Raw genomic sequence first — 114196 nt, 5'->3', positions numbered from 1 at the left:
TCGCCGCCGCGCTCTCCGGGCCGCTCGCCATCGCCCTGCTGCGTGACGTGTACGGCGACGACGACCCCGTCGACGAACTCCTCGACACCGCCCGCTTCCCCACCGCTCGCGCCGTGGAGAACCATCTCCTCGACCATGCGGTGGCCGCTGCCTACACACGGCGTCCCGGGCACCCACGTCCCCGCTACTCCGCCAGGACCGCCGAGCGCACGCTCCGCCACATCGCCGCCCGCCTCACCGCGGAGGGCACGCGCGATCTGCGCTGGTGGCATGTCCCCGGCTGGACGGGCCGGCGGCCCCGGACGATCGCCGTGTGGATCGTCGCCGCGGTGGTGTGCGGCACGCCCGGCGCGATCATGGCCTGGAGCCTCAGCCCGACCCTCCTGACGGCCGTCGTCGTCCCTCTCGGGGCGATCGCCGGCGGGCACGAGATCGCCCGGCGTCTCGCCCGGTTCAGCGTCCCGCAGCCGCTGTCGAGCGCGGGATGGCGCGACATCTTCACCCGGAGGACGGTCGGCTCCGGCATCACACAATGGCTGTTCGTGGGCACCCTGCTCTGCCTTGTCATACCCGTCGTACCGCTGATCGACGACACTCCGCCGTGGTGGCTGTGGTATCTGGTCACGCTGCCGCTCGGCTTCAGCGAGGTGCTGGTCACCGGCCGCGGATACGAGATCGTCTCCGGCGCCCCGTTCCTCTCCCTGGGAACGGGCCGTCACTACGATCCGGTGCGCGAGCACTACTCTCGGCCCTCGGTGCTCGACACCCGGTCGGTGGGACCGCGCGACGTGTGGCGCCACCACCTCGGGCTGCGCCTGTTCCTGGGGCTGCTCACCGGCCTCGCCCTCGCGCTGTACGTCGGCCCGATCGTGGCCTGGTCCCAGTCCCCCCTGCTGGGGGTGATGTTCGGGGTGACGGCCCTGGTGTGGACCGGCGCCACCTCGGGCCTCGCCGGCAACCTCGCCGTCGCCACCGCCCTGACGGCCGTGCAGCTCCACTACGAGGAGGGCACTCCGCTACGACTGGTGCACTTCCTGGAGGACGCCCGCCGCCGCAACCTGCTGCGGGCGACGGGCCCCGTCTACCAGTTCCGCCACGCCCGTCTCCAGGAACGGCTGGCCCGAGGGGAGCGGGACACGGCGGGGTGATCACCTCGGCGCCGGGTCCTTCCGGGACACCCGCACCGGCTCGGCCGCCCTCCTCCCCCTCGCCGCCGCCTCCGCCTCGACCTCCGACCCGACTTCGGCCTCCGACCCGACTTCGGCCTCCGCCGCCGAGCCCGTCATCGCCGTCCTCGCCGTCGCCGCCGCCGTCGCCGCCGTGGCGGCCTGCGCCCGGGGGCCCATCAGGAGGTAGGACAGGGCGAAGCCGGCCAGCACCACCGTGGCGCCGCCGGCCGCGTCCAGCACCCAGTGGTTGCCGGTGGTCACGATGGACGAGACGGTGAGGAGCGGGTGCAGCAGGCCGAGGGCCTTCACCCACCGTCTCCGGGCGACGATCGCGATGACCAGCCCGCACCACAGGGACCAGCCGAAGTGCAGGGACGGCATCGCCGCGTACTGGTTGGTGAGCGCGGTGAGGGTGCCGTAGTCCGGCTTGGAGAAGTCCTGGACGCCGTGCACCGTGTCGATGACGCCCAGGCCGGGCATCAGGCGGGGCGGGGCCAGCGGGTAGAGCCAGAAGCCGACGAGGGCCAGCAGGGTCGCGAAGCCGAGGGACGCGCGGGCCCAGCGGTAGTCGGCCGGGCGGCGCACGTACAGCACCGCGAGGAGGGTCAGCGGGACGACGAAGTGGAAGGACGTGTAGTAGAAGTCGAAGAAGTCCCGCAGCCAACCGACGCCGGTCACCCAGTGGTTGACCGCGCGCTCCACGTCGAGGTGCAGGAACCGCTCGATGTCGAGGATCTGCTGTCCGTGCGTCTCCGCGCGCGCCCGCCCGCCGGAGTTCGTGCCGCCGGTCGCCGCCAGCCGGACCCGCTGGTAGGCCGCGTAGGTGACACGGATCAGCAGCAGCTCCAACAGCAGGTTGGGGCGGGTCAGGACGCGTTCGAGGAACGGCAGCAGCGGCACGCGCCCCAAGCGCGCGGGAACCGGCGGGGTCTGCTCCGCCGGAATCGGCGTCCGGTAGCGAGGGGACGTCCGCGACAGGAACGGGACGACCGTGGCGGCGGCGACCGCGGCCAGCAGCACCGCGTTGTCGCGCAGCGGGAACAGGGCGGCCATGTGCGGCAGCAGCATGGCCCCGGGGAGCGTCATCACCACGATGACCGCCACCGGCCAGACATAGCGGTCGGCGGCGCGCCGGCCGACCCGGCCGACCACCGCCGGCAGCACCCACAGCAGTTGGTGCTGCCAGGTGGTGGGCGAGACGGCGATCGCCGCGCAGCCCGTCACGGCGACCGCGAGGAGCAGCTGGCCGTCGCGTGCGTAGCGGACCGCCCGGCGCACGCCGAGGACCGCGACCGCCGCGCCGAGCGACAGGAACAGACCGATCTCCAGCGGCCCGGCGAGGCCGAGGCGCAGCAGGGCGCCGTGCAGGGACTGGTTGGCGAGGGCGTCCGCCTCGCCGCCGAGGCCGGCGCCCGCCATGTGGTGCACCCAGTAGATGTACGAGTCGCGCGGCATGGCCGCCCAGGTGAGCAGCGTGAGGCCGGCGAAGGCGGCCCCGGAGGCGGCCGCGGCGCGGCGGCGGCCGGTGAACCAGAGCAGGGCGGCGAAGAGCAGGACCGCGGGCTGCAGGGCGGCGGCCACGCCGATGAGGACGCCGGCGGTCCGCCAGTCCCGGGCGACGAAGCAGCCGAGGGCGACGAGCAGGACCGTGATGATGCCGGTCTGGCCGAGCCAGAACGCGTTGCGCACGGGCAGCGACAGCATGAGCAGGCTGGTCGCGACGGGGGCGGCGAGCAGCGACGTCCGTCTGCCGAGCGGCCGGGGCAGGTTGCGGGCGGCGATCACCCCGAGGGCGGCGACCAGCAGCAGCGTGCCGAAGGTCCAGCCCCACCCGAGGGCCTGTTCGGCCGCCCGGGTGAGGGGTTTGAGCACCAGCCCGCCGAACGGGGTGCCGGTGAAGCGTGCGGAGTCGTAGAGCGAGCCGTTGACGTGCAGCACGCCGTCGGGTCCGACCCAGGTCCCGAGGTCCGTCAGCCGTTCCCCGCGCGGGGTGCCGAGGACGGCGGCCACCTGGCGTACGGCGAGGAGGGCCGCCACCAGCCAGAGGCCGAGGCGGGCCGCGCGCAGCCGCGCCCCGGCCGGGTCGGTGCTGCCGGCCCCTGGGAGGAAGGGTTCCGCCGTCCGCCCGCTGTGTTCCGCATTCGCCACGCTCTGTGGCCTCCCGCCCGTTCGTCCACGCGCGTCGCGCGGATCGTCCGGCGCCTCTCATGAGGCGCACGTCTCCCCCCGCACGGAGACGCCGGCCCCCCGTTCCACCTGACGTCTTCTCTCCTTTTGTCCGGTAGAGGATAGTGCGTCCCCCGGACGCGGCGCTTCCGCGAGGGGCGGTATCCGGATCACCGCGCGGACGGAACGGGCTCCCGCGCCGTACCTTCGTGGCACCCCGCGCGCGGCGGGGAGTACGGAGAGTGGCGGAGTGATACGAGGTGGGGTGCGTTCACGGCGGCGCGTCCGGCTCAGGTACCTCCGCCACGTCACGCGGGCCGTCCCCCGGGCAGCCCCTTCGACAGTTCTCCGCTCCTCCTGCTCCGAACGGGTGAATTCCAGCCGTACGGAGCCCTATGGAGCGGGCGGACGGGCGTCGTCCGCGGCGGGCGTCGTTGACATGGCTTGTTAGCATGCCTAACCATTTGTCAGCGACATGCCGCCCGACATGTCAGGCACACGAGAGGCTGAGCGCATGAGCGAGTCGCAGGTCTGGGACGCCGTCGACGCCTACTTCACCGGCCGTCTCGCCCCGGACGACGAGGTGATGGCGGCCGCGCTGCGGGACAGCGAGGCCGCCGGGCTGCCGCACATCAGCGTGACGGCGAACCAGGGCAAGCTGCTGCAGCTCCTCGCCGAGGTGCAGGGGGCCCGGCAGATCCTGGAGATCGGCACGCTGGGCGGCTACAGCACGATCTGGCTGGCCCGCGCGCTGCCCGCCGACGGCCGGCTGATCTCCCTGGAGTACGACCCCCGGCACGCGGAGGTCGCCGTCCGCAACATCGCCCGCGCGGGCCTCGACAAGGTGGTCGAGGTGCGGGTCGGCGCGGCGCTGGAGTCGCTGCCGCGGCTGGCGGACGAGAACCCGCCCCCCTTCGACCTGGTCTTCATCGACGCCGACAAGGGCAACAACGTGCACTATCTGGAGTGGGCGCTGAGGCTCACCAGCGCGGGCAGTCTGATCGTCGTCGACAACGTCGTCCGCGGCGGCCGGGTCGCCGACGCGCACAGCGACGCGGAGGACGTGCGCGGCAGCCGCGGCGCGGTCGAGCTGATCGGCTCGCATCCGCGGCTGAGCGGCACGGCGATCCAGACGGTTGGAGCGAAGGGCTACGACGGTTTCGCGCTGGCGCGCGTCCTCGCGTAGCCCCTCCGCCGCCGCTGGAGCGAAGGGCTACGACGGTTTCGCGCTGGCGCGCGTCCTCGCGTAGCCCCTCCGCCGCCGCCCCACGACAGCGCGTGTCGAGCTCCGGCACCGCCTGGCGGACGACGAGACACCGTACGGGCGGGCGGCGGAGCGGGCGGGCGGGCGGAGGGCGGCCCGGCGGAGGGCTCAGGCCTCGTGGTAGAAGCCCACGTTGACGCTGCGCGGCCCGGTGCGGTCGAGGACGACGATCTCACCGGCACCGCCGCGGGCGAGCGGCACGGTCCCCCCGTAGGCGAGCGGCTGGGTGTGCTGACCGACGAGGAGCCGCACCTCGGAGGAGGGCTCGTCCTGCGAGCCGCGCAGCCACGACACCTGCCAGGTGCCGTCGGGACCGCACAGGAACTCCAGGTGCACACGGGAGACGAACAGCCAGTCGTCGGGGGTCGCCAGCCGGCACACGGACCTGTCCCGGCCCACCCTCAGCACGGCGCCCGGGTCGCTCGGCGAGTCGGCCATCAGCATGCCGGCCGTGGCGCCCTCTTCCGTCCCGGAGACGGTGGCCATGGTCAGTTCGAGCACGTGCGCTCCCCTTGAGATGTCTGCGGCATGCCTGTCGGCGTCCTGTGTCCTAAGTGTGCGGGTACAGCCGCCGCATGATAAATCGCCCGGGCCCACGGCGTCCGGCACAATGGACGCATGACCGAGCGAAAGCCACCGGGTGTGCCGTTCGAGTCTTGGGTCGACAAGCAGATCCGCGACGCCCAGCGGCGCGGCGAGTTCGACCGACTGCCGGGCGCGGGAAAGCCGTTGCCCGCCGTCACCGACACGTCGTACGACGAACTGTGGTGGATCAAGCGGAAGATGGCCCGCGAGGGGCTCTCCGTGCTGCCGCCGACCCTCGCACTGCGCAAGGAGGCGGAGGACGCCCTCGCGGCGGCCTACGCGGCTCCGTCGGAACGCCTCGTCCGGAAGATCATCACGGACGTCAACGTGAAACTGCGCGACATGATGTTCAAGCCGCCGCCCGGCCCCCCGCTGGGCATGAAACCGTACGACGCCGAAGCGGTCGTACAGGAGTGGCGGGAGCGTCGGGCGGCGGCCGGGGACGTGCCGCGGGAGCCGCGGGACTGAGCGGCGGCGGCGGTGTCAGGGAGCGGTCAGAGGTGCAGCAGCCGCTCGGTGAGCTCGCGGTAGTCCCGCAGGGCGAGCCGCAGTTGCTCGGTGTCGACGGCCGTGGCGGCCGCCGGCCCACGGTCCTTGCTGCCGTGCGCTTTTCCGCCGTCCTCCTGCTGCCATGAGCCGCGCAGGGTACGGCGGCGGCGGTCCACCGCCTCGGTGAGGCGCCCGGCGAGCTCCTCCAGCACCTCGTCGGCCTCCACCACGGCGTCCCGGGGACCGTCGACGAACCCGACGACGGCGTGCCGCAGACGGGTGGCCATCCGGTCGCACTCCTCGTCCGGGAGCAGGGACGACGCGCCGCGGGCGTCGTGACGACCGGCCGCGTCGACCACGTCGCGGGTCGCGGCCGCCGTACTGCCGCCGGCGCCTGTACGACTGCTGACGGTACCGCCAACGCCTGTACGGCCGGTGCCGGCACCGTCGGCGCCCGTGCCTGTAGCACCGGCGTCCGTACCGGGGGCGATTCCCGTTCCGTCCGCGCCGTTCGCGGATGTACCGGGCTCGGGGCGGAGCGGCTTCGGCTTCACGGCCGCCGCACCCGCCGCCGCGCCGGGCGCACGGTCGGCCCCGGCCGAGCCGGTGGCGCCGGTCCGGTCGGCAGTGCCGGTCGGGTCGACGGTACCGGTCCGATCGGCGGCACCGGCGATGGTGTCGGGCGCTGTCGTGAGGGGGGCGTCGGGAGCGGGGGTTGTGGCCGCCTGACCGCGGTCCTCCGGGCCGGTGCCCTTGTTCGGTGTCATGTCCGGCATGGCGGTCAGCCTTCCTTCGCGTGGCGGTGGAAGCCCCACGGCAGCTGGTGGCCGGAGCGCTCCCCGGTGGTCGCGGGCCGGGCCGCGCGGTCGTGGCCGGGGTCGCGGCCGGCCGGGCCGACGAGGTCGTCGAAGAGGGCGCGGGCCTCGACCATGGCGGCCCGCATGTCCTCGGTGCCGGGTGCGTGCCCGCCGTCGGCCCCCGGGACGTCGGCCGAGCCCGGGTGCCGCGTGCCGTCGCCGCCTGCGGAGAAGCGGGCGACTCGGTGGACCCGGCGGTAGCCGTCGACGCGGTGCGCGCGGTGGACGGAGATCGCGGCGAGCTGCTCCTCGTACTGGCCTCCGTCCGGGAAGCCCCGGGCGCCGGCGACTTCCGCGATCAGCCGGTCCGCTTCGGCGACCGCTTCGCGGGGCGAGTCGACGAACCGCTCCTGGGCGGCCGTCCAACGAGCCTCGAAGCGCTCGCGTTCGGCGGCCTCCAGCGGACGCGCGCGCAGCCCGCCGTGCCGCTCCACGCGAGCGTCGAGCTCCCGCTCCGCGGCCTTGACGTCTCCGTCGTGCCGGGCAACCGCCCGGTCGTACTCGGGCCCGAAGCGGTGCTTCAGGCTGCGTCCGCCGTGCGAGCCGCGGGCCCGCACGGCCAGGACGGCCGCGACGGCGACTACGGCCGCCACGACCACGATCAGAGCGATGATCACTCCTGTGGACATGCCTTGCCTTCCGGTGTGTCGGCCCCACGGGCCGGTTCCTGACTCGGGTTGCCCGGACGGCCTCTCCCAAACGACGCGGACCGGGGAGCCGGCCCCGGAACAGCCCCCGCGCCGCCCCCGGAACGGGCTCCGCACGGCCCCGGAACGGGCTCGGCGCGAGCGTCCACGGCCTTCGGAACGGACCCCCGGCGGCCGGGCGAATTCGCTTGCGGGGCGGCCGGGCCGTCTCCCGACAATGTCCGCATGACGACCCCGACCCCCGGCCCGACCCCGACCCGGACCCCGGCTCCGGCTCCGGCTCCGACGCCGTGGACCATCGCCCCCGTGCCCTTCGACTCCCCCGACGCCGTGGCGCTCTGGCGGGCGTACTACACCGAAGTCAGCGACCGCTACTACCTGTTGCACGAGGGGCGCCGTACCGGACTCGAGGAGCTCGACCGGGAGATCGCCGCTCGCTCCGGTGCCGAACTCTCCCCGCCCACCGGGCGGTTGCTGGTGGGCCGGTACGAAGGCGAACCGGCGGGCACCGCGGGCGTACGGATGCTGGACGCGTCGACCGCCGAGCTCACCCGGGTCTTCGTGCGGGAGGGGGTGCGCGGCAGGGGCGGCGCTCCGCTGCTCGTACGGGCCGCTGAGGACGCCGCCCGCGCTCTCGGCGCGAACCGGATGGTGCTCGACACCCGCGGCGACCTGGTCGAGGCCCGCGCTCTGTACGCCCGGCTGGGGTACGCCGAGACCGAGCCGTACAACGCCAACCTCTACGCCGACCACTGGTTCGAGAAATCTCTCTCCCCGCAGCTCAGTTGAGCCGGTTCACCGGGCGACCGTCGTGCGGCTGCTCCCGGTCCGAGCCGCACAGCTCGCCGGTCAGCTCCCTGACCAGCTGGACGAGGTCGGTGGGCCGGTCCGGTCCCCACCAGTCGCCGAGCAGTTCGGCCAGCGACTCCTCACGGGCCGCGGCGAGCCGTTCGGCGGTCACTCGGCCCTCGTCGGTCAGCACCATGTCCAGGCCCTGGCGGACGACGAGACCCCGTCCCTCGATCTGCCGGGCCGCCTCGATGACCACGGGCAGTGGGACGGAGCTGCGCTCGGCCACCAGCGACGGTTCGACGCTGCCGTACCGCTTGATGCGCAGCAGCAGCCAGCTCGCGGCGGGGACGAGGTCGTAGCCGGCGCGGGCGGTGATCGTCCGGTAGATCTCACGGCGGCCCTCGCGGGTGCCGAGGACGGACAGCGCCCGGCACACCTCGTCGTACGAGGAGCGTTCCACCGGGTTGCTGGCGAGGGTCTCGGTGACGTCGGGTGCGGTGACCGAGGCGCGCAGCGGGTCCTCCCGCAGGAACCACGCCAGGACGAAGCCGACCACGGCGACGGGCGCGGCGTACAGGAAGACGTCGGTGATCGCGGAGGCGTACGCGTCCAGGACGCTCGGACGCAGGTCGGACGGCAGGCCCTCGATGCCGCGCGGGTCGGACTCGAGCGCGTCGGCCGAGACTCCGGGCGGGAGCCGGACGCCCGCGAAGGCGTCGGCGAGCTTGTCGCCGAGGCGGGCCGCGAAGACCGTGCCGAAGATCGCGACGCCGAAGGAGGCGCCGATCGAGCGGAAGAAGGTGGCGCCGGAGGTGGCGACGCCGAGGTCCTCGTAGGGGACCGCGTTCTGCACGATCAGCACCAGCACCTGCATGACCAGGCCGAGGCCGAGGCCGAAGACGAAGAAGCAGACGCTCATCTCGAAGGTGGAGCTGTGCTCGTCGAGCCGGTGCAGGAGGAGCAGACCGAGCGCCGTGACGGCGGTGCCCGCGACCGGGAACACCTTCCAGCGGCCGGTGCGGCTGACGACCTGGCCGGACCCGGTGGAGGAGAGCAGCATGCCGACCACCATCGGCAGCATGTGCACGCCGGACATGGTCGGCGAGACGCCGTGCACCACCTGCAGGAAGGTCGGCAGGTAGGTCATCGCGCCGAACATCGCGAAGCCGACGATGAAGCTGATCACGGCGGAGAGGGTGAAGGTGCGGACGCGGAACAGCTTGAGCGGCAGCACCGGTTCGGCCGCCCGCCGCTCCACGGCCACGAACGCCACCGCCAGCAGGGCCCCCAGCAGCGCCAGCGCGACGATCTGCGGCGAGCCCCAGTCCCAGGTGGTGCCGCCGAGCGAGGCCACCAGCACCAGACAGGTGGCGACGGAGGCGATCAGGAAGGTGCCCGGATAGTCGATGACGTGTTTCGTCGACCTGTGCGGGATGCGCAGCACGGCCGCGATGACGGCGAGGGCCACGACGCCGACGGGCAGGTTGACGTAGAACACCCAGCGCCAGCTGAGGTGTTCGGTGAACAGGCCGCCCAGCAGCGGCCCGAGGACGCTCGTGGCGCCGAACACCGCGCCGAACAGGCCCTGGTAGCGCCCTCGGTCGCGCGGCGGCACGATGTCGCCCACGATCGCCATGGACAACACCATCAACCCGCCGCCGCCCAGGCCCTGGAGCGCACGGAAGGCGATCAACTGCGGCATGTTTTGCGCCATTCCGCACAGCGCCGAACCGATCAGGAAGAGGACGATCGCCGCCTCGAACAGTCGCTTGCGCCCGTACTGGTCACCGAGTTTGCCCCACAGCGGGGTCGCGGCCGTCGACGCCAGCAGATATGCCGTGACCACCCAGGACAGATGTTCCATACCACCGAGGTCACTGACGATCGTCGGCAGGGCGGTCGACACGATCGTCTGGTCGAGGGCGGCGAGGAGCATGCCGAGCAGCAGGGCGCCGATCGAGACGAGCACGTTTCCGGACACGTGTTCCTGACGCGGATCCGCCGTACGGCTGTGCGCGTCCAACGCCATGGATGCCTCCTGAGGCTCGGTGACCCTTTCCATCGTGATCGGTGTGACCCGTTATGGCCTCTTGAGTCCTCCCGACTCCTAACGGAATTTGACGTTCCGGGGGCCGTGGACGACCGATTGTGTGGAGGATCTGCATAATCTCTGGAGTTTGAAAGGGGAGGGCCGAACACGTGATCGATCCGACGGGGCGGCAGAGGCGACCGGGACGGTCGGGACTGCCCTGCCCGGAGTGCGGAGCGCTCCGCGCGCCCGACAACACCCCGTCCTGCGCCTGCGCCCGGCGGGCCTCCGACGCCCTGCGTGACACGCGGACGGCGGAGGCGGCCGCCGCGGAGGACTTCGATCCGTTGCGCATACGTCCATACGTGGAACTCGACGAGGCAGAACCTGACGGGGTGAACGGGCGGGGCGTGAACGGGCGGGGCACGACCGGCGCGAGCGACGTTCCCGGTGCGGCCGACGTGACGATGCCGATGGCGGCGGTTCCGGCCGACGCGACGATGCCCCTGCGCCGCGTGGAACCGGCAGGGCCGCCGCCGGACGCCACGGCGGCGCTGCCCACACCGCTCACCCCCGCGGGCTCCGAGCCCAGCACGACCGATCTACGACTGTTCGAAACGGCGTACGCCGGTGCGGCCCATTCCGACGACGAGGAAGCGCGCCCCCGTCCGCGCCGCCGCCGGCTCCTGCTGGTCGCGACGACCGGCGCCGTCGTCGCCGTGGTGACGGCGGCCGGGTTCGCCGCCGGGCTGTTCTCCTACGAGAAGCCGACCCGCGAGAGCGCCGCCCCCGAAGACGTGCGGGCCGCCGTGCCCGCCCCGAGTGTCAGCGCGGCCTCCGCGTCACCGTCGGCGAGCCGCTCCGCGTCCCCGTCCGCCTCCGAGGCCCCGCCGCCGCCCCCCGAGAGCGAGCGCCCGTCGCCGTCCGCGACACCGGAGAGCGCCTCGCCGTCCGCGTCCCCGTCGACCGGGGCGAGCCCGGCGACTCCGAGCGCCGACGCCTCCCGCGCCCCGGGCCCCGACAAGGCGGCCGACGCGGCCCAGAACGGCTCCGTCGGCGTCGTCTCCCTGCGGCGCGGCGACCAGGGCGCCGAGGTGACCGAACTGCAACTGCGGCTGAAGGCGTTGTTCTTCTACGACGGCGAGGCCGACGGCTCCTTCGGCGGCGAGGTCGAGGACGCCCTGCGCAACTACCAGTGGTCCCGGGGGACGACGGAGGACGGACCGGGCGTGTACGGCCCGGTGACCCGGGCCCGCCTGGAATCGGAGACGAAGGAGCCGTAGCCGCCCTCGGAACCGGAGGACGACCAGGGCGCGGGCCCAGGACGGCTCAGCCGACCCGGATCCGTACCGCCGCCTCCTCCGCGCCCCCCGCGGCCTCCACCCGCACCTCGCGGAGATCACGCACGACCGCGTCCGGCCCGTGTGCCGCCGCTCGCGCCCCCACGCCGACGACCCGCATCCCGGCGGCCCGCCCCGCGGCGACGCCCGCACCGGAGTCCTCGAAGACGACGCACTGCGCCGGGTCGACCCCAAGCTCCGCCGCACCCTTCAGGAAGCCCTCGGGGTCCGGCTTGCTCGCGCCCACCGATTCCGCGGTCACGCGCACCTCGGGGAGTTCCAGCCCCGCCGCGGCCATCCGGGCCGTCGACAGCGGAACGTCCGCCGAGGTGACCAGCGCGTGCCGGACACCGCGCAGGGAGGCGAGGAACTCGGGTGCGCCGGGCACCGGGACGACGCCGTCGAGGTCGGCGGTCTCCGCCGCCAGCATCCGCGCGTTGTCCTCGAGGTTCAGCCGCATGGGCCGGCCGGGCAGCAGCAAAGCCATCGAGGCATGCCCCTGCCGACCGTGGACGACCTTCATGACCTCGTCGCCGTCGAGTCCGTGCGCGTCGGCCCAGCGCCGCCAGATCCGCTCCACGACGGCGTCGGAGTTCACGAGGGTGCCGTCCATGTCGAGCAGGAGGGCGTGGGCGGTGAGGACCGGCATCAGTGACTCCCGTACGTCATCAGTGACTCTCGGACGGCTCTCGTACCTCGCGTCGGCGGCTCTCGCACCAAAGACAAGGCGGCCCCGCCCGCCGGTCAGGGAAAACGAGCGGGAGCCACTTTGTTCCCCTACGGTACAAAACAATGGCCCCCCGGCGCCACCCCGCCCGGCGCCCCGGATCCGCACGGCGCCCGGCACCCTGCGTCGCCCGGCACCCCTCGTCGCGCCTCAGCCGGTGATCGCCTCCCAGAGACTCCACACGCCCAGCAGCAGCATCAGCAGGGCCGCGATGCGGGTGATCAGCTTCAGCGGCACCCGCTTCATCAGGGCCTTTCCACCGACGATGCCGAGCCCGGCCACCGCCCACAGCGCCAGCACCGCGCCCAGGCCCACGGAGAGCGGGTCGTCGTAACGGGCGGCCAGGTTGGCCGTCATGATCTGGGTGAGGTCGCCGAACTCGGCGACGAGGATCAGCATGAAGCCCGCACCGGCGACCTTCCAGAAGGACTGGCCCTGCGGCCGCCGGACCTCCTCGTCGCCCTCGTCCTTCTTCAGCAGCAGCACGGCCGCGCCGCCGAGGAAGAGGACGCCGGTCAGCGCGTGCACGATCTGCTGTGGCAGCAGGGTGAGCACGCTGCCCGCCGCGACGGCGAGCGTGACGTGCAGGGCGAAGGCGGCGGCGATGCCGGCGAAGACGTACGAGGCGCGGTAGCGGGTGCCGAGGACGAGCCCGGCCAGGGCGGTCTTGTCCGGCAGCTCCGCCAGGAAGACGACGCCGAAGACGAGCGCCGTCACGGTAATGCTGATCAAGGTTCCTCTATCGGTCGGGGCCGCCCCGCCGAGAGTGCTGCAGTCCTTGCGAAGATCCTCACGAAGACGCCTCGGCACGGCAGCACACGTCATCCGTGCCGTGCGGCACGGATGGGCACTGCTTGCCGAAGGTCTCGCCGGCGGGCCCCGTCATCACGGACTCGCCTCCGGGCGCCGGCTCAGACGAGCTGAGCAGTATGTCGACGGTCCCGGCGAAGAGCTACTCCCCTTCTGCGCCGTCCAGTGTACGAGATCGTTCCGCCGTAGACCTTGTCGTGTCATGCACTCGTCACTAGCTTCTCATCGAACGCACATCTCCCCGCAACGCGGCGGCGCGAGCATTCCCATGCCCGCACCGCAACACCCCGCCTCCCCAACGGAGTTCGCATGTCGAAGTTCTACGCGCGTGGACGGCTGAGCGCAACAGCCGTCCTCACCGCCCTCATAGCCTCGGTCGGGCTGTTCCAGTCCCCGACCGCCTCCGCCGCCCTCCCCACCCCGGTCTCCGCCGCCACCGCCCGCACCTACCTCGCCTCACTCACCGTGAAGGCCGAGAACCGCACCGGCTACGACCGCGACCTGTTCCCCACCTGGATCACCATCAGCGGCACCTGCAACACCCGTGAGTACATCCTCAAGCGGGACGGCACGAACGTCGTCACCAACTCCGCCTGCACCGCCACCAGCGGCAGCTGGTACAGCCCCTACGACGGCGCCACCTGGACCGCCGCCTCCGACCTCGACATCGACCACCTGGTCCCGCTCGCCGAAGCCTGGGACTCCGGGGCGAGCGCCTGGACCACCGCCCGGCGCCAGTCCTTCGCCAACGACGTGACCCGCCCGCAGCTCATCGCCGTCACGGACAACGTGAACCAGTCCAAGAGCGACCAGGACCCGGCCGAGTGGATGCCGTCGGTCACCTCGTACCGCTGCACCTACGTGCGCGCCTGGGTGCAGGTGAAGTACTACTACGGCCTCTCGGTGGACTCCGCCGAGAAGAGCGCGCTGACGAGCTATCTCGCCGCCTGCTGACCGGTCCGCGGCCGCCCGGCACTCCCCGCGGACCCTCGCCGTTCCGTACCGTACGGTGCGACGGAGGAGGGCGATCACGTGGCCGGACTGCGGCTGGGACCACTGCTGAGATACGCCGACGGCTCGTCCGCGACCGTATGGGTCGAGGCGAGCCGTCCGTGCGCCGCCGAGGTGCGCTGCGCCGACGGTGCGGGCGGCGCCGCCCGCACCTTCCAGGTGGCGGGCCACCACTACGCGCTGGTCGAGGTGAGCGGCCTGACGGCCGGCACCTCGACGGCCTACGAGGTCCTCCTCGACGGGTCACGCGTGTGGCCGCCGCCCGACTCCCCCTTCCCGCCCTCCGAGATCCACTCCCCCGCCGCCGAACGCGACGAGGACGGGGACGGGGACGGGGACGCGCCCGGCGGCGACGCCGTCCGGGTGGCGTTCGGCTCCTGCCGCTGGGCGGCGCCCCCGGCCGGCGGGAACGACCCGGTCGGCCCCGACGCCCTGGACGGCCTGGCGGCGCGCCTCGCCGCCGACCCGACCGCCGAACGCCCGGACGTCCTGCTGCTGCTGGGCGACCAGGTGTACGCCGACGAGGTCTCCGACGCGACCCGGGAGCGGATCGACGCCCGCCGCGGCCTGACCGATCCGCCGGGCGCCGAGGTCGCGGACTACGAGGAGTACACCTGGCTCTACTACGAGTCCTGGCGCGACCCCGGGGTGCGCTGGCTGCTGTCCACCGTGCCGACGTGCATGGTCTTCGACGACCATGACGTGATCGACGACTGGAACACCTCCGTGGCATGGCTGGCCGACATGCGGGGCACCGCCTGGTGGCGCGAGCGGGTGCTGAGCGGTCTGATGTCGTACTGGGTGCACCAGCACCTGGGGAACCTGTCACCGGCCGAACTGGCCACCGACCCGCTCTACGCGGCCGTACGCGACGCGCCCGACGGCACCGACGTGCTGCGCGCCTTCGCCGACCGGGCGGACACCGACCCGGCGTCCGTGCGGTGGAGCTACCGGCGCGACTTCGGGCGGGTGCGGCTGCTGATCGTCGACAGCCGGGCGGCGCGGGTCCTCGACGAGGGCCGGCGCGCCATGCTCGACGAGGGCGAGCGGGCCTGGCTGCGCGACCAGGTGCTCGACCGTCCCGGCTCCTACGACCACCTTCTCCTCGGCTCCTCGCTGCCCTGGCTGCTGCCGCACCTGGTGCACGACGCCGAGGAATGGGACGCGGCCCTGTGCCGGGGCGAGCGCGGCGCGCGCTGGGCCCGCTTCGGGGAGAAGCTGCGGCGCGGCGCGGACCTGGAGCACTGGGCGGCCTTCCCCGAGTCCTTCACCGAGCTGGCGGAGCTGATCGCCGACACGGGGGCCGGGGCGGACGCGCCGGCGAGCGTGCTGGTGCTCTCCGGGGACGTGCACCACGCCTACGTGGCCGAGGCGCGCTGGCGCGACACGCCCGGACCGGCCGCCCGGGTGCTGCAGCTCACCTGCTCCCCCGTCCACAACTCGGTCCCCCTGTCGATCCGGGTGGGCTTCCGTTTCGGCTGGAGCGCCGTGGCCCGCGCGCTCGGCCGGCGGCTGCGCCGGCACGGCCGCTGCCCGCGGCTTCCCGTCAGCTGGCGCAGGAAGGGCGGGCCGTGGTTCGGCAACCAGCTCATGTCGCTGACCCTGCGCGGCCGTTCCGCCCGGTTGCGGCTGGAGCAGGCGCAGAAGGACGGGGCGCTCGCGACGGTGGCGGAGTCCGACCTCACCTCCTGAGGCGTTCGATCTACGACGGACAGTCATCTGATTACTCGTCAAAAAGGGTAAAACGTAAGGTGGTTGCCCTCTTATGCGTCAGTGATGGCTCAAGTTGAACTAGCAAGCATCAGTTCGCTCCCCCTAGCGTTGACGGCTCGTTCGGTACCGCCGCCCCCGACGACGGGTCCGGTCCACTCCCCTTTTCAGGACCGGCCCGCCCGACACCGAAGGAGCACCCCCCACCATGTCCGCTCGTCTCGACACCGCACAGCCGTACGCGGTCGGTCTCTACCGCATCGTCGTCGGCCTGCTCTTCACCTGCCACGGCGCGGCCTCGCTCTTCGGCGTCCTCGGCGCGGAGGCCGCCGGCCGCACCGTCGACACCGGCGCCTGGCCCGGCTGGTACGCGGCCGTGATCCAGCTCGTCTGCGGCAGCCTGGTGCTGGTCGGCCTCGGCACACGGCCCGCCGCCCTACTCGCCTCGGGCTCCATGGCGTACGCGTACTTCAAGGTGCACCAGCCCAACGCCCTGTGGCCGATGGAGAACGGCGGCGAGGCGTCGGCGATGTTCTGCTGGGCCTTCCTGCTGCTGGTGTTCACCGGTTCCGGAGCCCTCGGCCTGGACCGCCTGGTCGCGAGCCGCACGGCCACGAGGCGGGAGCCCGCCTCGCAGCAGGCCACGGTCTCCGTCTGACCCGGCCGGCGCGCCCGTCCCACGAGCACGGCGTCCCACGAGCACGCCGTCCCGCCCCCCGGCAGCCGCCCGCCCAGATGGCTGCCGGGCGGCTGTCGGGGGGGGCGGGGCATCCCAAGGGTGAATGTGGTGTGCCGAACACACGAGCCCCCCGTGAATCCGCTGTCACACCCCGGGCGTACGCTGTATGGCTGTCATTGGCCGCATCTGCCGCTCCCCCGCGACACAGCGGCACCGGTCGGTCGTCACGGGGGAGACACGGGGAGTTCGCGGTGTTCGAGAGTGTGGGGGCGTTGCTCGCCAGCCCCTGGATCTACGCGGTGGTGGGCCTGTCGGTCCTCCTGGACGTGTTCCTGCCGGTGCTGCCCAGCGGGGTGCTCGTCATCACGGCGGCCACGGCCGCCGCGGCGGGTTCGGGCGCGGCGACCGGACAGGTCCCGCACGACGTGCCCGACGTCATGGTCCTGATCCTCTCCGCGGCGACCGCCTCGGTGCTGGGCGACCTGGTGGCCTACCGGCTCGCCTGGCGCGGCGGCGAGCGCCTGGACCGGGCGATCTCCCGCTCCCGTCGGCTGACCACCGCGCAGGAACGCCTCGGTGAGGCACTGGCCCGTGGCGGCGGCGCCCTGGTCGTGCTGGCCCGGTTCGCCCCGGCGGGCCGCTCCGTCGTCTCGCTGATCGCGGGCGCCGCGCACCGCCGCCCGCGCGAGTTCCTCCCGTGGTCCGCGCTGGCCGGCCTGTCCTGGGCGGGCTACAGCGCCGCCCTCGGCTACTTCGGCGCCCACTGGCTGGGCACGACCTGGCTGGCGACGGGGGTGTCGGTCCTCGCCCTGTTCGGCGCGGGCGCCGCCGCCGGCTTCGTCATGCGCCGCCAGCCGGCGTAAGGGCCCGGCCGGGCCCCGCGCGGCCGGCCCCAGGCACCACGCGGTCCACCGACCGCGCCACGGGGTCGCCGGTACGGGCTCGGGCAGCTCGGCACGGTGGCACGCGGGCCGGGACCGCCCCGGGCGGGAGCCGTTTACCCGAACCGGCCCACGTCCCTGCTCCGGGGCCGTGCGCCAGGCGCCGCGGGCCGCCACGGCGGACATCAAGCCGCCCGGACGCCCTGAGCGGCCCCGGGTGGACCGGGCAGGGCCCGCCGGGCCGATCGCGCGGCGCAAGCCCGCACGGCACAGGCCGTCCAGGACGGGTGGTGGCGGCCGACCGCCGTGGCCGGGCCGACTACGCCCGCGCCGCGGCGTCACCGCGGGACGCGCCGCGCACCTCGAGGCCGTCCAGGAGTTCCGCCGTGGCCGCGGCGACGGCGTCCACCGCCCGCTCGAACACCTCCCGGTTGTGCTCGGCCGGGGCCCGGAAACCGGACACCTTGCGGACGTACTGCAGCGCTGCGGCGCGCACCTCGTCCTCGGTCGCCTCCTCGGGCAACGCGGGCGGACGCAACGTCTTGATACTCCGGCACATGCCCACAGTCTGCCCCCGCGTCCCCCTCCTGTGCCACGATCGCCTCTGTGGCGGCCACCGCTCCCGCGGGGCCGACCGACGAGAGGAACGACAGCACCATGCCGCACGACATACGCACCGTCGCCGTCCTCGGCCCCGGCGGGGTGGGCGGACTGCTCGCCGCCCTGCTGTCCCGCGCCGGGCTCCGGGTGACCTGCCTGGCCGGCGAGGACACCGCGAAGGTCCTGCGCACCCAGGGCATCCGCGTGCACAGCGCCACGTTCGGGGAGTTCACCGCCCCCGTCGACGCGGACACCGAACTGCGCGCTCCGGTCGACGCGGTCCTGATCGCCGTCAAGCAGACGGCGCTCGACGCGGCTCTGGCCCGCATCCCCGCCTCGGCGCTCGCCGAGGACACCCTGCTCGTGCCGTTGCTGAACGGCGTCGAGCACCCGGCCGCCCTGCGCGCGCACCACCGCCCCGACGGGGTGGCCCCCGCCGTGATCCGCGTGGAGTCCACCCGGGTCGCCCCGGGAGTGATCGAACACGGGAGCTCGTTCGCGGAGATCGACCTGACCGGCGACACCGTGCCGCGCCCGCGTCTGGTCGCGCTCGCGCGGACGCTGACGGCGGCCGGCCCGACGGTCCGCGTCCTGCCGGACGAGACGGCCGCCCTGTGGGCGAAGATGTCGTTCCTCGCGCCCTTCGCCCTGCTCACCACCCGCCACGCACTGCCCTTGGGCGAGGTGCGCACCCGGCATCGCGAGGAGCTGGCCGCGCTGGTCGAGGAGACCGCCGCCGTCAGCACCGCCTGCGGCGCACCCGTGGACCCGGCGACGGCCCTCGCACGCTACGACGTCTTCGCCCCGGCCATGAAGTCCTCCATGCAGCGCGACGCCGAGGCCGGCCGGCCTCTCGAACTGGACGCGATCGGCGGGGCGTTGCTGCGCGCGGCCGCACGGCAGGGGGTGCCGGCGCCGGTGACGGCGCGTCTGGTGAGGGAGTTGACGGACGCCCACGGAGCGGCCGTTGCCCGACCGGGCGCCACCCCGCCCGGCGCTCCTCGGTAGGAGCGGGGGCGGGCCGTACGCGTCCCCTTGCCCTCCATGGCCGTCATCCCAGGTATGGGGTACGACACGGGCGGCGGTCGTGACGGCGGGTCGTTACGATCATGAGGCTCCCGGGCGAACTCGGCCCCGCCGTCGCCCCGTTCACGACCGAAGGAAGAATGACGCATGCCCGTTCCCGTTCTCGGCGCCGTGTCGCGGGCGGCGTCGCTCATGCGCCGCCGCGTTCCGACCTGTGTGCTCGGCAACGCAGGTCCGCCGTCTCTCGGCGACGGGCACGCCGTCGACCGCTATGTGCCGATCGCCTCGCTGACCAAGGTCGTCACCGGCACGGCGCTGACCCGGATGGCCGCGGCGGGAGTGCTCGCCCTCGACGATCCGGTCGAGCGGTGGCTGCCCGCGGCCCCCGCCACCGGGATCACCCTGCTCGACCTCGCCCGGCACACCTCCGGCCTCCCCAGGCTGCCGCCGGGCCCCCTGCCGGACCGGGATCCGTACGCCGCCTTCGACCTCCCCGCACTGCACGCGCTCCTCCCCCGGCTGGACACGCTGGCCGACGCTCCGCCGGGGAGCAGGGAGGAGTACTCCAACTTCGGCTACGCGATCCTGGGCGCTGCCCTGACCGCCGCGGCCGGGACGACCTACGAGGAGCTGGCGACGGCGTACGTGCTGGGCCCGCTGGACATCGTGGAGATGACCGCACGCCCCGCCCCCGAGCGGTGCCTGCAGGCCCCGGGGCTGTTCGGCGCTTCCCGCAGGCCCTGGACGATGGACGGGGCGATCCTGCCGGCGGGGGGCCTGTGGGCGACTCCCCGCGCCGTGGCCGACCTGGTCGTGCGACTGCTCGTGGAGCGGCGGCTGGGTGACCCCGCGCCCTCCTGGATACGGACCGGCTCGCTGGTCTGGCACAACGGGGCGACCCGTCTCGCTTCACTGTTCGCCGGGGCCGAGGACGACGGGAGCTGGGTGGTCGTCCACCGCCTCAACGCGGAACCGGAGGAGACGGACCGGCTGGGCGTCACGCTGCTCGGCCAGGGCAGGGGCCGGGAGCCGGGGCAGGACCGGACCGCCGACTGAGCCATCCCACCCTCGCTCCAGACCCCGTTAATTCGAACACTCGTTCACACGAACACCCCAAAGGAGCTCGCTACTCAAAATCGAACAGGCGTACCATTGCCGTGTGGCTACGACCTATGACTTTCCCAGCGACCTGCGCGCCGGTCAGGAGGAGCTGCATCAGGTCCGGGCCGAGCTGTCGGCCCTGCTGAAGCGGCTTCCCTGGTCGGTGGAGCCCCTGGACGGCTACAGCGACACCGGCGGCTGGCGCAAGGCCGAGCGGCCCGCCTCGCCCGGCTGGACGGCGGACGAGCAGGCGGAGGTGGAGAAGCTGCGGCGGCGGGAGCACGAGCTCGCGGTGTTCGTGACCTGCCACCGCTTCTGGGCGGAGGTCGCGGCGGCGGACCGCGTCGAGGCCCGCATGGCCCTCAAGCACACCCCCGACCCACCCCCCGACCCCGCTGCCGGACAGGCCTGACCCCGACACGAGAACGGCCCCCCGGGAAACGGAGGGCCGTCGGTGGCGACGACCCGGGAGGCGGGTCGTCGTCCTTGGTGGGCGCGGACGGTTTCGAACCGCCGACATCCTGCTTGTAAGGCAGGCGCTCTACCCCTGAGCTACGCACCCAGGACGAGTCGACAGCCTACATGGCCGCGGCACGTGCCCCGCAAACCCGTATCGGGGGTTACCCCCACCTCGGATCCGGGAGTGTGCCGGATCGTCCCAGGGCCCGCGGCTGCCTACCGTCGTCAGTGCATCGTCAGACAGCGCAGGGGGAGATCGCCATGGTCCGCACCACCCGTTCAGCCCGCTCGGTCCTCGTCGCCGGGGCCGTCGTGGCCCTCGCGGCAGGCGTGACCGCCTGCGGCGCCTCCGCCGCGGACGACGACCACCCCGACCACCGGACGTTCGGCATCTCGGGCGCCACCCTCACCATCGACTCCGACGACTCGGCGCTGGAGATCGTCGCCTCCAAGGACGCCGAGGCGGGCAAGGTCGACGTCACGCGATGGTTCGAGGGCTCGGTCGTCCTCGGCGGGAATCCGAGGGTGACCTGGTCGATGAAGGACGACCGGCTGACGCTGCGCACGCACTGCTCCGGCCTGGTCGCCGACTGCTCGGCCAAGCACCGCATCGAAGTGCCCCGGGGGGTCGCGGTGAAGGTCGAGGACGACGACGGCAGCGTCCTGGCGCGCGGTTTCCGGGACGCGCTGAGCGTCCACTCCGAGGACGGCTCCGTACACGTCACCGACTCCACGGGACCGCTGGAGCTGCGCACGGACGACGGTTCGGTCCGCGCCGAGGTCGCCTCCCGCTCGGTGACCACGCACACCCAGGACGGCTCGGTGCGCCTCACCCTCAGCACCGTCCCGGACCGGGTGGAGTCCGTCAGCGACGACGGCTCGGTGACCATCGCGCTGCCCGCGGCCACGTACCGGGTGACGACCGAGACGGACGACGGCGGGGTGGACGTGTCCGTGCCGCGCGACGAGTCCAGCGCCCATGTGGTGAACGCGCGCACCGCCGACGGCAAAGTCACCGTCCGGAACGCGAACTGATCGGCCCGTGTGTTCGTCCTTAACCGGTGGGAGAATGACACCGGGCAGGGCGGATCACAGCACGGGAGAGGGATGTGACGGCGACACCAGTACGGCCGTACTCGCCGTCGCCGTCGCGCGCGGACCGTCCCGCGCTCACCGCGCTGAAGGACACCCTGATCCTCGTCGCCCTTCCCCTGACGGTCGCGCTGGCGCTGCCCGCCGCGTTCGCCGGCGGCGGCACCCGGCGCTGGTTCGGCGGGCGCTCGGAGGAGCAGCGCGCCGAGGCCCAGGCCGCGAAGGACGCGGCGGCCGCCGCGTTCTACGAACTGGACAGCGCCCAGCGGGATCTGCGCATCTCGATCGAGACCATCAAGGCGGTGGACGACTCGCCGGCCGCCGGACGCGCGGTGTCCGACTTCGAGGCCGTCGGCCGGCGCATCGACGAGGCCAGCCACCAGTACATCGAAGCGGTGGACGCCCACGATCTCGACCGGGACGACCTGGAGGCGTCGGCGGCCGCCCAGGCGCGCGACCGGCTGACCCGCGCCAAGGAGGAGCTGGGCCGGGTCAAGCAGGAGCTGGACCGGTTCGCCGCCGGACTGGGCCCGCTGCTCGGCAAGGCCGAGACGCAACTGGCCCGGCTCGCGCCGGCCGTGGAGCGGGCCCGGCAGGCGCTGCTGGCCGCCTCCGGCGCACTGGACGCGGCCCGGGGAAGCGGCCTGCGGGCGGACGACCTGGCGGCCCGGCTGGCGGCGCTCGCGCCGGAGCTGACGATGCTGAACCAGGGTGCGGGCAAACACGGGCTGCCACAGACCCTGGAGCGCGCCGAGCGGGTCGCGCGGGAGGCGGAGGCGGTCCGCGCGGAGGCCGGACGGCTGCCGGAGCGGGCCGCCGAGATCGACCACCGGCTGGTCTCGTTGCGTACCCGCGCGCAGGCGCTGACCACCCGCTCGGGACAGGTGGATCCGGTGCTCAGCGAGCTGCGCCGGCGGTTCACGGCGGCCTGCTGGCAGGATCTCCAGCACGTTCCCGACCAGGCCGGGGAGAACGTCCGGCAGGCCGAGGAGAAGCTGTCCGAGGCGCAGGCCGCACGGGACGCTCAGCGCTGGCCCGACGCCACCGCGCTGCTGTCCACGGTGCGGGCGCTGCTGAACACCACGGACGAGGCGGTGTCGGCCGCCGGAGATCGGCTGACCAGGCTGAACGCGGTACAGAAGGATCCGCGGGCGGAGATCGACCGGACCCGGTTCGCGATCCGGGACGCCCAGCGGCTGGCCATGGCGGGGCGCAACACGCCCGACCCCCGGCACGCGCGTCCGCTGGACGAGTCGGTGGCGCGGCTGGAGCGGGCGATCGCCACGCTGGAGGGCCGGCACCCCGACTACTGGCACTTCCTCACCGAGACGGAGGCCGTCCGGCAGGCGGTCGCCGGCACGGTGGCCCGGATCCGCGAGGAGCGCGGCACCGGGCACTGACATTGCCCCCGCCGCTCGACGGGCGGATATTGGATGACGAGGACACGTGCGGACGTTCCGGGCACGTGACGTCCTTCTGTCGGCATGTCTCACCTATCGGGAGGCGGAGATGGCGACGCACGCACTGCGTTCCGGCTCGAAACGGCGGATCAGGATCGACGACCATCTGCCGGTCGACCACCGGCTGAACCTGGTCTACCGGATCGGCGCCGGGCTGATGGGCCTGGGTCTGATCGTCTTCGGCGTCTTCGGGATCATCGACAGGATCGGCTTCTTCGACACCGGCGGGGACGAGGTGTGGAGCCTCAACACCAACGGCGCGCTGAGCTGGCTGTCGGTCGCGGTCGGGCTGCTGCTCTTCGCGGGCTTGGTGATCGGCGGGAACGTCGCGTCCACGCTGAACATGGTCTTCGGGGTGCTGTTCATCCTCAGCGGGTTCCTGAACATGGCCCTGCTGGAGACGGACTACAACTTCCTGGCCTTCGAGATCCAGAACTGCATGCTCAGCTTCGTGATCGGCATTCTGCTGATGGTGTTCGGGATGTACGGCAGGGTGGGGTCCGCCCTGCCGCACGACAACCCGTACTGGCGGGCCCGCCACCCCGAGGGGAGTGACGGGCCGGCCGGATCCGGGGCGGTGGGCCCCGATCAGGTGCGGTAGGCGTAGTAGTACGCGTTGGGGTTCTGCGCGAGGAGGCTCGACAACGACTTACGCAGCGTGTTGTTCGAGTGGTACGTCACGTACGGCACGCCGTTGCTCTTGGCGGTGACGATCATCGTGTGGTCCTTGGACCCGTCGCGGTCGAAGTCCATCTGGAGGACGTCGCCGACCTCGAGCTGGTAGACGTTGGCGAGCGGGGTGGTGCGCTTGGAGTTCTGGGCGAACCAGGACCACTCGTTGACGCCGACGAACGAGTCGGACTGGATGTCGGCGTTGCCGAACCACCGGGTGTAGTCGTACACGTAGCCCGGGACGTGCTTCCAGCCGCCGGCCTTGAGGGACTGGCTGACGAAGTTGGTGCAGTCGCCGCCCGCGGTGTGGTTGTTGAAGTCCGGGTAGTCCTTGTTGTACGTGTACACGTACTTCTCGGCGTAGGCCGCCATCGCCTTGTAGTCGTAGGCGGTGCCGGTCTTCGGGGCGGCGGCCGGATTGCGGGTGGTCGCCGCGCGCGGGGCGTTCGGCATGGTGTCGTCCGCGGTCGTCACCTTCACCGTGGGCGTCGGCTTGGAGAGCGTGTTCACCGCGAGGCCACCCTGGTCGGTGTCCCGGATGGTGGTGAGCTGCCAGTTGCCCTGCCGGTCGGCCTTGAACGTCAGCTCGTGCTTGGCCTGGAACCCGGTGGTCTTCGGGGCGTTGCCGCGCGTCTGGGCGTAGGTCAGCGTCGTGGTCTCGGTGACCGCGGCCTTGGCCGTACGGCCCGTCACGCGCGTGGCGTTCAGGGTGACGGTGGTGGTGGCCTTGCTGTACTTCTCGCCGGCCTTCGCCAGCTTGTCCTTGCGCTCGCCGAGCGTGGAGAGCGCGGCGTCCTCCGTGCGGGCGGTGCCGGAGCTCAGCTTGACGTCGCCCGAGAAACCGTTGGTCAGCGGCTTCGACCGGTCACCCTGCGCGCCGGTGACCAGCGCGTCGGTACGGTCGGTGAAGACCGCGTCGGCCAGCCTCTGGAAGGTGGCCTTCGTCCTGGCGTCGACCTTGGGGTCGTCGACGACCGCGGCGCCCGCGGACCAGTTGGGCAGCAACGCCACTCCGGCGACGACCGAGGTGGCGGCGGCCCCGAGTATCGCGACGCGGCGGCGTGTCGCCTTCAATTTCCTTGACTTCACTGATGTTTCCCCTCTTGCCCCGGCGATGGGATGCCGAGGAGGGCATCCTCGCACGGGGTGTGTGGCTGTTGTGAAGGGGGTTGCGGTTGAGGTTTGGTTACTTCACCCGCCGTCCCCCGGCGGTCACTTGACGACCGTGGACCAGTCCGGGCTCTGCGCGGGATCCAGCGTGCGCAGCCGCTCCAGGGTGGCGGGTGTCTGGACGTCCATCCAGTCGGCGAGCTCCTTGAAGGAGACGCACTTGACGTCCTTCTTGGTGCACACGTTCTCGATGGTCCGGTCGACGGCCTTCATGTAGATGCCGCCGTTCCAGTCCTCGAAGTGGTTGCCGATGAAGAGCGGCGCCCTGCTGCCGTAGTACACGCGGTTGAAGCCCGCCATGTAGGCGTCGGCGGTCTCCTGTTCCCACTGCGGGTACTCGGCCGGGTTGCCGTGGACCTCCCCCTTGGTCTGGTTGTACAGGAAGTTGAAGTCCATGGACAGGCCCTGGTACTTGCCGCCCTCGTACGGGAGCATCTGCAGCGGGAAGTCCCAGATGCCGTTCTTCTTCGTCGGCCAGATCTGGAAGTCGCCGGCGGAGGACGCGTCGTAGCGCCAGCCGTAGCCCTTGGCGGCCTTCAGCAGGTTCGCCTGTCCCTCCAGGCAGGGCGCCCGGCCGCCGACGACCGCCTTCTTGAAGTCGAAGGGCAGCGGGGCGATGTCCTGGTAGCCGGTGTTGGTCTTCCAGTTCTCCACGAACTTGTAGAACTGGTCGATCTCGCTCTTCCACTCCTCGACGCTCCAGTCCTTGCCGCCCTTGGCGCCGCAGAAGTGGCCGTTGAAGTGGGTGCCGATCTCGTTCCCCTCCTTCCACGCCTCGCCGAGCTGCTCCAGCGTGGTGCGGATGTGTTCGTCGGTGGGGAAGCTGATCGCGGCGGAGCCCTTGGGGTGCTGCGGCGGGGAGTACAGGTCCTTCTTGCTCTTGGGCAGCAGGTAGATGCCGGTGAGGAAGAAGGTCATGTGCGCGTTGTACTGCTCGGCCATCTTCCGGTAGTGCTCGAAGAGACCGTCGTCGCCCATGAGCGCGCCGTCCCAGGAGAAGACCACGAACTGGGGCGGCTTCTCCCCCGGCTTGAGCGGGACCGGCTTCAGCTCGCCCTTCTGCGGACCGGTGTACGAGGTGGATCCGTCCCCCAGCACATGCGTCTTGCCGTCCCACGCCGGCTCCTCGGTCGCCCCCGCCGACGCCTTCTTGCTGTCCCCCGACGACGCGGTCGGCTCGGTGTTCGTTGTGCTGTTGAGCACCAGATATCCGGCCACCAGGGACGCGACGACGAGCAGCGCCGCCAGCGTCAGGAACCCCGGGTGCGTGGCAGCGGGGCGGCGCGTTGTTGCCGGGGCCTTGCGGCGGCGGCCCGACGGTGACTTCATGTGCGGCTCATTCTCCGGATTCTGGGGACACGGGCGGCCTGCTCGGTGGTCAGCCGAGCGGGCTCATGGCACCTGACCAGATGCCGTACGGGACGCTTTTCTGGGACGTGCCTGCGATGCCTTTCAGGGGAAGCGGTTCGAGGCTCTTGGTGAGGTCGATGCGGTAGACGACGACCGCCGTGGAGACGGACTTGGCGGTGCCGACGAACCAGGCGGCGGTGTCGTTCTGGGTGGTGCCCGCCTTCCCGGCCACCCGGGACGGCGTGTCGGGCGTGTCCCCGGGGTGGGCCGTGCGGAAGGAGTCGGCGAGCGCCGAGCTGACCTCCCTGGCCACGCGCGCGCTCATCGCCCGGTCGGCGCTCGGGGTCTCCAGGACGAGCTTGGCGCCGTTCTTGGTGATCAGCCGCACCGAGTACGGCTCGGTGTGCTTGCCGTCCGCGGCGAAGGTGGCGTAGCCGCTGGCCATGCGGATCGCGCTGGGCGTGGCGCTGCCCGTGGTCAGGGCCGGCACCTGCGCCCCGAAGCTGGAGGGCAGCAGCCCGGACTTCTCGGCGGTGGCACGCACCAGGTCCAGGCCGGTGTCCATGCCGAGCTGCATGAACGGCGTGTTCACCGACAGCTCCAGCGCCCGCCGCAGGGAGATCTGCCCGTAGGACCTGCCCCCGTCGTTCTTCGCGGCCACCGGATTGCCGCTGCGGTCCCAGTAGGGGCCCTCGGGCGTCTTCACCAGCACCTTGTCGTTGCCGTCGTACAGCGACTCCCCGGTGACAGGCGTGGTTCCCCCCTCGCGGGTCTTGTGGACGCCGTGCTCCAGGCCGGCCGCGTAGACGAACGGCAGGAAGGCGCTGCCGGCCGGGACGGTGGTGGCGTTGGACTCGTTGTAGCCCTGCGTACGGTGGTCGGGGCCGCCGTACACGGCGAGGATCCGCCCGTCGGCGGCCACCGAGGACGCGCCGTAGTGGGCGGCCTTCGCGTTCTTCGGATCGCCCTTGAGGGCCTTGTCGCGGGCCTTGGTGACGGCCTCGGTGAGCTGGGCCTCGCGCTTCTTGTCGAAGGTCGTGTAGATCTGGTAGCCGCCGAGGTCGAAGTCCTTGTCGGAGATGTTCCCGGCCTTCTTGGCGTACTGGGCGGCGAGTTCCACCAGGTAGTCGCTCTGCTCACCGGTGTCGTACAGCGGGTTGGCCTTGAGCGGCTCGGGGAACTTCCTGTAGGTGGCACGCTCGGCCTTCGACAGCTTGCCGATCTCGACCATCCGGTCCAGGGTCCACGACCAGCGCTCGACGGCCCTGGCGCGGTTGGCGGAGTTGAGGGTCGGGTCGTACAGGCCGGCGCCCTTGAGGAGCGAGGCGAGGAACGCGGCCTCGCTGGCGTTGAGCTCGCCGACGTCCTTGCCGTAGTAGGCCTGGGCGGCGCGCTGGATGCCGTAGGTGCCGCGGCCGAACCAGCTGGTGTTGAGATAGCCCTCGAGGATGTCGTCCTTGCTCATCTGGTTGTCGAGCTTGAGGGAGATCATCGCCTCGGTGAACTTGCGGCTGATCGTCTGGTTCTGGTTCAGGTAGACGTTCTTCACGTACTGCTGGGTGATCGTGGAGCCGCCCTGGGTGTCGCCCTGGCCGATGGTGCGGAACAGGGCCCGGCTGATGCCCTTGAAGGAGATGCCGGGGTCGCTGTAGAAGCTCGCGTTCTCCGCGGAGAGCACGGCCCAGCGGACGTCCTCGGGGATGTCCTTCAGCGGCATCGCCTGCCGCTGCACCCAGCCGGTGCGGGCCATCGGCGTCCCGTCGGCCCAGAAGTACACGTTGTCCTGCTGTGTGGCATAGGTGTTGAGATTGTCCGGGATGTCGGTGGCGGCGTAGGCAACGGCCAGGAACATGCCGGTCAGACCTATGGAGCCGAGGACCCCGCCGAGCCACTGACGCCAGGAGGGTATCCAGCGCCGCCAGCCGTCACGGCCGGGCCGCGGGTACTGCGGGCGCAGTTTGCGGACGTACGGAGTGACACGAGACACATACGGCGCCAGCACGGCGAGGAGCGGGGCGAGTCGAGGGCCCAGAGCCGCAGAAATGCGGACATGCAGGGGAGGGCGGGGGGCCTTGCGCCGATTCTTCGACGAACGTGCCTCGCCGTCGGCACCCCCCTGGAATATATCCGCGTCGACCGGTATGTCCGACACGCGCAGCTGCATGGTCTCGTCCGCCTGGAAAGCGGCCGGCACCTTCAACTGCATGGTGGCGTCCGGTTCTTGGGGCTCCTCCCCCTGCCCCGCCTGGGTCACGACCCGTCTCCCTCCCGCACTCCGTATTGCTCGCAGGCAGACGTACAGACTTCCGAGGGCCTGACATGGTTGCCGTTGACGCGGCCGCAAACAGTGAACCCTCCGACCTAGGGGTCCAGCGCGGCGCTCTCAAATTACCAGCGCTCTTCGCAAATTCTCCACATAAGAAAGTGACAGAAGCGAACAGAGGTAAAACTGCTGACACCGTCTCCGAGCATAGGGGCTTAGTCTGACCGCATGCCTCGCTACGAGTACCGCTGCCGGACCTGCGGCGACACCTTCGAACTGAGCCGTCCGATGGCGCAGTCCGCCGACCCCGCGGACTGCCCCGCCGGGCACGACGATACGGTCAAACTCCTGTCCACGGTGGCAGTCGGCGGCACGAAATCCGCCCCCGCGCCACAAGCGGGCGGCGGGGGCGGAGGCGGTTGCTGCGGCGGGGGCTGCTGCTCCTGACCGTGTTACCGACGGAAACCCTTTCCGTCGGCCATGTGCCGCGGCAGCCCTTTACGCGGGTCGGATTCCGCGACAATCCCTGAGGAACTCCCGCAGAATGCGCTCCCCGGCCAGCACGCCACGCTCCGGCAGGGCGGTGATCTGCGGGGCCGCCCAGGCCGCGTCCGCCAGCTCGCCGTGGCCCGGACGCCAGCCGCGGTCCGCGGCCAGCAGCAGGTCGGCGTCGAGCAGCGAGTCGCCCGCCGCCAGCGTCAGTTCGGCGCCGGTGCGGCGGACCACCTCACGCACGGCGGCGCTCTTGGTGAGCGGCTTCGGCACGGCGTAGATCTTGCGGCCCTGGAGCGACACGGTCCAGCCGCGGTTCTCCGCCCAGGCCGCCAGTTCCTTCACCCACTCCTCGGGCAGCAGCTCGCGCTCCACGACGAGGTAGGCGAACAGGTCCTCGGCGACCCGCTGCTTGCGCAGCCAGAGCGGGTCCGCCGTCTTCGCCAGGTACTCCTGCACCTCCGCGAGCGGCGCGCACTCGTCGGCCAGCCGCGCGAGCACGCGCGCGTGCCAGTCGTGGTCGGTCGCCCCGTCGACGAGGAGATGGCCGCCGTTGGCGCAGATCGCGTACTTCGGCGGCGGCCCGGGGAGGTTGATGCGCTGGTACTGCTTGCGCGTCCGGGTCGTCGTCGGCATGAACAGCGCCGCGTCCCCGAGGTCGGTGAGCAGCTGCGCCGCCGTCTCGGTCATGAACGACAGCGGTCTCGCCTCGTGCACCTCCACGCACAGCAGCCGCGGAGCCCGGGCGTCCGGCATGGTCAGCGCCAGCGCCGCCGCCGAGTAGATGAGCGTACGGTCGAGGTCGCTCGCCACCAGAACCGGCATCAGACCGTCACCGCCTTGCCGTCGGCGCCGGTCGCACCGCGGGTGAACTGCGGGTGGATCAGACCCACGCAGGTGTACGGCAGGTCACCGACCTCCTCGACGGGCACCCCTCGCTGTCCGGCGAGCAGCCGTACGTGGTCCAGGTCGGCGCCCGCCCCGGCCCGCGCCAGGATCTTCCACGGCACCCGGCGCAGCAGCACCCGCGTGGTCTCTCCGACGCCCGGCTTGACCAGGTTCACGTCGTGGATGCCGTACTCCTCGCTGATCCGCTCCACCGCCGCCCAGCCCTGCCAGCTCGGCGTGCGGTCACCGGCGAGCAGCTCCTTCACCGCGCCGCCGACGGCTTCCGCGACCTCGGGGAAGCGGGCGGCCACGGCGTCCAGGAAGTCCGCAGAGACGTCCACGCCGGCGAGCTCCCGGTAGAACTTCGCGCCGTGGAAGTCGTCCGGCCCGACCAGGTCGGCGCGCAGGACGGTCCGTGAGATCAGCCCGGAGACGGTCGAGTTGAGGCAGGCGGACGGGATGAGGAAGTCCTCCCGGGTGCCGTACGTCCGCACGCACGAGCCGGGGTCGGCCAGCACCGCGATCTCCGGGTCGAAGCCGGCCGCGCCGCCGCCCGCCTCGAACTCCTCGATCGCCGCGGCCAGTTCCCGGGTGATCGCGCCCTTGCCGGTCCAGCCGTCGACGAACACGACGTCCCGCGGGTCGTGATGGGCCGCGAGCCAGCGCAGCGCGTTGGCGTCGATGCCCCGGCCGCGCACGATCGACACGGCGTAGTGCGGCAGGTCGAGGCCGTGCCGGAACTGCGCCCAGCGGCGCATCAGCACGCCGACCGGGGTCCCGGCCCGGGCCAGCGAGACGAGGACGGGCCGCGGCGAGCGCTCCGCGATCACGGTCTCGGTGACGACGCCCACGGCCCGCGCGATCCGCTCCGCCGAGGTCTCGAGGGCCGCGTGGAACAGCTCCTGGTACTGCTCGCTGGGCTGGTACTCGACGGGCAGCGACTCGGCGTAGTGCGCGCCGCCGCTCTGGATGGCCTCCTCCCGCTCCTCGGTCGGCGCCTCCAGCGTCACGTCCGAGAGGTCCTGGAGCAGCCAGCCGACCTCCTCGGGCGCGTACGAGGAGAAGGCGGGGCCGCGAAGGGGCTCGGGCAGCATGACGGGTCTCTTTTCGGGCAGTGCGGCTGCGTACAGCGGCTCGGGGACGTACGAGGGGACGACCGCGAGGACGACGTGCGGGGTGTGCGCGGCCAGCCGGGACAGAAGGCCGTCGGGGGCGTGCAGCGGCGGGGTGTCCGCCACCGAGTCCACGACGGCGACGACGGCGTCGAAGCCGCCGCCTGCGACGTTGTAGGCATAGCGCTCGCCGGGGCCGTCTGCGGGGTCGTCGTGGGCGGGGAAGACGATCCGGCTGCGTATCGCGTAGCCGGGGTCGTCGACCGCGAGGACGGGCGAGCGGGTGGTGGTCGAGTAGCGCACCTCGGCGGAGACGGTCTCCCCCAGCTCCCGCGCCAGCCGCAGCGGCGTGTACATCAGCTCCTCGAAGCCGAGCACCAGGACGCTCCGCGCGTCGGCGGGTATCGCTTCCGCGAGGCGGGCCGCCATGGCGGGGAGGGCGGCCTCGAGCCGGCCCCGGTGGGCGGGGGTGAAGCCGTGCCGGCCGCCGTCCGGCAGGCCGCGCGGCCAGTGCAGGTCCACGCGGGTCGCGCTGTCCCGGGCGCCCGGCTGCCCGGTGCGGTCGTCCGCCGGGTGCGGGTCCGGTGCGGCCGGCCCCGACGAGCCCGCGGACGACCGCTCACCGCTCGCGGCGGCCGCGGCCTCGTACCGGGCGACCAGGGCCTGCCCCTTCTCCAGCACCCCTTCCGGGAGGCGGACCGCGCCCGAGGCGGTGGCGACCAGGTCCACCCGGGCGCCGATCTCGCGGGCGAAGTCGTCGAGGCGGCCCGCGTCGGCCGCCGAGCGCATGTCGACGAGGGCGACGACGACGTACCGGTCCCGCGGATAGCGCCCGTGCAGGTCGCGGATCGTGTTCAGCACGGTGTTGCCGGTGGAGAACTCGTCGTCCACCAGCACCAGCGGGCCGTCGCCGACCAGCAGGGTCGGGTCCTCCGGCAGCAGCAGGTGGGAGGTGGCGTGGGAGTGGGACTCCTCGAAACCGCCCGCCGTCGCGACGCCCGGGACCGGACGCCGGGTGGAGTGCAGGTACGGGGCGACGCCGACGCCGTCGGCGACGCTGTGGCCGAGACCGGTGGCCGTCTCCGCGTAGCCGAGGACGACCGCCCTCGCCGCCTCCTCGGGGCCGAGCAGCTCCCGCACCCGGCGGCCGAGGGCGAGGCCGTGGCCGTGGACGACCGCCGGCGACTGCGGGACGTGCTTGCCCAGGACGTGGGAGACCAGCAGATGCGCCCGCTTGGGGTTGCGGCGCAGGGCCAGCCCCAGCATCTCCGGCAGCGCGTCGTCGCCCACCAGCTCCAGTCCGAGCCGCTCGGCGACCCAGGTCCCGGACCAGACCCCGTTGTTCACTGCGTTTCTCATGCGTCCCTAGATCGTGAGGTGGGTGAGGGGCTCTCGTTCGGGCCGGACCGGGCTCGCGGGCCCCGGCATCGCGCCCCGACCGCCCCGACCCGAACAGGAGACCCTAGCCGGGTATGCCGGCTGCGAGCAGGTCGACGAAGCTGACGTCCTCGTGCGCGACGCCGAAGACCTCCGCGCGCAGCATGGTGCGCTCGGCCCAGGCGCGGTGCGGCTTCACCTCGTTCATCTTGTTCGTGTACTGCGACCGCAGTACACCCCCACCGCCGCGTTCCGGCCGCAGGATGTCCGCCGCGTCGCTGTACTCCTCGTGACTGACCACGGACAGCGCGTGCACGGCCGGCACGTGCGAGGGGTGGATGCAGGTCTTGCCGAGCAGGCCGTTGGCCTGGTCGAGGGAGATCTCGCGCAGCAGACCGTCCATCGCGTGCTCGATCAGTCTCTCGCGCAGCTCCACCGCCTGCCCCTCCAGGAAGGGACTGTGGCGCAGCATCGGCTTGAACATGCGCTCGGGGACCCGGAAGTACTCCCACACCGGTCCGGTCACGGTGAACCCGCTGCCGTCGGCCCGTCCCAGCATGTTCACCACGTCGGCGATCACCGAGGCGACGATCTGGACGTCGTAGGCGGTCATGTCGGGCGCCCGGCGCAGTCCGTACGCGGAACAGAAGTCGGTCACGCCGAGGCGCAGGGCGAGGACCCGGCTGCGGTACTTGTCGACGGCACGGGCGATGCCCTCCAGAGCGTCCACCCGCGACTCGCGGTACATCAGCTCCGGCGTCTCCAGCACGGGCATGCCGAACAGGCGGTGCCCGCTCGCCGCCTCCGCGCCGGCCAGCGCCTCCAGGAACGGGACGCCGCGCTCCTCGGTGAACTTCGGGAACACGAACCCGCTGAGCAGCCCGGCGTTGCCGCCGAGTCGCCGGACCAGGTCGGGGATCTGTTCGGGCGTGCGCACCCGGATGAAGAGCAGCGGCAGCTCCCCGTCCGTGCGGTCCGCGAGCTCGGCGAACTGGCGGACGAGGTTCTCCTCGCCGGCCGCGACGTCCTCGTCGCCGATGGAGTCCTCCAGGCACAGCACCATCGACACCACGCCGCGCCCGGTCTGCTTGACGACGTCGTCCGCCAGCCGGGGCCGGGTGGCCGGGCTGTAGAGCGTGGCGCCCAGGGCCGCGGAGAGCAGCCTGGCCGGTGAGTCCGCCGTGAAGACGCACGGCTCCCGGTGAAAGAGGCGCTGCCGCACCTCAGGGGCGAGGTGCCCGAAATGACGCATAAATCTCCCCCGTGGTGCAAGGTATGGCATGGATTCGGCAAGAGGTGGCCGGTAATAGTACGTAGGGATCCATGTCCCAGGTTCCCCCGGGGCATGAATTTCAGGTAACTCGACCATGTAGGTCGCCGAGTACCCCGCGTTGTCGTGAGCAGGCCCGAGAAGGCAGGATGACCGCATGACGCACGCGATGCTGAAGGGGTCGAACGTCCCGCTGAAAGCCACCACGGTGCGCGCCGTGCTGCGCTGGACCCCCGGGCAGGGGGTCCCGGACGTCGATGCCTCCGCGCTGCTCCTCGGTCTCGACGGTCGTGTGCGCTCCGACGAGGACTTCGTCTTCTACAACCAGCCCCGGCACCCCTCCGGGAAGGTGTGGCGGCTCGGCAAGAAGCGGGTTGCCGAGGGCCTCACCGACACGATCCAGACCGATCTGTCCGGTGTCGAGTCCGGTGTCGGCCGTATTCTCCTGACCGCTTCGGCGGACGGCGTCACCTTCGACCGCGTACGTTCCCTCACCATCGCGCTGTACGACGCGACGACCGACGGGGAGCCGCTGGCCACCTTCGACATCCGCCCGGAGACGGGCCAGGAGACGGCTCTCATCTGCGGCGAGCTCTACCGGCGCGGGGAGGGCTGGAAGTTCCGCGCACTGGGTGAGGGCTACTCCAACGGCCTCAAGGGGCTGGCCACCGACTTCGGCATCTCGGTCGACGAGTCCGAGGAGGCCGACGTCCCCGAGGCCGCCGCGTCGGCTCCGCGCACGCCCAGCCTGTCGCAGCCGCTGCCGCCGGAGCGGCCCACGTCGGCCGTCCCGCAGCAGCCGCCGGCCTACGGCTACCCGGCCAGCCTGCCGACCTACGGCTACGGCTACCCCGACGGTTCGTTCCGGCTGCCGCCGCAGGGGCCGCAGTTCGTCGGACGGTGAGGGGCGGAAGGCCCCGGCCGGGCCCCTACCGCTCGGCCTTCGTCTTGTAGCCGCGCCCCCACTGCAGCCCCCACCCGTACAGTCGGTCCAGCTCCGCCTGGAAGCCGTAGACGAACCGCACCTCGCGTCGCACCATCAGCTCGCCCTTGACGTTCTCTATCATCACCACCGCGCAGGAGCGGGCCTGCGGGTGCCGCTCGTCGAGGCCTATCTCGATCCGCGGCCCGTTGCTCGGGTACAGCGTGACGATCGCGTGGGTGCGGTCAAACGCCGGTGTCTGGTCGTAGATGTACACGAAGACCAGCAGCCGTTTGATCTCGTCGCGGTGGTCGAGGTTGACGTACATCGTCTCGCCGGACGCCGAGCCGAACCGGTCGTCGCCGCTGAGCTTCACGTACGGCGCCGCGTTCACGTCGCCCAGCAGTCCGCCGAGCGGCTGCACGACGCCCTTCGTGCCGTCGGCCAGTTCGTACAGGCAGCCGAGGTCGAGGTCGACGTTGACCATGCTCTGGCTGTGCCCGACGACCTCCGGGGGCCGCAGCGCCTTGAAGGGGTGGCGCAGCAGGCTCTCCCGCTGCGGCCCGCCGATGTCGGACGTCCGCATCCGCCAGGCGAGGTTGACGCGCAGGTTGCCGGTGGCGGCCCCCTGTTTGGTGAGGGAGACCTGGCTGTGCCGTTTGGTCAGCTCGATCGCGTTCGTGGCCGCGTTGCCCGAGTCGAAGTCGGTCGCGCGGCTGCCCAGCAGCCCGTCGAAGATGCCCATTCCCCGCCCCCACGTCCACGATGAAAACCGGCGGGGCGGCCGTGGAGGACAGTTTCCTCACCGGCCGCCCCGCTCAGAGCGTTCCTCACGCAGAAGGTGATCACACCCCGGACGACACCTCAGTCTTCTCGTCCGAGGCCGTCGCTTTTCCCTCTGCCGCTGCCAGCGCCTTGTTGCGTCGTACGGAGGACCAGAAGGACCAGGCGATCAGCAGAACGCCGATCAGGCCGGTGATGACCTCGTGGATCTGGTACTGGATGGTGACCAGGAGGAGCACGGCCAGGGCGCCGATGGCGTAGTGGGCGCCGTGCTCCAGGTAGACGTAGTCGTCGAGGGTGCCCTGGCGGACCAGGTACACGGTGAGGGACCGGACGTACATGGCGCCGACGCCGAGGCCGAGGGCCATCAGGACGATGTCGTTGGTGACCGCGAACGCGCCGATCACTCCGTCGAAGGAGAAGGAGGCGTCGAGGACCTCGAGGTAGAGGAACATGAAGAAGGCGGCCTGGCCGGCGAGGACGATCGCCGGGCGCTGCTTACCGGTGCGCGCGGCCTCCTCCTCTTCCTCGTGCTCCCGCTCCTCCTCTTCCTCGAGCTTGTCCTCGAAGTAGCCGGAGAGGCCGCCGACGATCATGTACGTGATCAGGCCGGCGATGCCCGAGATCAGGACCGTCTCCGCCTTGTCGACGTGCGCCCCGCCGTGCTGGTGGGCGTGGGCGGCGAAGGTGAAGGAGGTGATCAGCAGGACGATCAGGGCGATGCAGACCGACAGCATGTCGACCTTGCCGAGCTTGGCGAGCGGGCGCTCGATCCAGCGCAGCCACTGGATGTCCCGGTCCTCGAAGATGAAGTCCAGGAAGATCATCAACAGGAACATGCCACCGAACGCGGCGATCGACGGGTGGGCGTCGGTGACGAGCTGCTGGTACTGGTCCTTGTCGTTGAGCGCGAGGTCGACCGCGTCGATCGGACCGATCTTGGCGCTGATGGCGACGATGACGACGGGGAAGACCAGCCGCATGCCGAAGACCGCGATCAGCACGCCGATCGTGAGGAAGATCTTCTGCCAGAAGGCGTTCATCTTCTTCAGGATCCCGGCGTTGACCACCGCGTTGTCGAACGACAGCGAGATCTCCAGGATGCAGAGGATCGCCACGATGCCGAGCGCCTCCCACCCCCCGTAGAAGGCCGCTGCGACCAGGCCGAGCGCGGTGATCGCGAACGACCAGCCGAAAGTTTTCAGAAGCACTGGCTACCCAATCCTGTGTTGGGGGTCCCCTCAGACGGATCTGAGGGCGGGTCTCCCCCGCGCCGTACTCGGCTTTACGAAACATTGACTTTCAGCTGCGAAGTCTAAGGGTCGACTGCTCCGTAAGGGGCGGGCGGGCCCCGTACCGATCGGTAGTCGGCCTCCGTGCGGAATCCGGGACTGCTAGGAGACGTTCACCCCGAAGTCGAGGGCGATGCCCCGCAGACCCGACGCGTACCCCTGTCCCACGGCCCTGAACTTCCACTCGCCCTGATACCGGTACAACTCGCCGAAGATCATCGCGGTCTCCGTGCCGGCGTCCTCGCTGAGGTCGTAGCGGGCGAGCTCCTGGCCGTCGGCCTGGTTGACGACGCGGATGAACGCGTTGGAGACCTGACCGAAGGTCTGGCCCCGCTCGTCGGCCATGTGGATGGAGACGGGAAAGACGATCTTGTCGCACTGCGGCGGAACCTTGAGGAGGTTCACGATCAGCGACTCGTCGTCGCCCTCGCCCTCGCCGGTCAGGTTGTCGCCGGTGTGCTCCACCGAGCCGTCCGGGCTCTGGAGCTGGTTGTAGAAGACGAACCACTCGTCCCCCATGACCCGCCCGCCGGTGCACAGCAGGGCGCTGGCGTCCAGGTCGAAGGGGGCTCCGGTGGTGGAGCGCGCGTCCCAGCCGAGTCCGACCATCACCTGCGTGAGGTTCGGCGCGGCCTTGGACAGGGAGACGTTGCCCCCCTTGGCGAGCGTGACGCCCATATTGCTGGTCCTCCCCTAGGTCATGCTCAGGCAGTCTCTTCGGTTGTCCTGGACTCCCCCGGAGGGGGACCCCCCAGGCGCCGCCCGTAGAGACGGTGCGGCGCCTGGCGTCCAGATGAATCGGGTCCTGCGCGGGTGACTCAGACGTTGACGCCGAAGTCCTGCGCGATGCCGCGCAGGCCTGAGGCGTAGCCCTGGCCGATGGCACGGAACTTCCACTCGGCGCCGTGCCGGTACAGCTCGCCGAAGACCATCGCGGTCTCCGTGCTCGCGTCCTCGCTGAGGTCGTAGCGGGCGATCTCGGCCCCGCCGGCCTGGTTCACGACGCGGATGAACGCGTTGCGGACCTGCCCGAAGGACTGCTGCCGGTTCTCGGCGTCGTAGATCGACACCGGGAAGACGATCTTGTCGACGTCGGCGGGGACCGTGGCGAGGTTGACCTTGATCGCCTCGTCGTCGCCCTCGCCCTCACCGGTGGTGTTGTCACCGGTGTGCTCGACCGAGCCGTCGGGGCTCTTCAGGTTGTTGAAGAAGACGAAGTTGGCGTCACTGGCGACCTTGCCGGCGTTGTTCACCAGCAGCGCGCTGGCGTCCAGGTCGAAGTCGGTGCCGGTCGTGGTGCGGACGTCCCACCCCAGACCGACGATGACCGCGGTCAGGCCCGGGGCCTCCTTGGTCAGCGATACGTTGCCGCCCTTGCTGAGGCTGACTCCCACGAGCTCCTCCATTGGTTTCCGGGGCGGGGAGCCCCGTGATGCGTCGGATATCGGATCAACGAGTCGATCCTAGTGACGGGTTCCCGAAGCACGCAGGCCCTGGGGCCGAAGAATCACAGGGTGTCGAGCGCCTTGACGTACTCGCCGAGGTCACGCGCGTCCGGCAGGGCGTTGACGACCGTCCAGCGCACGACGCCCTCCTTGTCGATGACGAAGGTGCCGCGCACCGCGCAGCCCTTGTCCTCGGCGAAGACGCCGTAGGCGCGGGACACCTCGCCGTGCGGCCAGAAGTCGCTCAGCAGCGGGTACTCCAGGCCCTCCTGTTCGGCGAAGACGCGCAGGGTGTGGATCGAGTCGTTGGAAACGGCGAGCACCTGGGTGTCGCGGTCGGCGAACTGCGGCAGGTGGTCGCGCACCTCGCACAGCTCCCCGGTGCACACGCCGGTGAAGGCGAAGGGGTAGAAGAGCAGGACGACGTTCTTGTCGCCCCGGAAGTCGGAGAGCTTCACGGCCCGGCCGTGGTTGTCCTTGAGCTCGAAGTCGGGGGCCTTGTCGCCGACCTGGATCGCCATGCCTGGATGTCCCTTCGGATGGGCTGTCTGGGTGAGACCCACCCTACGCAGCGCCCCGCCGAAGGCCGACGGACGGGCCGAAGGCGTGAGCCCGGCCCGTCCGCACGTCACATCACTTCTTGGACTTGGCCGCCTTGGGCGTCACCAGCCGGCTGCCGCTCCAGTCCTTGCCGACGCTGACGCTCTTGCTGGCCGACAGACCCGCAGTCGTCGCGGCTTCGGAGATGTCGCTCGGCTCCACGTATCCCGTACGGCCGGTCTTCGGCGTCAGGAGGAGGATCGACCCGCCTTCTTCGATGTACGTGGTGGCGTCCACCAGCGCATCCGTCAGGTCTCCGTCATCGTCGCGGAACCAGAGCACCACGGCGTCGGCGACGTCGTCGTAGTCCTCGTCCACCAGATCGCTGCCGATGACTTCCTCGATGGACTCGCGGAGCTCCTGGTCGACGTCGTCGTCGTAGCCGATCTCCTGGACCACCTGCTCGGGCTGGAAACCCAGCCTGACGGCAGGGCTGGTCCGCTCCTCCGCGTGGTCCGCGGTCGCGCTCACGGGTTGCCTCCTGATCTTGATTCGGATGGGGTTCCCCCGGGCCCGTCCAGGGCTGGGGGGAAACTCAGCCACGCGCGTGCGCGAGGCATTGGCCGTAGTCCACACGGACGGGACGGATCGCGCAAGTACCCGGCGGTTCGGACCGCCGAAACGGTGACGATCCTGGCCGTCTCGACGCAACTCCAGGCACACGGTGCGGACGGATCGTGACGTACACCACACCTATCTGCCCTGTTTGCGCATTTGAGAACCATCCAAGGGTACGAGATCCGAACGGGCTGCTGTTACCTAGGGGTAGAGATGACGTTTGCGGCGCGTAGGTACACGATGGGGCGGTGCATACGCCCGAGAAACAGGCGGAGCCATCCGCGTGACGCCCGCGAGGCACCGAGCGGGACCCATAGACCCACCCAGCCCCCACACCGCCCCTCTGACAGGTAAGGAACAGCGTGGCTTCCGGATCCGATCGCAACCCGATCATCATTGGCGGCCTTCCGAGTCAGGTTCCTGACTTCGATCCCGAGGAAACCCAGGAGTGGCTCGACTCCCTCGACGCCGCGATCGACGAGCGCGGCCGGGAGCGGGCCCGCTATCTCATGCTGCGCCTGATCGAGCGGGCCCGCGAGAAGCGCGTGGCCGTGCCCGAGATGCGCAGCACGGACTACGTCAACACCATCCCCACCAGGGCCGAGCCGTTCTTCCCGGGCAACGAGGAGATCGAGCGCAAGATCCTCAACGCCACCCGCTGGAACGCGGCTGTGATGGTGTCCAGGGCTCAGCGGCCGGGCATCGGCGTGGGCGGCCACATCGCCACCTTCGCCTCCTCGGCGTCCCTCTACGACGTCGGCTTCAACCACTTCTTCCGCGGCAAGGACGAGGGCGACGGCGGCGACCAGGTCTTCTTCCAGGGCCACGCCTCACCGGGCATCTACGCGCGCGCGTTCCTTCTCGACCGGCTCAGCGAGGACAACCTCGACGGGTTCCGCCAGGAGAAGTCGAAGGCGCCGCACGGGCTGTCCTCGTATCCGCACCCGCGTCTGATGCCCGACTTCTGGGAGTTCCCGACGGTGTCGATGGGCCTCGGCCCGATCGGCGCCATCTACCAGGCGCGGATGAACCGCTACATGCACGCGCGCGGGATCGCCGACACGTCGAAGTCGCGCGTGTGGGCGTTCCTCGGTGACGGCGAGATGGACGAGCCGGAGTCGCTCGGCCAGTTGACGATCGCCGCGCGGGAGGGCCTGGACAACCTGACCTTCGTGGTCAACTGCAACCTCCAGCGGCTCGACGGGCCGGTGCGCGGCAACGGCAAGGTCATCCAGGAGCTGGAGTCGGTCTTCCGGGGCGCCGGCTGGAACGTGATCAAGCTGATCTGGGACCGGTCGTGGGACCCGCTGCTCGCCCAGGACCGCGACGGCACGCTCGTCAACCGGATGAACACGACGCCGGACGGTCAGTTCCAGACGTACGCCACCGAGTCCGGCGCCTACATCCGGGACCACTTCTTCGGTGACGACCACCGGCTGCGCGCGATGGTCGAGGGCATGACCGACGACCAGATCCTGCACCTGGGCCGCGGCGGTCACGACCACCGCAAGATCTACGCGGCGTTCAAGGCGGCCGTGGAGCACACCGGCCAGCCGACGGTCATCCTCGCCAAGACGGTCAAGGGCTGGACACTGGGCCCGAACTTCGAGGGCCGCAACGCCACGCACCAGATGAAGAAGCTGACGGCCGCCGACCTGAAGGCCTTCCGCGACCGGCTGCACCTGCCGATCTCCGACAAGGAGCTGGAGGGCGGCGCGCCGCCGTACTTCCACCCCGGCCGCGACTCGGAGGAGATCCAGTACATGCACGACCGCCGCAAGAGCTGCGGCGGCTACGTCCCGACCCGTGTGGTGCGCTCCAAGCCGCTCGCGCTGCCCGACGACAAGACGTACGCGACGGTGAAGAAGGGCTCGGGTCAGCAGTCCATCGCGACGACCATGGCCTTTGTGCGGCTCCTCAAGGACCTCATGCGGGACAAGGAGCTCGGCAAGCGGTTCGTGCTGATCGCGCCGGACGAGTACCGCACCTTCGGCATGGACTCCTTCTTCCCGAGTGCGAAGATCTACAACCCGCTCGGCCAGCAGTACGAGTCGGTCGACCGGGAGCTGCTGCTCGCGTACAAGGAGTCGCCGACCGGGCAGATGCTGCACGACGGCATCTCCGAGGCGGGCTGCACGGCCTCCCTGATCGCGGCCGGCTCGGCCTACGCCACACATGGCGAGCCGCTGATCCCGGTCTACGTCTTCTACTCGATGTTCGGTTTCCAGCGCACCGGTGACCAGTTCTGGCAGATGTCGGACCAGTTGGCGCGCGGTTTCGTACTGGGCGCCACCGCGGGTCGTACGACCCTGACCGGTGAGGGCCTCCAGCACGCGGACGGCCACTCCCAGCTGCTCGCCTCGACCAACCCGGGCTGCGTCGCCTACGACCCGGCCTTCGGTTTCGAGATCGCGCACATCGTGCAGGACGGGCTCCGCAGGATGTACGGCAGCTCCGCCGAGCACCCGCACGGCGAGGACGTCTTCTACTACCTCACCGTCTACAACGAGCCCATCCGGCACCCCGCCGAGCCGGAGAACGTGGACGCCGAGGGCATCCTCAAGGGCATCCACCGCTTCAGCGCGGGCACCTCGGGGTCCATCCCGGCGCAGATCATCGCGTCCGGCGTGGCCGTCCCGTGGGCACTCCAGGCGCAGAAGATCCTCGCCGAGGACTGGAACGTCAAGGCCGACGTCTGGTCGGCGACCTCCTGGAACGAGCTGCGGCGCGAGGCCGTCGAGGTCGAGCGGCACAACCTGCTGCACCCCGAGGAGGAGCAGCAGGTGCCCTACGTGACGCGCAAGCTCTCCGGGGCCGAGGGGCCGTTCGTGGCCGTCTCGGACTGGATGCGGTCGGTGCCGGACCAGATCGCCCGCTGGGTGCCGGGCACGTACCAGTCGCTGGGCGCGGACGGCTTCGGCTTCGCCGACACCCGCGGGGCGGCACGCCGCTTCTTCCACATCGACGCCGAGTCGGTAGTCGTGGCGGTGCTGACCGAGCTGGCGCGGGAGGGCAAGGTCGACCGGTCGCTGCTGAAGCAGGCCATCGACCGGTACCAGCTGCTGGACGTCTCGGCGGCGGACCCGGGGGCCGCCGGGGGCGACGCGTAGCCTCCGCGCGACGGGCGGACGAGGGGCGGTGGAGTCTTCGGGCTCCACCGCCCTTCGGGCTTCACCGCCCTTACGCGTTCTTTACGATGCGAGCATGCACGAAGGAACGGCGCAGACCCTGCAGACCCTGCAGGACCGGCAGGACCGGCAGGACCGGTGGGAACAGTGGACGCAACGGCCGTTGCTGGCCCTCGCCGTGATGTACGCCGTCGCCTACGCGGTGCCGATCGTGGACACCTCGGCCGCCCACTCGACGACGCTGGTGTGCACCGCGGTCGAGTGGTCGGTGTGGGGGGCGTTCGCCGCGGACTACCTGATACGGCTGTCCCTGACGACCGATCGGCGACGGTTCGTCCGCACGCACTGGCTGGACCTGTGCGCGGTCGTGCTGCCGCTGCTCCAGCCGTTGCGGCTGCTGCGACTGGTCTCGACGCTGCTGCTGGTGGGCCGGCGGGCGCGGATGGCCTCGCAGATCAGGATGACGACCTACGTCGTGGGCGCGGTCGTCGGACTGCTGATGTTCGGCTCGCTCGCCGTGCTGTCGGTCGAGCGCGGGTCGCCGGGCGGGAACATCCGGACACTGGGTGACGCGCTGTGGTGGTCGTTCACCACGATGACGACCGTGGGGTACGGGGACCACTCGCCGACCACCGGCCTGGGGCGGATCATCGCCGTCGGGCTGATGCTCTCCGGAATCGCTCTGCTGGGTGTGGTGACCGCGAACATCGCGGCGTGGTTCATCGAGCGGTTCGAGAAGGACGACGTCGAGGAACGTGCGCAGACGGAGGCGATCCTGGCGTTGACCGAGGAGGTGAGGGCGCTGCGGCGCGAGGTCGCGGCGCTGCGGGACGGCGCCCGCAAGGCCCCGTCCCTGACCGCCGGCCATCCGCCCCGTTAGCGGAGAGCCACGGCGGCGGACGGGAGCCACCGCGACCGTTCACGACCGCTGCGGGCCGGCGACGGGGGCGAGCCGGAGGCCGGGGCGGCGGGGGCTGTGGCGGCCGAGGCGGGGTCAGAGCAGCCCGTTGCCCGGGCCGCCCGCTCCGGTCAGCCAGACGAGGGCCAGCAGGGTGTCGATCGCGCCGAGGACGACGGCGACCAGGGCCGGTACCGGGCGGGGGCCCGCCCAGGTGCGGCCCATGGCCAGCCAGCCGCACACGATCGCTGCGGGGCCGAGGACGATCCCCAGCGCGAAGAATCCGGCGACCGCGCAGACGAGGCCGATGATGCCGAGCGTCGCGCTGTCCGGCCCGGTCCCTGACCTGGTGCGGCCAGGCGAGCGGGGGTACCTGCGGGCGCCGTTTCCGAATCCGGCCATCGTCAACTCCCTGGATTCCGGGGATGTTTCGATGAACGGGTAACCCGTGGCACGCGGTCCATGCCCCGCAAGTCGGCGGGCGGTCGGCGCGCTGTCCCCCTCCGACAGCGCGCCACGGCCCTGGCAGGCCCTGCCATCCGGAGGGCCTGACCCACTGTGACCTGCGACGCGTGCCGGAGGCGAGAAACCTTTGGCGCGTCACCCTGATGGGGGAAAGTCGTCGAGATCCCGTCAGATGTGACCGACGCCCGCGCCCGCCTCCGCGTTCTCGCCGCGCTTGGTGAGCAGCGCGACGAAGACGGCGACGACCGCCACTCCGGCCGCGACCAGCGAGGCCAGGCTCATGCCGGAGATGAACGTGTCGTGCGCGACGTCCGCGATCTTCGCGGCGACCGCCTCGGGGGTGCCCTTGGCCACCGGCGCCACGCCGACCTGGACCGCCTCGGAGGCCTGGTCCAGCTGGGCGGGGGTGAGCTCGGGCAGGCCCGCGTCCTTCCAGTTTCCCGGCAGGTCGCCGTCCACCTTGGAGGCCATCACGGCGCCCAGCACGGCCGTGCCGAGGCTGCCCCCGATCTGCATGGCGGCCTGCTGGAGACCGCCCGCCACGCCCGACAGCTCCATCGGGGCGTTGCCGACGATGACCTCGGTCGCGCCGACCATGACGGGGGCGAGACCGAAGCCCAGCAGCGCGAACCACACGGACATGACACCGCTGCCGGTGTCCGTCTCCAGGGTGGACATGCCGTACATGGCGATCGCGGTGGCCGCCATGCCGCCGGCCAGCGGGATGCGCGGGCCGAGCCTGGTGATCAGCACGCCGGCCACCGGGGAGCCGACGATCATCATGCCGGTCAGCGGAAGCAGGTGCAGGCCCGCGTCGATGGGGCTCATGCCGTGCACGTTCTGGAGGTAGAACGTCACGAAGAACAGGCCGCCCATGAAGGCGATCGCCATCAGCACCATGAGGACCACACCCGCCGAGAGCGGGACCGACCGGAAGAGCGCCGGCGGGATCAGCGGCTCGCGCACCTTCGACTCCCACACGGCGAAGGCCGTGAAGAGCACCGCGGAGCCGAGGACGAACGCCCACGTCCGCCCGTCGCCCCAGCCCCAGGCCGGAGCCTTGATCAGGGCCCAGACGAGGCAGAACATCGCGCCGGAGAGCAGGGCGATGCCGGGGACGTCGAAGGAGCGCGGGGCGTTCTCCGCCCGGTGGTCGAGCAGGATCAGCACGCCGAGCACCAGGGCGAGGGCGCCGACCGGCACGTTGATGAAGAACACCGACTGCCAGTTGACCTGCTCGACGAGGACGCCGCCGAGGATCGGGCCGCCGGCGGTGGAGGCGCCGATGACCATGCCCCACAGGCCGATGGCCATGTTGAGCTTCTCCGCCGGGAAGGTCGCGCGCAGCAGGCCGAGCGCGGCCGGCATCAACAGGGCGCCGAACAGACCCTGGAGCGCCCGGAAGGCGACGACCGCGCCGATGCTGCCGGAGAGGCCGATCGCGCCGGAGGCTGCGGCGAAGCCCACCACGCCTATCAGGAACGTCTGGCGGTGGCCGAAGCGGTCACCGAGCTTGCCCGCGGTGATCAGGGAGACCGCGAGGGCGAGGAAGTAGGCGTTGGTGATCCACTGCACCTCGGCGAAGGTGGCGCCCAGGTCGCTGGCGATGGCCGGGTTGGCGATGGCCACGATGGTGCCGTCGAGGGCCACCATCATGACGCCGACGGCGACGGTGATGAGGGTGAGCCACGGGTGGCCGCGCAGCCCCTTCGCGGGCGGCCCGTCCGACCGGTCCGCCGGCGCCTTGCCCCCCGGGCCCGTCGAGTCGATGGTGGTCTGACTAGTCATGTGTTCGAGGCTAGTGACAGCCGCTGACAATTGACAAACGAGTTCACAAGTCGGTAACTGACACACATGCCGACGACACTGCGCGAACGCAAGAAACGGCGCACCCGGGACGCGCTGCTGCGAGCCGCCGTGGAGCTGTTCACCTCCCACGGGTACGACGAGACGACGGTCGACCAGATCGCCGAGGCGGTCGACGTCTCGCAGCGCACCTTCTTCCGCTACTTCGCCGGCAAGGAGGAGGCGGCGCTCGCGCTGGTGGAGATGACGGTGGACCGGTTCGTGGAGGCGGTGCGCGCACGTCCGCCGCACGAGCCGCCGCTGGAGGCACTGCGGCAGGCCGTGCTGGACGGCTGGGACTCGATCAACGAGGTCGTGGAGTCGGTCGCGCCGGTGGAGCTGTATCTGCGCATGTACCGGGTGATCGAGTCGACGCCGGTGCTGCTCGCCGCACATCTGCGGCGGTCCGCGGAGGTCGAGGAGGACCTCGCCGGGGTGATCGCCGCACGCGAGGGGCTCGACATGGACGGCGATCCCCGGCCCCGGCTGGCGGTGGCCGTCTTCAGCGGCGTGATGCGGGTGACGGAGCGACAGTGGTCCACCGGCGACGACTTCAGCCTGGAGGGGATCCGCGCGCTGACCGCGGAGTACCTCGACGGGGTGGGACCCGCACTGCTGGGAGACTGGCGCACGGCCTGAACCGGCTTCCGGCGCAAGGCCTGAAGGTCTTTATGACCATTCCCACCCCGAACGAAACGTGATCCCTGTCACTCAGGTCACTCGAGACCGTCTCGTTCTCCTAGTGTGTCCTTTCAGTGACTTCCTTCGACACCTCCCCGCAACTCGGCGTCTGGCGCACCCTGGCCACCCTGGCCGTGGTGTTCGTGATGCTGGCGACCACCGGCTGGACCGCCGTCCGCCAGCAACACGACACCGGGGCCCTGTACACCTCGCGCACCGCCTGGGAGCACGGCCGGCTCGCCGGCCGCCCGCTGCCGGACCCCGACTCCGGCCCCGCGCGGCTCGCCCGCTTCTTCGCCTCGCTCAGCGCGGCGCAGCGCACCGCCCTCGCGCGGGAGTACCCGCTCGCCGTCGGCAACATGAACGGCGCCCCCACCCGGCTGCGCTATCACGCCAACCGCCTCGCGCTGCTGCGGCAGGTGGCGATCGAGCGGACCCGGACGCGCGACAGCCGGCTCTCGCCCGCCGGGCAGCAGTTGGCCGAACGCCGGATGCACCGCTACGAGGCGCTGAGCGCCCCGGACCGGCAGATCCTCGCCTTCGATCCGGCGGGCTCGGGCCGGGCCGCCGAGGTGTTCGGCGGCCTCGACGAGGCGGACCGGATCTCGATCGTCGTCCCCGGCGTCGACACCGACCTGCTCACCTTCCAGCGCACCAACCGCAGGTACTCGGCGCCGGTGGGCATGGCCCAGGCGCTGTACTCGGCCGAGCGCGAGGCGAGCCCCTCGACGCGCACGGCCGTGATCGCCTGGGCCGACTACACCTCTCCCGACGGGCTGGGCATCGACTCGGCCACCGCGATGCGCGCCGTGAACGGCGCGGTCCGACTGAACGCCCTCGTCGGCGCGTTGCCGGGCAGCGCGCCCGTGTCGATGTTCTGCCACAGCTACGGCTCCGTGGTCTGCGGGGTCGCCGCCCGCACGATGGCCGAGCGGGTGGCCGACATCGCGGTGGCGGGCAGTCCCGGGATGCGTGTGGAGAACGCCGCCGAGCTGGGCACCGACGCCCGGGTGTGGGCGATGCGGGACGCCGACGACTGGATCCAGGACGTTCCGCACCTGGAGGTCGGCGGCCTCGGGCACGGCGAGGACCCGATGGCGCGGGAGTTCGGCGCGCGGGTGCTGTCGGCCCGGGGGGCCAAGGGTCACGGCGGCTACTTCGAGCCGGGGACCGACAGCCTGCGCAACTTCGCCGAGATCGGCACCGGGGCGTACGACTCGGTGGAGTGCGCCCGCGACGATGACGCCTGCACGACGGGTTTGTCCGACACGACGAAGGCCGGACGCGCGTAGAGACGCAGGAACTGCGGTGCGCGCGGGGAGGGGACGGGAAATGGGTGTCCCGCATACGATGAGCCGCATGGGTGACGTACTGGCCGGATTTCATGCCGCCTGGGAGTTCGATTCCGACTCCGTCCTCATCCGTCATGAACGGGGGCTGCGCACGCCCAAGCTGCTGTCGGCGCTGGGAGAGCGCCGCATCCCGGTGGCGGCCATCGCCCGGGTGACGCTGACCCCGGGACGGCGCGGGACGGTCGTGCTGCGCGCGGAGCCGCGGCCCGGCGCCGATCCGCTGATGGAGGCGGCCGCGGGGCAGCTGAAGGAGGGGTGCGATCCGTACCGGCTGGTGCTGCCCGCCGAACGGGAGACGCTCGCCGAGTACTACGCCGACGAGCTGCGGGCGCGGCTGACCGGCTCCGGTCCTGCGGACCGCTTCCTGGTGGACGCCCCCGAGGGGCCGCTGTCGTTCAAGGCGTACGACGGCAAGGCCTCGTTCGACGGGCGCACGGTGCGCTTCCGGTGGTTCTGGACGGGCGCGTCGTCGGCGAAGTGGAAGGCAGGCGACCAGAGTTTCGCCGTGTCCGAGCTGACCGGCGTGGAGTGGCGCTCGCCGGAGCTGTTCGAGGGGCATCTGCGGCTGCTGGGCGGCGAGCCCGCCACGGCGGCGGCCGACCAGGACCCGGCGACGGTCGTCTTCGGCCTCGGCTACGGACCGGTGCACGAGTCGCTGCCGTTCGCGGCGGCGGTGCTGGCGGCCGTGCGCAACCGGGGGCCCGCGGCCATGGTGACGGCCTCGGTCCCCCGTCGCGATCCCTCCGGCATCGCCGAACGCATCCGTCACCTCGGGGAGCTGCACCGGGCCGGACTCGTCACCGACGAGGAGTTCTCCGTGAAGAAGGCGGAGCTGCTGTCGGAGCTGTGATCACTCGCGGCCGGCGGACGCGAACGACATGTCCGCGTACCGGTCGCCGGCCACCCTGTCCGCGATCGGCTCCAGCAGCGCCAGTTCCTGCCGCGTCAGCTCGACGGCCGTCGCCGCCGCGTTCTCCTCCACCCGGCCCGGCCTGCGGGTGCCCGGGATGGGGACGACCGGCAGGCCGTGCACCCGGACCTGCTGCTGGACCCAGCCCAGGGCGATCTGGGCCGGCGTCACCGAATGGGCCTCGGCGACCGCGCGGATCGGCTCCAGGAGTACGGCGTTGGCGGCCGCGTTGGCACCGTGGTAGCGGGGCTGCTGGCGGCGGAAGTCACCGGCGGTCAGGTCCGTCGCGGCGTCGGCGAAGGAGCCCGTGAGGAACCCCCGGCCGAGCGGCGAGTACGGCACCAGTGTCACACCGAGCTCGCGGGCCGCCGGGACGACCTGCGCCTCGATGTCGCGACTGAACAGGGACCACTCCGACTGGACGGCGGCGATGGGGTGCACACCGTGCGCCGCCCGCAGCTCGGCGGCGGTCACCTCGCTCAGGCCGAGCTGCTTCACCTTGCCCTCGCGCACCAGTTCCGCCATCACGCCGACGGTGTCCTCGATCGGCACGCTCACATCGCGCCGGTGCATGTAGTAAAGGTCGATGACGTCGACGTCCAGGCGCCGCAGGCTCGCCTCGACGGCCTCACGGATGTAGGGCGCGTCGTTGCGGATGACCCGCCGGGTCGGGTCGTCCGGCGGGATCGCCAGGGCGAACTTCGTCGCGATCACGACCTCGTCGCGGTGCGCCCTGAAGAACGGGGAGAGGAACTTCTCGTTCTCGCCCGCGCCGTACGCGTCCGCCGTGTCGTAGAGGGTGACGCCGAGTTCGAGGGCGCGTTCCAGGGTGGCCCGGGACGCGTCGGCGTCGGCGGGGCCGTAGGCGAAGCTCATCCCCATGCAGCCGAGTCCCTGGACGCCGACCTCGGGGCCGTGCTCGCCGAGTGGTGCCGTCGGTATCCTGCGGTCGGTCATCGGTCGGTCCTTTCGCCTTCGGGGGCGCGGGTGGCGTCCGCGTAGAACATGATCTTCCGGTCGAGCACGGCCAGCGTGTCCTGGAGTTCGGCGATCCGGGCCCGGACGTCCCGCCGGGTCGCCTCGAGAAGCTCGTGACGCTCGGCGAACGTGCTCTCGCCCTCGCGCACCAGCTCGGCGTACCGCACCATGTCGGCGACCGGCATGCCGGTGAGCCGCAGCTTGCCGACGAGGTCCAGCCAGTCCAGGTCGCGGTTGCTGTAGCGACGCTGGCCGGTGTGCGAGCGGTCGATGTGGGACATCAGCCCGATCCGCTCGTACCAGCGCAGGGTGTGGGCCGTGAGCCCGGTGAAGGCGACGACCTCGCTGATCGTGTAGCTGTCCTGTCCGTCGGGGCGCGGGTGCCGCGGGGGTGGCGCGGAGCAGACGTCTGCGGGGCTCGGGTTTTGCTCGATGGTCACGGGCGTGGTCTGCAACACCGTCATGGCCACCACGCTATGGCCTTGGAGTGCGCTCGAAGCAAGCGAACCCGGTAAGAAAACCGGGCGTCGCGGCGAGATCGCGCCGGTCTGCGTGGCCCACGCCGGCCGCGGGACGTCCCGGTACCGGACCGGGCGGTCCGGGAACCTTGGTACGCGTCGCCGGGCTTCCGCTCCGCGCCGGCCCCCGGCCCGCCGGCCCCGCCCCCGGCGGCCTTGACGGAGCTGCTGCCGTGAGGCGCGCGGAGCGGACGGCATAGGCTCGTCCGCATGTCGCTGAAGAGCCTCGCGTTGATCGACAACTGGCCGGTTCCCTCCGCCTCGGCGGGCGTCGTACGGGCCGACGGCACGGTCCTCGGGACCCACGGGCCGGTCGGCCGGCGCTTCCCGCTGGCCTCCGTCACCAAGCCGCTCGCCGCGTACGCCGCCCTCGTCGCGTACGAGGAGGGCGCGGTGGAGCTGGACGAGCCCGCGGGGCCGGCCGGTTCCACGGTGCGTCATCTGCTCGCGCACACCTCCGGGCTGGCCTTCGACGAGCACCGGACGACCGCCGCCCCGGGCGAACGGCGGCTGTACTCCAACGCCGGTTTCGAGCAGCTCGGCGACCACATCGCGAAGGCGGCGGACATCCCGTTCGCGGAGTACCTGCGGCAGGCGGTGCTGGAGCCGCTCGGGATGACGCAGACCTCCCTGGAGGGCTCGCCGGCCAAGGACGGCGTGTCGACCGTCACGGACCTGCTGCGGTTCGCTGCCGAACTGCAGGCGCCGCGGCTGCTGGATCCGCGGACGGTGGCGGCGGCGACGACCGTGCAGTACCCGGGGACGAAGGGCGTCCTGCCGGGGTACGGGCACCAGAACCCCAACGACTGGGGACTCGGCTTCGAGATCCGCGACTCCAAGTCGCCGCACTGGACCGGGAGTTCGTCGTCACCGCGCACGTTTGGGCACTTCGGTCAGTCCGGCACGTTCCTGTGGGTGGACCCCGGGGCCGGCGTCGCGGCCGTCGCGCTCACCGACCGCGCCTTCGGACCGTGGGCCGTCGAGGCCTGGCCGCCGTTCACGGACGCGGTGCTGGCCGAGGTGTAGTGCGCGGGCGGGCTACCCGGCTGTCATCTCCCAGACCAGCAGCTCGGCGTTGCCCAGCCCCAGCGCCTCGAGGTCCTTCGCGTCCGTGACCCGGGCCGCGTCGCCCGGTCCCAGCGTCTCGCCGTCCAGCCGCACCTCGCCGCGCACGACGTGCACGTACACGTGCTCCCCGTCCGGGACGGCCGTCCGCTCCCCCGCTCCGAGGCGCCGCACGTGCAGCATCGCGCCGGCCCCGGGGACGGCGTACGGGGTGGAGTCGGCGATGCCGCGGACGATCTCGTAGGCCGGGTCGCCGCCGTCGTCCAGCGGGGCCAGCCACATCTGCACGAAGACCAGCGGGACGTCGGCGTCGTTGCGTTCCACGTGCCGTACGCCGGCCGCGGAGCTGAGCCGCTGCACGTCGCCGGGCCGGACCCGCGTCTCGTGGCCGGCCGAGTCGCGGTGGGTCAGCTCCCCCTCGATCACCCAGGTCACGATCTCGGTGTGGCTGTGCGGATGCTCGTCGAAGCCGGCCCCGGGCGCGAGGCGTTCCTCGTTGCAGGCGATCAGCGCGCCGAAGCGCAGGTTGTCGGGGTCGTAGTGGGGGCCGAAGGAGAAGGCGTGCCGGGTCTCGATCCCGGCCGCCAGGTCCCCGCCCCGGAAACGCTCGTCGGCGCGCCGTACGTCCATCACGCGACCACGGTAGACCCGCCACCGGTCGTCCGGGGCCGGGCCGCGAGGGGCGCGCGGAGGAAAAGGCCGGGAGCGGGCCGCAAGAGGTCCGTCCGGCCGCGGCGGGACGTCCCCACCTGCGACCCGGCGGCACACGCCACCGCCCCGATGAGGCAGTCTTGTCCCGTGCCCGAACCCGAAACCAGTCATCCCGAACCCGCGGCGCACGCCGTCCACTCCCACCCCGCGACGCTGAAGCGGCTGGTGAAGTCCTCCGGGAGCCTCGCCGCCCAGGCCATCGCGAGGATGGACGAGACCCTGCCGTGGTACCGGGCGATGCCACCGGAGAACCGTTCCTGGATCGGGCTGGTCGCCCAGGCGGGCATCGCCGCCTTCACCGAGTGGTTCCGGCATCCGGACGCCCCGCAGGCCATCTCCACGGACGTGTTCGGCACGGCGCCGCGCGAGCTGACCCGGGCCATCACGCTGCGGCAGACGGTGGAGATGGTGCGCACCACCATCGAGGTCATGGAGTCCGCGATCGACGAGGTCGCGGCCCCCGGTGACGAGAACGTGCTGCGCGAGGCGCTGCTGGTGTACGCCCGGGAGATCGCGTTCGCCACCGCCCAGGTCTACGCCCAGGCCGCCGAGGCCCGCGGCGCCTGGGACGCCCGGCTCGAGTCGCTCGTCGTGAACGCCGTCCTCAGCGGCGAGGCCGACGAGGGGGCCGTGAGCCGGGCCGCCGCGCTCGGCTGGAACTCGCCGGAGCACGTGTGCGTCGTCCTCGGCAACGCCCCGGACGGCGACTCCGAACTGACCGTGGAGGCCATCCGGCGGGCCTCGCGGCACTCCAAGCTCCAGGTGCTCACCGGGGTCCTCGGCTCCCGGCTGGTGGTGATCGCCGGCGGCAGCGACAACCCGCTGGCCGTCGCCAAGTCCCTCATCGGGCCGTTCGCCGCCGGCCCGGTGGTGGCCGGGCCCGTCGTGCCCGACCTGCTCGCGGCGACCCGGTCCGCACAGGCCGCCGCGGCCGGACTCAAGGCGTGTTCCGCCTGGCAGGACGCACCCCGGCCGGTCCTGGCGGACGATCTCCTCCCGGAGCGCGCGATCGCCGGCGATCCCGGCGCGCGTGAGCAGTTGGTGGAGGAGATCTACAGACCGCTGGAGGAGGCGGGGTCGGCGCTCCTGGAGACGCTCTCCGTCTATCTCGAACAGGCGTCCAGTCTCGAAGGGGCCGCCCGGATGCTCTTCGTGCATCCGAACACCGTGCGCTACCGGCTTCGACGTGTGACTGACGTCACCGGCTGGTCGCCTTCGGATGTACGCTCCGCGTTCACGCTCCGGATCGCGCTGATCCTGGGGCGTCTGGTCGACGGAGATCCCCAAAGCTAGCTTTTTGTCGGGGGTCCACAAAACCCCCTGCCGTTCTTCGTCCCTGTCCCCACGGGCGGCTTCGGCCGTCCCCAAGAGAGAGTGTGAGAGTGCTCGTACTCGTCGCTCCCGGCCAGGGCGCCCAGACGCCCGGCTTCCTGACTCCCTGGCTCGACCTTCCCGGTGTCGAGGACCGTCTGCGTACCCTGTCGGCGGCCATCGACCTCGACCTGGTGCACTACGGCACGAACGCCGACGCGGACGAGATCCGCGACACCGCGATCGCCCAGCCGCTGCTCGTGGCGGCCGGGCTCGTCTCCGCCACGGCACTCGGCGACGTCACGCCCGGCGCCGTCGCGGGCCACAGCGTCGGCGAGATCACCGCGGCCGTCTTCGCGGGCGTCCTCGACGACACCGCCGCGCTGAGCCTGGTCCGCAGGCGCGGCCTGGCCATGGCCGACGCCGCCGCGATCACCGAGACCGGCATGTCGGCGCTGCTCGGCGGCGACCCCGAGGTCTCCGTGGCGCACCTGGAGAAGCTGGGGCTGACCCCGGCGAACATCAACGGCGCGGGCCAGATCGTCGCCGCGGGCACGCTGGAGCAACTCGCCGCGCTGACCGAGGACAAGCCGGAGGGCGTCCGCAAGGTCGTCCCGCTGAAGGTCGCCGGCGCGTTCCACACCCGCCACATGGCGCCGGCCGTCGAGTCCCTGGCGAAGGCGGCCGCGGAGCTCACGCCGGCCGACCCGACGGTCCGTTACGTCTCCAACAAGGACGGGCAGGCCGTGTCCACCGGCGCGGAGATCCTGGACCGGCTGGTCGGCCAGGTCGCCAACCCGGTCCGCTGGGACCTGTGCATGGAGACCTTCAAGGAGCTCGGCGTGACCGCGATCATCGAGGTCTCCCCCGGCGGCACCCTGGTCGGCCTCGCCAAGCGCGCCCTGCCCGGCGTGAAGACGCTCGCGCTGAAGACCCCCGACGATCTCGACGCCGCTCGCGAGCTCATCGCCGAGCACGGCGTCGCCTGAGGAGCCCTGATGGCGAAGATCAAGCCCAGTAAGGGCTCCCCGTACGCGCGCATCCTGGGCGTCGGCGGCTACCGGCCGACCCGCGTCGTGCCCAACGAGGTGATCCTGGAGACGATCGACTCGTCCGACGAATGGATCCGCTCGCGCTCCGGCATCGAGACCCGGCACTGGGCGAACGACGGGGAGACCGTCGCCGCCATGTCGGTCGAGGCGTCCGGCAAGGCGATCGCCGACGCCGGGATCACCGCCGAGCAGATCGGCGCGGTGATCGTCTCGACCGTCTCGCACTTCAAGCAGACGCCGGCCGTGGCGACCGAGATCGCCGACAAGCTCGGCACGAACAAAGCCGCCGCCTTCGACATCTCGGCCGGCTGCGCGGGCTTCGGCTACGGCCTGACCCTCGCCAAGGGCATGGTGGTGGAGGGTTCCGCCGAGTACGTGCTCGTCATCGGCGTGGAACGGCTGTCCGACCTGACCGACCTGGAGGACCGTGCGACGGCCTTCCTGTTCGGCGACGGCGCGGGCGCGGTCGTCGTCGGCCCCTCCTCCGAACCGGCCATCGGACCGACGGTGTGGGGCTCCGAGGGCGACAAGTCGGAGACCATCAAGCAGACCGTGCCGTGGACGGACTACCGCGACGGCCACGTCGCGAAGTTCCCCGCCATCACGCAGGAGGGCCAGGCGGTCTTCCGCTGGGCCGTGTTCGAGATGGCGAAGGTCGCCAAGGAGGCGCTGGACGCCGCCGGCATCACCGCCGACGAACTGGACGTCTTCATCCCGCACCAGGCCAACGAGCGGATCATCGACTCGATGGTGAAGACCCTCAAACTGCCGGAGACGGTCACGGTCGCCCGTGACGTGCGCACCACCGGCAACACCTCGGCCGCCTCGATCCCGCTCGCGATGGAGCGGCTTCTGGCGACCGGTCAGGCGAAGAGCGGCGACACCGCGCTCGTCATCGGATTCGGGGCGGGTCTCGTCTACGCCGCCACTGTCGTTACCCTCCCCTAGGCACTCCGTGCCGGATCATCCGGTCCGGGACGGAAAACAGCCCATGCCACACCCTCTGGAACAGTAAAGAAGGAGCGCCACATGGCCGCCACTCAGGAAGAGATCGTCGCCGGTCTCGCCGACATCGTGAACGAGATCGCCGGCATCCCGGTTGAGGACGTCCAGCTGGACAAGTCCTTCACCGACGACCTGGACGTCGACTCGCTGTCCATGGTCGAGGTCGTCGTCGCCGCCGAAGAGCGCTTCGACGTCAAGATCCCGGACGAGGACGTCAAGAACCTCAAGACCGTCGGCGACGCGACGAGCTACATCCTCAAGCACCAGGCCTGATCTACCGATCACCTGGGCTGAACTGCCCCGCCACCCGGCGGTGGCGCCGTTCTCCCCGCTGAGGCGGGGGCAGTCCTCCTCGCAACGTTGGAGAAAGAATCCGTGAGCCCGACCAATCGCACCGTGGTCGTCACCGGTATCGGCGCAACCACACCGCTGGGTGGCGACGCAGCCTCTACCTGGGAGGGCCTCGTCGCCGGCAAGTCCGGCGTCAAGGCACTGGACCAGGAGTGGGCGGCCGAACAGGCCGTCCGGATCGCGGCCCCGGTCGCGGTGGAGCCCCTCGAGGTCATTCCGCGGCCGCAGGCCCGCAAGCTGGACCGCTCGGCGCAGTTCGCGCTGATCGCGGCCCAGGAAGCCTGGAAGGACGCCGGGTTCTCCGGCAAGGCCGGTGAGGACGGCAGCGACGGCAAGGTCGACCCCGACCGGCTCGGCGCGGTCATCGCCTCCGGCATCGGCGGCGTGACCACCCTGCTCGACCAGTACGACGTGCTGAAGGACAAGGGCGTCCGCCGCGTCTCCCCGCACACCGTGCCCATGCTGATGCCGAACAGCCCGTCCGCCAACGTGGGCCTGCTCGTGGGCGCCCGCGCGGGCGTGCACACGCCGGTCTCGGCGTGCGCGTCGGGCGCTGAGGCCATCGGCTACGCCATCGAGATGATCCGCACGGGCCGCGCCGACGTCGTCGTGGCCGGCGGCACGGAGGCGGCGATCCACCCGCTGCCCATCGCCGCGTTCGGCAACATGATGGCGATGTCCAAGAACAACGAGAACCCGCAGGCGGCATCACGGCCCTACGACGTCGCCCGCGACGGCTTCGTCATGGGCGAGGGCGCCGGCGTGATCGTCCTGGAGTCCGCGGAGCACGCCGCCGCGCGCGGCGCCCGGGTCTACGCCGAGGCCGTCGGCCAGGGCATCTCCGCCGACAGCCACGACATCGTGCAGCCGGAGCCGGAGGGCCGCGGCATCGCGCACGCCCTGCAGAACCTGCTGGACAACACCGACCTGAACCCGGCGGAGATCGTGCACGTCAACGCGCACGCCACCTCCACGCCGGCCGGTGACGTGGCCGAACTCAAGGCGCTGCGCAAGGTCTTCGGCGACGACGCGGACCACTTCGCGGTCTCCGCGACCAAGTCCATGACCGGTCACCTGCTGGGCGGCGCGGGCGGTGTCGAGTCCGTCGCCACGGTGCTCGCGCTGTACAACCGGATCGCCCCGCCCACCATCAACGTCGAGAACCTCGACCCCGAGGCCGAGGCGAACGCGGACATCGTGCGCGGCGAGGCGCGCAAGCTGCCCGTCGAGGGCCGTATCGCCGCCCTGAACGACTCGTTCGGGTTCGGCGGGCACAACGTCGTCCTGGCGTTCCGGACGGTCTGATCCGCGCCCCCGACGCGCAGTGGCCCGGACCCCCCGCGGGGGGTCCGGGCCACTGCGCGTCGGGGGCCGGTCGTGAGCCGGCGGGGCTGATCGGGCGGTTCTGCGCGCCTCCGGGAGACGGGCGGGTCACACCACCTGGTGCAGCCAGCGCACCGGAGCTCCCTCGCCCGCGTGCCGGAACGATTCCAGCTCGTCGTCCCAGGGCTTGCCGAGGAGCTTGGCGAGTTCGGCCTCGAGGTCCGTCTCGCCGCGCCTGCTGCGCAGCAGGGCGGCGCGCAGCCGGTCCTCCGGGATCAGGATGTCGCCGTGGATGCCGGTGACGGCGTGGAAGATGCCGAGGTCCGGCGTGCAGCTGTAGCGCTCGCCCTCGGCGGTGGCGCAGGGCTCGGCGGTGACCTCGAAGCGCAGCATCTGCCAGCCGCGCAGCGCGGAGGCCAGCTTGGAGGCCGTACCGGGCTCGCCCTTCCAGGAGAACTCCGAGCGCCAGGTGCCGGGCGCGGCGGGCTGCCGGATCCAGTCGAGGCTGACGCGCGTGCCGAGCACCCCGGCGACGGCCCATTCGACGTGCGGGCACAGCGCGCGCGGCGCGGAGTGCACGTACAGAACTCCACGTGTCGTCACCGGGACCTCCGGGCAGAGCGGGACAGTCTTGCAGGCTGACATGGCGGCGGTGGCAGGCAGCCGCGCTGATGGCGAGGCTACCGTGCGGCGGCGCAAGGAGTGTGACGTACCGTCGGTCCAGGTGCCGTTTAGCGTCCGCCTTTCACTCGGCAGGACGCCTGTGCGGGCATGGAGCGTTCCATCTTGTGGGTGTCATTCGCCGGGAACTCCCGCGCGTTGTCATGAGGAGAGCGTGTTCGAAGATCGGACAGAGTCGGCGGAGTCGAGGGGAACACCAGCGGATGCGGATGCGAAACCGGCACGCGCGGGCCCTGCTCGCGGGCACGACGGCGGCCGTCCTGGGGCTGGCCGGCTGTGACGCCCAGGGAGGCGACGACGCGGGGGCGTCCGCCACCCGGGCCCGGCAGGCGAAGCCGTCGCCGACGTCGCTGTGGGACGCCAGCCCCGACTCGGTGGCGGCGGTGGGTGACTCGATCACCCGCGGCTTCGACGCCTGCGGCGTCCTCGCGGACTGTCCCGAGGTGTCCTGGGCGACCGGCAGCAGCGCCGAGGTGAACAGTCTCGCCGTCCGGCTGCTGGGCGCCGCGAAGGCGGCCACGCACAGTTGGAACCATGCCGAGACCGGGGCGCGGATGGCGGACCTGCCGGCCCAGATGGTCCGGGCGGCGGCGCAGAAGCCGCAGTTGGTGGCGGTGATGGCGGGCGCGAACGACGCGTGCCGGCGGTCGACGGCGGCGATGACGCCGGTGGCGGACTTCCGCGCCCAGTTCGAGGAGGCGCTCCGCACGCTGCGGCGCGCGCTGCCGAGGACGCAGGTGTACGTGGCGAGCGTGCCGAACCTCAAGCGGCTGTGGTCGCAGGGGCGCACGAACGCGCTGGGCAAGCAGGTGTGGAAGCTGGGCATCTGCCCGTCGATGCTGGGCGACGCGGACGCGCTGGACTCGGCGGCGACGCTGCGGCGGGCGACCGTCCAGAAACGGGTGGAGGAGTACAACAGGGTGCTGAAGGAGGTCTGCGCGAAGGACGCGCGGTGCCGGTTCGACGGCGGTGCGGTGTACGACTTCCGGTTCGGCACGGACCAGCTGAGTCACTGGGACTGGTTCCATCCGAGCAAGGACGGGCAGGCGCGGCTCGCGGAGATGGCGTATCGCAAGGTCACCGCGAAGACCTCGTGACCTAAAGTTCCGCCCATGAGCGAACACTTCGGAACACTTTCCGACGGCACTCCGGTGCACCGCTGGACCCTGGAGCGGGCGGGCACCCGGGTGCGGGTGCTGTCCTACGGGGGGATCGTGCAGTCCGTAGAGGTCCCCGACCGCGACGGCCACCCGGCGAACGTGGTCCTGGGGTTCGCGGATCTGGACGGTTATCTCGCCCACCCCGAGCCCTACCTCGGCGCGCTGGTCGGGCGTTACGCCAACCGGATCGCGCACGCCCGCTTCCACCTCGACGGCCTGACGTACGCGCTGGAGCCCAACAACGCGCCGAACTCCCTGCACGGCGGCGCCCGCGGCTTCGACAAACGGGTGTGGGAGGTGGAGCCGGTCGAGCACGGGCTGCGGCTGAGCCGGGTCAGCGCGCACGGTGAGGAGGGCTTCCCCGGCCGTCTGGAGGTGTCGGCGACGTACACGCTGGACGCGTCGGGGGCGCTGTGCCTCGCGTACGAGGCGGTCACGGACGCGCCGACGACGGTCAACCTGACCAACCACAGCTACTTCGACCTCGGCGGCCCCGGCAGCGGCGGCGCCGCCGGGCACGAGCTGCGGCTGGCCGCCTCCCGTTACACGCCGGTGGACGCCGACCTGATCCCGACCGGTGAGCTCGCGACGGTCGCGGACACCCGCTTCGACTTCCGCGCGTCGCGCAAGGTCGACGCCGGCTACGACCACAACTTCGTGCTCGACAAGGGCGTCACCCACGCGCCGGTCGAGGTGGCCGAGCTGCACGACCCGGCGTCCGGGCGGGTGCTGACGGTGGCGACGACCGAGCCGGGGCTCCAGCTGTACACCGCCGACCACCTCGGCGAGCCGTTCGCGCCCGGCGACGGCGTCGCGCTGGAGACCCAGCACTTCCCCGACTCGCCGAACCGCCCGGAGTTCCCGAGCACCGTCCTGCGGCCGGGCGGGGTCTACCGGTCGCAGACGGTGTACGGCTTCTCGGCCCGGTAGGCCGCGGAGGCCGAGGGGACGGACAGGCCCGGGAACGCCCGGGGAGACTCCGGCGACCGGGCCGGGAACGACATTGCCCCGGTCCAGGGGTCAGGTCCCGGACCGGGGCTGTTCAAGGAGGCGACGATCACCTGATCACACGTTAACCGTCGCGGCGATCCCCCGGTCGGCGTTCGAGCGGCCCGCCTGGATTTCGTACGAACCCTTCACAACGAACCACCGGCCGTCCGCCTCCTCCCCCGTCCCGGGGGCGCGGCCGAGAGCCGCACGACGACGGGCTCTGCGCCCTCCCCCGGACCTGCACCGCTGAACGCTCGCGCTACTGGTCCCACTTGAGGGCGAGCACCTTGCTCGCCGCGCAGACGAGCGCGAAGGCCGACGCGAGTCCATGGGCGCCGGCGGCCCAGAGTGCGACGACGCCGCTGCCGAACCAGGCCAGTTCGAAACCGGCCCGGACCGCGCCGCGCGTCTTGAACCGGGCCTGCGGCGATCCGCACAGCGCCCAGAGCGCGATCAGCGTCGCCGGGGCCGTGAGCCCCAGCAGCCAGGGGTGGGCGGTGGAGAAGCCCCAGTAGGAGACGGCCGCGAGGGCGCCCAGCTCGATCAGGAAGAGGAGGCCCAGGTTGGCTGCCTTCACGGGCGACGGTGTCACCGGTACGCCGCGCCGGGCCGCCCGGACGCGTGGGACGCGGCGGCGCCGTCCCCGTCGTCCGCCGCGTCCGCGTCGTCCGGCTCGTCTCCTTCGGAGATCTCCTCGCCGAGCAGCTCACGGGCGAGCAGGGTGGCGCCGGCGACCGCGCCCGGCATCAGGAACACGGCGACGAAGGGCACCAGGAAGGCCAGCCCGAGGGGAGTGCCGAAGCCCCAGATCAGCGTCTTGCGGGAGCGGAACAGGGCGAGCCGGGCGCGCAGGTCGACGTCACGGCGCTGGAGGGCGACGGCGGCGAGCTCCTCGGTGAGGAAGAAGCCGGTGACGAAGAAGCCGAGCACCGGCACGACCGTCTGGCCGACGACCGGGACGAACCCGAGGGCGAACAGCAGCACCGCCCACACCAGCGCGCGGGCCAGCACGCGCAGGCTGTCCCGGGCGGAGATCCACAGTTCCCGCCAGAGCGGCAGCCCGGACTCGGGGGCCGTGCCGTCGGGCGAGACGTCCCGGTCGACCCGCTCGGAGAGGCTCTCGTAGAAGGGCTGCCCGATCAGCAGGGTCACGGCGGTGAAGGTCAGGACTGCGAGGAGAAGGCCGAGAGCGAACAGCACGGCCGTGAGGAAACCGCGGAACAGTCCGCTCCAGGGGCTGGACCAGTCGTCCGCGAACGGTGTCGCCCACCCCACGAAGTCCTCGCCCCACACCGCGAGCGCCACCAGGGCCGCGACGTAGAGGACGAGCGTGATCAGGCCGGGGACCAGCCCGAACCCGTACTGCCTACCGTGCCGGGCCACCCACCGCTGGCCCTTCAACAGGTACCGGAAACCCACCCCGAGATCGCGCATGACCGAACTCTATCGGCCATGCTCACCTCACAACCGGGCGCCCGAGGGGCCCCGATGGGCCATCCGGGGCATGGGTGACACCAACGCCTCCCTGCCGCAGTTGAGTCGAACAGGCACACCTCGCCGTACCGATCTCCGGAAGCAACGATCCCGGAAGCTCATGTCCGGGATCGTCCGAAGGGCAGTTCCCGCAGGTCGCACAGGCGTCGATCATCAGGACACACGCAAGCAGCGGGCTGGTTGAGGAGAACGGATGACTCGATTGACTCGGACGACGAAGGAGATCCACGGCAGCGTCGCCGACGGATTCGAAGCGGTGCGGGAGGAGTTCGCCGCGTTCGTGGCGGAGGAACAGCCCGACTACGAAGGCCAGTTGTGCGTGTATGTGCACGGCCGCCGGGTCGTCGACCTGTGGGCGTCCGCGGACGGCGCCGGACCCGACTCCCTCTACGGCGTCTACTCCTCGACCAAGGGCGCCGCCCATCTGGTGGTCGCACTGCTGGTCCAGGAGGGCACCCTGGAACTGGACCGCAAAGTCACCTACTACTGGCCGGAGTTCGCCGCCGAGGGCAAGGGGGCGCTGACCCTGCGGGAGCTGCTCGCGCACCGGGCGGGGGTGGTGGGCACGGACGGCGGATTCTCGCCGCAGGAGCTGGCCGACGACCGGCAGCTCGCCGAACGCCTGGCCGACCAGCGGCCGTTCTGGCGGCCGGGCACCGCTTTCGGCTACCACGCGCTGGTCATCGGGGCGCTCACCGGCGAGGTCGTCCGGCGGGCCACCGGGCGCACCCTCCAGGAGGTGTACGCGGAGCGGGTGCGCGTCCCGTACGGGCTGGACTTCTTCCTGGGGCTGCCGCCGGCGCACGAACCACGGTTCCGCACCGCGCAGCCGATGGCGCCGACCGCCGAGCAGCGGGCGCTGCTGGACGCCCTGCCCGGCGGACCGCACACCCTGGCCGCCATCGCCTTCAACCGCCACGGCGCCCAGCCGACCGACCTCGAGCTGCTGCCCAACGACCCGCTGATCCGGGCCCGGGGCCCGGCCTCGGTGGGCGGGGTGGCGTCGGCGCGCGGGCTGGCCGGCATGTACGCGGCGGCGATCAGCGAGACCGACGGGAAGGCCCCGCTGCTGAAGGAGGACACGGCGGCGGAGTTCGGGCAGCTGCACTCGGTGGGCTACGACGTGGTGGCCCGCTCGCACAAGGCGTACGGGCTGGGCTTCCAGGCGACCGCGGACACCTGGTACCCGTTCCTGGGCGCCGGCGCGTTCGGGCACAGCGGGGCGGGCGGCTGCCAGGCCTTCGCCGACCCGCGCAGCGCTCTGGCCTACGGCTACACGCGCCGCCGGTTCGCCTTCCCGGGCGGCGCGGCGCCGGAGAACGACCGGCTGGCGAAGGCGGCGCACACCGCGGCCCTGGCACACTCCTGACGGCGGGTGGCCGGTGGGGGCGACAGGGCGGGCGGTGCACGACGAGGTCTCACGGCCTGCGGCGGCGCGGGCCGCACCCCACGTCCAGGGGTGCGGCCCGCGCGGCGCGTGACCACCGGGCCGCACGTCACGGGCCGGCCGAAGGCGCGGCCCTGCCGACGTGGCCCGAGGGCCGGCCGGGTCAGAGCTTGACGATCATCTTGCCGGTGTTGTCGCCGCGCAGGACGCCGAGGAACGCCTCGAGGTTGTTCTCGATGCCCTCGACGACCGTCTCGCGGTACTTCAGCTCGCCGGAGCGGACCCAGGCGCCGACCTCCTGGACGAACTGCGGCTGCAGGTCGTAGTGGTCGCCCACGAGGAGTCCCTCGATGCGGCCGCGGGTCTGGATGAGGCGGGCGAGGTTCTTCGGGCCGGGGGCCGGCTCGGTGTTGTTGTAGACGGAGATCATGCCGCAGATCGCTATGCGGCCCTTCTCGTTGAGGGAGCCGATGGCCGCCTCGAGGTGATCGCCGCCGACGTTGTCGAAGTAGACGTCGATCCCGCCGGGGGCGGCGGCGCGCAGCTGCTCCGCGACCGGGCCGTTCTTGTAGTTGAAGGCGGCGTCGAAGCCGTACTCCTCGACCAGGAGCTTGACCTTCTCGTCGGAGCCGGCCGAACCGATGACCCGGGAAGCGCCCTTGAGCCGGGCGATCTGGCCGACCTGGCTGCCGACGGCGCCGGCCGCGCCCGACACGAAGACGGAGTCGCCCTCCTTGAAGGCGGCGGTGCGCAGCAGTCCGGCGTAGGCGGTGAGGCCGGTCATGCCGAGGACGCCCAGGTAGGTGGACAGCGGCGCGGCGTCGGGGTCGACCTTGACGGCCTGCTTGGCGTCGAACACCGCGTACTCGCGCCAGCCGCCGAAGTGCAGGACGTGGTCGCCGGCCACGATGCCCTCGGCCTCGGAGGCGACGACCTCGCCCACCGCCCCGCCCTGCATGGCCTTGCCCAGCTCGAAGGGGGCGACATAGGACTTGGCGCTGCTCATACGGCCGCGCATGTAGGGGTCGACGGAGACGTACGCGTTGCGCACCAGCACCTCACCCGGACCGGGCCGGCGGATCTCCGTCTCGGCCAGCTCGAAGTCCTCGGGCTTCGGCCAGCCGACGGGACGGCTGAGCAGACGCCATTCGCGGCCGGTGGCGGGGAGGGCCGAGTCAGTCATGGGGGGCTGCCTTTCACGTGCGGGAGATTACGTCGGTACGGAAATGCTTCACTACCTGAAACAACCATGCTCCTGAATATTTCAGGATGTCAAGTAAACGGGTACCCTGGATCCATGCCCGCCTCACATCCGACCTCTCGTCCAGCTGGTCCGCCCCCGCTGCCCGACGCCCTGACCATGGAAGTCGTCGAGCTGATCGGCGAGGTCGTGGCGCGCTTCTACGAGGACTACGAGGAGGCCGCCGCCGGCCACTCCCTCACCGGCGCACAGGCCCGGCTGCTGAGTCTGCTCTCGCTGGAGCCGCTGCCGATGCGCAAGCTGGCGCAGAAGCTGAAGTGCGAGCCGTCCAACGTGACCGGCATCGTCGACCGCCTGGAATCCCGCGGCCTGGTCGAACGCCGCCCCGACCCGGCCGACCGCCGGGTGAAACTGGCGGCGGCGACGGACGAGGGCCGCGACGTCGCCAAGGGGCTGCGCGAGTCGCTGCGGTTCGCCCGGGAGCCGCTGGCCGGACTGGCGGAGCAGGAGCGGGCGGTGCTGCGGGGGCTGTTGCGGCGGATGCTGGCAGCGGAGGGCGAGCGCCCTCAGGAGCCGTCCGGCCCTGCGGCTCCGTGACCCCCGCGGCTCCTCGACTCCTGCGGCCTCTGTGACCCTGCGGCTCCTGCCGTGGTTCCGGATGGGGCGCGGACGCGGTCCGTGACCACCCGGGGCGGGGTGGCCGAGCTCGGTCAGCAGGGCGGGGTCGCCGGCCCCGCTCCGGCGGCGCCCGGCCAGGGGCGTGCCGCGTGCCGCCGTCCAGCGGTGGCAGGACTCGACCGGCTCGGCCGGCTCGTCGTCGACAGGGCCACCTGCAAGGCGTACGGCACCGCCCTCCTGTCGCCGGACGGGTGACGACGAAAGCGGCCCCGAGCGGCCGCTACAGCTCGCTCGGGACCGCTCGGGACCGCTTCAGGTGGTGCGGGACCGCTCTGGGGCCGCTCCTCGGATCAGGTCTTCTTCCGGGTCGTCATGAAGCGCTGGACCAGGATGAACGCGCACAGCAGCACACCGGTGGCGATCTTCGTCCACCAGGAACTCAGCGTGCCCTCGAACTGGATGATGCTCTTGATGAGGCCGAGCACCAGCACGCCGAACAGGGTCCCCAGCACATAGCCGGAGCCGCCGGTCAGCAGCGTGCCGCCGATGACGACCGCGGCGATCGCGTCGAGTTCCATGCCGGTCGCGTGCAGCGGGTCGCCGGACTGGATGTAGAGGGTGAACATGAGGCCGGCGAGCGCCGAGCAGAACCCGCTCACCGTGTACACCGCGATCTTCGTGCCGCCCTGCGGGAGGCCCATCAGCATGGCCGACTGCTCGTTGCCGCCGATCGCGTACACCCGGCGCCCGAAGCGCGTGTAGTGCAGGACGTAGAACGCCACGGCGAGGACCACCAGCGAGACGACCGCGCCGATCGACACGAAGCCCATCCCCAGCGACACCTGCGCCTGGGCCATGCTGCTCACCGAGGCGTCGCTGATGGAGATCGACTCCTTGCTGATGACCAGGCACAGACCGCGGAAGAGGAAGAGGCCGGCGAGGGTCACGATGAAGGGCTGGATCTCGAAGTTGTGGATCACATAGCCCATCAGGAAGCCGCCGAAGGCCCCCACCGCCAGCGCCATGGGGATCACGACCACGATCGGCAGCCCCTGGCGCTCCACCAGCCAGGCCGTGAACATCGTCGTGAAGCCGATCATCGACCCGACGGAGAGGTCGATGCCGCCGGACAGGATGACGAAGGTGACACCGACCGCGGCGACCAGCAGATAGCCGTTGTCGATGAACAGGTTCAGGAAGACCTGCGGTTCGGCGAAGCCGTAGAACTGGTACCGGCCGAGGCCCACCCCGTACATCACGAGGAAGAGCAGGGCCGTCACGCCGACGGGCAGCCGCCGGTCGCCGAGCAGACGCGCGGCCTTGGACGGGGTACGGCTTTCGGAGGCCGTGGGGCTCTGGGTGGTCGCGCTCATCACGACACCTCCATCTTGGGAGCGGCCTCGGTCGGCGCGGCGGAGTCCGCCGGGGTCGCGGCCGTCTTGGCGCCGGCCTTCGCGCGGAACCGGGCGGCGAACTTCGCGCCGAAGACCTTGTCGCGGAACTTCGGGGACTGCAGCAGGCAGACGACGATGACGACGGCGGCCTTGAAGACCAGGTTGGTCTGGGTCGGCACGCCGATGGTGTAGATCGTGGTGGTGAGCGTCTGGATGACGAGGGCGCCGACCACCGTGCCGCCGATGGAGAACCGGCCGCCGAGCAGCGAGGTGCCGCCGATCACCACGGCGAGGATCGCGTCGAGTTCGATCCACAGGCCGGCGTTGTTGCCGTCGGCGGCCGAGGTGTTGGAGCTGATCATCAGGCCGGCGATGCCCGCGCAGAGCGCGCAGAACATGTAGACCAGGATCTTGATGCGACGGGACCTGATGCCGACCAGGCGGCTCGCCTCGGCGTTGCCGCCGACCGCTTCCACCAGCAGGCCGAGCGCCGTACGGCGGGTCAGCGCACCGGTGACGGCCACGACCGCGGCCACCACGAAGATGGAGAACGGCAGCGTCAGCCAGTAGCCGCCGCCGATCAGCTTGTACGGCTCGCTGTTGATGGTGATGATCTGGCCGTCGGTGATCAGCTGGGCGACACCGCGGCCGGCGACCATGATGATCAGGGTGGCGATGATCGGCTGAATGCCCATCCGGGCAACGAGGAAGCCGTTCCACAGACCGCAGACGACCGCGGCCAGCAGACCGAGGCCCATGGCGAGCAGCACTCCGGACAGCGCGCCCTGGTCCTTCTGGTCGCTGATGTACGAGCAGGCCAGTGCTCCGGTGATGGCGACCACGGCGCCGACGGAGAGGTCGATGCCGCCGGTGGCGATGACCAGGGTCATGCCGACCGCCACCAGGATGAGCGGCGACCCGAACAGCACGATCGACACGAGGCTGCCGTAGAGGTGGCCGTCCGCCATCTTGATCGAGAAGAAGTCGGGCGTAAACGGGACGTTGACGAGCAGCAGGAGCACGAGCACCGCCACCGGCCAGAACAGATGGTGCCGGGTCAGCGCCCGCCACCGGGAAGAGGTGGTCGAAGACGTGGTCACTGGTGCTCTCCGCTCGCGATGGTCTCCAGGATCCGGCTCGTGGTGATCTCGGGCCCGTTGGCGATCTGCGCCACCAGCCGGCGGTCGCGCAGCACTCCGATGGTGTGACTGAGCCGGAGTACCTCCTCCAGCTCGGCCGCGATGTACAGCACGGACATCCCGTCCTCGGAGAGGGAGACGACGAGCTTCTGGATCTCCGCCTTCGCGCCGATGTCGATGCCGCGCGTCGGCTCGTCCAGGATCAGCAGCTTCGGCTGGGTGATCAGCCAGCGGGCCAGCAGCACCTTCTGCTGGTTGCCGCCGCTGAGCTGGCCCACCCTGGCCTCGGGGTTGGCGGGGCGGATGTCCAGGGCCTTGATGTACTTGGCGACCAGTTCGTCGCGCTGGGCGGCCGGGATGGGCCGGGTCCAGCCTCGCGAGGCCTGCAGCGCCAGGATGATGTTCTCCCGCACCGTGAGGTCGGGCACCAGGCCCTCGCTCTTGCGGTTCTCGGAGCAGAACGCGACGCCCGCGCCGATCGCGTCGTTCGGGGCGCTCATCGAGACCTGCTTGCCGTCGATGGACACCGTGCCGGCGTCCGGCTGGTCGGCGCCGAAGAGCAGGCGGGCCAGTTCGGTGCGTCCCGAACCGAGCAGGCCGGCGAGGCCGATCACCTCGCCCTTCTTGATCTCCATGTCGAACGGCGCGATACGGCCGGTCTTGCCGAGGCCCTCCGCCTGCAGCAGGGCCTCGCCCGCTTCGGCGCGCTGCTGCTGCTCCTGGAGCTCGTCGAGCTGGCCCATGGCCTTGCCGAGCATGAGCTGGACGAGGCCGACCTGGTCGAGGTCGCTCACCATGTGCTCGCCGACCAGGGTGCCGTTGCGCAGCACCGTCATCCGGTCGCAGATCTCGTAGATCTGGTCGAGGAAGTGCGACACGAACAGGATCGCCACGCCCTCGTCCTTCAACCGGCGCATCAGCGCGAACAGTTGCAGGACCTCGTCGCGGTCGAGACTGGAGGTCGGCTCGTCGAGGATGAGCACCTTGGTGCCCGGTCCGTCGCCGCCGCCGGTGTTCAACGACCTGACGATCGCGACCAGTTGCTGCACGGCCAGGGGGTACGACTCCAGCGGGGCGGAGACGTCGATGTCGAGTCCGAGCCGGTCCACCAGCTCCGCGGCCTCCCGGCGCAGCCGCTTCCACTGGATGCGGCCCATGCGGGTGGGTTCACGGCCGATGAAGATGTTCTCCGCCACCGACAGGTTGGGGCAGAGGTTGACCTCCTGGTACACCGTGCTGATGCCGGCCTGCTGGGCCTGCAGCGGGCTGGCGATGCGCACGGACGCGCCGTCCAGCGTGATCGTGCCGCCGTCCAGGGAGTAGACCCCGGTCAGCACCTTGATCAGGGTGGACTTGCCCGCCCCGTTCTCGCCCATGAGGGCGTGGATCTCGCCGGGGAAGAGCCGGAAGTCGACGCCCGACAGAGCCCGTACCCCCGGGAACTCCTTGACTATGCCCGCCATCTCCAGGACGGGCCGCGGCTCTGCCATGGCAGCGCTCCTCTTCATTTGGTTCAGGCCCGCAGGGAGCCCCGGGACCGATGGCTCTCGGTCGGCCGGAGGCTCCCTGCCGGTGGGTGCGTCGGTCAGTACTTGCGGCTCGGGAGCGCGGCCTTGGCCTGGTCCTGCATGAAGTCGCCCTCCTTGGTCTTGATCCAGCGCTCGACCTTCTCGCCGTTCTTGACCTTCTTCACGACGTCCATGAGCTGGGGGCCGAGGAGCGGGTTGCACTCGACGATGGCGTTGATCTTGCCCTCGGACATGGCCACGAAGCCGTCCTTCACACCGTCGATCGAGACGATGAGGATGTCCTTGCCGGGCTTCTTGCCCGCCGCCTCGATGGACTGGATGGCGCCGATGGCCATGTCGTCGTTGTGCGCGAACAGGACGTTGATGTCCGGGTTCGACTGCAGGAACGCCGCCATGACCTGCTTGCCGCCGGCGCGGGTGAAGTCACCGGTCTGGCTGACGACGACCTTCCAGTCGTCCTTGTGCTCGGCGTCCATGACCTCCTTGAAGCCCTTGGCGCGCTCGATGGCCGGGGCGGCGCCGGTGGTGCCCTCCAGCTGGGCGATCTTCACCGGGGCCTTGAGACCGGCCTTGGCGATGACCTTCTCGAGGATCTTGGCGGCGCGGCGGCCCTCGTCGGTGAAGTCGGAGCCGACGAGCGTGACGAACAGGGAGTCGTCGGAGGTCTCCACGGAGCGGTCGGTGAGGACGACCGGGATCTTCGCGGCCTTGGCCTCCTTGAGGACCGCGTCCCAGCCGGTGACGACCACCGGGGAGAAGGCGATGACGTCGACCTTCTGGGTGATGTAGCTGCGGATCGCGGAGATCTGGTTCTCCTGCTTCTGCTGCGCGTCGGAGAACTGCAGCTTGTAGCCGGCCTCCTTGGCGGCCGACTTCACGGAGTCCGTGTTGGCGCTGCGCCAGCCGCTCTCCGAGCCGACCTGGGAGAAGCCCAGCGTGATCGTCTTGCTGCCGCCGGAGGAGGAGTCGGAGGAGCTGTCGTCCTTCTTGGCACAGGCGGTCAGGCCGCCCGCCGCCGCCACGCCGACCGCAACGGTGAGGAAGTTCCTTCTGCTGAGCATGTGCTTCTCCTTTGAAGAGCCGGCCCGGGGACGGACCTGCTGGTACTTGAGGGGACCGGCTGCAGTGCGTCCAGCCTGTCGATCATTGTTCGGAATTTCGGCCACACGGCTGCGCTTGTCGGCCGACGGTCGGTCAGCGGGGTACGCCCTCGGGTTGAGCGGCCTGAGGGAACGTACTCGCGCGGACCACGAGTTGGGGTTCGATAGCGATGCGAGGCGTGGTGGCGGGCGGCCGCCCCTCGATCAGCTCCAGAAGCAGTGCGATGCCGCGCCTGCCCACCGCCGCGAAGTCCTGCCGGACGGTGGTCAGGGGAGGTGCGAAGTACTCCGACTCCGGGATGTCGTCGAAGCCGACCACCGCCACGTCCTGGGGCGTGCGGACCCCCGCTTCCCGCAGGGCCCGCAACACCCCCAGCGCCATCTGGTCGTTGGCGGCGAAGACCGCGGTCAGCCCCCGGCCCACCCAGCCGGCCAGTTCCTGGCCCGCACGGTAGCCCGACAGCGGACTCCAGTCGCCGCACAGCGTCATGGGCGGTTCCACGCCCGCCTCCTCGAGGATCGCCCGCCAGCCGGCGGCCCGGTCGGCCGCCTCCTGCCAGTCCTCGGGCCCGGCGAGATGCCAGACGCTGCGGTGGCCGGCGGCCAGCAGATGACCCGTCGCCAGCCGCGCCCCCAGGTGCTGGTCCACGCCGACGCTCGGGATCTCCCCCCCCGATCCGCCCCCCACGATCACCACGGGGAACGGGTGGCGCAGTTCGGCCAGCGCGTCCACCGCGGACCGCTGCGGAGCGATGGCCACCACGCCTTCGACCCCGCCCTCGCTGAGGTGGTCCAGGGCCTCGGAGAGCGTCTCCATGGTCAGTTTGCGCAGGCTGACCGTCGAGACGAGATACCCCTCGGAACGTGCCGCCTCCTCGAGCGCGAACAGCGTGCTGGCCGGCCCGTAGAGGGTGGTGTCCGAGGCGACCACGCCCAGTGTCCGGGTGCGCCGGGTCGCCAGGGCCCGGGCGGAGAAGTTGCGGCGGTAGCCCATCTCCTCGATCGCTCGGAGCACTCTGGCCCGTGTCTCCTCCCGCACGTTGGGGTGATCCCCCAGCACACGGGACACGGTCTGGTGGGACACGCCGGCCTGGCGTGCCACGTCGGCCATGGTGGGGGGCCGGAGCCCGATGTGTGCCACGTACGCCCCTCCTCGGCTCTCGTTCGTGGGTAAGACCTGCGATGCGGGCGGACTGCTCCGCTCCGCGGATGTCACTCCGGAGTCCCGGAGGGCCCAACGCAGACGACGGAAATGACGAGTCGGGACGCTGTGCGCACGACGCTCGACCTTCCCTGCCGACGCTGGGCGTTGACTGGTGAACGCGGAGGTCATTGTGAGCGCTAACAATTCATGGCGGTCAAGAGGGTTGCGGCCAATGGTCGTCACGGTTCCATAACGCGATATGGACGAATTACGCATCGTGCCAGGTCACAGCCCTATCGAGGGTTCCGGGCGGTGATGCCGGGCGGAGGCCCGACGAGGGTCCGCGCGTCCGGACGGGACCTCGGCGGGGCCACTCCGGACGGCGTTCGCCACACGGGGGACGTCCCGCGCGTCGCCCTGGACAGGATGTCCAAACAGGCCGGCGAACCGCACAACTGCGCACAGAATCAACCATCGAGGGGTCACCGGAACGCCCGTCCGGAGGCTCAGGAGCACCACCACAGGAACCGGGTGCAGGTCTCCGAGGGCGAGGGCTTCGGGGACGAGGCCGGCGCCGACGCGCCGGAGGTCGGACTGGAGCCCGAGTCGTCGTCCGACGGAGCCGTCGACCCGGAGGAGCCGGGGCGGGAGCCCGACTGGGTCTCCTTGTCCGGGCCCGGCGTCGCGGTCCCGGCCGTCGGGGACGGGGAGGCCGACGCGGAGGCGGAGGCGGACGCCGACGCCGAGGGGTCCGGGGAGGGTGAGGCCCGGCCCGTGTCCGTCCGGTCGTCCAGGGGCCGCCCGGACGCACTCGACTCCACCGCCGACCCGTCGACCTCGGACGATTCCCCGCCGGCCGCCGCCGGGTGGGACGGCGAGGAGAAGCCCGGGGCGTCCACGCCGAGCTCGGCCAGGCTCAGGCCGCCCGCGGCCAGCACGAAACCGACACCGATCAGGATCACGCGCCTGCGGCGCCGTCGGTGGGCGGAGGCCTTGCGGTCGCGACGGCTCGCGTCCGGTGCGGCAGGCGTGCCACCCGGCCCCCGTCGGCCACCCCTGCCCTGTTCCCGGCGGCGCGCGGCCCGCCCCCGCGCCTCGTCGCCGGCGACGCCGGACCGGGCGTGATCACCGGGCCCGTCGTGATCACCGGCCTCGCCGTGACGGCCGGGCCCGTCGTGAGCGGTGCGGTCGTCCGGCGAGTCCGTGGGCGACGAGTCGCCGTACGGCCCGGGCTCGTAGGGGAGCGGCTCCGGCCCGGGCTCGTAGGGGAGCGGCTCCGGCTCGTACTGCTCCGGCTGGTGCGCGTCGTGCGGATACGCGCGTAGCCGGTCGGCAGGTGCGCCGCACCCCGGGCAGGCGAGGGCGCCGTTGAGGTGCCGTCGGCACGGGTGGCAGTAGTCCATGACGCGGAGAGACTAAGTTCCCGGAAGCGACCGTTCCCGAACACACGTGTGAAAGTTGTGTGGGAAACAGGCCATACGGCGCGTCAAGTAGAGTGACCTACCCCACAGGAGGTCGATTCACCGTCCGAAACCGTCATCGAAACTATCGAAAGCGATGCCCGGTCGCCCCATTGACACCCCGCTCACGCGGTCCCTACTGTCTGGTCAGCATTTCGAACGCGTGACGAAATCTCGAACAGCTTCGAAGGGTTAACTTCCGTGCGCATCACCGGAATCAGCACGCATGTGGTCGGGACGCCGTGGCGCAACCTGACCTACGTCCTGGTGCACACCGACGAGGGCCTCACGGGCGTCGGCGAGACCCGCATGCTGGGCCACACCGACGCGCTGATCGGCTACCTGAAGGAGGCCGAGGCCAACCACATTCTCGGCTCCGACCCGTTCGCTGTCGAGGACCTCACGCGCCGCATGAAGTACGGCGACTACGGGCGGGCCGGCGAGATCGTGATGTCGGGCATCGCCGTCGTCGAGATGGCCTGCTGGGACATCAAGGGCAAGGCGCTCGGCGTGCCGGTCTGGCAGCTCCTCGGCGGGAAGGTCACCGACAAGGTCAAGGCCTACGCCAACGGCTGGTACACCACCGAGCGGACCCCGGAGGCCTACCACAAGGCCGCCAGGAGCGTCATGGAACGCGGCTACCAGGCGCTCAAGATCGACCCCTTCGGCACCGGGCACTTCGAGCTGGACCACCAGCAGAGCCTCTACGCCGTCTCGCTGATCGAGGCCGTGCGCGACGCCATCGGGCCGGACGCCGAGCTGATGCTGGAGATGCACGGCCGCTTCTCCCCCGCCACCGCCGTACGGCTGGCCAAGGAGCTCGCGCCCTTCAAGCCCGCGTGGCTGGAGGAGCCCTGCCCGCCGGAGAACCTGAAGGCCCTGGAGAAGATCGCCGCCAAGGTCGACATCCCGGTCGCCACCGGTGAACGCATCCACGACCGCATCGAGTTCCGCGAGCTGTTCGAGAGCCAGGCCGTCGACGTCATCCAGCCGGACGTCGGTCACATCGGCGGTATCTGGGAGACCCGCAAGCTCGCCGCCACCGCCGAGGCGCACTACGTGCTCGTCGCCCCGCACAACGTCGGCGGGCCGGTCCTCACCGCCGCCTCCCTGCAGGTCGGGTTCACCTCCCCGAACTTCAAGATCCTCGAGCACTTCAACGACTTCGCCGACGCGGAGATCAAGAAGGTCGTCAAGGGCGCGCCCGAAGTGATCGACGGCTACTTCCACCTCTCCGACGAGCCCGGTCTCGGCGTCGAGCTGGACGTGGAGGCGGCAGCCGAGTTCCCGCAGCAGCAGGCGCGCTTCGACCTCTGGGCCGAGGGCTGGGAACAGCGCAAGCCGAAGGCCGCCGAGCAGTGAGCACCGCCGTCGTGGTGGAGGCGCCGGGCGAGCATCGCATCGTCCCGCACGAACCGCGCCGGCCGGAACCCGGCGAGGCGCTGGTCCGCGTCCACGCGACCGGCATCTGCGGCAGCGACCGCGAGGTGTACCACGGCAACCGGCCCGAGGGGTACGTGCGCTACCCGGTGACCCCCGGCCACGAGTGGTCCGGGACGGTCGAGGAGGTCGGCGCCGGCGTTCCCCCCTCGCTCCTCGACCGCAAGGTGGTGGGCGAGGGCTTTCGCAACTGCCAGGTCTGCGACCGCTGCCACACGGGCGCGACGACGCTGTGCACCGAAGGCTACGAGGAGACCGGTTTCACCCAGCCGGGGGCGATGGCCGCCACCCTCACGCTCCCGGCACGGCTGCTGCACGCCCTCCCCGACGACGCCGACCTCACCGCGGCGGCCCTGCTGGAACCGGCGGCCTGCGTCGCGGCCGCCGCGATCAAGGCGCACGCCCTGCCGGGCGAGAGGGTGGCCGTCGTCGGCACCGGGACGCTGGGCATGTTCGCCGTGCAGTTCCTCAAGGCGGGCTCGCCCGCCGAACTGCTGGTCGTGGGCACGCGCGGCGACCGGGAGTCGCTCTCCCGGCAGTTCGGCGCCACCGACTTCCGCACCTGTGACCAGGATCTCCCGGACGACATCGACGTCGTCATCGAGACCGCCGGGTCCACCACCGCCGCACGCACCGCCGCCTCGCTCCTTCGGCGCGGCGGCCGGCTGGTCCTGACGGGGATCCCGGCGCCCGGTGCGGCCGGGCTCGACCCGACGGACCTCGTCGTACGGCAACTGGAGGTGCACACCGTCTTCGGGGCTCCACCGGACGCCTGGGCCTACACGGTCCGGGTGTTCGGGGCCCGACTGCTCGATCCGCTGCCGCTCGTCACGCACGAGCTGCCGCTGACCGCGTTCGCCGAAGCCATCGAGCTGGTCGGCTCCGGTGATCCGAAGGTGGGCAAGGTGCTGCTCAGGCCGTAGGCCCCCGCCAAGCCGTACGCCGGCTCGGGGCGCCCTGACCCGCCCCGGGCCGGTGTACACCCAGCCCCGCACGACCTGAGCTGCGAACCTTGACCGACATATCGAACACGAAGGACGGCATGTGACCACCGACGCTTCCACCACGGCAGCTCGCCGACCTGGTGAGCAGGCGCTCGCCGCGCTCGGCCTGGGTGCGCCCGCTCTCGATCCCGCCGACGCCTCACCCCACGGGTTCCCGGGCGGCGGCCGCTGGCGCACCGAGGTCCCTTCGTGCGAGGGCCCCGAAGCGCTGGCCGTCATCCTGAAAGAGGCCTCACGCCTCGACGTGCCGATCCACCGGATCAGCCAGGGCAGCGGCGTGTGGATGCTGACCGACGCGGAGATCACCGACATGGTCGACTCCACCGCAGAGCGTGACATCGAGCTGTGCCTGTTCACCGGCCCCCGCGGCACCTGGGACATCGGCGGCTCGACGCGTACCGACTCCCGGGGCGGCGGACTGCGTGCCCGCGGCCACGACGCCGTCGCCGGATGCGTCGAGGACGCCCTGCGGGCGACGGAGCTGGGCGTAAAGTGTCTGCTCGTGGCCGACGAGGGCGTGTTGTGGACGCTGCACCGCGCCCGCACGGCCGGCGTCATCCCGGCCGACACGACGCTGAAGGTGTCGGCGCTCATCGGCCCCGTCAATCCGGCCGCGTACGCGGTGTACGAGCGTCTCGGCGCCGACTCCGTGAACGTGCCCAGCGACCTGACGCTGGATCACCTCACGGAGATCCGGCGGGCGTCGGCCGCCCCCATGGACATGTACATCGAGGCCCCCGACGATCTCGGCGGGTACATTCGGATGTACGAGGTCGCCGAGCTGATCCGGCGCGGCGCACCGCTCTACCTGAAGTTCGGCCTCTCCAAGGCGCCGGGCATCTACCCTTACGGTCACCACATGCGCGACGTGGCGCTCGCCACAGCCCGGGAACGGGTGCGTCGCGGACGTCTGGCCCTCGACCTGCTCGCCCGTCACGGAGCGGACGGAGACATGGCCCCCCTCGGCTCGAGACTGCCCGGCGAACTGCACAGGTTCGACGCCGGGTCATAACGTTCCGGAAACCTTGCTTCACAGAAGCCGACACAGGCGCGCAGAATCCCACACATCGCTTCTCGGTCTTTCCGGCGTCGCTCCGGGAGCGTCCTTCGCAGCGCGAGACCGATCCCTGCACACACATCAAGGATGTTGATCATGCGTAACCGCAGAGCCGCCCTCGCCGCCATAGCCGGAGCCGCCTCCCTCGCCCTCACCCTGTCCGCCTGCGGACAGTCCGGTGAGGGCGGCAGTGAGGAGAAGGCCGGCGACGCCAAGGGCGGCACCATCGGCATCGCGATGCCGACCAAGTCCTCCGAGCGCTGGATCACCGACGGCGCCAACGTCGAGAAGGACCTCAAGGCCAAGGGCTACAAGACCAAGCTGGTCTTCGGCGAGGACGACCCCGACCAGCAGGTCTCGCAGATCGAGAACCTGATCACCCAGGGCGTCAAGGCCCTGATCATCGCGGCGATCGACAACAAGTCGCTGAACAACGTCCTCCAGCAGGCCGCCGACGCCAAGATCCCGGTCATCTCCTACGACCGCCTGATCCTCGGCTCGAAGAACGTCGACTACTACGCGTCCTTCGACAACGAGAAGGTCGGCAAGCTCCAGGCCACCTACCTCGTGGACAAGCTGGGCGTGGCGTCCGGCAAGGGCCCCTTCAACATCGAGCTGTTCGCCGGCTCCAACGACGACAACAACACGAAGTACTTCTTCAACGGCGCGATGAGCGTGCTCCAGCCGTACATCGACAGCAAGAAGCTCGTGGTCAAGTCCGGCCAGACCAAGATGACCCAGGTCACCACCCTGCGCTGGGACGGCGCCACCGCCCAGAAGCGCATGGAGGACATCCTCACCTCGTCCTACAAGAGCGGCAAGGTCGACGCGGTGCTGTCGCCCTACGACGGCATCTCCATCGGCATCATCGCCGCGCTGAAGTCGGACGGCTACGGCACCGCCGCCAAGCCCCTGCCGGTCATCAGCGGCCAGGACGCCGAGCTGGCGTCCGTGAAGTCGATCATCGCCGGCCAGCAGTCGATGACCGTCTACAAGGACCTCCGCAAGCTCGCCCAGGTCGCCACGGACATGGTCGACGCCACCCTGAACGGCAAGAAGCCCGAGATCAACGACACCAAGTCGTACGACAACGGCACCAAGGTCGTCCCCGCCTACCTGCTGCAGCCGGTGAGCGTCGACAAGACGAACTACCAGAAGGAACTCGTCGACGGCGGCTACTACACCGCGGACCAGCTCAAGTAAGCGTCGAACCTTACGGATTGGAAGGCACGACCATGGCGGGACCCGTCCTGGAAATGCGCTCGATCGTCAAGACCTTTCCCGGCGTCAAGGCGCTGTCAGACGTCTCATTGACCGTCCGTCAGGGCGAGGTCCACGCCATTTGCGGTGAGAACGGCGCCGGAAAGTCCACCTTGATGAAGGTGCTCTCCGGCGTCCATCCCCACGGCAGCTACGAGGGCGACATCCTCTTCGAGGGGGAGGTCGTCCAGTTCAAGGACATCCGGGCGAGCGAGCAGCACGGCATTGTGATCATCCACCAGGAGCTGGCGCTGTCGCCGTACCTCTCCCTGGCGGAGAACATCTTCCTCGGCAACGAACACGCCAAGGGCGGGTTCATCGACTGGCGGGAGACTCTGCGGCACGCCACTGAGCTGCTGCGCCGGGTGGGTCTCGACGACCACCCGGAGACCCGCGTCGCCGACATCGGCGTGGGCAAGCAGCAGCTCGTGGAGATCGCGAAGGCGCTCTCCAAGAAGGTGAAGCTGCTCATCCTCGACGAGCCCACCGCGGCGCTGAACGACGAGGACAGCGGCAAGCTCCTTGATCTGATGCTGGAGTTGAAGCGCCAGGGCATCACCTCGATCATCATCTCCCACAAGCTCAACGAGATCCGCAAGGTCGCGGACTCGGTGACGATCATTCGCGACGGGCACTCCATCGAGACGCTCGACGTGAAGTCGGCGGAGACGACCGAGGACCGGATCATCAGCGGCATGGTCGGCCGCGACCTCGACCACCGCTTCCCCGAGCGCACCCCGCACGAGGCGGCGGAGAAGGACGCGGCTCCGGCCCTGGAGATCCGCGACTGGACCGTGCACCACCCGATCGACCAGCAGCGCAAGGTGGTCGACGACGTGTCGATCCAGGTGCGCCGCGGGGAGATCGTCGGTATCGCCGGCCTCATGGGCGCGGGCCGCACCGAGCTCGCCATGAGCGTCTTCGGGCGCTCCTACGGCCGGCACGCGGGCGGCACGGTCCTCAAGGACGGCAAGGAGATCCGTACGAAGACGGTCGCCGAGGCCATCGGCCACGGGATCGCGTACGTCACCGAGGACCGCAAGCACTACGGCCTCAACCTCATCGACACGATCAACCGCAACATCTCGCTGACCGCCCTGAACAAGGTCGCGAAGCGGGGCGTGGTCGACGAGCAGGAGGAGCGGCAGGTCTCCGAGGGCTACCGCAAGTCGATGAACATCAAGGCCCCGACCGTCTTCGAACCGGTGGGCAAGCTGTCCGGCGGCAACCAGCAGAAGGTCGTCCTCAGCAAGTGGATCTTCGCGGGTCCGGACGTGCTGATCCTGGACGAACCGACGCGCGGTATCGACGTCGGCGCCAAGTTCGAGATCTACACGGTCATCGACCAGCTGGCCGCCCAGGGCAAGGCGGTCGTCTTCATCTCCTCCGAGCTGCCGGAACTGCTCGGCATGTGCGACCGCATCTACACGATGGCCGCCGGACGGCTCACGGGCGAGTTCCCGCGGGCCGAGGCCACGCAGGAAGTGCTGATGCGTCAGATGACGAAGGACAAAGAGGTAACGCGATGAGCACGGACGTGACCGACAAGAGCCCGGCGGCCGCGCCGCCCGGGAAGAGCGGGGGCTCAGCCTCCGGCGGCGGGCTGCTGCAGGTGATGCTCGACGGCCTGCGCCGCAACATGCGCCAGTACGGCATGCTGATCGCGCTCGGCCTGCTCGTCGTCCTGTTCCAGGTGTGGACCGGCGGCGACCTGCTGCTCCCCCGGAACGTCTCCAACCTGGTCCTGCAGAACAGCTACATCCTGATCCTCGCGATCGGCATGATGCTGGTGATCATCGCGGGCCACATCGACCTTTCGGTCGGTTCGGTGACGGCGTTCACCGGCGCCTTCGCGGCCGTCCTCACCGTCCAGCACGACGTGTCATGGCCTGTGGCGCTGGTGCTGTGCCTGGTCGTGGGCGCGGTGGCCGGATCGGTGCAGGGCTTCCTGATCGCCTATCTCGGCATACCCTCCTTCATCGTCACCCTCGCGGGCATGCTGCTCTTCCGCGGTCTGACGGAGATCCTCCTGGAGGGCCAGACCCTCGGCCCGTTCCCGGACGGTCTGCAGAAGATGGGCAACGGCTTCCTGCCGGAGGTCGGCCCGAACACCAACTACCACAACCTGACGCTGCTGCTGGGCTTCGCCCTGCTGGCGTTCGTGGTCCTGCAGGAGGTCCGCGACCGCAAGCGGCAGCAGGAGTTCGCCCTCGACGTGGTGCCCAGGAACCTCTTCCTGCTCAAGCTCGTCGCCATCGCCGCCGCGGTCCTCACGGTCACGATGCTGCTCGCCAGCTACAAGGGCGCGCCGATCATCCTGATCATCCTCGGTCTGCTGGTCGTCGGCTACGGCTACATCATGCGCAACGCGGTCTTCGGCCGGCACATCTACGCGATCGGCGGCAACCTGCCGGCGGCGAAGCTGTCGGGCGTGAAGGACAAGAAGGTCACCTTCCTCGTCTTCCTGAACATGGGCGTGCTCGCGGCCCTGGCGGGTCTCGTGGTCGCCGCCCGTCTGAACGCGGCGTCGCCCAAGGCGGGCCTCAGCTTCGAACTCGAGGCGATCGCCTCGTCGTTCATCGGTGGCGCGTCCATGAGCGGCGGTGTGGGCACCGTCCTCGGCGCGATCATCGGTGGTCTCGTCCTCGGTGTGCTGAACAACGGCATGAACCTCCTCAGCGTCGGCAGCGACTGGCAGCAGGTCATCAAGGGTCTCGCCCTGCTGATCGCGGTCGGCTTCGACGTGTGGAACAAGCGCAAGTCCGGTTCCTGAACCGACGAGCGGGCCCCGCCTTCACGGCGGGGCCCGCTCGTGTTTCCAGGGGCGGGCGGCAACAGGAAGTGGAAGGCGGGAAACAGTGCAGACGCTCTTCGGCGTGCTGGCCGACGGCACCGAGGTCTCCAGCTGGTCGCTGGAGAACGGCGGGACCCGACTGAAGGTCCTCGACTACGGCGGGATCGTGCAGTCGTTGGAGATCCCCGACCGGGACGGCCGGTACGCCAACGTCTCCCTCGGGTTCTCCACCCTCGACGACTACGTGGCGGGCAGCCCCTACTTCGGGGCGCTCATCGGCCGCTTCGGCAACCGCATCGCCGCGGGCCGCTTCACCCTGGACGGCGAGAGCCACCAACTGCCCCTCAACGACGGGGACCGGAGTCTGCACGGCGGCGCCGAGGGCTTCGACCGGCGCGTCTGGGACGTCGAGCCGTTCACCGAGGGACCGGACGTCGGTCTGCGTCTGCGCCTGACGAGCGCCGACGGCGAGATGGGCTACCCCGGCACGCTCGAGGTGAAGGTGACGTACACCCTCACCGGCGGCGGCGACTGGCGGATCGACTACGAGGCCACCACCGACAGGGCCACCGTCGTCAATCTCACCAACCACGTCTACTGGAACCTCGCCGGCGAGGGCAGCGGCTCCGTGCACGACCACGAGCTGGAGATCGCCGCCGCCCGCTACCTGCCCGTGGACCAAGGGCTCATCCCCACCGGTGAACTGGCCGACGTCGCCGGCACCCCCTTCGACTTCCGCACGGCCAAGGCGGTCGGCCGGGACCTGCGCGTCGCACACGAGCAGTCGCTGCACTGCAAGGGCGTCGACCACAACTACGTCCTCGACAAGGGCGTCACCGCCCGGCCGGAACCGGTCGCCGTCCTGCGGGACCCCGCCTCCGGCCGCACCCTGCGCATCGCGACCACCGAGCCGGGGCTGCAGTTCTACTCGGGCAACTTCCTCGACGGCACGCTCGTCGGGACCGGCGGCCGCACCTACCGTCAGGGCGACGCGCTCTGCCTGGAGACCCAGCACTTCCCGGACGCGCCGAACCGGCCGTCGTTCCCCTCCACGGTGCTGCGCCCCGGTCAGACGTACCGGTCGACGACGATCCACTCGTTCGGCTGCTCCTGACCCGTCAGCAGCTTGTTTTGACATCTGCTTCACAGTTAAACCACAATTTCCCACCGACTTCCCGTCGGTTGAACACCGTCACCCGAACCCCCGTATGTAAGGACGGCCCGTGCTCCCCCGCGCGGGCCACCCAATGACGACGGGCCCGGTCGTCCCCGCCGGGCCCGCCCCATACGGAGGTTCCATGGCCGACAACGTCTCCTCGTTGTTCCGCAACAACGCGGCGCACAGCCCGTCGATGGCGGCGCTGACACGGGAGGGCGGCGAGGGGGTCGGCCCGGTGGACTTCTGCATACCCTGCAACCCCTACTTCCCCACTCCGGCGATGTTCGACGAGATGGCGGCCCGGCTGCGGGACATCATCACTTACTACCCGAGCAGCGCCGACACCATCACCGCGGAACTGTGCAGCCTGCTGCAACTCCCGCCGCAGGCCGTCGCCATGGGCAACGGCTCGACGGAGCTGATCACCTGGATCGACCATCTCCTGGTCCGTGAGTCGCTCGCCGTCCCGGTCCCCACCTTCGGGCGCTGGACCGACCAGCCCATGGAGACCGGCAAGCGGGTCGACATGTTCCCGCTCCAGGAATCCAGCGGCTTCGCCCTCGACCTCGCTCAGTACGCCGAGTTCATCCGTGCGCGGGGCACCCGGGCCGCGGTCATCTGCAACCCGAACAACCCCGACGGCGGGTTCCTGCACAAGCACGCCATCGTCCAGTTCATGGACGCGATGGCCGACCTGGACCTGATCGTCATCGACGAGTCGTTCCTGGAGTTCGCGGACGCCGAGGCCGAGCCGAGCGTCGTCCAGGAGGCGATGCTGCGGCCCAACGTGGTCGTCCTGCGCAGCCTGGGCAAGAACTTCGGCCTGCACGGCATCCGCTTCGGCTACCTGGTGGCCAACCCGGCGCTGGCCGGCCGGGTCCGCTCGATGCTCCCGAAGTGGAACCTCAACTCCTTCGCCGAACACGTGGTGTTCATGCTCAAGCAGCACGGCGCCGAGTACGCGCAGAGCCTGCAGCAGATACGCCGGGACCGCCTCGACATGGCAAGCCAGCTCAGCGCCCTGCCGGGCCTGACCGTCTACCCCTCCCAGGGGAACTTCCTCTTCGTGCGCCTGCCCGTCGGCGCCGAGGGCACCGTGGTCCGCGACCGGCTGCTCGCCGAGCACCGCATCCTGGTCCGTGAGTGCGGCAACAAGATCGGTTCGTCGAGCCGCTTCCTGAGGCTCGTGGTGCGCCCCCAGGTGGACGTGCGCCGACTGGTGTCCGGCATGGAGCAGGTGCTCTACGGGACCAGACGGGGAGCCCCCGTGCCCGAGCTGAGCCCCGGCGCCGGCTACAGCTCGGGCACGGCGGCGGTGGACCGGCTGGTCACCAACGGGGCGGGCATGCACGGCCTCGCCGCTCAGGCCATGGGTGTCGCGCCGCCGGGACTGGTGGCAGCCGCCCCGGCCGCCGCCCCGGCGATGCCCGCTCCCGCGCCGTCCGAGGGCGCCGGGGTGCCGTTGCCCGCCGCGGCACAGATCTTCCCCCAGTCCGTGCCCGCACCGGCGCCGGCACCAGCGCCCGCCCCGGCCCCCGTTCCGGCGCCGGCCCCCATGGCCCCGGCGGCGGCGATGTCCCCGGCGGCCATGGCACCGCCGCCGATGTCCCCGGTGGCGATGTCCCCGGCCGCCATGGCACCTCCGCCGATGTCCCCGGCCGCCATGTCCCCGGCCGCCATGGCACCTCCGCCGATGTCCCCGGCCGCCATGTCCCCGGCCGCCATGGCACCTCCGCCCATGTCTCCGGCCGCCATGTCGCCCGCGGCGATGTCCCCGGCGATGGCCCCGCCCATGGCGCCGGTCGCTCCCGCGCCGCCGATGGGCCCGACCCCGCCCGGCGTCCCGGCCCGCGGCGGTCTCACGGCCGCGCAGGTCAGAGGTACCAACGGCCTCTCCCCCGCCGCCGCGACCGGCTGGCCCAACGCCCAGAGCTGGCCGAACGCCGCGGGGATGGGCCAGGCGGGTTAGACACCCAGTCGCCTGGGAGCAGTCGACGGGGCCGGGGGTGGCCACCCGCGCCACTCCACCCTCCCCCAGGAACACTCACGTCCGACGGGACGTCACCCGATGTGCGGTGGCGTCCAGTCGGCGTGCCGGAGCGCGACGCGCAGCATCACCGCGGACGGCACCAGCCGCACCCCGGTGTTGCGCAGGGCCATGGCGAGGGGATGCGTCAGCCGGTGCCCCATCCGGCCGGCCTGCCGGGCGGCGCGGGCCACGGACTGGCTGCGCGGTCGCCGTAGGGCGTCGTAGCGGCGCAGCGCGGACGCGGTGGTGGGCTCGGCCGCGAGGCAGAAGGCGAGCACGGCCGCGTCCTCGAGCGCCTGACTGGCTCCCTGCCCGAGGTTCGGGGTCATCGCGTGCGCCGCGTCGCCGAGGAGCGCGACCCGGCCTACGGTGAACGTGGGGAGCGGGGTGACCAGTTCGCTGATGTCGTGGTGCAGGACGTCGTGCGGACGGGTCGCGTCCAGGAGCGCCGGGACGGGGTCGTGCCAGCCGTGGAAGCGGCGGCGCATCTCGGCGAGGGGATCGGGGTGGCGGACGCCCGGCGGGGCGGTGAGCACCGCGTGCCATTCCGCCCGCCCGTCGGCGAACAGGATGTGCCCGAACTCGGCCCCCGCGCCCCAGGTCAGCTCCAGGTCGGCGGGCAGGTCGCGGAGCGGACTCGCGGTGACGGCCCGCAGGACCGTCGAGCCGCTGTGGACCGCGCCCGGATGCCCCGGGAACAGCTCCGCGCGCAGCCGGCTGTCGACGCCGTCGGCGGCGACGACGAGATCGGCGTCCGCGCCCACGCCGTCGACGCCGGTCACCTCCACCCCGGTCTTCACACATCCCGCGGCCAGCGCCTCGCGCAGGACGCGGTGCAGGTCGGCGCGCAGGACACCGCCGACCGGCGCGCCGAGCCGGCGCTCGAGGGCCGCTCCGTCCATCCGGGACAGCAGGCGGCCGTCGGGGGTGAAGGTGCCGCCCGTGTACAAGGGGCGCACGACGGTGCGGATCGCCTCGCCGACGCCCAGCGCGTCCAGCGCCCGCACCCCGTTGGCGTGCAGGGAGATGCCCGCGCCCACGTCGGCGAAGGCGGGGGCGCGTTCCAGGACCGTCACGTCCCAGCCGATCCGGCGCAGCCCGATCGCGGCGGCCAGCCCGCCGATGCCCCCGCCGACGACCACCGCGTTGCGACCCATGCCCCACCGGCCCCCTCCGCCCGCCGCGCGGCGAGCCGAGGCCCCATGATCGCCCAGGCGACCGGCAACCTCTTCGCCAGAGTCTGCCAGTTGGGGAGTTCGACCTCCGCTCGCACCGTCCTGCCGGGTGCCGGGCACGGTCCGGCACCTCCCAGCGGGCGGCGAGCGCGTCGACGAGGAGCAGCCTCCGGCCGCCTTCGTCGAGAGGGCGCGGAACGGGGACGGCACACGGAGGTCACACGGGGACTGATCGACCTCGTGCTGCAGATCTCCGACCCCGACTTCATCGCCTACGCGGCGAAATGAGCGTCGGGGCCGCCCACTCCGAAAGGAGCCGGGCGACCCCTTCTCCGCCTACTTAGCCGGGCACTGCTGCCAGGCCATGTGGTAGATCGTGCTGAGGTCGCCGTCGGTCGAGTCCATCGTCATGAAGCTGACCTTGCTCGGCGAGGACGAGCCGGCGTTGACGCGGAGTTCGGTGTTGATGTTGAAGTTGCGCTGGACTCCGCAGGGGGCCCAGACGAGTTGGGCCCAGTCGGTGATGTCGGTGGCCTGCCAGTTGTCGTTGTAGGAGCCGGGGAAGTTGTGGGTCTTGAACACCGTCTGCGACGACCCCTGGAAGTAGTACGAGGCCCGCTGCACGGCGCTCGCGCCGGGCTGGAGCGAGGCGTAGCCGCGGTAGTCCGCCTTGGCGATGGCGTACGTGAAGCCCGAGGGGACGTGGACGACCAGGTTGAGCTGGCAGTTCTTGCGGAACGCGGTGGGGTTGGAGCCCCCGCCGACCTGGGCGAGGTAGTCGCTGTAGGTCACGGTGAAGGCGGTGTTGTCCTCGGACACGGCGACGGCGGCCGTGCCCGCGGGACAGCCGGAGCCGTTCACCGTGGCGACGTCGATGACGATCCTGTCCGGCGGCGGGTTGTCGAACACGGGGGACGAGTTGTGCGCGGGCACCGCCGCGGTGATCAGAGCGGCGACAGCGCCGCCCAGAAGCAGCCCACTTGCCATGGTCACTCTCCTTGGTTCAACGGAAGACCTGTGGAGTTCCTGTGAAGAACTGGGGGGGCGATGGCATCGTAGGGAGGCCGATGAGGTGCGGCCAGGTAGAACTCCGGCCATTCACCCAGTCCCGTTCACACCCCCACCGAGATGCCCGAACTCGCCTGGAAACAACGGGAGTTCACCGTTGCGTCCACGGCGGGATCCGGACAGTCCGGGGCCACGGATCTCCGTACCGCTCAGAGCGGAACCCGGCCCCTGACCCGGGCCCCCGTGCTCACGGGTTCTCCCAGGCCGCCGGTTCCGCCGCCAGTTCCTTCACCGGGGCCGGCAGCGCGTCGGCGGCGATGTCGGCGATCGTGACGCCCTCCAGGATGCGGCGCACGTTGGCCCGCAGCGCGATCCACAGCGGCAGCAGGGGCTGCGCGGTCCCCGTGTACGACAGTCCCGTCGGGCGTTCGCCGCGCACGGACACGATCGGGCCGTCCACCGCCCGGATGACGTCCGCGACGGTGATCGCCGCCGGGTCGCGGGCCAGCCGGTACCCTCCGCCACCGCCGCGCCGGCTGTCGACGATGCCGCCGCGCCGCAGGTCGCCGAGGATCCCCTCGAGGAACTTGTGCGGGATGTCCTGCTCGGCGGCGATCGCCTCCGCCTTCACCGGGTCGCCGCCCTGCCGCACCGCGAGCTCCAGCACCGCCCGCACCGCGTAGTCCGCTCTTGCCGAGATCCTCATGCGTCCATTTTGACATCCTCCCCTCTTGACAGAGGGGGGCTCCAACCCGGTGGGGCCGAGGTTCACGGACGCTCGACCGCTGGTTGGGCGATGTCGTCCCTCCGGCACCGGCTGTCCGCAGGGGTGACGGTGACGCCCCGGTAGACGCCGATGACCGTGTCCGTGCCGGGTGCCTCGGCCGGGTGAAGGACTTTGCCGGAAGGACCGGGCGCCCTGCCCGGAAACCAGGTGGGGTCAGCGGCCGGCCGAGCCCGCCGCCGACCCCGTTCCGGCGACGACCGGGCTCATGCCAGCCGGATCACGTTCCACGACAGCGGCTCCAGAGTCGCCGTCAGCCCGCCGTCCGTCAGCGCGGTGCCCTCGGCCGGGTGCGGGGCGACCCGCTCGGGGTCGGCGAGGGTGTTGCGGGCGTCCGGGTCGGCGTCCGCCAGCACGCTGTGCTCGACGACCGAGGTCAGTTCCAGCCCGTGCAGGGCGACCTGGAGCGGCAGCGCGTCGGTGCGGCTGCGGTTCACGGCGAAGACGGTGACCGTGCCGTCCTCGGCGCGGACCGCAGTGGCGTGCAGCAGGTCCGTCGTGCCGTGCTTGCGCGTCTCGTACGTCGGCGAGTCCACCCGCACGTCGAGGACGGTGCCGCGGCCGTACCGGGACGCCTGCGCGAACGGGAAGAACGTCGTCTGCCGCCAGGCCGGGCCGCCCGGCTCGGTGAGGATCGGCGCGATGACGTTGACGAGCTGGGCGAGGCAGGCGACCGTCACCCGGTCGGCGTGCCGCAGCAGCGCGATGAGGAGCGAGCCGAAGACGACGGCGTCGGTGACGCTGTAGTTGTCCTCCAGCAGGCGCGGGGCCTGCGGCCAGTCCTCCTGCTCGAGGCCCTTCGCGTGCTCCTCCCACTCGCGCAGGTACCAGACGTTCCACTCGTCGAAGGAGAGGTTGATCCGCTTCTTCGACTTGAGCCGCGCGCCGATGTGGTCGGCGGTCGCCACGACATTGTCGATGAACGACTCCATGTCGACGGCGGAGGCGAGGAAGGAGTCGACGTCGCCGTCCTCGGGCCAGTAGTAGGCGTGCAGCGAGATGTAGTCGACGAGGTCGTACGTCTCGGCCAGGACCGTCGCCTCCCACTCGGCGAACGTCGGCATGGACTGGCTGGAGGAGCCGCAGGCGACGAGTTCGACGCCGGGGTCGAGCTGCCGCATGGCGCGGGCGGTCTCGGCGGCGACGCGGCCGTACTCCTCGGCCGTCTTGTGGCCGGTCTGCCAGGGGCCGTCCATCTCGTTGCCCAGGCACCACAGCCTGATCCCGAACGGCTCCTTGTCGCCGTGGGCGGCGCGCAGGTCGGAGAGGGCGGTGCCGGAGGGGTGGTTGGCGTACTCCTGGAGCTCCAGGGCCTCGGCGACGCCGCGCGTGCCGAGGTTGACCGCCATCATCGGCTCCGCCTGCGGGCCGATCTTCCGGAGGAAGCCGATGTACTCGGAGAGGCCGAAGCGGTTCGTCTCCGTCGAGTGCCAGGCCAGGTCCAGGCGGCGGGGACGCTCCGCGGCCGGACCGACGGAGTCCTCCCACTTGTAGCCGGAGACGAAGTTGCCGCCGGGGTAGCGGACCGCGGTGACGCCGAGTTCGCGGACGAGGTCCAGTACGTCGGTGCGCAGGCCCTCGGCGTCGGCGGTGGGGTGGCCGGGCTCGTAGAGGCCGGTGTAGACGCAGCGGCCGAGGTGTTCCACGAAGCTGCCGAAGAGGCGGGGGTCGACCTCGCCGACGGTGAAGGCGGGGTCGAGGGTGAAGCGGGCGGTGCTCATCTTGGCCTTTCGGGTTCGGTCTCGCCCCGACGCCCGGGCGGCCGGCCCTCCCCGGACCTCCTCCGTCGCGTCGCGGCCTGGTGGGCCGGTGGGCCGCTCGGTTCGACATGCCGGAACGTGATCGCTACTTCGAACGGACCGTAGATTTCGAAACGGCCGCTCGTCAATGCCTTCGGCGTGACTTCTGACAGCGCTTTCTGTCATTGACCGTGCAACGACTTCTTGTGACGCGGACACAACCAGCCGCGTAGTCTCGGACCGGCCGTCGCGGGGCGGCCGGAAGGGGGAGCCGATGGACGTCGCGGGCGCGCGCGGGACGGCGGCCCGGATCGCCTCGGCGCTGCGGCGCGCGAGGACCGGCCCGGCCATGCGCGAGCTGACCGGCGATCTCTCCGCCGCACTGCGGGCGCGCACCGAACGGCCCGAAGGGGTCCGGGAGTTGTGCCGGGCACTGTGCGAGGAACTGTCCGGGCGGCGTGGCGGACGGCCGGTGGAGGTGCGTTTCGAGCGGTTCCCCGACGAGATCGGCGTGACCGGACTCTGGGTGGAGTTCCAGGACTTCGACCTGGTCATCGTCGAGGAACGGGCCGAGGCCGTCCAGCAGTTGGTCATCCTCGGCCATGAACTGTGGCATCTGCACGCCGGGCACCGGCACCACCACCACGGCCTCGGCACGGTCGCCGCGGGCGTCCTGGCCGGCCGTTCCGGCTGGGAGTCCGCCGCCCTGGCCTTCGCCGCCCGCAACGGCTCCCGGGAGGACGACGAGGCCGAGGCCGACGACTTCGGCCACCGGCTCGCGGCCCGCTTCCGGCGCTACCTCGCCGACTCCGGGCCCGCCGTTCAAGGGGCCGCGGACACCGCCGCGGTCCAGCGCACCCTCGGCTACCGCGGACGCAGGGGGACGCTGCGGTGAACCATGGGCTGTACATCTCCTTCTGGCTGCCCACGGTGGTGCTGGGGGCAGCCCTCGCCATCAAGCTGCCCAGCATCGTCAAGCTCTGGCGGGACCCGCTGCTGCGCGCGGTCGGCGGCCTGCTCGTCTTCGGCTGTGCGGTCTTCGTCTTCGCGGCCCCGAAGACCATCGCCTGGACCAACCGGGTCACCGGCGTGCCGAACATCGCCGCGCCCTGGGTGTACTCGCTGCTCACGGCGCTGTCCGCGTCCTGGCTGCTGCTGATCATCGCCTGGCGCAACGGCCGGTCCGAGCGCTCGGCCCAGACCCGCCGGACGACCCGCCTGGTGGTCTCCGTCTACGCGGCGGTGGTGGTCGCGCTGTGGGTGCTGTTCGCGCTCGCCGAGGTCCCCGTGGAGCGGATCCAGGACCTGGACACCTACTACGCCAACACGCCCTTCATGCGCGAGGAGATCCTGCTCTACCTGGTCGCGCACACCGTGGCCTGCTCGGTCACGGCCCGCCTGGTGTGGAACTGGAGCCGCACCGACGGCCTCGACGCGTGGCTGCGCTGGGGACTGCGTTTCCTGGGGGCCGGCTATGTGACGAACCTGCTGTTCAGCGCGGCCAAGTTGACGGCGGTCGGCGCGCGTTGGACCGGGCACGACCTGGACTGGCTGAACACCGGCATCGCGCCGGCCGCCGCCTGCGTCGCCGCCACGCTCGTCGCGATCGGCTTCATCGTGCCGCACGCCGGCCAGTACCTCCAGGAGCGGTGGCGGGTGCGCCGCCGTCACCGGAGCCTGCAGCCGCTGTCCCGGCTGATGCGGACCGTCACCGGCGGCCGCGAGCCGTTCGACCTGCGCGCCACCCCGGAACTGCGGCTGATCCGCCGCGAGACGTTCATCCGGGACGCCCTCCTCCCGCTGGCCCGCCGCCTGGACGACGACCTGCTCGCCCGGGCCTACGACGCCGCCGTCGCCCTCGGCGTCGAACGCGGCCGGGCCCAGACCCTGGCGGCCGCGGTGGCGCTGCTGGACGTCGTGGAGGCGCGGGAGCGCGCACAGCACGCCTCGGCGGCCCCCGAGGCGACGCGGTCCACGCAGAGCGACGGCGGAGCCGCCTCCCCGGCTTCCGCCGCTCACCCGGATCCCCTCGACGCCTCCCCCTCCCCCGCGTCCGCCGGCTCCGCCTCTCCCGCCTCTCCCGCCTCTCCCGCCTCTGCCGCCCATTCCGCTCCCTCCGCCCTCTTCTCCTCCGGCCCGGACACCACGTATCTCCTGCGGGAGATCCAGGCCGTGTCCCAGGCCCTGCGCCACCCCGACGACATCCAGGCGGTCCGCACCCGCGCGGCCGCCCCGGCAGAGAGCATCTCCACGCATGACTGAACCCTCCAACCCCGCCAGAACCGCCGTAGTCCTGGGGGGATCCCATGCGGGCATGCTCGCGGCACGCGCCCTGACCGGCCTCGCCGACCGGGTCGTCGTCATCGAGCGGGACGTGTTGCCCGACGGTCCCGCGCCCCGCAAGGGGCTGCCCCAGGCACGTCACGCCCACATGCTGTGGTCGGGCGGGGTGCGGGCGGTGGAGGAGCTGCTGCCGGACGTCACCGGTGCGCTCCGGGCGGCCGGGGCGCGCCGGTCGCCGGTCACCACGGACATGGTGGTCCTCGGCCCGCGCGGCTGGTTCCGCCGCTGGCCCGAGTCGCACCACGTGATCCTGGCCGGCCGCGACCTCCTGGACGCGACGGTCCGGGCCCACGTACTGGCCGACGAGCGGGTCGAACTGCGCTCGGGGGCCGAGGCCCTGGGCCTGGTGGGGGACGCGGGCGCGGTCACCGGCGTGCGGGTGCGGGAGGGCGGCGCGGAGCGGATCGTCGAGGCCGGCCTGGTCGTCGACGCGAGCGGGCGCGGGTCGCGGGCGGCGGCCTGGCTGGCGGAGCTGGGGCTGCCCGCCGCGGAACGGCGCGAGGTGGACTCCGGGCTCGCCTACGCCAGCCGGCTGTACCTCGCGCCCGAGCCGGCCCGGTCCGGGTACCCGATCGTCAACGTGCAGCCCGACCCGCGGGACGCCGGTCCCGGCCGCGCCGGGTTCCTGCTGCCCATCGAGGACGGCCGCTGGATCGTCACCCTCAACGGCACCCGGGGCGGCGAACCCTCCCCCGACGGCGACGACTTCGTGCGCTTCGCCCGCGAGGAGCTGCGCCACCCCGTCATCGGGGAACTCCTCGAACAGGCCGAGCCGCTGTCCGGCGTGGCGTACACCCGGTCCACCGTCAACCGCCGGCACTTCTACGAGCGGATGCCGGCCTGGCCCGACAACTTCGTCGCCCTCGGTGACGCCCTCGCCGCGTACAACCCGCTCTACGGGCACGGCCTCGCGGTCGCCGCCCAGAGTGCGGTGCTCCTGCGCGACACCGTCCGGCGGCACGGATGGGGCACGGCGGGGCTGTCCCGGCGCGCGCAGAAGGCGGTGGCCCGGCCCGTCGCGACCGCCTGGGACCTCGCCGTCGGCCAGGACGTGTTCTACCCCGGCGCGACCGAGACCGGCCCCACCCGGCGGGACCGGCTCGTGGCCGCGTACGTCGGCCGCCTGATGCTCACCGCCACCGGCAACGGCCGCATGGCCCGCCGGGTGACGGACGTGACGTCCCTGGAACGCGGCCCGCAGGTCCTGCTGAGCCCCTCCACGCTGGCGGCGGCCGCCGTCGGCCCCCTCCGGCCACCCCTGCCCGGCCCCCCGCTGACGGTGGAGGAACGACGGCGGGCGGGCCTGCGGTAGACGGGCGGCGTCTTCCCCGCCCCGGTGGCGCGGGGCACCGGCCCGTGCGGGACCCGCGGACGTCCACGGCCGACGGCCGTCGTCGGCCGATGCCGCCGGCCGACGAGGCAGCGGTCAGCGGCGGGCGTCTTCGGCCGGCGGGTGTCGGTCAGCCGGCGAAGGCCGGTTGGGGGAGGCCCTGGCCGGCGTTCGGGAGCACCAGCAGGGAGCCCGCCGTCGGGTGGGGGGCGTCGAGGCCCACGCGGGCCGTGGTGACGTACAGGTCGGTGAGGTCCGGGCCGCCGAAGGCGCAGGCGGTGACGCGCGGGGAGGGCAGGTCGATCTGCCGGTCCAGGACGCCCGCGGGCGTGTAGCGGCGTACCGCGGCCCCGTCCCACAGCGCCACCCACACGCAGCCGTCGGCGTCGACGGTGAGTCCGTCGGGGAACCCGGCCCCCTCCTCGATCCCCACGAAGGGACGGCGGCCGGACGCCCGCCCGTCCGCCGAGAAGTCGAAGACGTCGACGCGGCGCGTCGGCGAGTCGACGTAGTACATGAGCGTGCCGTCCGGGCTCCAGCCCGTTCCGTTGCTCACCGCCACGTCGTCGAGGATCACCTCGGCCGACCCGTCGCCGGTGAGGCGGGACAGTGTGCCTCCGCCGGGGGCCTCGTCGTAGCGCATCGTGCCCGCCCACAGCGAGCCGTCCGGGGCGACGGCCGCGTCGTTGGCGCGGCGGCCCGGGACGGGCTCGTGCCGCAGCCAGCGGAAGCCGCCGTCCGGATCGAGGAGGCCCACGCCGTCCCGGAGGTTGAGGACCAGGCCGCCCCCCGCCCGGGGCTTGGCCGCGCCCACGTGCTGGTGGGTCGTGCGGACCGTGCGGCGGCCGGTGGCGGGGTCGTACGCGTGCAGACGGCCGCCCAGGATGTCTATCCAGAGCAGCCGCCCGGCGGCCGGGTCCCAGGTCGGCCCCTCGCCGAGGGTCGCCCCGGCCGGCACGGCCACCTCGTACCCTGCCCTCACGCCGCGCTCCGGTAGCCGAGCAGCTCGGACAGCTCGCCGGCCCCCTTCAGGGCGAGCGTCTCCAGACCCGCGCGGCGCTCCTCGCTCCAGCGGATCATGGGGACGGAGATGGACAGGGCCGCGACGACCTGCCCCGTGCGGTCGCGCACCGGCGCGGCCACGCAGCTGACGTCCGGATTGGACTCGCGGTTCTCGACCGCGACGCCCCGCTCCCGGATCTCGGCCAGGGCCGCCCGCAGCTCCTTCGGCTCGGTGATGCTGTTCGGGGTCATCCGCACGAGTTCGGCGTCGTCGGGGATGCGCGCCATGAGCTCCTGCTCGGGGAGCGAGGCCAGCAGCATCTTGCCGACGGAGGTGCAGTGGGCGGGCAGGCGGCGGCCCGCGGCCGACACCATCCGGACCGCGTGCGTGGAGTCGACCTTCGCGATGTAGATGACGTCGGCCCCCTCCAGGATCGCCACGTGCACCGTCTCGTCACACGTTTCGGCGACGGTGCGGGCGACCTGCTGACCCTCGGCGGCGAGGTCCAGCTGCTCGGCGTAGCGGCTGCCGAGCTGGTAGGGACGCACCCCGAGGCGGTACCGTCCGGGTTGTCCGGGGACGGGCACGATGTACGCCCGGGCGGAGAGGGTGGTCACGAGTTCGTGCACGGTGGTGCGCGGAAGCTGGAGCTTGCGCACGATGTCGGGGGCGGAGAGCGAACCGTCCCCGTCGAGGAAGAGCTCGAGGATGTCGAGAGCTCGGGTCACGGCAGGTACAAGGCGTCCCACGACCGGCCCCCTCCCTTAGTCTGTAGTCTCAGTGCCCGCGTTCGAGATATCAACAGGCGATCGGCATGACGAACACAGGCTGTCATAAGGTGTTGCGGCGGGCAATGGTCGTGAGTCGCGCGGTGGGCCAGGATGGAGCGCATGCCGACCCAGAAACGCCTCGCGGGCTCGTTCTCACCGCTCGACTTCCAGCTGGTCCTGCTGCGCCGCATGGCCGATCACAATCCGGATCTGGTGGAGAACGCCCGCCACGAACTGGGCGTTTCCCTCACGCAGATGAGGGAGGCCAACAGACGCTGGCAGGCGATGGTCCACTCCCCGCACACGCGGGGTTCCCTTTCACGGTATCGCTCGGTACTCGGCGAACCCGAGTCGAGAACCACCCGGCGCGTCGGCGACCTCGACTGCGAGGCGTGGCTGTGGCCGCTCCCGCTCTGGCCCGACCTGCGCTTCGAGGTGCTGCTCGCCCCGAACGGCTCGGTCTGGAACGAGTGGCTGGTCCGCGCCCCGGGGGCACGGCCGCCGTTCCTGCAGTCCCTCGCCGACCTCACCCCCTGGTCCTGCACGGTCGACGAGGCCGCCCACGCCTTCTCCCCGGCCCGCCCCCTGGAGGGCACCGCCCCCAACCGCTGGGGACTGGCCTTCGCCGCGCCGGACGGGCGCGGCAGGACGTCGTCGCCGAGTTCACCTGGGGCCTGCTCCAGCGGACCGCTGTCAGGGATTAGCGGCTCCCGGATCGCGCGCACCGTCCGGCGCAGGAGCCGGAGCAGAAGCCGGAGCAGGAGCCGGAGCAGGAGCCGGAGCAGAAGCCGCGGCCGCGGCCGCGGCCGCCGTCAGGATGCCTGCGACGACATGTGGCAGGGACTGCGGGTGCAGGAACAGGAAGAGGTTCGGCTCGACCAGTTCCAGCTCCATCACCCGCGGTTCCCCGTCGTCGCCGTCCACCAGGTCGACGCGGGCGTAGAGCAGTTCGGGCGCGTCCGGCACGGCGGCCAGGGCGCGCTCGGCGACGGCCAGCTCGGCCGGGGACGGCGTCCAGGGCTCCAGACCGGGGTGGGCGACCTTGTCCGCGTCGAAGGCGGTGCCGGGGGCGAGGACCGCACGCTTGCGGCTGGCGTGCAGGAGGCGGCCGCCGAAGAACTGCAGGGCGCGCTCACCGCCGGCGTCGATGGCGCGCACGTACGGCTGCACCATCGCCGTCAGCCCCTCCGCGTGCATCCGCGCGAGGTGGCGGACGGCCCTCTCGTGGCCGTCGGGCGTGTAGCGGGCGGCGTAGCGCGCGCCGGCCCCCGAGGCGGGCTTGATCACGTACTCACCGCCGTCGGGCAGCCCGCCCGGCTCGCCGGGCGCGACGTAGCGCGTCGGCACGGTCGGCACCCCGGCCGCCGCCAGCTCCCCCAGATACCGCTTGTCGGCGTTCCAGCGCACCACGTCGGCCGGGTTGGCCAGCCGGGTGACGGCCTCGACCTTCCGCGTCCAGGCCGCGAACTCGTCCGCGCGCCAGCTGTAGTCCCAGGTGGAGCGGATGACGACGAGGTCGTACGCGGCCCAGTCCACGTCCGAGTCGTCCCAGAAGACGCCGTCGGCCTTCGCGCCTGCCTCGCGCAGCGCGCTCAGCAGCACCGGAAAGTCGGCGTCCTTGCTCGGCTCCGGCCGGGGGTCGTAGGTGACGAGCGCGATTCGGGCCACGACGGACTCCCTGTTCGTACGACTGTCCGAGCACCGGAAGGCTAACAAGCCGGCCGCCGCACCCGCCCCGCCGCCGTGGACCGGCCAGGCCGACAGGTGCCCGCCCGACGTGGCCCGCGGCCGGCGTGAGCGGACCTGGGACCGCCCGCCATGGGCCCGCCGCGCACGGCGGGGCCGACGTGGGCCGGCCGACATGAACAGGCGTGGGTCCGGCCTGCCCGGGCGGCCGCGCGGTCGAGGCGTGGTGGAACGGGCGACGCGGGGAGGTGCGGGCGCGGCGCGTGGGGTAGGAACCTGCTTGTCGCCCACCTCAGCCGTGCAAGGAGTCCGTCCCGTGCCGCCTCTCTTCCCCGCCCTGACGAACGATCCGTCCGGCCGCCCCGCCCTGCGGTTCGGTGAGCGTTCCCTGTCCTACGCGGAGCTCGCCGCGGCCGCCCGCGCCGTCGGCGGACGCGTGCGGGAGGCGACGGGCGTCCACCCTGCCGAGGGAGGCCGGGACCGGGGACGGGTCGCCGTGTGGGCCACGCCCGCCCTGGAGACCGCCGTGGCCGTGGTCGGCGTGCTGCTCGCCGGGGTGGCGGCCGTGCCGCTGAACCCGAAGTCGGGCGAGAAGGAGCTCGGGCACATCCTGTCCGACAGCGCGCCGAGCGCGGTGCTCGCGGCCCTCGGCGACGAACTGCCCGAGCCGTTGCGCTCGTTGCCGCGGATCGACGTCGACGTGGACGAGCGCGGCGACGCGGGTCCGGCGACTGACGGCGCGCCGCTGCACGACGAGGTGGGGCGCGACGAGCCGTGGGGCGACGAGCCGTCGGACGACGAGGAGCCCGCGCTCGTCGTGTACACCTCCGGCACCACCGGACCGCCCAAGGGCGCGGTCATCCCGCGCCGCGCGATCGCCACGACCCTGGACGCGCTCGCCGACGCCTGGCAGTGGACCGGCGAGGACGTCCTCGTGCACGGGCTGCCGCTGTTCCATGTGCACGGGCTGGTGCTGGGGGTGCTCGGACCGCTGCGCCGGGGGGGTTCGGTCCGGCACCTCGGGCGGTTCGACACGGAAGGCGTCGCACGGGAGCTGACCGGCGGCGCGACCATGCTGTTCGGGGTGCCGACGATGTACCACCGCATCGCCGAGGCCCTGCCGTCCGACCCCGGGCTCGCCGAGGCGCTCGCGGGGGCGCGGCTGCTGGTGTCCGGTTCGGCCGCGCTGCCCGTGCACGACCACGAGCGGATCGCGGCGGCCACCGGACGGCGGGTGATCGAGCGGTACGGCATGACGGAGACGCTCATGAACACCTCCGTGCGGGCCGACGGCGAGGCCAGGGCGGGCACCGTCGGGGTGCCGCTGCCCGGGGTGGAGCTCCGGCTCGTCGACGAGGACGGGTCGGCCGTCGAGGCCTACGACGGGGAGAGCGTCGGGGAGATCCAGGTGCGCGGGCCGAACCTGTTCACCGCGTACCTGAACCGGCCTGACGCGACCGCCGCCGCGTTCACCGCCGACGGCTGGTTCCGCACCGGCGACGTGGCCGTCCGCGACCCCGACGGGTACGTGCGGATCGTCGGGCGCAAGGCGACCGATCTCATCAAGAGCGGCGGCTACAAGATCGGCGCGGGCGAGATCGAGAACGCCCTGCTGGAACATCCCGGGGTGCGGGAGGCCGCCGTCACCGGTGAGCCGGACGCGGACCTCGGCGAGCGGGTCGTCGCCTGGGTGGTGCCCGACGATCCGCACTCGCCGCCCGGTGAGCGCGAGTTGGCCGACCACGTCGCCCGCCGCCTCGCCCCGCACAAGCGGCCCCGCACGGTCCGATACCTGGACGCCCTGCCCCGCAACGACATGGGGAAGATCATGAAGCGGGCGCTGCCGGCATGACGGCGCGGCGGGCGGGCGCGCGGGAGTTCATCGCCCTGGTCGCCGACGGGTTCCACGAACTCCCGCACGTGGAACGGGAGTCCCGGCCGGACGGGCCGCTCGGCTGGCCCGGCTACGACGCCTCGCGCGAGCGCGCCGCCCGGCGCACCGGCGAGTCGGAGTCCGTCGTCTGCGGTGTCGCCCGCGTCGAGGGCGTCCGAGCGGTGCTGATCGCCTTCGAGTTCGGCTTCCTCGGCGGCTCGCTGGGCGAACGCACCGGCGACCGCCTGGTCGCGGCCTACGCATACGCCCGCGAACACCGGCTGCCGGTGGTGCCGTTGGTCGCCACCGGTGGCAGCAGGATGCAGGAGGGGATGCTCGCCCTCACCCAGCTCCAGCGGGTGGCACGCGAGTCGGCGCTCACCCGGGAGGCCGGGCTGGCGCAGATCGCGGTCCTGCGGGATCCGACGACCGGCGGCGGCTGGGCCACGCTGGGCGCGGGCGCCGACGTGGTGCTGGCGCTGCCGGGCGCGCAGGTCGGCTTCGCCGGCTCACGGGTGCGACCGCCGGACGCCGACCCGGCCGCCTACACCGCGGAGGCGCAACTCGCGGCGGGTGCGGCGGACGCGGTGGTGCCCGTGACGGAGCTGCGGAAGGTACTGGGCCGCTGGCTGCGCCTGCTGACCGGCGGGACGCCGGCCGCGGGAGGGCGACCGGCGGAACCCGCCGCCCCCGACGGACCGTACGCGCCCGACTCAGCAACGGCAGCAGCAGGAGGGGCGGCAGCGGCACGGCTCAGCCCGCACCAGCACGGCACCACCGGCCCGCAGACCCCGGACGAGCCCGCGGAACCGCTCCAGGGGCACTCTCCCGTCCCCGCCGAGCCGCGCACCCACCGGGAGGAGGAAGCAGCGCACACCGCCGCCCTGTCCGGGTCAGCGCCCGGCCCACAGGCCGCGGTCGAACCCGCCCCCGTGCCGGACGCCCTCGGGGCGACGGATCTGCCGCGTACCGGACGGGACGCCGTTCGGCGGGCCCGTGCGCCGGAACGGCCCCGTGCGCAGGCCTACCTGGACGCCTACTTCACCGACCGGCTGGCGATCTCCGGCGACCGGTGCGGCGGTGCCGACCCGGAGGGGATGCTGTGCGGCTTCGGCCTGCACCGGGGCCGCACGGTCGCGTACGCGGCGCAGACCGGTGCGGCGACCCGGCCCGCCGGCTACCGCACGGCCGCCCGGCTGATCCGGCTCGCCGGCCGGCTCTGCATCCCGGTGCTGACCCTGGTGGACACGCCGGGCGCGGCCAACGACGCGGCGGCGGAGCGACAGGGCGCCGGTGCGGCGATCGCGGACCTGTTCGGCGCGGTCGCCACCGCCCGCACACCGCTCACCACGCTGGTGATCGGCGAGGGCGGTTCCGGTGGCGCGCTGGCACTGGCCGCACCCGGGCGCACCTGGGTGACCCCGGACGGCTACTTCTCCGTCATCGCGCCGGAGTCGGCGGCCGCGATCCTGAAGCGGCCCCCGCAGGAGGTGGACGCGACGGCCGACCAACTACGCCTGAGGCCCCAGGACCTGGCGGAGCTCGGGGTGATCCGAACCGACCGGGCGCACGGAACGCAGGACAATCGCGCGCACCGTCCGTGACAATGGAGGCACGCAGAGACGCGACACGGGACGGGCGGACGGACGCGCGGTAGCACGGAGCCGAGAAGAGCAGCGGCAACAGCAGAAGAAGGGGTTACGGGGGAAACCGTGGACGGACTGGTGGAGTTCAGAACCGACGACGGCACCGTGGTCGCCGTGGAGGCGGGCGCGGAGGGGCGGCCCGGTTCCCGGCTGGTGGCCCGCGGTGACGGGACGGTGCAGGCGGCCCGCACCTTCGAGGGCGCCCTGGAGGGCGTGCGCGCGGCCGCCGAGTCCGCACTGCGGGTGTTCCGGGACGGGACGCTGCAACCCGACGGCGTCGAGATCGAGTTCGGCGTGAAGTTGTCCGCGGAGACGGGCGCGATCATCGCCAAGGGCACGGCGGAGGGGCATCTCGTCGTGAAACTGACCTGGTCGCCCTCCTCGGACACCTGACCAGCGCCGCAGCGCCACAGCGCCTGTCTGGACCGGCAGGCGGCGGCGGGCGCGGGCCATCCCCGCCACCTCACCCGAGGTGGCGACCCGTGCCATGTCATGCCGGGACGGCGCCGGACGCCCTGCCGGCCTCGCTCACCGCACTGCCCGGCGCGCCTGCCGTGGCTGACCCGGTGGTCGCCGACGGCGGCCGGGGCGGCGGGGTGCGGAGCGGGAAGCCACCGGCGGGGAAGCGTGGGCGGACCATCGAAACCCGGCGAACTGGCTTAGGCTGGCAGGGTTTTGAAGATTTCATGAAGATCGAGAGGTGGAATTGCGCATGCCCCGCACACCGTCCCGACGTACCGTTCTGCGCGGACTCACGGTCACCGGAGCGGCAGTGGCCGCCTTCGACACGGCGTCCCGTTCCTGGGCCGCGACCGCCACCGAGTCCGAGACCGCCTCCTCACCGGCATCCGCGACCCTCGCCAAGGTCCCGCGGCTGGACGGAACTCTCCTCACGGACGCCTCGTCGCTCACCGCCGCCGCCGACGACTACGGGCACATCGTGCACCACCGCCCCGCGGCGGTCCTGCGCCCGGGCTCGGTGCGCGACGTCGTCGCCATGGTCCGCTTCTGCAACGACCACGGGCTGCCGGTCGCGCCGCGCGGCCAGGGGCACTCCCCGTTCGGCCAGGCACAGGCCGAGGGCGGCCTCGTCATCGAGACCGCCCCGCTCTCGGGCATCGGCTCCGTGAACACGGCCTCCAGGACGGTCACCGTGGGCGCCGGCGCCAAGTGGAGCGCCGTCGCCCGGGCCGCCCTCGCCCAGGGCCTGACCCCGCCCGTGTTCACCGACTACCTCGAGCTCTCCGTCGGCGGCACGCTGTCCGTGGGCGGCCTCGGCGGCCAGGCCCACCGGGTCGGCGCCCAGGTCGACAACGTGACGGAACTGCAGGTCGTCACCGGCGCGGGCGAGCTGGTGCGCTGCTCACCCGCCCGGCGGGCCGACCTCTTCCGTGCCGTCCTGGCCGGCCTCGGCCAGTGCGCCGTCATCGTCGAGGCGACGCTGCGTCTGGTGCCCGCGCCCACGACGGTCCGCCGCTACCAGCTCACCTACGGCGACCTGGCGACCTTCCTCGACGACCAACGCGTCCTCGTCCGGGAGGGCCGCTTCGACTACGTCGAGGGTCAGGTCCACGCGGACGCCGCCGGCGCGTTCGGCGTCCACGTCCTGGAGGCGGTGGCCTACGGCCCGCCGGTCGGGCCGGCCCCCGACGACGCGGCTCTGCTGCGCGGCCTGCGCCACGACCCGGCCACCGTGCAGATCACCGACCAGCCCTACTACGACTTCCTCGACCGCCTCGCGCCCGTCATCGCGGCCATGAAGGAGGCCGGCATCTGGGGCTTCGCCCACCCGTGGCTGAACCTGATGCTCCCCGGCACGTCCGCGGCGGCGCTCGGCGCACAGGTGCTGGGCGGGCTCACCCCGGCGGACGTCGGCCCCGGCGCCGTCATCCTTTTCTACCCCCTGCTGCGCGACCGCCTCACCACCCCGCTGCTGCGCACCTCCGACGACGAGGTGTCGTACCTCTTCGACATCCTGAGCGCGGCCGCACCGGACGACACGGCCGCCGTCGACCGCCTCCTGGCCGTCAACCGCTCCGCCTACGACACGGTCGCCGCGGCAGGCGGCACGCACTACCCCGTCGGCAGCATCCCCCTCACCCCCGCGGACTGGCAGGCCCACTTCGGGCCGGCGTGGGCAGGCCTGCAGTCCGCCAAGTGCACCTACGACCCGCGGGGAATCCTGGCCCCGGGCCAGGGCATCTTCGACTGACGAAACAGCCACGAGCACGGGACGGGGCAGGGGGCGGGGAACGGGGGGCGGGAGCAAGGCACAGGGGCAGGGGGGCACGAAGCACGGCACAGGGGCCGCCGCGCCAGTGCGGGGCAGCGAACGCCACGGGACACGTGCGCGGACCGAGGCCCGGCAGGTGGCGGGCGGGCGGCGGGGACCGGGGCCCGGCCCGCGTGGGGCGGGCGAGGGTCCCCTCACCCCCTTTCCCCGCGCGAGGTTTGCGGAACAACCCCCGTTCAGCCGTGCCTCGTCCGGCCCACCTGAAAAGGCGGCCCCCTCCGCGCCCGAGCACGATGCGTAGGGAGGCCTGCCGACCGGCGGCCCGCACGGTCTGTGCTCTCGGGAGGACCTGCCATGACCGCCAGCCTGGAGCAGCTGCGCCGCTGCCACTTCGCCGTCGACCTGGGAGCGGCGCGGACGCGGGTCTATGTCAAGGGTGCCGGACTGGTCGTCGACCAGCCGTCCGCCGCCGCCGTGAACACCCGCACCGGCGCGCTGATCGCGGTCGGCGAGCTCGCCGAGAAGATGACCGGGCGCACCCCGCACTACATCCGCGTGATGCGCCCGGTCTCCGGCGGCACGGTCGTCGACATCGAGATGGCACAGCGCATGCTGCGTCATCTCATCGGCGACAAGATCCGCCGGCAACTGCGCCGCAAGCCGTTCCTGCGGGCCGCCGCCTGCACCCCGCACGACGCCGATCCGCTCGCCCAGCGCGCCGCGATCGAGACCCTGGTGGGCCTCGGCTCCCGGCGCGTCGAGCTGGTCGACACCCTCATCGCCGCCGCCGTGGGCTGCGGGCTGCCCGTGGAGCAACCCGAGGCCACCATGATCATGGTGTGCGGGGCCGCCGCGACCCAGGTCGCCGTCCTCTCCCTCGGCTCGATCGTGACCGCCGAGCGCATCCCGGTGGGCGGCGAGGCCGTGGACCACGCGATCGTCCAGCACCTGCGCCACGAGCACGAGTTGATGCTGCCCAGCCAGTCCGTACGACCGCTGCAGCTCGCCCTCTCCGGCAACGGCCTCACCCCGCAGGGCCCCGCGTCCACCGAGATCCACGGACGGGACGTCGCCACCGGCCTCGCACGCTCCGTGCAGGTCGACACCGCGGCCGTCCGCGACGCCATCGAGACCCCGCTGACCGCCGTCCTGGACGGCATCGGCAGAGTGCTGCGGGAGTGCCCGCCCGACCTGGTGGCCGACCTCGCCGACCGCGGGATCATGATGGTCGGCGGCTCCGCCCTGCTGCCCGGCTTCGACCACATGCTGCGTCAGGCCACCGGGATGCCGGTGCACATCGCCGAACGCCCCGACATCTGCGCCGCCCAGGGGCTCGGCGCGATGCTCGAGGGCAGGATCGAACCGCTGACCCTGAACCCACTGGGCACCTGAGGCGAGGCACGGGGCGGCCCCGCGCCCCCGGGAGCGGGGCCGCCGAGGGACGCACGGGCGGGCACCGGCGCCCACGGGAGCACACGGCAGCGCACGGGCACGCACGGGCACGCACGGGCACGCACCGGCAGGCACGGGACCATCTCGGCTTTACCGGCGTCACATGTGCGCAACCTTGACGATCACCTGGCCGGGTGCCACGATTCCGGCGCCGCCATGTTTGCGTAAACATCCGCCACCGCAGGGTCGCCTCGGGGGTGCCGCGGGGTCACCGCGGAGTCGATGGTTGCGTAAACATCGTCTTGAAAGGGCACGTAGATGCGTAAGTCCCCCACCGCAGCGTCCTTCGCCTCCCCCCGCCTGCGCGCCGCCTTCGCCGCGGTCGCCGTCGCCGCCGTCACGGGCGCGACCCTGGCCGGCAGCCCGGCCTCCGCCACCCCCGCCGCCCCGGCGCACCACGGGTCCCGGCCGACCGCCGACACCACCCAGTTCAAGGGCGTGAACTGGGCAGACCCGCGCGACAACTTCGCCGACGACCACCTGCAGCTGTCCGGCCTGAAGACCACGGACAGCTACCGCCAGACCTATGCCAAGGCGAGCCGGATCATCGCCGCGTTCCGCGTGAACCTCGGCGCGAACACCGTGCGGCTGCCGATCAACCCGTACACGGTCAACGGCGCGTACTGGAAGTCGTACCGCGGGGTCATCGACGCGGCCTCCGACCAGGGCTTCAAGGTCATCGTCTCGTACTGGGAGGGCACGGGCGCCCAGAAGGACGGCTTCATCGACGACGAGGCCGCCTACTGGCCGATGTGGAACACCGTCGTCAAGACCTACAAGAACGACGAGCGCGTCTACTTCGAGCCGATGAACGAGCCGCACGGCTACACCGACGCCCAGTGGGCCGACATCGCGGCGAAGTGGCTGTCGACGTACTCCAAGGTGCCGCGCAACCGCGTCTTCGTCAGCGGTGCGGGCTACAACGACCACGTCACCACGGTCTGCGCGGACCCGAGGCTGAAGGGCACGTACCTCTCCCTGCACCACTACGGGTTCTGGAAGGACTACGCGACCTACGACCAGTGGGTGGCCGACCTGAAGGTGCGCATCGGCGACTGCGCGAGCCGTACCGTCGCGGACGAGTTCGGCGCCCCGATGACGACCGGTCTGAACTACAACGTGAAGACACCGGACGACAACTTCGTCAACTTCGTCCAGGCCGTCACCGACACCTTCCGCGAGCTGAAGATGGGTTCGGTGTACTGGCCGGGCCTGCGCACCGACGACATCTACTCGGTGCAGACCCTCGTGGGCCCAGCCGACCGTCCCTGGCTGGCCACGACCAACCAGTCCGGCGCCGACCGCCTCGCGTGGGCCTGGGGCCGCGGCAAGCCGGTCAAGGGCTGACTCCGGGCCGGCCCACCCACCCCCGACCACCCCACTCCCCCCACTCCCCCCACCCCGGAGGCTCCGTCCCGGCACTCGTCGGGGCGGAGCCTTCGCGGCCTGACAGGAAGTAGGTTCCGAGCCATGACGAAGATGACGAGCGACTCGAACGACTCGAACACCTCCAACCACTTGAACGAGGCGAAAGAGGCGAACGTACGGCTCGGTGTCATGTACGACCGGGACTGGGCGCCCGAGGACCTGCCCGGTTTCGCGCGGGAGGCCGAGGCGCTCGGCGTGGACGACCTGTGGGTGGTCGAGGACCTCGGGTGGAACGGCGGGGTGTCGGCGGCGGCCGTGGCGCTGGGAGCCACCGAACGCATCCGGGTCGGCATCGGCATCGCCCCCGCCCCGCTGCGCAGCCCGGCGCTGCTGGCCATGGAACTGGCCACGCTGGCCCGGGTGTTCCCCGGACGGCTGGTCGCCGGGGTCGGGCACGGGGTGCGGGAGTGGATGGAGTCGGTCGGCGTCGCGCCCCGGTCGCCGCTGGCCCTGCTGGAGGAGACGATCACCTCCGTGCGTACGCTGCTGCGCGGTGAGAGGGTCCAGCTCGACGGCCGTGAAGTGCGCCTGGACGGCGTCACGCTGGTGCATCCACCGGTCCTGGTGCCGCCGGTGATCGCGGGCGTCGTCCGGCCCCGCTCGCTGGAGCTGGCCGGGCGGGTCGCGGACGGCGTGCTGATCGCCGAGGGCCACGGGCCGGCCGACCTGGAGAACACCCGGGCCCTGACAGCCAAGGGCGGCGCGGGTCCCGAACACACCCTGACCGTACTGTCGTTCGCCTGCGTGGGCGACGACGCCGACGACGTCGCGCGCACCCTGCACCCGCACACCGAGGGCCACGGTGCCTGGCTCGGCCGCCCTCAGGACGAGGTGTTCACCGTCTCCGGCACGCCCGCGCAGGCCGCCGACGACGTGCGCGCCCTGCACGCCTCCGGCGCGGACACCGTCGTCCTGCGCGTCGTGGGCCCGGAGCCTCTTGGGCAGCTCGCGGCGCTGCTGGCGTCCCTCGGGCGCTGAGGCCGGGGAACTCCCTGCCACCGCCCGGACGTTCCCCCGCACAGGATCGCGGGCAGGACGATCCGTGCACGTCCGGACACGTTCGGACACGGAGAGAACGGGGACAGGGATGGCGCGCGTACTGGTCATCGGCGGCGGGATCGCCGGCACCGCGGCGGCGCTGGCGCTGCGGAAGGCGGGGCAGCAGGCCGTCGTGTACGAGGCGCACCCCGACTCCGCCGAGGACGTCGGCGCGTTCCTCACCCTCGCGAGCAACGGCCTGCGGGCGCTGGCCCAGATCGACGCGTCGGACGCGGTGACCTCGCTCGGCTTCCCGCTCACCTCGATGCGCGTGGTGGACGCGACGGGCGCCGAGACGGCCCACGTCCCGCTCGGGGAGGCCGGCGATCCCCGGCTGCGGTACCGGTGCCTGCGCCGCGGCGAGCTCAGCGCGGCGCTGCAGGCGCAGGCTGTCCGGCGGGGCGTCGAGATCGTCCACGGCACGCGCCTCGTCTCCGTCTCGGAGGGCCCCGAGGGCGTCACCGCGCACTTCACGGACGGCGGCACGGCCACCGGCGACCTGCTGCTCGGCGCGGACGGCCTGAACTCCACCGTCCGCCGGACCATCGCCCCCACCGCGGCGCCGTGTCACGCGGGGCAGCGCGTCTTCTACGGCTACACCGCCGACGCTCCGGTGAGCGGCGTCGACGAGACGGCGTACATCACCATGACCCGCGGCAGCGCGGTCGCCTTCGGCCACATGACGTCACCGGGCGGGGAAACCTCCTGGTTCGCCCGCGTCGACGCCGCCGAGCCGCTGACCGCCGACGAGATCGCGGATGCGGGCCCCGGCCACTGGCGGGACCTGCTCGTCGCGCTGCTGCGCGCCGACCGCACGCCCGCCGCGGACGTCGTCGCGTCCACCAAGGCCCCCGTGCTGGTCACCGACGCCACCGAGATCCCCAACGGCACGCCCTGGCGCTCGGGCCGCACGCTGCTGATCGGCGACGCGGCGCACGCGGCCTCCCCCGCGACCGGACAGGGCGCGTCGATGGCCCTGGAGGACGCGGTGATCCTCGCGAAGTGCCTGCGCGACGCCCCGGACCCCGAGTCCGCGCTCACCCTCTACGAGACGCTCCGCCGCCCCCGCGTGGAGCACAACACCACGGTCAGCGGCAACATCTCCCGCGGCGTCCACACCCCCGCTCCCCACCCCACCGGCGCCCCGCCCCCGCCCCGTCCGGGCGACGACGACCTCACCCGCCAACTGACCTGGAACACCCGCCTGTTCTAGCGGGGTGTCGGACGGCGGGCGAAGCGAGGAGCAGCCGGGACTGCCTGCGGCGAACCCGTGGCTACGCCGCGACAGACCGGGCGCGCACGCCGGGCCACCGCACGAGGACGGTGCGCGCCGCGCGATCGAACTTGCTCTGGTGGTAGGTCCCCCGGCCCTTGGCCATCTGCGCGAGCAGGATCGCCCCGACCAACACGTTCAGCACCGGAATCGACAGGAAGGCGGCCCGGTCGAACTCACGGAGGAACGTGTCCTTCCAGGACGGCGGAAGCGTCCCGTCCGACCACAGCCGGACCACCCGCAGCCCGAGGACCCGCTTGCCGACGGTGGTGCCCCACCAGTGCACCAGGGGCAGGTAGTAGAGCAGCGCGCCGCCCACCAGGCTCACGGACGCGATGACCAGAATCGCCCCGTCGTCGCTCGTCGACCCCGCCAGGCCGACCAGGAGGAGATACGCCACCCCGAACGCGATCAGCGTGTCCACCACACGCGCCGAGATCCTGCGCCCCTTGGAGGCCAGCACCAGCATCTGGTCGGCGCCGGCGGTGGGGGCGGGTCAGCCGTCGCCCCGCCCGCGGACCTCCTTGCGGAACTCGATCGGGGACTGGCCCGTGCGGTGCAGGAAGTACTTGCTGAACTGGGAGGGGTTGACGAAGCCGAGCTGGTCCGAGATCTGGGCCGCGGTCCGGTCGCCGTGCGCCAGCAGCCGCTTCGCCTCCAGCACGACCCGGCGGTCGACGAACTCCTTCGCACTGAGCCCGGCGCCCGCCAGCGTCGCCCGGGAGAGGGTGCGGCCCGAATAGCCGAGCGTGCGGGCGTAGTCCTCCACCCGCCGGGTGCGGGTGAAGTCCCGTTCGACCGCGTCCCGGAACCGCAGGTACGTCTCGTCGGGTTCCGGTGCGGCGCTGCCGACCGGGACGGTGAGGTGGGCGAGCCGCAGCAGGAGGACGGCCAGGAGGTGACGCAGGGCCGCCATGTGCACCTCCAGGGGGAGATGGCCGAGTGCCTGGAACTCGCGGCTCAGATGCTCCGCGGCCATGGTCAGGGCCTGCGCGTCGTCGGCGACGGGGGTGGTGACGACGGGTGCGTGCGGGTCGTCGACCCGGGCGGCCGTCGCGGTGGCCGCGTCGAGCGCGTCCTGCCGGAAGAGGACCAGCGTGCCCTCGGCCCGGCCGAGGGCACCCCACTGATGCACCTGCCCCGGGCGCACCCACAGCCAGGACCCGGGCCGCAGCACGTGAGCGGTGAAGTCGACGGTGTGCCGGAGGCCGCCCGTCGTGAGGGTGAGCAGATGGTGGAAGTCGGGGCGCAGCGGCCGGCCCAGGGTGGGCGCGGAGACACGGCGGCGCAGCTCCGCCAGTGACATGACCTCGACTCCGGCCGGGGTACCCGCGGGCGGAGCGAAGGGGACCTCGAGGATCTCCTTCGACGAACCGTGTCGCGTTTTGGCCATCATCAGTCACAAGTTTATCGGGACGTCCTCTGTCGTCCTCGTACGTTGGTCGTACTGCCGAAGGGGCGGATTCTCCCTGTCCCGGCGGAATCCGGAAAGGACGGCGGAGGGCGATGGCGCGGGTGGCAGGGGCGGCGTACGAGACGATCCGCACGTGGCTGGAGGAGTCCGACCGGGTCCTGGTCGCGGCCGGCGCCGGTCTGAGCGCGGCGGCCGGTTACGACTACGGCGACGCGGAACGCTTCAGGGAACTGCTGCCCGGGCTCCACCGGCTCGGTCTGCGCTCGCGCTACCTGCTCGGCGCGCCCCTGCCGAAGGACATGATGTGGGGGTACTGGGCCGTGCACATCGACGACATCCGTCACAGCCCGGGCCCCAACCCCCTGTACCGGCGGCTGAGGACGCTGGTGGGCGAGCGCGACCACTGGGTGACGACGTCCAACGTCGACGCCCTCTTCGCCCGCAGCGGTTTCGCCCCCGACCGGGTCTTCACCCCGCAGGGCGACTACGGCCGCCTGCAGTGCACCGTCCCGTGCACCCTTGAGACATGGCCCAGCAAACCGTTCCTCGACACGATCCTCGCGGCCTACGACCGTGACACGGGCCGGGTGACCGACTCCCGGGCGCTGCCTCGGTGCCCCAACTGCGGCGGCGAGGTCTTCCCCAACGTCCGGGTCGGTCCCGAGTTCGTCGACCGGGCCTATCTGCCGGCGGGGCGGCGGCTGGTGCGGTGGCTCGAGGACGCGCCCAGGGACAGCACCTTGCTCGTCCTGGAACTCGGCGCCGGATTCAATACCCCGGGGGTGATCCGCCTGCCCATGGAGGACGTGGTGCGCCGGACGCCCCGGGCCCGGCTCGTCCGGATCAACCCCCGACACCCCGACGTACCCGCAGACCTCGGCGAGCGGGCCCTGTCCGTTCCCCTCGGGGCGGACCGGCTGCTCGACCGGCTCGATCCCTGACGGGTTCCGGCGGGGCGCCCACGTCACCACGCGAGGAGACCCATTCATGTCCGAGGCATCCAAGGCATCCAAGGCATCCGAGACATCCGCAGCACCCGCGGCACCGGAGGTGTCCGCCCCCACGATCGCGGTCACCGGGGCCACCGGCCGTCTCGGCGGGCGGGTGGCCCGGCGGCTGGCCGACCGGGGCGTCCCGCAGACCCTGGTGGTCCGCCGCCCCGAGCGGGCTCCGCGACTGCCCGGCGCGGTGGCCGTGCGCGGCGACTACGCCGACCGGGCCGCGGTGACCGAGGCCCTCGCCGGTATCCGCACCGTCTTCATGGTGTCCGCCTCCGAGAGCGTGGACCGCCTCGCCCAGCACAGGGCGTTCGTGGACGCGGCCGCCGAGGCGGGAGTGCGCCATCTGGTGTACGTCTCGTTCTACGGCGCGGCCCCCGACGCCGCCTTCACCCTGGCGCGCGACCACTTCCACACCGAGCAGCACATCCGGGCGAGCGGACTGGCGTACACGTTCCTCAGGGACAACCTCTACGCCGAGTTCGTCCCCGACCTGGTCGGTGAGGACGGCGTCATCCGCGGTCCGGCCGGACGGGGGCGTGCCGCGTTCGTCGGCCAGGACGACATCGCCGACGCGGCCGCCGCGGTGCTCTCCCGTCCGGACGACCACACCGGCGTCGCCTACGACCTGACCGGCCCCGAGTCCCTGACCCTGGACGAAGCGGCCGTGATCCTGTCCGAGCAGCTGGGACGCACGGTCGCCTACCGGCCGGAGACGCTCGAGGAGGCCTACGCCTCCCGTGCCTCCTACGGCGCCCCGCCGTGGCAGCTGGACGCCTGGGTGTCCACCTACACGGCCATCGCGTCCGGCGAGCTCGACGGCGTCAGCGACGCCGTGCCCCGCCTCACCGGCCACCCCGCCACACCCCTCGCCGACGTCGTCCGCGCCGCCCTCGGCTGACACACACGCGTCAGCACCCACGAGTCTCGAGCTGTCGCTTTTTGAGCATCAGAAGTCCTTTTCTGCCCCGGTTGACCCCTCGCAGCGGCCTAGTTTGAACATATCGCCACTCGACCTCCGGTTCATCCCGCACAGGTCCCCCACGCAAGGAAGACCGTCATGAGCAACGCAAAGAACGCCGTTCTCCAGGCCGCCTCGGAGCTGTTCGGCGACAAGGACCCCTCCGCCGTGGACCGCTGGGCGGCCACGGACTACACGCAGCACAGCGCCCTCGCCGCCGACGGCCCCGAGGCGCTGCGCGCACTCGTGACCGGCCTCGGCGAGGACTTCCGCTACGAAGGCGCCCGGGTCATCGCCGACGGCGACCTGGTCGCCCTGCACGGCACCTACCACGGGTTCGGCCCCGACCCGCTCGTCGGCTTCGACATCTTCCGCGTCGACGCCGACGGCAGGCTGGCCGAGCACTGGGACGCCCTGACCCCCGAGGTCGAGGTCACCGTCTCCGGCCGCTCCCAGACCGACGGCCCCGCCGCCGTCACCGACGTCGACAAGACCGAGGCCAACCGCGCCCTGGTGACCGGGTTCGCCGAGAAGGTCCTCGTCGGTGCCGACTACTCGGTGCTCACCGACTACATCTCCACCGAGACCTACCACCAGCACAACACCGAGGCCGCCGACGGTCTCGACGGTTTCGGGGCGGCCGCGGCGAAGTGGGCCGAACAGGGCAAGAACCTCGTCTACAAGAAGGTCCACAAGGTCATCGCCGAGGGCGACTTCGTCCTGACGCAGTCCGAGGGCGAGTTCGGCGTCGCGGTCGCCTACTACGACCTGTTCCGCGTCGCGGACGGCAAGATCGTCGAGCACTGGGACGTCATCGCACCGGTACCGTCCGAACTGCCGCACGGCAACGGCCTGTTCTGACCGACACCGGACACCGCCGGACACCCCGGACACCCCCGACCTCCGGCGGACGCACCGAGGGAGCGCCACAGCATGAGCAGCCCCACCTACGCGGGCAAGACGTACCGGTTCAGCGTCGACAACGGCGTCGTCTTCCACAACGCCTACGGCCCCGACGGCACCACCCTGCACTACGAGACCGTCGCCGGTCCCGGCGCGGGAGCGAGCGAGGACGTCATCCTGCACACGGCCAAGGTCGCCCCCGGCGTTTTCCTGCTCGGCTGGGTGGAGAAGTCGGGCATGACCGTCACCCACGCGATGAACCTCAACACCTCCACCGTCCACGCCTTCTGGACGTACGAGACGGCCGGGGGCCGGATCGGCGAGCTGCACGCCGGCACGCTCGAACAGCTCTGACCGCCGCCGACGGCCCGGCCCGCGCACGAGGACGTGCACGCGCCGGGCCGTCGGCACGACCTGTCCGTACGCACCGCCCGGAGCCCTTGATGAACGCGTCCCGCGCCGAGTCCGACGTCCTGGCCGGCACGGAGGCAGTGCCCCCTCCGCTGCCTCTGACCGCCTACCGGGAGGCCGTCGCCCTGGACGAGCCCTTCCGGCCGGCGACGGCCCCCGCGGCCGCCGACCGGCTGGACGCTCACGTCCGCGCGGCGCTGCGCCTGCTCGCCGCCGATCCGGCCGTACACCGGCTGGGGCTGCGGGCCGATTCGCCGGGGAACCTCGACGGCATGGACGCGGCGACGGCCCGCGAGCTGCTTCGTGCGGTGCTGACGGTCCGCGGGCCCGGACCGCTGCCGCAGGGCGCGAACGACGCGGTGGACGCGCTCCTGGGCGGGGAGCGCGTCCTGCGGCCGACCGTCCGGGTGGAGACTCTGCCCACGATCGAGGAACGGTTTCCCGGGTCCCTCCTCCCGGCCGGAGACCGCACCGTGCTGTGGCGCGGAGACCTCACCGTTGTGGACGCGGACGCCGTCGTCAACGCCGCCAACAGCGCCCTGCTGGGCTGTTTCCGCCCGCTGCACCCCTGCATCGACAACGCCTTCCACAACGCCGCGGGCCCCCGGCTGCGCGACGACTGCCACGCGATCATGACGCTGCAGGGCGCGCCCGAAGCGCCCGGCACGGCCAAGATCACCCGCGGCCACCATCTGCCGGCCCGGTACGTCCTGCACACGGTCGGCCCGATCGTCGACGGCCGTCCACGGGCCGATGACGCGCGGGTGCTCGCCTCCTCCTACCGGGCCTGCCTGGACCTCGCCGCCGAGGTGGAGACCATCCGCACCCTCGCCTTCTGCGCCGTGAGCACCGGCGTCTTCGGCTACCCGAGGAGCGAGGCCGCCCCCGTCGCGCTGCGCGCGGTCACCGACTGGCTGGACGCCCACCTCGGCCGTTTCGACCGCGTCGTGTTCGCCGTGTTCGGCGAGGACGACGAACAGGCCTACCGGCACGCCCTCGGCGAAGGCGCCCGGCCCTGATCCACGGTCGTGCGCATCCCGCGCGAGGAGGCGGGCGGGGCCTCGTGCCGCAGACCCCCGGGCAGTGGGCCTAGGCTGTCGTCAGGGCCCGGGAAACAGGCGGAACAAGGAAACAGGGGATCATCGCGATGGGGGAAAGGTCCAGGTCCGGACGGCCCCGGCCGTCGATGGCGGACGTCGCCCGGCACGCGGGTGTCGCGCCGCAGACGGTGTCACGCGTGTCCAACGGCCACACCAACGTCGACCCGGCGACCCGGCAGCGGGTCGTGGAGTCGATGCAGGCGCTGGGCTACCGGCCGAACGGAGCCGCACGCGCGCTCAAGAGCGGCCGGTTCAACACGATCGGCGTCATCACCTTCACGCTCAGGACGTTCGGGAACACGCGCACGCTCGACGCCATCGCCAAGGAAGCCGCGCGCGCCAAGTACGCCGTCACCCTCATCCCCGTGCCGGACCCGACGATGGGCAGGCTCTCCGGCGCCTACGACCGGCTCAGCGAGGCGGCCGTCGACGGGGTGATCCTCGTCTTCGAGGCGCATCTCCTGGACGACGCGGAGTTCAGCCTCCCGCCGGGGGTGCCGATGGTGGTCGTCGACTCCGACACCGGCCCCGGCTACACCGTGGTGGACACCGATCAGGCGCAGGGCGCCCGTCAGGCGACGGAACACCTGCTGGAACTCGGTCACCGGCAGGTGTGGCACATCGCCGGACCCCTGACCTCGTTCTCCGCGGCCCATCGGGTCGAGTCCTGGCGGCAAACACTGCAGGAAGCCGACATCGTCGCGCCCCCGGTGCTGCACGGCGACTGGACCACCCGCTCCGGATACCTGCACGGGCTCACTCTGGGGCGGCGGCCGGAGGTCACGGCGATCTTCGCCGCGAACGACCACATGGCGCTCGGCGTCATGCGTGCCCTGCACGAGCTCGGCCGCCGGATTCCCGAGGACGTCAGCGTCGTGGGGTTCGACGACATGGAGGAGACCCAGGCCTTCTGGCCGCCGCTGACCACCGTGCGGCAGGACTTCGCCGCGGTCGGCCGGCTCAGCCTGCAGAAGCTGCTGACCAAGATCGACCGGACCGGGCCCGACCTGGTCGACAAGACCCTGGTCCCGACCCGGCTGATCGTCCGCGCGAGCAGCGGAAAGCCGCCGTCCTCGCCGGAAGGCGAAGCACGGCGGCCCTGACCGGTACGGGCCCGGCGAGAGTGATCGCCGGGCCCGCACGGTTCGGATCAGTGGTCGAGTCGGTGGTGAGGGTCAGACTCCCGGGTCAGGGGCCAGAGCCCCTGACCCGAGCCCCCGGTCAAGGTCCCGGGCCCCGGGTCGGGTCGGTCGCCGGGGGGCTACTGTCCCGGGCCTCGGGCGCAGGCGTCAGCTCCTGGCCCACTGCTGGTTGGTGCTTCCGTTGCAGTACCAGACGTCGACCGACGTGCCGTTGCCGGTGCCCGCTCCGGCCGCGTCCAGGCACAGCGCCGGGTTCGCGACGCTCGTCACCGAGAGGTCCGCGTTCACGTTCCACTGCTGCGCCGTCGCGCCGGTGCAGTCGGAGATGACCACCGGGTCTCCCGCGGAGGCTCCGGTGCCGCCCACCGTCATGCACTTGTTGCCGTAGACGGTGAACTGCTTGGCCGCGTTCCAGTTCCAGGACTGGTTGCCGCCGGCGTTGCAGTCCCAGAGGTCGAGCTGGGTGCCGTTGGCCGTGCTGAAGCCGGGCACGTCGACGCAGCGGCCGGAGCCCACTCCGCGCAGAACCTCACCGGGAGGCGCGGGCGGCAGGTTGTTCACGGGCGGGGTCTTGCCGAAGCCGTATCCCCAGCGCAGCAGCGCGACTCCGGTTGCGCTGTTGTCCACCAGGTTGCCCTTTGAGTCCAGCGACTCGATCGAGTACGCGTCGCCGAACCTCAGGCCCGGCCAGTACACCAGTCCCATCCCCTTGCTGCGGGCGGTGTTCGCCACGGCCGCGAGATACGAGGTGTAGATGTTGCCGTTCCACGCGCCGTAGTTCAGACCGATGGTCATGGGAGCGCCGGCCTCGTCGATGATGGTCCGGCCGGCGTACTTGCCGAGGCGGGCCTCCAGGTCGGCGGTCCAGTCCGACTGCTGGGTGTAGCTGTTCCAGAACCCGTAGAAGTGCAGCGACAGCAGCGTTCCCCGCAGCGCGCGGGCCGCGCCGACCCCGGTGACGTTGTCGTTGTAACCGGTACCGCTGATCACGACACGACCGCGCGGGACGTCCTTGTGCTGGGCCAGCCAGCCGCTGGTGACGGACACCCACTGGTCCAGGGTGTAGCCGTGCGGCTCGTTCATGGGCTCGAAGTAGACCCGCGGGTTGTGCTTGTACTCCCGCACCACGGTGTTCCACATCTTCTTCCAGGAGGCCGTGTCGTCGACCAGGCCGTCCTTGCTGGTGTCGGCCTCCCAGTAGCTGACGATGACCTTGTCACCGTGGGCCGTGGCCGCGTCGATCGTCGCCCGGTACGACTTCCACCAGGTGGTGCCCACGGTCGCCGGGTTGATCGGCAGGCGCAGCGTGTTGGCGCCCAGGTTCTTCTTGAAGCCGCTCACCATACGGCCGGTGGTGCGGTACACCGTGCGGTAGTTGTCGGTCACCTTCAGCCCGCTGGGCACCACGGCGTCACTGGCGTAGTTGTCCCGCGGGTCCGCCCAGTTGACCCCGCGGAAGTCACTGGTACCGCCCTTCGGCGCGGGCTTGGTGGGCGCGTACGAGTCGGCCGACGTCGTGACGGCCGGCCGGGCGACGGCGGGTGCGGGGGCGGTCAGCAGCATGAGTGTCGCGCCGAAGCCGGCCATGAGCACACTGGCCAGTCTTCTCGACCTCGTCGGGGTCTTGGTCATGTCGTCTCCAGTGACGGAAATCGCGGGGCGGAGTGCGGGTTCGTCACCTGAGCCGAGGCAGTGAGGAACCAGGGTCCGGGTCCGGTCCGGATACAGGTACTCGGGCCCGTGTGAACCGCCCATGGTTACGTAA

103 protein-coding genes, 1 tRNA gene and 1 pseudogene (1 of these 105 cut by a window edge) are annotated in these 114196 nt (G+C 71.7%); 59 read left to right on the top strand and 46 right to left on the bottom strand.

Annotation, left to right across the window (positions count from 1 at the left end):
• On the top strand, positions 1-1148 hold the 3' portion of the coding sequence (locus tag C6376_RS16935) for a hypothetical protein (protein ID WP_107444183.1). Its footprint begins 985 nt before the window's first position; 1148 of the gene's 2133 nt are visible here — the last part of the coding sequence; its start codon lies off the left edge, out of view; its stop codon occupies positions 1146-1148.
• Here the strand turns inward: C6376_RS16935 and C6376_RS16930 are convergent, their stop codons facing one another.
• Positions 1149-3317 carry a bifunctional glycosyltransferase 87/phosphatase PAP2 family protein gene (locus tag C6376_RS16930; RefSeq protein ID WP_107444182.1) on the bottom strand — a complete coding sequence of 723 codons (2169 nt, stop codon included), beginning with the start codon at positions 3315-3317 and terminating at the stop codon, positions 1149-1151. It lies immediately after the preceding gene.
• A gap of 532 nt (positions 3318-3849) precedes the next feature.
• On the opposite strand from C6376_RS16930, the gene C6376_RS16925 reads away from it, so the two are divergent.
• Complete coding sequence (locus tag C6376_RS16925; RefSeq protein WP_107444181.1) at positions 3850-4521, top strand: O-methyltransferase; 672 nt, start codon at positions 3850-3852, stop codon at positions 4519-4521.
• 186 nt (positions 4522-4707) lie between these two features.
• Here the strand turns inward: C6376_RS16925 and C6376_RS16920 are convergent, their stop codons facing one another.
• Positions 4708-5100, bottom strand: coding sequence for an FHA domain-containing protein (locus C6376_RS16920; protein ID WP_107444180.1), 393 nt, complete (start codon positions 5098-5100; stop codon positions 4708-4710).
• Positions 5101-5217: 117 nt separating this feature from the next.
• Here C6376_RS16920 and C6376_RS16915 point away from each other — a divergent pair, with 117 nt between their 5' ends.
• The gene (locus tag C6376_RS16915) at positions 5218-5652 is read left to right on the top strand and encodes a DUF1992 domain-containing protein (RefSeq protein WP_107444179.1); all 435 of its coding nucleotides are present in this window, start codon (positions 5218-5220) and stop codon (positions 5650-5652) included.
• Positions 5653-5678: 26 nt separating this feature from the next.
• Here C6376_RS16915 and C6376_RS16910 read toward each other — a convergent pair whose 3' ends face one another.
• Together C6376_RS16910 and C6376_RS16905 are read right to left on the bottom strand one after the other, a co-directional pair.
• On the bottom strand, positions 5679-6449 hold the full coding sequence (locus C6376_RS16910; RefSeq protein ID WP_367881047.1) for a hypothetical protein: 771 nt from the start codon (positions 6447-6449) through the stop codon (positions 5679-5681).
• A gap of 5 nt (positions 6450-6454) precedes the next feature.
• Positions 6455-7159, bottom strand: a complete 705-nt coding sequence (locus C6376_RS16905; RefSeq protein WP_107444178.1) for a hypothetical protein — start codon at positions 7157-7159, stop codon at positions 6455-6457.
• Positions 7160-7402: 243 nt separating this feature from the next.
• Here C6376_RS16905 and C6376_RS16900 point away from each other — a divergent pair, with 243 nt between their 5' ends.
• Positions 7403-7966, top strand: a complete 564-nt coding sequence (locus C6376_RS16900; protein WP_107444177.1) for a GNAT family N-acetyltransferase — start codon at positions 7403-7405, stop codon at positions 7964-7966.
• Here C6376_RS16900 and C6376_RS16895 read toward each other — a convergent pair.
• Positions 7959-9998, bottom strand: coding sequence for an MFS transporter (locus C6376_RS16895; RefSeq protein WP_107444176.1), 2040 nt, complete (start codon positions 9996-9998; stop codon positions 7959-7961). The genes C6376_RS16900 and C6376_RS16895 overlap by 8 nt on opposite strands.
• Before the next feature lie 170 nt (positions 9999-10168).
• On the opposite strand from C6376_RS16895, the gene C6376_RS16890 reads away from it, so the two are divergent.
• Positions 10169-11281, top strand: coding sequence for a peptidoglycan-binding protein (locus C6376_RS16890; RefSeq protein WP_254075967.1), 1113 nt, complete (start codon positions 10169-10171; stop codon positions 11279-11281).
• 46 nt (positions 11282-11327) lie between these two features.
• On the opposite strand, the gene C6376_RS16885 is transcribed toward C6376_RS16890, so the two are convergent.
• Positions 11328-11987, bottom strand: a complete 660-nt coding sequence (locus tag C6376_RS16885; RefSeq protein WP_107444175.1) for an HAD-IA family hydrolase — start codon at positions 11985-11987, stop codon at positions 11328-11330.
• 228 nt (positions 11988-12215) lie between these two features.
• A complete protein-coding gene (locus tag C6376_RS16880) occupies positions 12216-12797 on the bottom strand; it encodes a TMEM165/GDT1 family protein (protein WP_107444174.1) in 582 nt (193 codons plus the stop codon).
• 387 nt (positions 12798-13184) lie between these two features.
• Between C6376_RS16880 and C6376_RS16875 the strand changes: the two genes are divergently transcribed.
• From C6376_RS16875 to C6376_RS16860, 4 genes are all read left to right on the top strand, one after another.
• Positions 13185-13829 carry an HNH endonuclease family protein gene (locus C6376_RS16875; RefSeq protein ID WP_107444173.1) on the top strand — a complete coding sequence of 215 codons (645 nt, stop codon included), beginning with the start codon at positions 13185-13187 and terminating at the stop codon, positions 13827-13829.
• Positions 13830-13907: 78 nt separating this feature from the next.
• On the top strand, positions 13908-15578 hold the full coding sequence (locus C6376_RS16870; protein WP_107444172.1) for an alkaline phosphatase D family protein: 1671 nt from the start codon (positions 13908-13910) through the stop codon (positions 15576-15578).
• Positions 15579-15804: 226 nt separating this feature from the next.
• Positions 15805-16254: a DoxX family protein gene (locus C6376_RS16865; RefSeq protein WP_107444171.1), complete on the top strand. Its 450-nt coding sequence runs from the start codon at positions 15805-15807 to the stop codon at positions 16252-16254.
• A 272-nt stretch (positions 16255-16526) separates the two neighbouring features.
• Positions 16527-17138, top strand: a complete 612-nt coding sequence (locus C6376_RS16860) for a DedA family protein (protein WP_107444170.1) — start codon at positions 16527-16529, stop codon at positions 17136-17138.
• Between the two features lie 337 nt (positions 17139-17475).
• On the opposite strand, the gene C6376_RS16855 is transcribed toward C6376_RS16860, so the two are convergent.
• Entirely contained in the window at positions 17476-17715 is a 240-nt protein-coding gene (locus tag C6376_RS16855; protein ID WP_107444169.1) for a DUF2277 domain-containing protein, read from the bottom strand.
• A 98-nt stretch (positions 17716-17813) separates the two neighbouring features.
• Between C6376_RS16855 and C6376_RS16850 the strand changes: the two genes are divergently transcribed.
• The 3 genes from C6376_RS16850 to C6376_RS16840 all read left to right on the top strand — a co-directional run bounded on the left by C6376_RS16850 (position 17814) and on the right by C6376_RS16840 (position 20295).
• Entirely contained in the window at positions 17814-18764 is a 951-nt protein-coding gene (locus C6376_RS16850; RefSeq protein WP_107449010.1) for a ketopantoate reductase family protein, read from the top strand.
• 165 nt (positions 18765-18929) lie between these two features.
• Positions 18930-19838, top strand: coding sequence for a serine hydrolase domain-containing protein (locus tag C6376_RS16845; protein WP_254075966.1), 909 nt, complete (start codon positions 18930-18932; stop codon positions 19836-19838).
• A 103-nt stretch (positions 19839-19941) separates the two neighbouring features.
• Positions 19942-20295, top strand: coding sequence for a hypothetical protein (locus C6376_RS16840; RefSeq protein ID WP_107444168.1), 354 nt, complete (start codon positions 19942-19944; stop codon positions 20293-20295).
• A gap of 75 nt (positions 20296-20370) precedes the next feature.
• Here the strand turns inward: C6376_RS16840 and C6376_RS16835 are convergent.
• A tRNA-Val gene (locus C6376_RS16835) sits at positions 20371-20445 on the bottom strand.
• Positions 20446-20603: 158 nt separating this feature from the next.
• Between C6376_RS16835 and C6376_RS16830 the strand changes: the two genes are divergently transcribed.
• From C6376_RS16830 to C6376_RS16820, 3 genes are all read left to right on the top strand, one after another.
• The gene (locus C6376_RS16830) at positions 20604-21377 is read left to right on the top strand and encodes a DUF4097 family beta strand repeat-containing protein (protein WP_107444167.1); all 774 of its coding nucleotides are present in this window, start codon (positions 20604-20606) and stop codon (positions 21375-21377) included.
• Between the two features lie 74 nt (positions 21378-21451).
• Positions 21452-22834, top strand: coding sequence for a hypothetical protein (locus C6376_RS16825; protein WP_107444166.1), 1383 nt, complete (start codon positions 21452-21454; stop codon positions 22832-22834).
• Between the two features lie 109 nt (positions 22835-22943).
• On the top strand, positions 22944-23495 hold the full coding sequence (locus tag C6376_RS16820; protein ID WP_107449008.1) for a DUF4383 domain-containing protein: 552 nt from the start codon (positions 22944-22946) through the stop codon (positions 23493-23495).
• Here C6376_RS16820 and C6376_RS16815 read toward each other — a convergent pair.
• The 3 genes from C6376_RS16815 to C6376_RS16805 form a co-directional block, all read right to left on the bottom strand.
• Positions 23483-24640 (bottom strand): amidase domain-containing protein, encoded by a 1158-nt coding sequence (locus C6376_RS16815; RefSeq protein WP_254075965.1) that lies wholly within the window; start codon positions 24638-24640, stop codon positions 23483-23485. The genes C6376_RS16820 and C6376_RS16815 overlap by 13 nt on opposite strands.
• Positions 24641-24778: 138 nt before the next feature.
• Positions 24779-26065 (bottom strand): hypothetical protein, encoded by a 1287-nt coding sequence (locus tag C6376_RS16810; protein ID WP_107444164.1) that lies wholly within the window; start codon positions 26063-26065, stop codon positions 24779-24781.
• Between the two features lie 49 nt (positions 26066-26114).
• The gene (locus tag C6376_RS16805) at positions 26115-28292 is read right to left on the bottom strand and encodes a transglycosylase domain-containing protein (RefSeq protein WP_107449007.1); all 2178 of its coding nucleotides are present in this window, start codon (positions 28290-28292) and stop codon (positions 26115-26117) included.
• 285 nt (positions 28293-28577) lie between these two features.
• Between C6376_RS16805 and C6376_RS16800 the strand changes: the two genes are divergently transcribed.
• On the top strand, positions 28578-28796 hold the full coding sequence (locus C6376_RS16800; RefSeq protein ID WP_079041556.1) for a zinc ribbon domain-containing protein: 219 nt from the start codon (positions 28578-28580) through the stop codon (positions 28794-28796).
• Positions 28797-28847: 51 nt separating this feature from the next.
• Here the strand turns inward: C6376_RS16800 and C6376_RS16795 are convergent, their stop codons facing one another.
• From C6376_RS16795 to C6376_RS16785, 3 genes are all read right to left on the bottom strand, one after another.
• Positions 28848-29666 carry an HAD family hydrolase gene (locus C6376_RS16795; RefSeq protein WP_107444163.1) on the bottom strand — a complete coding sequence of 273 codons (819 nt, stop codon included), beginning with the start codon at positions 29664-29666 and terminating at the stop codon, positions 28848-28850.
• Entirely contained in the window at positions 29666-32200 is a 2535-nt protein-coding gene (locus tag C6376_RS16790) for a phosphoribosyltransferase (protein WP_107444162.1), read from the bottom strand. Before C6376_RS16790 ends, C6376_RS16795 begins: the two co-directional genes overlap by 1 nt.
• Positions 32201-32303: 103 nt before the next feature.
• On the bottom strand, positions 32304-33470 hold the full coding sequence (locus C6376_RS16785) for an HpcH/HpaI aldolase/citrate lyase family protein (RefSeq protein ID WP_107444161.1): 1167 nt from the start codon (positions 33468-33470) through the stop codon (positions 32304-32306).
• Between the two features lie 175 nt (positions 33471-33645).
• Between C6376_RS16785 and C6376_RS16780 the strand changes: the two genes are divergently transcribed.
• Positions 33646-34392 (top strand): TerD family protein, encoded by a 747-nt coding sequence (locus C6376_RS16780; protein ID WP_107444160.1) that lies wholly within the window; start codon positions 33646-33648, stop codon positions 34390-34392.
• A gap of 25 nt (positions 34393-34417) precedes the next feature.
• On the opposite strand, the gene C6376_RS16775 is transcribed toward C6376_RS16780, so the two are convergent.
• From C6376_RS16775 to C6376_RS16750, 6 genes are all read right to left on the bottom strand, one after another.
• Entirely contained in the window at positions 34418-35155 is a 738-nt protein-coding gene (locus C6376_RS16775) for a Tellurium resistance (protein ID WP_057583043.1), read from the bottom strand.
• A 100-nt stretch (positions 35156-35255) separates the two neighbouring features.
• The gene (locus C6376_RS16770) at positions 35256-36404 is read right to left on the bottom strand and encodes a DUF475 domain-containing protein (protein ID WP_107444159.1); all 1149 of its coding nucleotides are present in this window, start codon (positions 36402-36404) and stop codon (positions 35256-35258) included.
• A gap of 183 nt (positions 36405-36587) precedes the next feature.
• Positions 36588-37163: a TerD family protein gene (locus tag C6376_RS16765; protein WP_107444158.1), complete on the bottom strand. Its 576-nt coding sequence runs from the start codon at positions 37161-37163 to the stop codon at positions 36588-36590.
• Between the two features lie 140 nt (positions 37164-37303).
• The gene (locus tag C6376_RS16760; RefSeq protein WP_057583419.1) at positions 37304-37879 is read right to left on the bottom strand and encodes a TerD family protein; all 576 of its coding nucleotides are present in this window, start codon (positions 37877-37879) and stop codon (positions 37304-37306) included.
• Between the two features lie 113 nt (positions 37880-37992).
• Positions 37993-38451: a peroxiredoxin gene (locus tag C6376_RS16755; protein WP_107444157.1), complete on the bottom strand. Its 459-nt coding sequence runs from the start codon at positions 38449-38451 to the stop codon at positions 37993-37995.
• 112 nt (positions 38452-38563) lie between these two features.
• The gene (locus C6376_RS16750) at positions 38564-39001 is read right to left on the bottom strand and encodes a DUF3052 domain-containing protein (RefSeq protein WP_057583034.1); all 438 of its coding nucleotides are present in this window, start codon (positions 38999-39001) and stop codon (positions 38564-38566) included.
• 449 nt (positions 39002-39450) lie between these two features.
• Between C6376_RS16750 and aceE the strand changes: the two genes are divergently transcribed.
• Both aceE and C6376_RS16735 read left to right on the top strand, forming a co-directional pair.
• Positions 39451-42198, top strand: coding sequence for a pyruvate dehydrogenase (acetyl-transferring), homodimeric type (gene aceE / locus C6376_RS16740; protein ID WP_107444156.1), 2748 nt, complete (start codon positions 39451-39453; stop codon positions 42196-42198).
• Between the two features lie 94 nt (positions 42199-42292).
• Positions 42293-43096, top strand: coding sequence for a potassium channel family protein (locus tag C6376_RS16735; protein WP_107444155.1), 804 nt, complete (start codon positions 42293-42295; stop codon positions 43094-43096).
• A gap of 114 nt (positions 43097-43210) precedes the next feature.
• On the opposite strand, the gene C6376_RS16730 is transcribed toward C6376_RS16735, so the two are convergent.
• Together C6376_RS16730 and C6376_RS16725 are read right to left on the bottom strand one after the other, a co-directional pair.
• Complete coding sequence (locus C6376_RS16730; protein WP_107444154.1) at positions 43211-43516, bottom strand: small hydrophobic protein; 306 nt, start codon at positions 43514-43516, stop codon at positions 43211-43213.
• Positions 43517-43747: 231 nt separating this feature from the next.
• Entirely contained in the window at positions 43748-45367 is a 1620-nt protein-coding gene (locus tag C6376_RS16725; RefSeq protein WP_107444153.1) for an MFS transporter, read from the bottom strand.
• A gap of 66 nt (positions 45368-45433) precedes the next feature.
• Between C6376_RS16725 and C6376_RS16720 the strand changes: the two genes are divergently transcribed.
• The 3 genes from C6376_RS16720 to C6376_RS16710 all read left to right on the top strand — a co-directional run bounded on the left by C6376_RS16720 (position 45434) and on the right by C6376_RS16710 (position 48307).
• Positions 45434-46063 carry a TetR family transcriptional regulator gene (locus tag C6376_RS16720; RefSeq protein WP_107444152.1) on the top strand — a complete coding sequence of 210 codons (630 nt, stop codon included), beginning with the start codon at positions 45434-45436 and terminating at the stop codon, positions 46061-46063.
• 116 nt (positions 46064-46179) lie between these two features.
• Positions 46180-47397 (top strand): alpha/beta hydrolase, encoded by a 1218-nt coding sequence (locus tag C6376_RS16715; protein ID WP_107444151.1) that lies wholly within the window; start codon positions 46180-46182, stop codon positions 47395-47397.
• Between the two features lie 58 nt (positions 47398-47455).
• Entirely contained in the window at positions 47456-48307 is an 852-nt protein-coding gene (locus C6376_RS16710; protein WP_107444150.1) for a DUF4429 domain-containing protein, read from the top strand.
• Here the strand turns inward: C6376_RS16710 and C6376_RS16705 are convergent, their stop codons facing one another.
• On the bottom strand, positions 48308-49324 hold the full coding sequence (locus C6376_RS16705) for an aldo/keto reductase (RefSeq protein ID WP_107444149.1): 1017 nt from the start codon (positions 49322-49324) through the stop codon (positions 48308-48310).
• On the bottom strand, positions 49321-49809 hold the full coding sequence (locus C6376_RS16700) for a MerR family transcriptional regulator (RefSeq protein WP_173985662.1): 489 nt from the start codon (positions 49807-49809) through the stop codon (positions 49321-49323). Before C6376_RS16700 ends, C6376_RS16705 begins: the two co-directional genes overlap by 4 nt.
• Positions 49810-50073: 264 nt before the next feature.
• On the opposite strand from C6376_RS16700, the gene C6376_RS16695 reads away from it, so the two are divergent.
• Positions 50074-50889 carry a serine hydrolase gene (locus tag C6376_RS16695; RefSeq protein ID WP_107444148.1) on the top strand — a complete coding sequence of 272 codons (816 nt, stop codon included), beginning with the start codon at positions 50074-50076 and terminating at the stop codon, positions 50887-50889.
• Between the two features lie 12 nt (positions 50890-50901).
• On the opposite strand, the gene C6376_RS16690 is transcribed toward C6376_RS16695, so the two are convergent.
• On the bottom strand, positions 50902-51558 hold the full coding sequence (locus tag C6376_RS16690; RefSeq protein WP_107444147.1) for a pirin family protein: 657 nt from the start codon (positions 51556-51558) through the stop codon (positions 50902-50904).
• 168 nt (positions 51559-51726) lie between these two features.
• Between C6376_RS16690 and C6376_RS16685 the strand changes: the two genes are divergently transcribed.
• The 5 genes from C6376_RS16685 to C6376_RS16665 all read left to right on the top strand — a co-directional run bounded on the left by C6376_RS16685 (position 51727) and on the right by C6376_RS16665 (position 56663).
• Entirely contained in the window at positions 51727-52932 is a 1206-nt protein-coding gene (locus tag C6376_RS16685; protein WP_107444146.1) for a CdaR family transcriptional regulator, read from the top strand.
• 89 nt (positions 52933-53021) lie between these two features.
• On the top strand, positions 53022-53939 hold the full coding sequence (locus C6376_RS16680; protein WP_107444145.1) for an ACP S-malonyltransferase: 918 nt from the start codon (positions 53022-53024) through the stop codon (positions 53937-53939).
• 9 nt (positions 53940-53948) lie between these two features.
• Positions 53949-54950 (top strand): ketoacyl-ACP synthase III, encoded by a 1002-nt coding sequence (locus tag C6376_RS16675; RefSeq protein ID WP_107444144.1) that lies wholly within the window; start codon positions 53949-53951, stop codon positions 54948-54950.
• A gap of 81 nt (positions 54951-55031) precedes the next feature.
• Entirely contained in the window at positions 55032-55280 is a 249-nt protein-coding gene (locus C6376_RS16670) for an acyl carrier protein (protein WP_057583001.1), read from the top strand.
• A gap of 102 nt (positions 55281-55382) precedes the next feature.
• Positions 55383-56663, top strand: coding sequence for a beta-ketoacyl synthase (locus tag C6376_RS16665; protein ID WP_107444143.1), 1281 nt, complete (start codon positions 55383-55385; stop codon positions 56661-56663).
• Positions 56664-56789: 126 nt separating this feature from the next.
• On the opposite strand, the gene C6376_RS16660 is transcribed toward C6376_RS16665, so the two are convergent.
• Positions 56790-57284, bottom strand: coding sequence for a DUF3145 domain-containing protein (locus tag C6376_RS16660; RefSeq protein ID WP_107444142.1), 495 nt, complete (start codon positions 57282-57284; stop codon positions 56790-56792).
• A 281-nt stretch (positions 57285-57565) separates the two neighbouring features.
• On the opposite strand from C6376_RS16660, the gene C6376_RS16655 reads away from it, so the two are divergent.
• Positions 57566-58459, top strand: coding sequence for an SGNH/GDSL hydrolase family protein (locus C6376_RS16655; protein ID WP_107444141.1), 894 nt, complete (start codon positions 57566-57568; stop codon positions 58457-58459).
• Between the two features lie 15 nt (positions 58460-58474).
• Positions 58475-59452: an aldose epimerase family protein gene (locus C6376_RS16650; protein WP_107444140.1), complete on the top strand. Its 978-nt coding sequence runs from the start codon at positions 58475-58477 to the stop codon at positions 59450-59452.
• Positions 59453-59771: 319 nt separating this feature from the next.
• On the opposite strand, the gene C6376_RS16645 is transcribed toward C6376_RS16650, so the two are convergent.
• Positions 59772-60089 (bottom strand): YrdB family protein, encoded by a 318-nt coding sequence (locus C6376_RS16645; protein WP_107444139.1) that lies wholly within the window; start codon positions 60087-60089, stop codon positions 59772-59774.
• An 11-nt stretch (positions 60090-60100) separates the two neighbouring features.
• Positions 60101-60946, bottom strand: a complete 846-nt coding sequence (locus C6376_RS16640; protein WP_107444138.1) for an EI24 domain-containing protein — start codon at positions 60944-60946, stop codon at positions 60101-60103.
• 253 nt (positions 60947-61199) lie between these two features.
• On the opposite strand from C6376_RS16640, the gene C6376_RS16635 reads away from it, so the two are divergent.
• Positions 61200-62375 carry a serine hydrolase domain-containing protein gene (locus C6376_RS16635; protein WP_107444137.1) on the top strand — a complete coding sequence of 392 codons (1176 nt, stop codon included), beginning with the start codon at positions 61200-61202 and terminating at the stop codon, positions 62373-62375.
• Positions 62376-62556: 181 nt separating this feature from the next.
• Here the strand turns inward: C6376_RS16635 and C6376_RS16630 are convergent, their stop codons facing one another.
• Positions 62557-63576, bottom strand: a complete 1020-nt coding sequence (locus C6376_RS16630; RefSeq protein ID WP_107444136.1) for an NADP-dependent oxidoreductase — start codon at positions 63574-63576, stop codon at positions 62557-62559.
• Between the two features lie 114 nt (positions 63577-63690).
• Between C6376_RS16630 and C6376_RS16625 the strand changes: the two genes are divergently transcribed.
• Together C6376_RS16625 and C6376_RS16620 are read left to right on the top strand one after the other, a co-directional pair.
• On the top strand, positions 63691-64191 hold the full coding sequence (locus C6376_RS16625) for a MarR family winged helix-turn-helix transcriptional regulator (protein WP_173985661.1): 501 nt from the start codon (positions 63691-63693) through the stop codon (positions 64189-64191).
• 81 nt (positions 64192-64272) lie between these two features.
• On the top strand, positions 64273-64467 hold the full coding sequence (locus tag C6376_RS16620) for a hypothetical protein (protein WP_107444134.1): 195 nt from the start codon (positions 64273-64275) through the stop codon (positions 64465-64467).
• 95 nt (positions 64468-64562) lie between these two features.
• On the opposite strand, the gene yjfF is transcribed toward C6376_RS16620, so the two are convergent.
• The 6 genes from yjfF to C6376_RS16590 all read right to left on the bottom strand — a co-directional run bounded on the left by yjfF (position 64563) and on the right by C6376_RS16590 (position 71921).
• Complete coding sequence (yjfF, locus tag C6376_RS16615) at positions 64563-65585, bottom strand: galactofuranose ABC transporter, permease protein YjfF (RefSeq protein WP_107444133.1); 1023 nt, start codon at positions 65583-65585, stop codon at positions 64563-64565.
• A complete protein-coding gene (locus C6376_RS16610; RefSeq protein WP_107444132.1) occupies positions 65585-66706 on the bottom strand; it encodes an ABC transporter permease in 1122 nt (373 codons plus the stop codon). The genes yjfF and C6376_RS16610 overlap by 1 nt, the downstream gene beginning before the upstream one ends.
• The gene (locus tag C6376_RS16605) at positions 66703-68235 is read right to left on the bottom strand and encodes a sugar ABC transporter ATP-binding protein (RefSeq protein ID WP_107444131.1); all 1533 of its coding nucleotides are present in this window, start codon (positions 68233-68235) and stop codon (positions 66703-66705) included. Before C6376_RS16605 ends, C6376_RS16610 begins: the two co-directional genes overlap by 4 nt.
• Before the next feature lie 95 nt (positions 68236-68330).
• Positions 68331-69335, bottom strand: a complete 1005-nt coding sequence (locus tag C6376_RS16600) for an ABC transporter substrate-binding protein (protein ID WP_107444130.1) — start codon at positions 69333-69335, stop codon at positions 68331-68333.
• A 133-nt stretch (positions 69336-69468) separates the two neighbouring features.
• The gene (locus C6376_RS16595) at positions 69469-70515 is read right to left on the bottom strand and encodes a LacI family DNA-binding transcriptional regulator (protein ID WP_107444129.1); all 1047 of its coding nucleotides are present in this window, start codon (positions 70513-70515) and stop codon (positions 69469-69471) included.
• Positions 70516-71024: 509 nt separating this feature from the next.
• Positions 71025-71921 carry a hypothetical protein gene (locus tag C6376_RS16590; RefSeq protein ID WP_107444128.1) on the bottom strand — a complete coding sequence of 299 codons (897 nt, stop codon included), beginning with the start codon at positions 71919-71921 and terminating at the stop codon, positions 71025-71027.
• A 258-nt stretch (positions 71922-72179) separates the two neighbouring features.
• Between C6376_RS16590 and C6376_RS16585 the strand changes: the two genes are divergently transcribed.
• From C6376_RS16585 to C6376_RS16550, 8 genes are all read left to right on the top strand, one after another.
• A complete protein-coding gene (locus C6376_RS16585) occupies positions 72180-73340 on the top strand; it encodes a mandelate racemase/muconate lactonizing enzyme family protein (protein ID WP_107444127.1) in 1161 nt (386 codons plus the stop codon).
• Entirely contained in the window at positions 73337-74341 is a 1005-nt protein-coding gene (locus C6376_RS16580; RefSeq protein WP_107444126.1) for a zinc-binding dehydrogenase, read from the top strand. The genes C6376_RS16585 and C6376_RS16580 overlap by 4 nt, the downstream gene beginning before the upstream one ends.
• A gap of 121 nt (positions 74342-74462) precedes the next feature.
• Entirely contained in the window at positions 74463-75434 is a 972-nt protein-coding gene (locus C6376_RS16575) for a hypothetical protein (RefSeq protein ID WP_107444125.1), read from the top strand.
• A gap of 141 nt (positions 75435-75575) precedes the next feature.
• Positions 75576-76682 (top strand): multiple monosaccharide ABC transporter substrate-binding protein, encoded by a 1107-nt coding sequence (gene chvE / locus C6376_RS16570; RefSeq protein WP_107444124.1) that lies wholly within the window; start codon positions 75576-75578, stop codon positions 76680-76682.
• A gap of 32 nt (positions 76683-76714) precedes the next feature.
• Complete coding sequence (gene mmsA / locus C6376_RS16565) at positions 76715-78268, top strand: multiple monosaccharide ABC transporter ATP-binding protein (protein ID WP_107444123.1); 1554 nt, start codon at positions 76715-76717, stop codon at positions 78266-78268.
• Positions 78265-79512 carry a multiple monosaccharide ABC transporter permease gene (gene mmsB / locus C6376_RS16560; protein ID WP_107444122.1) on the top strand — a complete coding sequence of 416 codons (1248 nt, stop codon included), beginning with the start codon at positions 78265-78267 and terminating at the stop codon, positions 79510-79512. The genes mmsA and mmsB overlap by 4 nt, the downstream gene beginning before the upstream one ends.
• 85 nt (positions 79513-79597) lie before the next feature.
• Positions 79598-80647 (top strand): aldose epimerase family protein, encoded by a 1050-nt coding sequence (locus tag C6376_RS16555; protein ID WP_107444121.1) that lies wholly within the window; start codon positions 79598-79600, stop codon positions 80645-80647.
• 184 nt (positions 80648-80831) lie between these two features.
• Positions 80832-82661, top strand: a complete 1830-nt coding sequence (locus C6376_RS16550; RefSeq protein ID WP_107444120.1) for a histidinol-phosphate transaminase — start codon at positions 80832-80834, stop codon at positions 82659-82661.
• 92 nt (positions 82662-82753) lie between these two features.
• Here the strand turns inward: C6376_RS16550 and C6376_RS16545 are convergent, their stop codons facing one another.
• The 4 genes from C6376_RS16545 to C6376_RS16530 all read right to left on the bottom strand — a co-directional run bounded on the left by C6376_RS16545 (position 82754) and on the right by C6376_RS16530 (position 87409).
• Entirely contained in the window at positions 82754-83878 is a 1125-nt protein-coding gene (locus C6376_RS16545; protein ID WP_107444119.1) for an FAD-dependent monooxygenase, read from the bottom strand.
• A 354-nt stretch (positions 83879-84232) separates the two neighbouring features.
• The gene (locus C6376_RS16540) at positions 84233-84883 is read right to left on the bottom strand and encodes a DUF4360 domain-containing protein (protein ID WP_107444118.1); all 651 of its coding nucleotides are present in this window, start codon (positions 84881-84883) and stop codon (positions 84233-84235) included.
• Positions 84884-85151: 268 nt separating this feature from the next.
• On the bottom strand, positions 85152-85610 hold the full coding sequence (locus C6376_RS16535; protein WP_107444117.1) for an Rrf2 family transcriptional regulator: 459 nt from the start codon (positions 85608-85610) through the stop codon (positions 85152-85154).
• A 284-nt stretch (positions 85611-85894) separates the two neighbouring features.
• Entirely contained in the window at positions 85895-87409 is a 1515-nt protein-coding gene (locus C6376_RS16530; RefSeq protein ID WP_107444116.1) for an alpha-N-arabinofuranosidase, read from the bottom strand.
• Between the two features lie 292 nt (positions 87410-87701).
• On the opposite strand from C6376_RS16530, the gene C6376_RS16525 reads away from it, so the two are divergent.
• Genes C6376_RS16525 through C6376_RS16515 form a run of 3 tightly spaced genes read left to right on the top strand, consistent with a single transcriptional unit; the run spans position 87702 to position 91082 of the window.
• On the top strand, positions 87702-88322 hold the full coding sequence (locus C6376_RS16525) for a toxin-antitoxin system, toxin component family protein (protein WP_173985660.1): 621 nt from the start codon (positions 87702-87704) through the stop codon (positions 88320-88322).
• Positions 88319-89689, top strand: a complete 1371-nt coding sequence (locus tag C6376_RS16520) for an MAB_1171c family putative transporter (protein ID WP_107444115.1) — start codon at positions 88319-88321, stop codon at positions 89687-89689. The genes C6376_RS16525 and C6376_RS16520 overlap by 4 nt, the downstream gene beginning before the upstream one ends.
• Positions 89682-91082, top strand: a complete 1401-nt coding sequence (locus tag C6376_RS16515; protein WP_173985659.1) for an NAD(P)/FAD-dependent oxidoreductase — start codon at positions 89682-89684, stop codon at positions 91080-91082. The genes C6376_RS16520 and C6376_RS16515 overlap by 8 nt, the downstream gene beginning before the upstream one ends.
• 148 nt (positions 91083-91230) lie before the next feature.
• On the opposite strand, the gene C6376_RS16510 is transcribed toward C6376_RS16515, so the two are convergent.
• Both C6376_RS16510 and C6376_RS16505 read right to left on the bottom strand, forming a co-directional pair.
• On the bottom strand, positions 91231-92082 hold the full coding sequence (locus C6376_RS16510; protein ID WP_107444113.1) for an SMP-30/gluconolactonase/LRE family protein: 852 nt from the start codon (positions 92080-92082) through the stop codon (positions 91231-91233).
• Positions 92079-92852 carry an IclR family transcriptional regulator gene (locus tag C6376_RS16505; protein WP_107444112.1) on the bottom strand — a complete coding sequence of 258 codons (774 nt, stop codon included), beginning with the start codon at positions 92850-92852 and terminating at the stop codon, positions 92079-92081. Before C6376_RS16505 ends, C6376_RS16510 begins: the two co-directional genes overlap by 4 nt.
• A gap of 132 nt (positions 92853-92984) precedes the next feature.
• On the opposite strand from C6376_RS16505, the pseudogene C6376_RS45245 reads away from it, so the two are divergent.
• Positions 92985-93577 (top strand): annotated as a pseudogene (locus C6376_RS45245) (hypothetical protein).
• Here the strand turns inward: C6376_RS45245 and C6376_RS16495 are convergent.
• Positions 93567-94541: a RimK family alpha-L-glutamate ligase gene (locus C6376_RS16495; protein ID WP_254075964.1), complete on the bottom strand. Its 975-nt coding sequence runs from the start codon at positions 94539-94541 to the stop codon at positions 93567-93569. The pseudogene C6376_RS45245 and the gene C6376_RS16495 sit on opposite strands and share 11 nt — an antisense overlap.
• 334 nt (positions 94542-94875) lie before the next feature.
• Between C6376_RS16495 and C6376_RS16490 the strand changes: the two genes are divergently transcribed.
• The 8 genes from C6376_RS16490 to C6376_RS16455 all read left to right on the top strand — a co-directional run bounded on the left by C6376_RS16490 (position 94876) and on the right by C6376_RS16455 (position 105442).
• A complete protein-coding gene (locus C6376_RS16490; RefSeq protein WP_107444111.1) occupies positions 94876-96411 on the top strand; it encodes an acyl-CoA synthetase in 1536 nt (511 codons plus the stop codon).
• Positions 96408-98036, top strand: coding sequence for a carboxyl transferase domain-containing protein (locus C6376_RS16485; RefSeq protein ID WP_107444110.1), 1629 nt, complete (start codon positions 96408-96410; stop codon positions 98034-98036). The genes C6376_RS16490 and C6376_RS16485 overlap by 4 nt, the downstream gene beginning before the upstream one ends.
• 108 nt (positions 98037-98144) lie before the next feature.
• A complete protein-coding gene (locus C6376_RS16480; RefSeq protein WP_107444109.1) occupies positions 98145-98471 on the top strand; it encodes a CU044_2847 family protein in 327 nt (108 codons plus the stop codon).
• Positions 98472-98790: 319 nt separating this feature from the next.
• Positions 98791-100290: an FAD-binding protein gene (locus tag C6376_RS16475; protein ID WP_107444108.1), complete on the top strand. Its 1500-nt coding sequence runs from the start codon at positions 98791-98793 to the stop codon at positions 100288-100290.
• Positions 100291-100665: 375 nt separating this feature from the next.
• Positions 100666-101703, top strand: coding sequence for a rod shape-determining protein (locus C6376_RS16470; protein ID WP_107444107.1), 1038 nt, complete (start codon positions 100666-100668; stop codon positions 101701-101703).
• Between the two features lie 318 nt (positions 101704-102021).
• Entirely contained in the window at positions 102022-103110 is a 1089-nt protein-coding gene (locus C6376_RS16465) for a glycoside hydrolase family 5 protein (RefSeq protein ID WP_107444106.1), read from the top strand.
• A gap of 132 nt (positions 103111-103242) precedes the next feature.
• Positions 103243-104169 (top strand): LLM class flavin-dependent oxidoreductase, encoded by a 927-nt coding sequence (locus C6376_RS16460; RefSeq protein ID WP_107449004.1) that lies wholly within the window; start codon positions 103243-103245, stop codon positions 104167-104169.
• 109 nt (positions 104170-104278) lie between these two features.
• Positions 104279-105442 (top strand): NAD(P)/FAD-dependent oxidoreductase, encoded by a 1164-nt coding sequence (locus C6376_RS16455; RefSeq protein ID WP_107444105.1) that lies wholly within the window; start codon positions 104279-104281, stop codon positions 105440-105442.
• A 61-nt stretch (positions 105443-105503) separates the two neighbouring features.
• Here C6376_RS16455 and C6376_RS16450 read toward each other — a convergent pair whose 3' ends face one another.
• Both C6376_RS16450 and C6376_RS16445 read right to left on the bottom strand, forming a co-directional pair.
• On the bottom strand, positions 105504-105971 hold the full coding sequence (locus C6376_RS16450; RefSeq protein WP_107444104.1) for an RDD family protein: 468 nt from the start codon (positions 105969-105971) through the stop codon (positions 105504-105506).
• A gap of 27 nt (positions 105972-105998) precedes the next feature.
• Positions 105999-106898 carry an AraC family transcriptional regulator gene (locus C6376_RS16445; protein ID WP_173985658.1) on the bottom strand — a complete coding sequence of 300 codons (900 nt, stop codon included), beginning with the start codon at positions 106896-106898 and terminating at the stop codon, positions 105999-106001.
• A 110-nt stretch (positions 106899-107008) separates the two neighbouring features.
• Here C6376_RS16445 and C6376_RS16440 point away from each other — a divergent pair, with 110 nt between their 5' ends.
• The 6 genes from C6376_RS16440 (at position 107009) to C6376_RS16415 (ending at position 112392) form a co-directional block, all read left to right on the top strand.
• Entirely contained in the window at positions 107009-107857 is an 849-nt protein-coding gene (locus C6376_RS16440) for an NAD-dependent protein deacetylase of SIR2 family (RefSeq protein WP_107444103.1), read from the top strand.
• Between the two features lie 46 nt (positions 107858-107903).
• Complete coding sequence (locus tag C6376_RS16435; RefSeq protein WP_107444102.1) at positions 107904-108815, top strand: SDR family oxidoreductase; 912 nt, start codon at positions 107904-107906, stop codon at positions 108813-108815.
• 159 nt (positions 108816-108974) lie between these two features.
• Complete coding sequence (locus tag C6376_RS16430; RefSeq protein ID WP_107444101.1) at positions 108975-109736, top strand: nuclear transport factor 2 family protein; 762 nt, start codon at positions 108975-108977, stop codon at positions 109734-109736.
• A gap of 72 nt (positions 109737-109808) precedes the next feature.
• A complete protein-coding gene (locus C6376_RS16425; RefSeq protein ID WP_107444100.1) occupies positions 109809-110132 on the top strand; it encodes an adenylate cyclase in 324 nt (107 codons plus the stop codon).
• A gap of 89 nt (positions 110133-110221) precedes the next feature.
• Complete coding sequence (locus C6376_RS16420; RefSeq protein WP_107444099.1) at positions 110222-111208, top strand: macro domain-containing protein; 987 nt, start codon at positions 110222-110224, stop codon at positions 111206-111208.
• 167 nt (positions 111209-111375) lie between these two features.
• Entirely contained in the window at positions 111376-112392 is a 1017-nt protein-coding gene (locus C6376_RS16415; RefSeq protein ID WP_254076387.1) for a LacI family DNA-binding transcriptional regulator, read from the top strand.
• A 186-nt stretch (positions 112393-112578) separates the two neighbouring features.
• Here C6376_RS16415 and C6376_RS16410 read toward each other — a convergent pair whose 3' ends face one another.
• Positions 112579-114063 carry a ricin-type beta-trefoil lectin domain protein gene (locus tag C6376_RS16410; RefSeq protein ID WP_107444097.1) on the bottom strand — a complete coding sequence of 495 codons (1485 nt, stop codon included), beginning with the start codon at positions 114061-114063 and terminating at the stop codon, positions 112579-112581.
• Between the last annotated feature and the right edge of the window lie 133 nt (positions 114064-114196).

Source organism: Streptomyces sp. P3, from assembly GCF_003032475.1.
GTDB lineage: Bacteria > Actinomycetota > Actinomycetes > Streptomycetales > Streptomycetaceae > Streptomyces.
The sequence above is the reverse complement of the archived record's forward strand: the minus strand, read 5'-3'. Positions and strand labels throughout refer to the sequence as shown.

What these genes read in the sequence shown, in the direction of transcription:
- C6376_RS16910 (WP_367881047.1), bottom strand. Translation starts at nt 6,449, where the DNA reads ATGCCGGACATGACACCGAACAAGGGCACCGGCCCGGAGGACCGCGGT.
- C6376_RS16540 (WP_107444118.1), bottom strand. Translation starts at nt 84,883, where the DNA reads ATGGCAAGTGGGCTGCTTCTGGGCGGCGCTGTCGCCGCTCTGATCACC.
- C6376_RS16425 (WP_107444100.1), top strand. Translation starts at nt 109,809, where the DNA reads ATGAGCAGCCCCACCTACGCGGGCAAGACGTACCGGTTCAGCGTCGAC.
- C6376_RS16635 (WP_107444137.1), top strand. Translation starts at nt 61,200, where the DNA reads ATGACTCGATTGACTCGGACGACGAAGGAGATCCACGGCAGCGTCGCC.
- C6376_RS16705 (WP_107444149.1), bottom strand. Translation starts at nt 49,324, where the DNA reads ATGACCGACCGCAGGATACCGACGGCACCACTCGGCGAGCACGGCCCC.
- C6376_RS16545 (WP_107444119.1), bottom strand. Translation starts at nt 83,878, where the DNA reads ATGGGTCGCAACGCGGTGGTCGTCGGCGGGGGCATCGGCGGGCTGGCC.
- C6376_RS16765 (WP_107444158.1), bottom strand. Translation starts at nt 37,163, where the DNA reads ATGGGCGTCACGCTCGCCAAGGGGGGCAACGTCTCCCTGTCCAAGGCC.
- C6376_RS16725 (WP_107444153.1), bottom strand. Translation starts at nt 45,367, where the DNA reads ATGACTAGTCAGACCACCATCGACTCGACGGGCCCGGGGGGCAAGGCG.
- C6376_RS16485 (WP_107444110.1), top strand. Translation starts at nt 96,408, where the DNA reads ATGACGGCGCGGCGGGCGGGCGCGCGGGAGTTCATCGCCCTGGTCGCC.
- C6376_RS16410 (WP_107444097.1), bottom strand. Translation starts at nt 114,063, where the DNA reads ATGACCAAGACCCCGACGAGGTCGAGAAGACTGGCCAGTGTGCTCATG.
- C6376_RS16625 (WP_173985661.1), top strand. Translation starts at nt 63,691, where the DNA reads ATGCCCGCCTCACATCCGACCTCTCGTCCAGCTGGTCCGCCCCCGCTG.
- C6376_RS16775 (WP_057583043.1), bottom strand. Translation starts at nt 35,155, where the DNA reads ATGGGCATCTTCGACGGGCTGCTGGGCAGCCGCGCGACCGACTTCGAC.
- C6376_RS16655 (WP_107444141.1), top strand. Translation starts at nt 57,566, where the DNA reads ATGCGGATGCGAAACCGGCACGCGCGGGCCCTGCTCGCGGGCACGACG.
- C6376_RS16445 (WP_173985658.1), bottom strand. Translation starts at nt 106,898, where the DNA reads ATGATGGCCAAAACGCGACACGGTTCGTCGAAGGAGATCCTCGAGGTC.
- C6376_RS16450 (WP_107444104.1), bottom strand. Translation starts at nt 105,971, where the DNA reads ATGCTGGTGCTGGCCTCCAAGGGGCGCAGGATCTCGGCGCGTGTGGTG.
- C6376_RS16900 (WP_107444177.1), top strand. Translation starts at nt 7,403, where the DNA reads ATGACGACCCCGACCCCCGGCCCGACCCCGACCCGGACCCCGGCTCCG.
- C6376_RS16845 (WP_254075966.1), top strand. Translation starts at nt 18,930, where the DNA reads ATGCCCGTTCCCGTTCTCGGCGCCGTGTCGCGGGCGGCGTCGCTCATG.
- mmsA (WP_107444123.1), top strand. Translation starts at nt 76,715, where the DNA reads ATGGCGGGACCCGTCCTGGAAATGCGCTCGATCGTCAAGACCTTTCCC.
- C6376_RS16470 (WP_107444107.1), top strand. Translation starts at nt 100,666, where the DNA reads ATGACCGCCAGCCTGGAGCAGCTGCGCCGCTGCCACTTCGCCGTCGAC.
- C6376_RS16435 (WP_107444102.1), top strand. Translation starts at nt 107,904, where the DNA reads ATGTCCGAGGCATCCAAGGCATCCAAGGCATCCGAGACATCCGCAGCA.
- C6376_RS16805 (WP_107449007.1), bottom strand. Translation starts at nt 28,292, where the DNA reads ATGCAGTTGAAGGTGCCGGCCGCTTTCCAGGCGGACGAGACCATGCAG.
- C6376_RS16420 (WP_107444099.1), top strand. Translation starts at nt 110,222, where the DNA reads ATGAACGCGTCCCGCGCCGAGTCCGACGTCCTGGCCGGCACGGAGGCA.
- C6376_RS16810 (WP_107444164.1), bottom strand. Translation starts at nt 26,065, where the DNA reads ATGAAGTCACCGTCGGGCCGCCGCCGCAAGGCCCCGGCAACAACGCGC.
- C6376_RS16605 (WP_107444131.1), bottom strand. Translation starts at nt 68,235, where the DNA reads ATGGCAGAGCCGCGGCCCGTCCTGGAGATGGCGGGCATAGTCAAGGAG.
- C6376_RS16730 (WP_107444154.1), bottom strand. Translation starts at nt 43,516, where the DNA reads ATGGCCGGATTCGGAAACGGCGCCCGCAGGTACCCCCGCTCGCCTGGC.
- yjfF (WP_107444133.1), bottom strand. Translation starts at nt 65,585, where the DNA reads ATGAGCGCGACCACCCAGAGCCCCACGGCCTCCGAAAGCCGTACCCCG.
- C6376_RS16430 (WP_107444101.1), top strand. Translation starts at nt 108,975, where the DNA reads ATGAGCAACGCAAAGAACGCCGTTCTCCAGGCCGCCTCGGAGCTGTTC.
- C6376_RS16440 (WP_107444103.1), top strand. Translation starts at nt 107,009, where the DNA reads ATGGCGCGGGTGGCAGGGGCGGCGTACGAGACGATCCGCACGTGGCTG.
- C6376_RS16820 (WP_107449008.1), top strand. Translation starts at nt 22,944, where the DNA reads ATGGCGACGCACGCACTGCGTTCCGGCTCGAAACGGCGGATCAGGATC.
- C6376_RS16885 (WP_107444175.1), bottom strand. Translation starts at nt 11,987, where the DNA reads ATGCCGGTCCTCACCGCCCACGCCCTCCTGCTCGACATGGACGGCACC.
- C6376_RS16630 (WP_107444136.1), bottom strand. Translation starts at nt 63,576, where the DNA reads ATGACTGACTCGGCCCTCCCCGCCACCGGCCGCGAATGGCGTCTGCTC.
- C6376_RS16600 (WP_107444130.1), bottom strand. Translation starts at nt 69,335, where the DNA reads ATGCTCAGCAGAAGGAACTTCCTCACCGTTGCGGTCGGCGTGGCGGCG.
- C6376_RS16790 (WP_107444162.1), bottom strand. Translation starts at nt 32,200, where the DNA reads ATGAGAAACGCAGTGAACAACGGGGTCTGGTCCGGGACCTGGGTCGCC.
- C6376_RS16785 (WP_107444161.1), bottom strand. Translation starts at nt 33,470, where the DNA reads ATGCGTCATTTCGGGCACCTCGCCCCTGAGGTGCGGCAGCGCCTCTTT.
- C6376_RS16690 (WP_107444147.1), bottom strand. Translation starts at nt 51,558, where the DNA reads ATGGACGTACGGCGCGCCGACGAGCGTTTCCGGGGCGGGGACCTGGCG.
- C6376_RS16460 (WP_107449004.1), top strand. Translation starts at nt 103,243, where the DNA reads ATGACGAGCGACTCGAACGACTCGAACACCTCCAACCACTTGAACGAG.
- C6376_RS16695 (WP_107444148.1), top strand. Translation starts at nt 50,074, where the DNA reads ATGTCGCTGAAGAGCCTCGCGTTGATCGACAACTGGCCGGTTCCCTCC.
- C6376_RS16415 (WP_254076387.1), top strand. Translation starts at nt 111,376, where the DNA reads ATGGCGGACGTCGCCCGGCACGCGGGTGTCGCGCCGCAGACGGTGTCA.
- C6376_RS16800 (WP_079041556.1), top strand. Translation starts at nt 28,578, where the DNA reads ATGCCTCGCTACGAGTACCGCTGCCGGACCTGCGGCGACACCTTCGAA.
- C6376_RS16710 (WP_107444150.1), top strand. Translation starts at nt 47,456, where the DNA reads ATGAGCCGCATGGGTGACGTACTGGCCGGATTTCATGCCGCCTGGGAG.
- C6376_RS16650 (WP_107444140.1), top strand. Translation starts at nt 58,475, where the DNA reads ATGAGCGAACACTTCGGAACACTTTCCGACGGCACTCCGGTGCACCGC.
- mmsB (WP_107444122.1), top strand. Translation starts at nt 78,265, where the DNA reads ATGAGCACGGACGTGACCGACAAGAGCCCGGCGGCCGCGCCGCCCGGG.
- C6376_RS16530 (WP_107444116.1), bottom strand. Translation starts at nt 87,409, where the DNA reads ATGAGCACCGCCCGCTTCACCCTCGACCCCGCCTTCACCGTCGGCGAG.
- C6376_RS16515 (WP_173985659.1), top strand. Translation starts at nt 89,682, where the DNA reads ATGACTGAACCCTCCAACCCCGCCAGAACCGCCGTAGTCCTGGGGGGA.
- C6376_RS16865 (WP_107444171.1), top strand. Translation starts at nt 15,805, where the DNA reads ATGTCCGCTCGTCTCGACACCGCACAGCCGTACGCGGTCGGTCTCTAC.
- C6376_RS16525 (WP_173985660.1), top strand. Translation starts at nt 87,702, where the DNA reads ATGGACGTCGCGGGCGCGCGCGGGACGGCGGCCCGGATCGCCTCGGCG.
- C6376_RS16905 (WP_107444178.1), bottom strand. Translation starts at nt 7,159, where the DNA reads ATGTCCACAGGAGTGATCATCGCTCTGATCGTGGTCGTGGCGGCCGTA.
- C6376_RS16895 (WP_107444176.1), bottom strand. Translation starts at nt 9,998, where the DNA reads ATGGCGTTGGACGCGCACAGCCGTACGGCGGATCCGCGTCAGGAACAC.
- C6376_RS16670 (WP_057583001.1), top strand. Translation starts at nt 55,032, where the DNA reads ATGGCCGCCACTCAGGAAGAGATCGTCGCCGGTCTCGCCGACATCGTG.
- C6376_RS16915 (WP_107444179.1), top strand. Translation starts at nt 5,218, where the DNA reads ATGACCGAGCGAAAGCCACCGGGTGTGCCGTTCGAGTCTTGGGTCGAC.
- C6376_RS16640 (WP_107444138.1), bottom strand. Translation starts at nt 60,946, where the DNA reads ATGCGCGATCTCGGGGTGGGTTTCCGGTACCTGTTGAAGGGCCAGCGG.
- C6376_RS16720 (WP_107444152.1), top strand. Translation starts at nt 45,434, where the DNA reads ATGCCGACGACACTGCGCGAACGCAAGAAACGGCGCACCCGGGACGCG.
- C6376_RS16875 (WP_107444173.1), top strand. Translation starts at nt 13,185, where the DNA reads ATGTCGAAGTTCTACGCGCGTGGACGGCTGAGCGCAACAGCCGTCCTC.
- C6376_RS16780 (WP_107444160.1), top strand. Translation starts at nt 33,646, where the DNA reads ATGACGCACGCGATGCTGAAGGGGTCGAACGTCCCGCTGAAAGCCACC.
- chvE (WP_107444124.1), top strand. Translation starts at nt 75,576, where the DNA reads ATGCGTAACCGCAGAGCCGCCCTCGCCGCCATAGCCGGAGCCGCCTCC.
- C6376_RS16795 (WP_107444163.1), bottom strand. Translation starts at nt 29,666, where the DNA reads ATGCCGGTTCTGGTGGCGAGCGACCTCGACCGTACGCTCATCTACTCG.
- C6376_RS16535 (WP_107444117.1), bottom strand. Translation starts at nt 85,610, where the DNA reads ATGAGGATCTCGGCAAGAGCGGACTACGCGGTGCGGGCGGTGCTGGAG.
- C6376_RS16925 (WP_107444181.1), top strand. Translation starts at nt 3,850, where the DNA reads ATGAGCGAGTCGCAGGTCTGGGACGCCGTCGACGCCTACTTCACCGGC.
- C6376_RS16455 (WP_107444105.1), top strand. Translation starts at nt 104,279, where the DNA reads ATGGCGCGCGTACTGGTCATCGGCGGCGGGATCGCCGGCACCGCGGCG.
- C6376_RS16700 (WP_173985662.1), bottom strand. Translation starts at nt 49,809, where the DNA reads ATGACGGTGTTGCAGACCACGCCCGTGACCATCGAGCAAAACCCGAGC.
- C6376_RS16855 (WP_107444169.1), bottom strand. Translation starts at nt 17,715, where the DNA reads ATGTGCCGGAGTATCAAGACGTTGCGTCCGCCCGCGTTGCCCGAGGAG.
- C6376_RS16735 (WP_107444155.1), top strand. Translation starts at nt 42,293, where the DNA reads ATGCACGAAGGAACGGCGCAGACCCTGCAGACCCTGCAGGACCGGCAG.
- C6376_RS16590 (WP_107444128.1), bottom strand. Translation starts at nt 71,921, where the DNA reads ATGGACTACTGCCACCCGTGCCGACGGCACCTCAACGGCGCCCTCGCC.
- C6376_RS16465 (WP_107444106.1), top strand. Translation starts at nt 102,022, where the DNA reads ATGCGTAAGTCCCCCACCGCAGCGTCCTTCGCCTCCCCCCGCCTGCGC.
- C6376_RS16755 (WP_107444157.1), bottom strand. Translation starts at nt 38,451, where the DNA reads ATGGCGATCCAGGTCGGCGACAAGGCCCCCGACTTCGAGCTCAAGGAC.
- C6376_RS16475 (WP_107444108.1), top strand. Translation starts at nt 98,791, where the DNA reads ATGCCCCGCACACCGTCCCGACGTACCGTTCTGCGCGGACTCACGGTC.
- C6376_RS16675 (WP_107444144.1), top strand. Translation starts at nt 53,949, where the DNA reads ATGGCGAAGATCAAGCCCAGTAAGGGCTCCCCGTACGCGCGCATCCTG.
- C6376_RS16830 (WP_107444167.1), top strand. Translation starts at nt 20,604, where the DNA reads ATGGTCCGCACCACCCGTTCAGCCCGCTCGGTCCTCGTCGCCGGGGCC.
- C6376_RS16550 (WP_107444120.1), top strand. Translation starts at nt 80,832, where the DNA reads ATGGCCGACAACGTCTCCTCGTTGTTCCGCAACAACGCGGCGCACAGC.
- C6376_RS16850 (WP_107449010.1), top strand. Translation starts at nt 17,814, where the DNA reads ATGCCGCACGACATACGCACCGTCGCCGTCCTCGGCCCCGGCGGGGTG.